This window comes from Paenibacillus pasadenensis, assembly GCF_002864175.1.
Classification (GTDB): Bacteria; Bacillota; Bacilli; order Paenibacillales; family Paenibacillaceae; genus Paenibacillus_O; species Paenibacillus_O pasadenensis.
Genome location: NZ_NFEZ01000004.1, coordinates 126,027 through 227,500, shown reverse-complemented (window position 1 = coordinate 227,500; position 101,474 = coordinate 126,027). Strand labels below are relative to the sequence as shown.

Annotated in this window: 82 protein-coding genes, 1 other RNA gene, 1 pseudogene and 1 riboswitch (1 of these 85 only partly in view); of the genes and pseudogenes, 34 read left to right on the top strand and 50 right to left on the bottom strand. The window is 66.0% G+C overall.

Features of this window, described 5'->3' with window-relative positions:
- The 10 genes and pseudogenes from dnaX to rpoE all read right to left on the bottom strand — a co-directional run.
- Nucleotides 1-1,755, bottom strand: the 5' portion of a protein-coding gene (dnaX, locus tag B8V81_RS10695; RefSeq protein ID WP_028600630.1) for a DNA polymerase III subunit gamma/tau. It extends 24 nt beyond the left edge of the window; 1,755 of the gene's 1,779 nt are visible here — the first part of the coding sequence; it begins with the start codon at nucleotides 1,753-1,755; the stop codon falls past the left edge of the window.
- A gap of 304 nt (nucleotides 1,756-2,059) precedes the next feature.
- Nucleotides 2,060-2,325, bottom strand: an RNA gene (ffs, locus tag B8V81_RS10690) — signal recognition particle sRNA large type.
- Between the two features lie 147 nt (nucleotides 2,326-2,472).
- Nucleotides 2,473-2,886, bottom strand: coding sequence for a hypothetical protein (locus tag B8V81_RS10685; RefSeq protein WP_146000482.1), 414 nt, complete (start codon nucleotides 2,884-2,886; stop codon nucleotides 2,473-2,475).
- Nucleotides 2,887-2,963: 77 nt separating this feature from the next.
- On the bottom strand, nucleotides 2,964-3,161 hold the full coding sequence (gene rpmE, locus B8V81_RS10680) for a 50S ribosomal protein L31 (RefSeq protein ID WP_021882051.1): 198 nt from the start codon (nucleotides 3,159-3,161) through the stop codon (nucleotides 2,964-2,966).
- 106 nt (nucleotides 3,162-3,267) lie between these two features.
- Nucleotides 3,268-4,524, bottom strand: a complete 1,257-nt coding sequence (locus B8V81_RS10675) for a radical SAM family protein (RefSeq protein WP_101808352.1) — start codon at nucleotides 4,522-4,524, stop codon at nucleotides 3,268-3,270.
- A 940-nt stretch (nucleotides 4,525-5,464) separates the two neighbouring features.
- Nucleotides 5,465-6,757, bottom strand: a pseudogene (gene rho / locus B8V81_RS10670) (transcription termination factor Rho); the annotation flags it as partial.
- A 342-nt stretch (nucleotides 6,758-7,099) separates the two neighbouring features.
- Nucleotides 7,100-8,353: a UDP-N-acetylglucosamine 1-carboxyvinyltransferase gene (locus B8V81_RS10665; RefSeq protein WP_028600633.1), complete on the bottom strand. Its 1,254-nt coding sequence runs from the start codon at nucleotides 8,351-8,353 to the stop codon at nucleotides 7,100-7,102.
- Between the two features lie 204 nt (nucleotides 8,354-8,557).
- Nucleotides 8,558-8,959, bottom strand: a complete 402-nt coding sequence (locus B8V81_RS10660; protein WP_028600634.1) for a response regulator — start codon at nucleotides 8,957-8,959, stop codon at nucleotides 8,558-8,560.
- A 229-nt stretch (nucleotides 8,960-9,188) separates the two neighbouring features.
- Entirely contained in the window at nucleotides 9,189-10,790 is a 1,602-nt protein-coding gene (locus B8V81_RS10655) for a CTP synthase (protein ID WP_028600635.1), read from the bottom strand.
- 367 nt (nucleotides 10,791-11,157) lie between these two features.
- Nucleotides 11,158-11,712: a DNA-directed RNA polymerase subunit delta gene (gene rpoE / locus B8V81_RS10650; protein ID WP_101808351.1), complete on the bottom strand. Its 555-nt coding sequence runs from the start codon at nucleotides 11,710-11,712 to the stop codon at nucleotides 11,158-11,160.
- Nucleotides 11,713-12,113: 401 nt separating this feature from the next.
- Between rpoE and B8V81_RS10645 the strand changes: the two genes are divergently transcribed.
- Nucleotides 12,114-13,232, top strand: a complete 1,119-nt coding sequence (locus tag B8V81_RS10645; RefSeq protein WP_373864138.1) for a S8 family peptidase — start codon at nucleotides 12,114-12,116, stop codon at nucleotides 13,230-13,232.
- A 44-nt stretch (nucleotides 13,233-13,276) separates the two neighbouring features.
- On the opposite strand, the gene argS is transcribed toward B8V81_RS10645, so the two are convergent.
- From argS to speE, 6 genes are all read right to left on the bottom strand, one after another.
- Entirely contained in the window at nucleotides 13,277-14,953 is a 1,677-nt protein-coding gene (gene argS, locus B8V81_RS10640) for an arginine--tRNA ligase (RefSeq protein ID WP_101808350.1), read from the bottom strand.
- The gene (locus B8V81_RS25230) at nucleotides 14,950-15,498 is read right to left on the bottom strand and encodes a YwiB family protein (protein ID WP_180968422.1); all 549 of its coding nucleotides are present in this window, start codon (nucleotides 15,496-15,498) and stop codon (nucleotides 14,950-14,952) included. The genes argS and B8V81_RS25230 overlap by 4 nt, the downstream gene beginning before the upstream one ends.
- A gap of 767 nt (nucleotides 15,499-16,265) precedes the next feature.
- Nucleotides 16,266-16,796, bottom strand: coding sequence for a DNA-deoxyinosine glycosylase (locus tag B8V81_RS10630; RefSeq protein WP_101808348.1), 531 nt, complete (start codon nucleotides 16,794-16,796; stop codon nucleotides 16,266-16,268).
- 47 nt (nucleotides 16,797-16,843) lie between these two features.
- Nucleotides 16,844-17,107 carry a DUF7667 family protein gene (locus B8V81_RS10625; protein ID WP_180968421.1) on the bottom strand — a complete coding sequence of 88 codons (264 nt, stop codon included), beginning with the start codon at nucleotides 17,105-17,107 and terminating at the stop codon, nucleotides 16,844-16,846.
- A 128-nt stretch (nucleotides 17,108-17,235) separates the two neighbouring features.
- Complete coding sequence (gene speB / locus B8V81_RS10620; RefSeq protein ID WP_028600641.1) at nucleotides 17,236-18,105, bottom strand: agmatinase; 870 nt, start codon at nucleotides 18,103-18,105, stop codon at nucleotides 17,236-17,238.
- Nucleotides 18,106-18,933, bottom strand: coding sequence for a polyamine aminopropyltransferase (gene speE, locus B8V81_RS10615; protein WP_028600642.1), 828 nt, complete (start codon nucleotides 18,931-18,933; stop codon nucleotides 18,106-18,108). It lies immediately after the preceding gene.
- Between the two features lie 265 nt (nucleotides 18,934-19,198).
- On the opposite strand from speE, the gene B8V81_RS10610 reads away from it, so the two are divergent.
- The 3 genes from B8V81_RS10610 to B8V81_RS10600 all read left to right on the top strand — a co-directional run bounded on the left by B8V81_RS10610 (nucleotide 19,199) and on the right by B8V81_RS10600 (nucleotide 23,872).
- The gene (locus tag B8V81_RS10610; protein WP_028600643.1) at nucleotides 19,199-21,340 is read left to right on the top strand and encodes a transglycosylase domain-containing protein; all 2,142 of its coding nucleotides are present in this window, start codon (nucleotides 19,199-19,201) and stop codon (nucleotides 21,338-21,340) included.
- Between the two features lie 295 nt (nucleotides 21,341-21,635).
- A complete protein-coding gene (locus B8V81_RS10605) occupies nucleotides 21,636-22,121 on the top strand; it encodes a phasin family protein (RefSeq protein WP_101808346.1) in 486 nt (161 codons plus the stop codon).
- A complete protein-coding gene (locus B8V81_RS10600; protein WP_101808345.1) occupies nucleotides 22,118-23,872 on the top strand; it encodes an ABC1 kinase family protein in 1,755 nt (584 codons plus the stop codon). Before B8V81_RS10605 ends, B8V81_RS10600 begins: the two co-directional genes overlap by 4 nt.
- A gap of 94 nt (nucleotides 23,873-23,966) precedes the next feature.
- Here B8V81_RS10600 and B8V81_RS10595 read toward each other — a convergent pair whose 3' ends face one another.
- From B8V81_RS10595 to B8V81_RS10585, 3 genes are all read right to left on the bottom strand, one after another.
- Complete coding sequence (locus B8V81_RS10595; protein WP_101808344.1) at nucleotides 23,967-25,049, bottom strand: glycosyltransferase family 4 protein; 1,083 nt, start codon at nucleotides 25,047-25,049, stop codon at nucleotides 23,967-23,969.
- Nucleotides 25,046-26,287, bottom strand: a complete 1,242-nt coding sequence (locus tag B8V81_RS10590) for a glycosyltransferase family 2 protein (protein ID WP_028600646.1) — start codon at nucleotides 26,285-26,287, stop codon at nucleotides 25,046-25,048. The genes B8V81_RS10595 and B8V81_RS10590 overlap by 4 nt, the downstream gene beginning before the upstream one ends.
- Nucleotides 26,288-26,385: 98 nt before the next feature.
- Complete coding sequence (locus tag B8V81_RS10585; protein ID WP_101808343.1) at nucleotides 26,386-26,820, bottom strand: hypothetical protein; 435 nt, start codon at nucleotides 26,818-26,820, stop codon at nucleotides 26,386-26,388.
- A gap of 310 nt (nucleotides 26,821-27,130) precedes the next feature.
- Between B8V81_RS10585 and B8V81_RS10580 the strand changes: the two genes are divergently transcribed.
- Entirely contained in the window at nucleotides 27,131-30,601 is a 3,471-nt protein-coding gene (locus tag B8V81_RS10580) for a discoidin domain-containing protein (RefSeq protein WP_101808342.1), read from the top strand.
- Between the two features lie 181 nt (nucleotides 30,602-30,782).
- On the opposite strand, the gene B8V81_RS10575 is transcribed toward B8V81_RS10580, so the two are convergent.
- The gene (locus B8V81_RS10575; RefSeq protein ID WP_244912750.1) at nucleotides 30,783-32,537 is read right to left on the bottom strand and encodes a family 10 glycosylhydrolase; all 1,755 of its coding nucleotides are present in this window, start codon (nucleotides 32,535-32,537) and stop codon (nucleotides 30,783-30,785) included.
- A gap of 620 nt (nucleotides 32,538-33,157) precedes the next feature.
- Between B8V81_RS10575 and B8V81_RS10570 the strand changes: the two genes are divergently transcribed.
- Nucleotides 33,158-33,745, top strand: a complete 588-nt coding sequence (locus B8V81_RS10570) for a GNAT family N-acetyltransferase (protein ID WP_101808340.1) — start codon at nucleotides 33,158-33,160, stop codon at nucleotides 33,743-33,745.
- A 977-nt stretch (nucleotides 33,746-34,722) separates the two neighbouring features.
- Here the strand turns inward: B8V81_RS10570 and B8V81_RS10565 are convergent.
- The gene (locus tag B8V81_RS10565) at nucleotides 34,723-35,334 is read right to left on the bottom strand and encodes a YwhD family protein (protein ID WP_101808339.1); all 612 of its coding nucleotides are present in this window, start codon (nucleotides 35,332-35,334) and stop codon (nucleotides 34,723-34,725) included.
- 186 nt (nucleotides 35,335-35,520) lie between these two features.
- Here B8V81_RS10565 and B8V81_RS10560 point away from each other — a divergent pair, with 186 nt between their 5' ends.
- From B8V81_RS10560 to B8V81_RS10510, 11 genes are all read left to right on the top strand, one after another.
- Nucleotides 35,521-37,473, top strand: a complete 1,953-nt coding sequence (locus B8V81_RS10560; protein ID WP_101808338.1) for a M1 family metallopeptidase — start codon at nucleotides 35,521-35,523, stop codon at nucleotides 37,471-37,473.
- 28 nt (nucleotides 37,474-37,501) lie between these two features.
- Nucleotides 37,502-38,350, top strand: a complete 849-nt coding sequence (locus B8V81_RS10555; protein ID WP_101808337.1) for a hypothetical protein — start codon at nucleotides 37,502-37,504, stop codon at nucleotides 38,348-38,350.
- A 253-nt stretch (nucleotides 38,351-38,603) separates the two neighbouring features.
- A complete protein-coding gene (locus B8V81_RS10550) occupies nucleotides 38,604-38,831 on the top strand; it encodes a hypothetical protein (RefSeq protein WP_028600652.1) in 228 nt (75 codons plus the stop codon).
- A gap of 235 nt (nucleotides 38,832-39,066) precedes the next feature.
- Nucleotides 39,067-39,225: riboswitch (cyclic di-AMP (ydaO/yuaA leader) on the top strand.
- A 5-nt stretch (nucleotides 39,226-39,230) separates the two neighbouring features.
- Nucleotides 39,231-39,734: a C40 family peptidase gene (locus B8V81_RS10545; RefSeq protein WP_101808336.1), complete on the top strand. Its 504-nt coding sequence runs from the start codon at nucleotides 39,231-39,233 to the stop codon at nucleotides 39,732-39,734.
- A gap of 132 nt (nucleotides 39,735-39,866) precedes the next feature.
- Nucleotides 39,867-41,378 carry a cryptochrome/photolyase family protein gene (locus B8V81_RS10540; RefSeq protein ID WP_244912749.1) on the top strand — a complete coding sequence of 504 codons (1,512 nt, stop codon included), beginning with the start codon at nucleotides 39,867-39,869 and terminating at the stop codon, nucleotides 41,376-41,378.
- Between the two features lie 49 nt (nucleotides 41,379-41,427).
- Entirely contained in the window at nucleotides 41,428-42,111 is a 684-nt protein-coding gene (locus B8V81_RS10535; RefSeq protein ID WP_244912748.1) for a M15 family metallopeptidase, read from the top strand.
- Between the two features lie 104 nt (nucleotides 42,112-42,215).
- Complete coding sequence (locus B8V81_RS10530) at nucleotides 42,216-44,282, top strand: alkaline phosphatase (protein ID WP_101808334.1); 2,067 nt, start codon at nucleotides 42,216-42,218, stop codon at nucleotides 44,280-44,282.
- Between the two features lie 14 nt (nucleotides 44,283-44,296).
- Nucleotides 44,297-45,343: a hypothetical protein gene (locus B8V81_RS25530; RefSeq protein ID WP_101808333.1), complete on the top strand. Its 1,047-nt coding sequence runs from the start codon at nucleotides 44,297-44,299 to the stop codon at nucleotides 45,341-45,343.
- Nucleotides 45,340-46,035, top strand: coding sequence for an ABC transporter ATP-binding protein (locus B8V81_RS10520; RefSeq protein WP_174817718.1), 696 nt, complete (start codon nucleotides 45,340-45,342; stop codon nucleotides 46,033-46,035). The genes B8V81_RS25530 and B8V81_RS10520 overlap by 4 nt, the downstream gene beginning before the upstream one ends.
- A gap of 191 nt (nucleotides 46,036-46,226) precedes the next feature.
- Nucleotides 46,227-47,510, top strand: coding sequence for an ABC transporter permease (locus B8V81_RS10515; protein WP_028600658.1), 1,284 nt, complete (start codon nucleotides 46,227-46,229; stop codon nucleotides 47,508-47,510).
- 262 nt (nucleotides 47,511-47,772) lie between these two features.
- The gene (locus B8V81_RS10510; protein WP_028600659.1) at nucleotides 47,773-48,543 is read left to right on the top strand and encodes an exodeoxyribonuclease III; all 771 of its coding nucleotides are present in this window, start codon (nucleotides 47,773-47,775) and stop codon (nucleotides 48,541-48,543) included.
- Between the two features lie 449 nt (nucleotides 48,544-48,992).
- Here B8V81_RS10510 and B8V81_RS10505 read toward each other — a convergent pair whose 3' ends face one another.
- Nucleotides 48,993-49,955, bottom strand: coding sequence for a 3'-5' exonuclease (locus B8V81_RS10505; protein ID WP_101808332.1), 963 nt, complete (start codon nucleotides 49,953-49,955; stop codon nucleotides 48,993-48,995).
- A 201-nt stretch (nucleotides 49,956-50,156) separates the two neighbouring features.
- Here B8V81_RS10505 and B8V81_RS10500 point away from each other — a divergent pair, with 201 nt between their 5' ends.
- The 9 genes from B8V81_RS10500 (at nucleotide 50,157) to B8V81_RS10460 (ending at nucleotide 62,416) form a co-directional block, all read left to right on the top strand.
- Entirely contained in the window at nucleotides 50,157-51,815 is a 1,659-nt protein-coding gene (locus B8V81_RS10500) for a helix-turn-helix domain-containing protein (RefSeq protein WP_028600660.1), read from the top strand.
- Between the two features lie 219 nt (nucleotides 51,816-52,034).
- Nucleotides 52,035-53,042: an ABC transporter substrate-binding protein gene (locus B8V81_RS10495; protein ID WP_028600661.1), complete on the top strand. Its 1,008-nt coding sequence runs from the start codon at nucleotides 52,035-52,037 to the stop codon at nucleotides 53,040-53,042.
- Between the two features lie 7 nt (nucleotides 53,043-53,049).
- A complete protein-coding gene (locus B8V81_RS10490) occupies nucleotides 53,050-54,057 on the top strand; it encodes a FecCD family ABC transporter permease (RefSeq protein ID WP_028600662.1) in 1,008 nt (335 codons plus the stop codon).
- The gene (locus B8V81_RS10485; RefSeq protein WP_084137596.1) at nucleotides 54,050-55,174 is read left to right on the top strand and encodes a FecCD family ABC transporter permease; all 1,125 of its coding nucleotides are present in this window, start codon (nucleotides 54,050-54,052) and stop codon (nucleotides 55,172-55,174) included. Before B8V81_RS10490 ends, B8V81_RS10485 begins: the two co-directional genes overlap by 8 nt.
- A gap of 14 nt (nucleotides 55,175-55,188) precedes the next feature.
- On the top strand, nucleotides 55,189-57,027 hold the full coding sequence (locus B8V81_RS10480) for an alpha/beta hydrolase (RefSeq protein WP_101808331.1): 1,839 nt from the start codon (nucleotides 55,189-55,191) through the stop codon (nucleotides 57,025-57,027).
- Between the two features lie 859 nt (nucleotides 57,028-57,886).
- A complete protein-coding gene (locus B8V81_RS10475) occupies nucleotides 57,887-58,573 on the top strand; it encodes a hypothetical protein (RefSeq protein WP_043112042.1) in 687 nt (228 codons plus the stop codon).
- Nucleotides 58,574-58,879: 306 nt separating this feature from the next.
- The gene (locus tag B8V81_RS10470) at nucleotides 58,880-60,166 is read left to right on the top strand and encodes an ABC transporter substrate-binding protein (RefSeq protein ID WP_180968420.1); all 1,287 of its coding nucleotides are present in this window, start codon (nucleotides 58,880-58,882) and stop codon (nucleotides 60,164-60,166) included.
- A gap of 223 nt (nucleotides 60,167-60,389) precedes the next feature.
- A complete protein-coding gene (locus tag B8V81_RS10465) occupies nucleotides 60,390-61,406 on the top strand; it encodes a FecCD family ABC transporter permease (RefSeq protein WP_028600664.1) in 1,017 nt (338 codons plus the stop codon).
- Entirely contained in the window at nucleotides 61,403-62,416 is a 1,014-nt protein-coding gene (locus B8V81_RS10460) for a FecCD family ABC transporter permease (RefSeq protein ID WP_101808329.1), read from the top strand. Before B8V81_RS10465 ends, B8V81_RS10460 begins: the two co-directional genes overlap by 4 nt.
- Before the next feature lie 253 nt (nucleotides 62,417-62,669).
- Here B8V81_RS10460 and B8V81_RS10455 read toward each other — a convergent pair whose 3' ends face one another.
- From B8V81_RS10455 to B8V81_RS10385, 15 genes are all read right to left on the bottom strand, one after another.
- On the bottom strand, nucleotides 62,670-63,107 hold the full coding sequence (locus B8V81_RS10455; protein ID WP_028600666.1) for a PH domain-containing protein: 438 nt from the start codon (nucleotides 63,105-63,107) through the stop codon (nucleotides 62,670-62,672).
- Between the two features lie 208 nt (nucleotides 63,108-63,315).
- On the bottom strand, nucleotides 63,316-63,465 hold the full coding sequence (locus B8V81_RS10450) for a DUF1540 domain-containing protein (RefSeq protein WP_084137598.1): 150 nt from the start codon (nucleotides 63,463-63,465) through the stop codon (nucleotides 63,316-63,318).
- 293 nt (nucleotides 63,466-63,758) lie between these two features.
- Nucleotides 63,759-65,366, bottom strand: a complete 1,608-nt coding sequence (locus B8V81_RS10445) for an ATP-binding protein (RefSeq protein ID WP_084137599.1) — start codon at nucleotides 65,364-65,366, stop codon at nucleotides 63,759-63,761.
- Between the two features lie 466 nt (nucleotides 65,367-65,832).
- A complete protein-coding gene (locus tag B8V81_RS10440; RefSeq protein WP_028600667.1) occupies nucleotides 65,833-67,020 on the bottom strand; it encodes an anhydro-N-acetylmuramic acid kinase in 1,188 nt (395 codons plus the stop codon).
- Nucleotides 67,014-67,964, bottom strand: coding sequence for an N-acetylglucosamine kinase (locus B8V81_RS10435; RefSeq protein ID WP_052333646.1), 951 nt, complete (start codon nucleotides 67,962-67,964; stop codon nucleotides 67,014-67,016). Before B8V81_RS10435 ends, B8V81_RS10440 begins: the two co-directional genes overlap by 7 nt.
- A 55-nt stretch (nucleotides 67,965-68,019) precedes the next feature.
- Nucleotides 68,020-69,168 (bottom strand): exo-beta-N-acetylmuramidase NamZ family protein, encoded by a 1,149-nt coding sequence (locus B8V81_RS10430; RefSeq protein WP_101808328.1) that lies wholly within the window; start codon nucleotides 69,166-69,168, stop codon nucleotides 68,020-68,022.
- Nucleotides 69,169-69,171: 3 nt separating this feature from the next.
- On the bottom strand, nucleotides 69,172-69,879 hold the full coding sequence (locus tag B8V81_RS10425; protein ID WP_101808327.1) for a PIG-L deacetylase family protein: 708 nt from the start codon (nucleotides 69,877-69,879) through the stop codon (nucleotides 69,172-69,174).
- Nucleotides 69,876-70,862 carry a GNAT family N-acetyltransferase gene (locus B8V81_RS10420; RefSeq protein ID WP_101808326.1) on the bottom strand — a complete coding sequence of 329 codons (987 nt, stop codon included), beginning with the start codon at nucleotides 70,860-70,862 and terminating at the stop codon, nucleotides 69,876-69,878. The genes B8V81_RS10425 and B8V81_RS10420 overlap by 4 nt, the downstream gene beginning before the upstream one ends.
- 100 nt (nucleotides 70,863-70,962) lie before the next feature.
- Nucleotides 70,963-71,823, bottom strand: a complete 861-nt coding sequence (locus B8V81_RS10415; RefSeq protein ID WP_028600671.1) for a carbohydrate ABC transporter permease — start codon at nucleotides 71,821-71,823, stop codon at nucleotides 70,963-70,965.
- A gap of 18 nt (nucleotides 71,824-71,841) precedes the next feature.
- Nucleotides 71,842-72,750: a carbohydrate ABC transporter permease gene (locus B8V81_RS10410; protein ID WP_028600672.1), complete on the bottom strand. Its 909-nt coding sequence runs from the start codon at nucleotides 72,748-72,750 to the stop codon at nucleotides 71,842-71,844.
- A gap of 107 nt (nucleotides 72,751-72,857) precedes the next feature.
- Nucleotides 72,858-74,303, bottom strand: a complete 1,446-nt coding sequence (locus tag B8V81_RS10405) for an ABC transporter substrate-binding protein (protein ID WP_028600673.1) — start codon at nucleotides 74,301-74,303, stop codon at nucleotides 72,858-72,860.
- 72 nt (nucleotides 74,304-74,375) lie between these two features.
- Nucleotides 74,376-75,290, bottom strand: coding sequence for an N-acetylmuramic acid 6-phosphate etherase (gene murQ, locus B8V81_RS10400; RefSeq protein ID WP_028600674.1), 915 nt, complete (start codon nucleotides 75,288-75,290; stop codon nucleotides 74,376-74,378).
- 864 nt (nucleotides 75,291-76,154) lie between these two features.
- Nucleotides 76,155-77,414, bottom strand: a complete 1,260-nt coding sequence (locus B8V81_RS10395; protein WP_101808325.1) for an IS256 family transposase — start codon at nucleotides 77,412-77,414, stop codon at nucleotides 76,155-76,157.
- A gap of 404 nt (nucleotides 77,415-77,818) precedes the next feature.
- The gene (locus B8V81_RS10390) at nucleotides 77,819-78,253 is read right to left on the bottom strand and encodes a hypothetical protein (protein WP_101808324.1); all 435 of its coding nucleotides are present in this window, start codon (nucleotides 78,251-78,253) and stop codon (nucleotides 77,819-77,821) included.
- Between the two features lie 23 nt (nucleotides 78,254-78,276).
- Entirely contained in the window at nucleotides 78,277-79,143 is an 867-nt protein-coding gene (locus tag B8V81_RS10385; protein WP_028600676.1) for a MurR/RpiR family transcriptional regulator, read from the bottom strand.
- Between the two features lie 277 nt (nucleotides 79,144-79,420).
- On the opposite strand from B8V81_RS10385, the gene B8V81_RS10380 reads away from it, so the two are divergent.
- Both B8V81_RS10380 and B8V81_RS10375 read left to right on the top strand, forming a co-directional pair.
- Nucleotides 79,421-80,695: a 6-phospho-beta-glucosidase gene (locus B8V81_RS10380; RefSeq protein ID WP_028600677.1), complete on the top strand. Its 1,275-nt coding sequence runs from the start codon at nucleotides 79,421-79,423 to the stop codon at nucleotides 80,693-80,695.
- 25 nt (nucleotides 80,696-80,720) lie between these two features.
- Nucleotides 80,721-81,728, top strand: coding sequence for an N-acetylglucosamine kinase (locus B8V81_RS10375; protein WP_028600678.1), 1,008 nt, complete (start codon nucleotides 80,721-80,723; stop codon nucleotides 81,726-81,728).
- A gap of 384 nt (nucleotides 81,729-82,112) precedes the next feature.
- Here the strand turns inward: B8V81_RS10375 and B8V81_RS10370 are convergent, their stop codons facing one another.
- Together B8V81_RS10370 and B8V81_RS10365 are read right to left on the bottom strand one after the other, a co-directional pair.
- A complete protein-coding gene (locus tag B8V81_RS10370) occupies nucleotides 82,113-82,601 on the bottom strand; it encodes a DinB family protein (RefSeq protein ID WP_052333653.1) in 489 nt (162 codons plus the stop codon).
- Nucleotides 82,598-83,077: a DUF6530 family protein gene (locus B8V81_RS10365; protein ID WP_028600680.1), complete on the bottom strand. Its 480-nt coding sequence runs from the start codon at nucleotides 83,075-83,077 to the stop codon at nucleotides 82,598-82,600. The genes B8V81_RS10370 and B8V81_RS10365 overlap by 4 nt, the downstream gene beginning before the upstream one ends.
- A 179-nt stretch (nucleotides 83,078-83,256) precedes the next feature.
- On the opposite strand from B8V81_RS10365, the gene B8V81_RS10360 reads away from it, so the two are divergent.
- Entirely contained in the window at nucleotides 83,257-83,823 is a 567-nt protein-coding gene (locus B8V81_RS10360) for a hypothetical protein (protein ID WP_101808323.1), read from the top strand.
- 99 nt (nucleotides 83,824-83,922) lie between these two features.
- The gene (locus tag B8V81_RS10355) at nucleotides 83,923-84,105 is read left to right on the top strand and encodes a hypothetical protein (protein WP_028600682.1); all 183 of its coding nucleotides are present in this window, start codon (nucleotides 83,923-83,925) and stop codon (nucleotides 84,103-84,105) included.
- A 502-nt stretch (nucleotides 84,106-84,607) separates the two neighbouring features.
- Here the strand turns inward: B8V81_RS10355 and opp4C are convergent.
- The 10 genes from opp4C to B8V81_RS10305 form a co-directional block, all read right to left on the bottom strand.
- On the bottom strand, nucleotides 84,608-85,699 hold the full coding sequence (opp4C, locus tag B8V81_RS10350) for an oligopeptide ABC transporter permease (RefSeq protein WP_228551222.1): 1,092 nt from the start codon (nucleotides 85,697-85,699) through the stop codon (nucleotides 84,608-84,610).
- Nucleotides 85,696-86,670, bottom strand: a complete 975-nt coding sequence (locus B8V81_RS10345; protein ID WP_028600684.1) for an ABC transporter permease — start codon at nucleotides 86,668-86,670, stop codon at nucleotides 85,696-85,698. Before B8V81_RS10345 ends, opp4C begins: the two co-directional genes overlap by 4 nt.
- Nucleotides 86,671-86,705: 35 nt before the next feature.
- A complete protein-coding gene (locus tag B8V81_RS10340) occupies nucleotides 86,706-88,331 on the bottom strand; it encodes an ABC transporter substrate-binding protein (RefSeq protein ID WP_101808321.1) in 1,626 nt (541 codons plus the stop codon).
- Nucleotides 88,332-88,756: 425 nt separating this feature from the next.
- Entirely contained in the window at nucleotides 88,757-89,533 is a 777-nt protein-coding gene (locus tag B8V81_RS10335) for a DUF1684 domain-containing protein (RefSeq protein WP_180968419.1), read from the bottom strand.
- Between the two features lie 8 nt (nucleotides 89,534-89,541).
- Nucleotides 89,542-89,877: an alpha/beta fold hydrolase gene (locus B8V81_RS10330; RefSeq protein ID WP_146000481.1), complete on the bottom strand. Its 336-nt coding sequence runs from the start codon at nucleotides 89,875-89,877 to the stop codon at nucleotides 89,542-89,544.
- 38 nt (nucleotides 89,878-89,915) lie between these two features.
- Nucleotides 89,916-90,425: an alpha/beta fold hydrolase gene (locus B8V81_RS10325; protein WP_101808318.1), complete on the bottom strand. Its 510-nt coding sequence runs from the start codon at nucleotides 90,423-90,425 to the stop codon at nucleotides 89,916-89,918.
- A 214-nt stretch (nucleotides 90,426-90,639) separates the two neighbouring features.
- Nucleotides 90,640-93,885 (bottom strand): DUF7507 domain-containing protein, encoded by a 3,246-nt coding sequence (locus B8V81_RS10320; protein WP_101808317.1) that lies wholly within the window; start codon nucleotides 93,883-93,885, stop codon nucleotides 90,640-90,642.
- Between the two features lie 122 nt (nucleotides 93,886-94,007).
- On the bottom strand, nucleotides 94,008-95,615 hold the full coding sequence (locus B8V81_RS10315) for a hypothetical protein (protein WP_101808316.1): 1,608 nt from the start codon (nucleotides 95,613-95,615) through the stop codon (nucleotides 94,008-94,010).
- A complete protein-coding gene (locus B8V81_RS10310) occupies nucleotides 95,608-96,321 on the bottom strand; it encodes an ABC transporter ATP-binding protein (protein WP_101808315.1) in 714 nt (237 codons plus the stop codon). The genes B8V81_RS10315 and B8V81_RS10310 overlap by 8 nt, the downstream gene beginning before the upstream one ends.
- Nucleotides 96,322-96,442: 121 nt before the next feature.
- Nucleotides 96,443-97,249, bottom strand: coding sequence for a TerC family protein (locus B8V81_RS10305; RefSeq protein ID WP_028600690.1), 807 nt, complete (start codon nucleotides 97,247-97,249; stop codon nucleotides 96,443-96,445).
- Nucleotides 97,250-97,628: 379 nt separating this feature from the next.
- Between B8V81_RS10305 and B8V81_RS10300 the strand changes: the two genes are divergently transcribed.
- Complete coding sequence (locus B8V81_RS10300) at nucleotides 97,629-97,955, top strand: hypothetical protein (RefSeq protein WP_052333655.1); 327 nt, start codon at nucleotides 97,629-97,631, stop codon at nucleotides 97,953-97,955.
- A 13-nt stretch (nucleotides 97,956-97,968) separates the two neighbouring features.
- Nucleotides 97,969-98,421 (top strand): hypothetical protein, encoded by a 453-nt coding sequence (locus B8V81_RS24780; RefSeq protein ID WP_028600692.1) that lies wholly within the window; start codon nucleotides 97,969-97,971, stop codon nucleotides 98,419-98,421.
- A 137-nt stretch (nucleotides 98,422-98,558) separates the two neighbouring features.
- Here the strand turns inward: B8V81_RS24780 and B8V81_RS10290 are convergent, their stop codons facing one another.
- Complete coding sequence (locus B8V81_RS10290) at nucleotides 98,559-99,269, bottom strand: MerR family transcriptional regulator (RefSeq protein WP_028600693.1); 711 nt, start codon at nucleotides 99,267-99,269, stop codon at nucleotides 98,559-98,561.
- Nucleotides 99,270-99,754: 485 nt separating this feature from the next.
- On the opposite strand from B8V81_RS10290, the gene B8V81_RS24775 reads away from it, so the two are divergent.
- Entirely contained in the window at nucleotides 99,755-100,144 is a 390-nt protein-coding gene (locus B8V81_RS24775; RefSeq protein ID WP_146000480.1) for a hypothetical protein, read from the top strand.
- A gap of 96 nt (nucleotides 100,145-100,240) precedes the next feature.
- Nucleotides 100,241-101,440: a PQQ-dependent sugar dehydrogenase gene (locus B8V81_RS10280; protein WP_240479078.1), complete on the top strand. Its 1,200-nt coding sequence runs from the start codon at nucleotides 100,241-100,243 to the stop codon at nucleotides 101,438-101,440.
- Nucleotides 101,441-101,474: the final 34 nt, after the last annotated feature.

Below are 101,474 nucleotides of genomic sequence, written 5' to 3'. Positions count from 1 at the left end.
GTCCTCGCCGAACATCTTGAACGCTTCCTCCACCCATTCCGGCCGTGCCGGAGGGGCGATCGGATCATCATGGGAGAGCTCGAACGGCTCGGCTCCGCTCTCCGCAGCCGGCTCCGAAGCCGCCTGCTGCCAATCCTTCTGCATGACGGTCGCCAGCTGCAGCGGCTTGCCGAACGCCTCCTGCAGCACGCGCTCGATCAGCTCGCGGTTGGCCTGCTTCTCCGTCGTCTCGCGGTGGATCGTATTTTTGAACGCGATGAGCGCCGTGTCGCCCGCCCAGGAGACCGGCTCGCCGTCGACGAGCCAAGCGTGGACGGTGACGCGCGCATCCTTGACGCGCGCGAGCACTTCCGCCCACTTGGCGCGCAGCTGGGCGGTGTCGGGGCTGCCCGCGGCGGAGACGAAGGGATCGAGCTTGACGGTCCGGAGGCTGCCTCCGGACCGCGGGCCGAACCCGCCGCCGCCGCGGGCGGGAGCGCCGCGCGGCGGCGCGGCGGCGGCCGGAGCCGCCGCGACTGCGGCGCCTCCGCTGCGCTGAAGCTGCTCGAGCTTGCGCTCGAGCTGGTCGATCCGCTGCTGCAGCGCGGCGACTTCATGGCCGGAGGGGCCGGGGGCCGCTGCCCCCCGCCGCTCCGCCGCAGGCTGCGCGCCCGCGGCGGGAGCTCCGCTCTCCGGCAGGGTGCAGATCTTGAGCAGCGCGACCTCGAACAGCGTCTGCGGGTGGGCGGCGTGGCGCATTTCGTTTTGATACCGGTTGAGCTCGTCGATCATGCGGAAGATGCGCTCCGCGCTGAACCCCTCCGCCATGTCGCGGAAGACGGCGGGATCGGCGAGCCGCCCCATGCCCTGGGCGCTGTCCGGTGCGAGCTTGAGCACGAGCAGGTCGCGGAAGTAGTAGATCAGGTTCTCGAGGCACTTGTCCGGGCTCTTGCCGGCCTGCATGAGGCCCTCGACGAGCGGCAGCACCGCCGCCGCGTCGGAGTCGCGCACCGCGACGGCGATGCCGGCGAACTGGCGGGCGGCGAGGCCGCCGGTGACGTCGACCGCGCCCTCGAGCGTGATCTTCTCCGCGCCGAAGGCGGCCGCCTGCTCCAGCAGGCTGATCGCGTCGCGCATGCCGCCGTCCGACAGGCGGGCGATGTAGTCGAGCGCCTCCGGCTCGGCCTCGATGCCCTCCTCCTGCGTGATCTCGCGCAGCCGCTCGATCTGCTCCTCCAGCGACACCTGGCGGAAGTCGAAGCGCTGGCAGCGCGAGACGATCGTCGCCGGCAGCTTGTGCGGCTCGGTCGTCGCGAGGATGAAGATGACATGGCTCGGCGGCTCCTCGAGCGTCTTCAGAAGCGCGTTGAACGCTTCCGTCGTGAGCATGTGGACCTCGTCGATGATGTAGACCTTGTAGCGCACCTCGGACGGCGCGTAGCGCACGCTGTCGCGGATCTCCCGAATCTCGTCGATGCCCCGGTTGGAGGCGGCGTCGATCTCCACGACGTCCATCACCGTGCCGGAGGTAATGCCTCGGCAGGCCGCGCATTCGTTGCAGGGCTCGGGCGCAGGTCCGCGCTCGCAGTTGACGGCTTTGGCGAAAACTTTGGCCGCCGTCGTCTTGCCCGTGCCCCTCGGCCCGTTGAACAAGTAAGCATGCGCGATGCGCTGCTCGCGGATCGCGTTCTGCAGCGTCTGCCGAATATGCTGTTGTCCCACCATGTCCTGGAACGTCTGCGGACGCCAGGCACGGTACAAGGCGATATGAGTCAAAGGTCGGCTTCCTTTCGCGCCGCCGGATGGCGGCCGTTATCGTTCTTCCATTATACATGACCGGGCGGCCGGGCAAAAGGGAAACGCTCTCTGCCGAAGGAATCCGCAAAAGGCGCGGCAAGGACGGAAGGCGGGCCGGCAGATGAGCGCGCGAGCAATGGAAAACAGGCTGCGGGGCTCGGCGCCCGGCTTGCGGTCTTACGACTCCATCGACAGCGCGATCTGTCCCTGGACGGCATGAAAAAACGCCGGGCGACGTCTGGAATCAGACAATCGCCCGGCGTGCGGGATTGATCGAGTAGAACCGTGCACCTGCCCTCGATCCATGCGTCCCAGCCGGCACTCCTGCTCCCAGCTCGGGCCAGGCGTCCCTCCGGCACATGAACGGACTTGCTTACGGCTGCTTCCTTCCGGACCTGACCGGGTTCACAAGCGTCCATTGCGGAGGACCCGTCCGTCAACACTGTTCCTAGGCGCCAAACGCTGCAACGCATAACCTACGGCAGGAATTCAACCTCGCTATAGCGGATTGCGAGTTACAGGGCACCGCTACCTCCCCGTCTAGCACGGCAGGGTTTCAGTATAGCCGATTTGCGGGGCTTGCGCAACCGGACGAGATGAGCCTGAAACGCGCGGCGCCGAGCCGAAAGAGCGAGCGGCCAGCCGCTGCGGAGCTTGCGCTGCGGCGAAGGGGCTTCTGCGGCGGCGGAGCCGCCGTTACGGCGCCAGCTCCGTCACGACATCGTAGCGAGGCATGTTGTAGGCGAGCTGGGACTGGACGCGGGCGCGCATCTCCTCGCGCTGAGCGGAGTTCATGCCGGGGCGCGGCTTCACATAGGCGCGCATCGTCGCGCCGTCGATGACGAGCCGGACGGAGCCGACGCCCTTGACCTCCTTCGCCTTCTGCTCGGCAAAGTTCGCGTCCTGCTGGATGTTCTGCGCATGCGGCGTATTGATGAGATGCGGATTCGTATTGGTCAGGCCGAGCTGGCCGTCGCGGCCGTAGCTCTTGCCTTTCATGGAGTTCGGGCTGCCTCCGCAGCCGGACAGCAAGGCGGCGCCAAGCAGAAGGGCGCCGGCGGACAGCGCGATGCGGCGGGCAAGCGGACGGATCGTAACCATGTGGTGCATGCAAAAAACCTCCCTTTGGCCATAGGATGGCGAAGGGAGGTTTTTCTATACTGCCAATGGCTGGCAGCTGAAGTCGATTAGATGCCGTATTTCTTTTTGAAACGGTCTACGCGGCCGCCGGCGTCCAGGAACTTCTGCTTGCCCGTGAAGAACGGGTGGCAAGCGGAGCAGATCTCCACGCGCAGGTTCGGTTTTACGGAACCGGTCTCGAACGTGTTGCCGCAAGCGCAAGTAGCCGTTGTCACGTGGTATTTCGGATGAATAGCCTCTTTCATCGTCTTTCACCTCTTTTGCCCTGAGCTTCATGCGAGCCCAGAGTTATCGCAATACTTGAATACTATATCATGCATGCCCGTACCGCGCAATGCCCTTCGGCAGCTCTCAGCGGCGGCGGGCCAGCTCGGCCGGAGGCACATGCGTGTACGAGCCGATGACGACATCCGGCAGCTCCTCGCGGAAGATTTCCAGCATCTGCTTCATGCCGTAAATCTCTCCGCGCGCCTTGGGGATGAGGTTCAGGTAGCTCTCCGGGTCGATGTTGAGGTTGCGCATCTGGATGAGCCGCAGGCCGGTCCGGCGCACGAACTCGATCATCGCCTCCATCTCCTCCTCGCGGTCGGTGACGCCCGGGAAGATGAGGTAGTTGATGGACGTGTAGACGCCTTGGTCGGCGGCGTAGCGGAGCGATCTCTCGACATTTTTCAGCGTGTAGGCCCGAGGCTTGTAGTAGGCGTTGTAATGGTCGTCGAGCGCGCTGATCGTGCTGACGCGCATCAGATCGAGGCCCGAGTCGACGATTGCCCGCATGAAGTCGGTCAGGCCGGCGTTGGTGTTGATGTTGATGTAGCCCATCGAGGTCTGCTCGCGCACGCGGCGGATCGCCTCGACGATGATCTTGACCTGCGTGGACGGCTCGCCCTCGCAGCCCTGTCCGAAGCTGATGATCGACTCCGGCGTGCGCAGCTGCTCCAGCATGATCTGCACGACCTCGTCGACGGTCGGCTTGAAGTTCATGCGCGTCTGCGGAGCCGGGAACGCGCTGTCCTCCGGCTGCTCGGAGATGCAGCCGAAGCAGCCGGCGTTGCAGGAATAGGAGACGGGAACCGCTCCTTCCCAGCGCTGCAGGAACGTATTGGAAGCGGTCAGGCATTCGTAGCCGAGCGCGCAATGGGACAGATGCTCGTACAGCCGGTTGTCCGGATACTTGGCCAGCAGCTCCTCCACCTTGACGTTCAGCTCGGTCCGGTCGCAGTTCAGCGGGTTCCATCGCTCGGGATCGTCGCACTGCTCGGCGGCGGCCCAGAAGCGGCCGTCCTTCCAGACGACGGCGGTATAGCCGAACAGCGGCAGCACGGCCGTCTTGTCCGACTTGGCGTAGCCCGGCAGCGCGAGGCGGGTGAAGCCCTGCGGCAGCAGCGCCCCGACCGCCTGATACGGCCCCGGCAGCAGCTCCATCTTGCCGCTCGGGCCGATGCCGATCGGACGCGTGCCCGGCAGCCCCACCAGCGTGGCGCCCTCCGGCAGAGGAATCAGCTCCTCCTCCATCAGCTCGATGACGATGTCCCCGCCGCGGCCGAGGCCGGTCCAGTCGGGATGGTCGAACAATTGGCCTTGTTCGTCGGCATATACAAGATTCATGATGTCCTCCTAAAGTCTGTACGAAGCGCCGGCGGTCATTCGGCCGGCGGCGTATCGGTCGGCCGCGTTGGCGCGTGCGTCGGCGGCCGGCGGCGCGGCCGGCTTGTCGCCGGCCGCCGGTGCGGCTGCGCGCGCGGCGGATGCGGCGCGCGTGCGCTTCGCCGGCGCGGCTTCGGCCGCCGGCGCATCGGAGCGACTAGGATGGGCTCGCCTGGAGTGCCCGGCGCAGCGGGAGCGCGGCGCTGGCCCAGGTGCACCCGCGTGCGCGCTGCGGCCTGCGGCCGGCGCTCGGGCCCCGGAGGCGGCGCTCGGCGCGGCCTGCTCGCGCCGCCGCTGCGCGCCGAGGCGGGGCAGGCCTGCGCGCTGCGGCGCCGGCGCGCCGCCTGGCGCCGGGCCTCCGCGCGCGCGCGCCCCTCCGCCAGGCTGCTGCGGCCGGCTGGCGCTCGCCCGCGGCAGGCTGCAGCCGGCTTCGGCGTTGCCGGCTCGGCCACGCGCGCGCGGCCACCCCTAGCGGCCCTGCTCGGCTGCGGAGCTGGCGCCCGCGACCGGATGCGCCGGGCTGTAGCGCCGAGGCGCGCTGTCGCGACGCGAGACGCTGCGCCGCGGGCGCGCCCGGACGCGATGCTGCGCCCGGACGAGCGCCCGTGCCGCTGCGGCCCGCGTAGGAGCCGCCGGCGGAAGCGCTCGGCCGCGATGCGCCGTAGCTGCCGGTCTCGCCCCGGCTGGCGTAGCCGCTCTCGGAGCGGGCCGAGCTGCCGGAGAAGCCGCCGGCGGAAGGGCTGGCCGCGCCATTGCCGCCGCCAGCAGCCGTTCCGCCGCTCCCGGAAGCGTAGCTGCGGTAGCCTTGTCCCGTCGCGCCATGGTTGCGGTAAGCGGACGTGTTGGAAACGATCGGGCTGCCGCCGGCCGGCGTGCCCGGAGCTTGTCCGCCGGAGCCGCTGCCGGAGCTGCTGCCGCCTGCGGAAGACTGGCTCGGCCGTTGGCCGTTCTTGGACTCCAGCGTCGTCAGGAATTCCGCGTTCGTCTTGGACTCGCCGAGCTTCTTGAGGAAGTTGTCGACGAACTCCATCGAGTCGTTCATGTTCTTGCGGATGACCCAGATCTTGTCCAGCTCCTCCTTGCTCAGCAGCAGATCCTCGCGGCGCGTGCCGGAGCGGCGGATGTCGAGAGCCGGGAAGATCCGGCGCTCGGCGAGCTTGCGGTCCAGGTGCAGCTCCATGTTGCCGGTCCCTTTGAACTCCTCGTAGATGATGTCGTCCATGCGCGAGCCGGTGTCGATCAGCGCCGTGGCGAGGATCGTCAGGCTGCCGCCCTCCTCGATGTTGCGCGCCGAGCCGAAGAAGCGCTTCGGCCGGTGGAACGCCGCCGGATCGATGCCGCCGCTGAGCGTCCGCCCGGACGGCGGAATGACGAGGTTGTAGGCGCGCGCCAGGCGGGTGATGCTGTCGAGCAGGATGACGACATCCTTTTTATGCTCGACCATGCGCAGCGCCCGCTCCAGCACGAGCTCGGCCACCTTGATATGGTTTTCCGGCAGCTCGTCGAACGTCGACGCCACGACCTCGCCCCGCACGGAGCGCTGCATGTCGGTCACTTCCTCCGGACGCTCGTCGATGAGCAGCACGAACAGCTCGATCTCCGGGTTGTTCTCGGAGATGCTGTTGGCGATCTCCTTGAGCAGCAGCGTCTTGCCCGCCTTCGGCGGCGCGACGATCAGCCCCCGCTGGCCGAGGCCGACGGGCGCGAGCAGATCCATGATGCGGGCCGACAAGCGATGCGGGGTCGTTTCCAGGACGAGCTTCTTTTGCGGGAAAAGGGGGGTCAGCGCCGGGAAATGCAGGCGGTCGGCTGCCGTTTCCGGACTCATGCCGTTGACGGCGTTCACTTGCAGCAAGCCGAAATAACGTTCGTTTTCTTTTGGAGGACGGCATTTGCCGGAGACGAGGTCGCCGCTGCGCAGGTCGAACCGGCGGATCTGGGACGACGAGATGTAGATGTCCTCGTTGCTCGGCAAATAGTTGATCGGACGGAGGAAGCCGAAGCCTTCCGGCAGGATGTCCAACACGCCCTGCATGAACAGCAGCCCTCCGCGCTCCGCCTGCGCCCGCAGGACGGCGAAGACCAGCTCTTTCTTCTTCATCTGGTTGAAGCTCGGCACCTCGAACTGCTTGGCGAGCTTGTACAGATCATTCAATGACATTGCTTCCAGATCGGCGATCTGAAATTCGCTCATGATCTCACCACTTTATTCAGTTTTCGCACCTTAATCTTTACCTCATGTCGGGACGATCCGAATCTATGACTTCGATTCTCTTATTGTGTCCGGGCGGGCTTCGCCCTAACCTTCGAATCAGGATGGCAGAGGAATCGCATTAGCTCTAGGAAGGTCTGGAAGAGGGCTTGAAGGCGGGTGCAGGGGAAAAGAAAGCGCCCTGGCCCGCGGGAGCGGGCCAGTCGACGTCTGGATAGAGATAGGCAAGCCGAAGGCAGGCGCGGCTCGCGGCCGCCGCCTCGGGCGGTTCAAGCAAAAGGCCTCATCCGCAGCCGGTGCCGGCGCGGATAGAGGGCAGGCGGCTTACTCCTGCTCCCGCCATACGTCGGCGCCGAGCCGCCGCAGGTTCTCGACCAAATTGTCGTAGCCGCGGTCGATATACTCGACGCCGGTAATTTCGGTGACGCCCTCGGGCACGGTCAGGCCGGCGACGACAAGCGCCGCTCCGGCGCGCAGATCGGCGGCGCGCACCTTGGCCGCGTTGAGCGGGCCGCCCTCGATGATCGCCGAGCGCCCCTCCACGCGGATGCCCGCGCCCATGCGCACGAGCTCCGGCACATGCTTGAACCGGTTGCTGTAGACGTAATCCGTCAGGATGCTGACGCCGGAAGCTTGCGTGAGCAGGCTCGTCATCGGCGACTGCAGGTCTGTCGCGAAGCCGGGATAGACGAGCGCCCGCACGTCGATCGGCTCATAGGCCGGCGCGCCGACGATGCGGATGGATTCGTCCATCTCGATCACCTGCACGCCCATCTCCACGAGCTTGGCGCTCATCGCTTCCATATGCTTGGGGATGACGCCGTCGATGACGACGTCGCCGCGGGTCGCGGCGGCCGCGATCATGTAGGTCCCAGCCTGGATGCGGTCCGGGATGATGGAGTGGCGGCAGCCGTGCATCGCCTCCACGCCCTCGATCCGGATCGTCTCCGTGCCGGCGCCCTTGATGCGGGCTCCCATGGCGTTGAGCAGCGTCGCTACATCTATGATTTCAGGCTCCTTGGCCGCGTTCTCGATCGTCGTGACGCCCTTGGCCCTGGAGGCGGCCAGCATGATGTTGATCGTCGCTCCGACGCTGACGACGTCCAGGTAGATCTTGGCGCCGCGCAGCTCGCGGGCGAAGATGCGGATCGAGCCGTGCTCGTTGGACACTTCCGCGCCGAGCGCCTCGAAGCCCTTGATATGCTGGTCGATCGGACGAGGCTCGAAGTTGCATCCGCCGGGCAGGCCGATGACCGCTTCGCCGAAGCGGCCGAGCAGCGCTCCCATCAGATAATAGGAAGCCCGCAGCAGCTTCACCTTGCCGTCCGGCATCGGCGCCGACCGCAGGCGGGAAGGATCGATCCGCATCGTGTCGCCGCTCCAGGACACGCCGGCCCCGAGCTGCTCCAGGATCTCCCCGTACACCGCCACGTCGCTCAGCTGCGGCAGGTTGTCCAGAACGACTTCAGATTCCGCCAGAATGGCGGCGGGCAGCAGCGCGACCGCGCTGTTCTTGGCACCGCTGATCTGCACCGTGCCTCGCAGCGGACGTCCGCCGCGAACCATTAGTTTCTCCATTAATGCTGTATCCTCCCCGGGAAGAAGCAGGCCGCGCCGCGCGGCTGGCGCGCGACGCCCTGCAGCTGAAAACAACGCAGCGCGCGCCGGCAATGCAGCTGCAAGGGCGCGCGCTCATCGTTTGTGGTTGGTTCAGTCCAATGAAGCGGGTCATTCTGGGCTATTATATCATACTTGTCCGGGCATAAAAACAGGCCCTGCTGCTCAGGACCCGATCGCGTATTTGCTGTTGTTCTCGTCGTCGCGGCGCAGCTGCATGTTGACCGCGAGCCTCATCTCGTCGATGTCGAACGGCTTGGTGAAGTGCATGACCGCGCCGAGATCGGTCGCTTCCTTGATCATGTCCAGCTCGCCGTAAGCCGTCATCATGATCACCTTGATGCTGCGGTCGATCGTCTTGACATGCTTGAGGATCTCCAGTCCGTCCATGCCGGGAATCTTCATGTCCAGCAGGACCAGATCCGGACTTTCGTTGCGGACGATCTCCAGGGCCAGCTTGCCGTTGGAAGCCTGAAAGGTCGTATATCCCTCGCTCGTAAATACCTCCATTAGCAGCACGCGGATTCCGTTCTGGTCATCCACGATGAGTACCTTCTTCTTGTCCAACTTCTCTACCTCCCGTTAGGTTCTCTCTTCGACAGATCTAGCTGCTCTATGTGTCGGATCGTTGGCGTCTGCGGCGATGAGACGGTAAGGCAACGGCTTTCGGATTTTGCCCACCCCCTATATTCGCCCTGCCCCTTCTATCTCCTTCTCTAAATTGGAAAAAAGCCGCCAGCATCGCGAAAGGCGATGCCAGACGGCCAAATAAGAGGGAGCCGGGCTCCTGCGCCGACTACTCGGACAGCTGGAGGGAGGCGTTGACGAAGCCGCGGAACAGCGCCTGCGGGCGGTTCGGGCGAGAGGTGAATTCCGGATGGAACTGGACGGCCAGGAACCACGGGTGCTCCGGCAGCTCGACCATTTCGACGAGGCGTCCGTCCGGCGAGGTGCCGGAGATGCGCAGGCCTGCCTGCTCCACTTGCTCGCGGTACTCGTTGTTGAACTCATACCGGTGACGATGGCGCTCGTAGACGAGCTCGTCGTCGTACTCGCGCGCGGCGAGCGAGCCTTCGGCCAGCTTGCACGGATAGAGGCCAAGGCGCATCGTGCCGCCGAGATCCTCGATATCCTTTTGCTCCGGCAGCAGGTCGATGACCGGATACGGCGTCGTCGGGTTGATCTCGGAGCTGTTGGCCCCGGTCAGGCCGAGCACGTTGCGCGCATACTCGATGACCGCTACCTGCATGCCGAGGCAAATGCCGAAGAACGGCGTGCGGCTCTCGCGGGCGTAGCGGATCGCCGCCACCTTGCCCTCGATGCCGCGGTCGCCGAAGCCGCCCGGCACGAGGATGCCGTTCACGCCGGCGAGCGTCTCGGCCGCGTTGGCGTCGGAGAGCTCCTCGGCGTCGACCCAGCGGATGCTCACTTCGGAGTCGGCCTCGATGCCCGCATGAGCGAGCGACTCGACGATGCTGAGGTAGGCGTCATGCAGCGCCACGTACTTGCCGACGATGGCGATCTCGGTCTTGCGCTTCAGGTTCTTGACGCGGTCGACCAGCTTCGTCCACTCGGCCATGTCGGCTTGCGGAGCCTGCAGCTTGAGATGGTCGACGACGTACTGGTCGAGGCCCTGCTCCTGGAGCATGAGCGGCACCTCGTACAGCGTGGACGCGTCGCGGCATTCGACGACGGCGTTCGGATCGATGTCGCAGAACAGCGCCAGCTTGTTTTTCAGGTCCTCGGAGATCGCTTTCTCGGTCCGGCAGACGATGACGTTCGGCTGGATGCCGATGCTGCGCAGCTCCTTGACGCTATGCTGGGTCGGCTTGGTCTTCACCTCGCCGGCGGCCTTGATGTACGGGATCAGCGTCACATGCACGTACATGACGTTGTCGCGGCCGATGTCGCTCTTGATCTGGCGGATCGCCTCGAGGAACGGCAGGCTCTCGATGTCGCCGACCGTGCCGCCGATCTCCGTGATGACGACGTCGGAGCCGGCTTCGCGGCCGGCGCGGAAGACGCGTTCCTTGATCTCGTTCGTAATATGCGGGATGACCTGGACCGTGCCGCCGAGGTATTCGCCGCGGCGCTCCTTGGTGATGACGGACGAATAGATCTTGCCGGTCGTCACATTGCTGTTTTTGGACAGGTTGATGTCGATGAAGCGCTCATAGTGGCCGAGGTCGAGATCCGTCTCCGCCCCGTCGTCCGTGACAAAAACTTCTCCGTGCTGGTACGGGCTCATCGTCCCCGGATCCACGTTGATGTACGGATCGAACTTCTGGATCGTAACCTTCAGGCCGCGGTTCTTGAGCAGCCTGCCGAGCGAAGCCGCGGTGATGCCTTTGCCGAGAGACGACACCACACCGCCCGTTACAAAGATATATTTCGTCACTGTTGAATACCCTCCATGCTCCTATGGTTAGTTAAAGGTTGCCCAGGCCGGCCCTGAAACATGGCGCGGACCCCATATAAAAACAAAAAAAGTGTCACCCATATAAAGGGGGCACTTTCTACGATCACCCATGCAAATATGCAGGCAGAACGCTCCGCTGCTTCCTGTCGGAATCGGCGCGAAGCAGCCTTGAGCTGATGATGGTTTCACTAAAAGCTTCAAAAAGCCCATGCAATAGTTTATCTCACCGCAATCCGCCCTGTCAAGGACAAGCCGGACCTTTGCGAAAGGCGCCTCGAATGGAAAAAGGCCCCGAAAACGGGGCCTCGAAGCGGCCCGCCGCCAGCCGGCGGGAGCCGAAGATACTTTACTTGCCGCCTTGCTCTTCGTCGGAGTCCTCGTCCTCGAAGTCTTCCTCGTCCTCGTCGTCGGATTCCTCGGCCTCGGCGTCGTCCTCGTCGATCGTCTCGTCGACCGCTTCGGCGTCGTCCTCTTCGCTCTCGTCGAACTCGCGGTCCTCGTCGAACAGGTCGAAGTCCTCCTCGCTCTCGGCGTAGGTGTCTTCCTCCTCCGCCTCGAACGGCTCCTCGTCCTCGAGATCGTCATCGTCGTTGATGATGCGCGGACGCTTGGCGTTCGTGATTGGATCCTCGTTCTTCTCGACCGGATACCAGCGCTTCAGGCCCCAGGTGTTGGAGCCGACGCAGGCGAAGCGGCCGTCGATGTTGATCTCCGTGTAGACCTGGGCGATGACGTTGTTGACTTCCTCTTCCGTCAGGCCGCGGTACTTGGCGATCTCTTTCATCAAGTCGCGATAATAGTAGGGCGTATTGGCCGCTTTCAGCACTTCGAAGGCCAGATCGACCATCGGCATCTCGCGCAGCCGCTCCGCATCGAATTTTTGGGACAGGTTCGTGCTCATCTAATCCAGACACATCCTCTCGGATAATCGTACGCAGCTCATTACGGTTCCATCTTGTCCACAGTCAACCTTTAGTAAAACCTATTTGCCTCAAAAAATCAAGGCGCTTCCTCGAGCGGCTTGTCCGCTTCCAAAAGGGACGCGCGGCCTCATAAAGGAAGAACGAAGGGCTCCCCCTTCGCTCCTGACTGTATCCTTCCGCCTGGAGCGCCTTTCCGAAAAGGAGCGGCGGATTCCCGGCTGCAAGAGTCCGACGACTCTTACTTGCATTGTATGAAGAGCGGAGGGCGATTGACACGAGCCGCGGCCCAAATTGCCGCAAAACGGGCCGATGGCTCTATCGGGCGGAGGGCGGCCCCTCATACACTATCCAAGCATTGTCCGTCAGGAGGGACTTCATCTTGGATCATCTGCTCCGCTGGCTGCGCGACCTCCCCGCCTCCGCCGGCTCTCCGGCAAAACGGCTCATGCTTACCTTCCGCCATCCCGACGACTACCGGGTCTTCCTGCATGCGTGCGGCGAAGCCCTTCTTCCGTCTGAACGGCTCGTTCCCTTGCCCCTCGTCCAGGCGGTCAGCGTGGCGCTGCCCGCCCGGCAGCCGCTTCCCCCTCCGACCGCCGGCGTCATGGCCGAGGAGGACCGCCGGATTACGATGAAAGCGTCCGGCCTGCCCAAGACGATGCCCGAAAAGGGCCTGCCCTGGGGCGTGCAGCAGATCCGCGCCCCGCTCGCCTGGAACCGGACGACGGGCCACCGGATCAAGATCGGCGTCATCGACACCGGCGTCGACCACAGCCATCCCGATCTCAAAGCCTCGCTCGGCCGCGGCATCAACCTGATCGACCGCGGCCAGCTGCCCCATGACGACAACGGGCACGGCACCCATATCGCGGGCACGATCGCCGCGGCCAACCAGCCGGGCGGCATGATCGGCGTCGCCCCGCGCTCCATCGTCTATCCCGTCAAGGCGTTCGACCAGAACGGCAGCGCCTATGTGTCGGACATCATCCTCGGCATCGAGTGGTGCGTCCGCAGCGGCATGAACATCATCAACATGAGCTTCGGCATGAAGTCGCGCAGCAAGTCGCTGCACAACGCCGTCATCAACGCGACGAACGCCGGCGTCGTCATCATCGCTTCCTCGGGCAACGACGGCCGCCGACGCTCGGTCGACTACCCGGCCCGCTATCCGCAGACGATCTCGGTCGGCGCGACGAACCGGCTGCGCCGCATCGCGGCGTTCAGCAACCGCGGCCCCTACATCGACATCTATGCCCCGGGCGACCGGATCCATTCGGCCTGGCTGAAGGGCAAATACCACGAGATGAGCGGCACGTCGATGGCCACCTCGCATGTGAGCGGCGCGGTGGCGCTGCTGCTGGCCCATCAGCCCGGGCTCGATCCGGGCGAGATCCGCGCGATCCTCAAGCGCTCGATGGTGCCGCTTCGCGGAGCGAAGGAAGGGCGCACCCCGGGCGAGCTCGACGTCCTGAAAATGATGAAAGCCGCCGAGGCCTGATGGCTTCGGCGGCTTTCCTTTTGGCGGGGAAGAAACGCTAGCGGCTACATGCGCTCCGGCGCGGATACGCCGATGAGGCGCAGCGCGCTGGCGATGACGGCGCGGACGGCGGCCAGCAGGGCGAGGCGCGCCTGCGTCTGCGCCGCATCCTCGGTGATGGCGCGCTCCGCGCGATAGTAGCTGTGCAGCTGCGAGGCCAGCTCGTACACATAGCGCACGAGGCGATGCGGCGCATGCTGCTCGGCCGCCTGGCGGATCTCCTGCGGATATTCGGCGAGCTTGAGCAGCAGGTCGTATTCATGCTCGCTCGTCAGGCGCGAGAGCTCGACCTGCTCCAGCGGCAGCCGGCTGACGCCCTGCTCCTCGGCCTGGCGCAGGATGCTGCAGATGCGCGCGTGGGCGTACTGCACGTAGTAGACCGGGTTCTCGTTGGAGGTGGAGACGGCCAGGTCCATGTCGAAGTCCAGATGCGAGTCCATGCTGCGCATCGTGAAGAAGTAGCGGATCGCATCGACGCCGACTTCGTCCATCAGATCCTCCATCGTGACGGCTTTGCCGGTGCGCTTGGACATCTTGACCTTCTCGCCGTTCTGGAACAGGCTGACCATCTGGGCGATCAGCACGACAAGCTTGTCCGGATCGTTGCCGAGCGCCTCCATGGCGGCCTTCATGCGCGGGATGTAGCCGTGATGGTCCGCGCCCCAGATGTTGATCATCGTATCGTAGCCGCGGCCGTACTTGTCGCGGTGATAGGCGATGTCCGGCGTCAGGTACGTATAGGAGCCGTCGTTCTTGATGAGGACGCGGTTCTTGTCGTCGCCGTAGGCGGTCGTGTTCAGCCACGTCGCGCCTTCTTCCTCGTACACCTGGCCCTTCTCGCGCAGCGCGTCGAGCGCCTGGACGACGAGTCCCTTTTCGTAAAGGGACGTCTCGCTGTACCACAGGTCGAACGGCACGCGGAAGCGCTCGAGGTCGCGCTTGATCTTGCCGAGCTCGCGCTCGAGGCCGTACGCCTTGAAGAACGCGAAGCGCTCTTCGTCCGTCAGCGAGAGCAGGCCGTCGCCTTTCTCCGCGGCCAGCTCCTTGGCGAAGCCGACGATGTCCTCGCCGTGGTAGCCGTCCTCCGGCAGCTCCGCCTGCTGGCCGAGCTGCTGGCGGTAGCGCGCCTCGATCGACCTCGCGAGGTTGTTCACCTGCGCGCCGGCGTCGTTGATGTAGTACTCGCGCGTCACTTCGTTGCCCGCGAAGTCGAGCACGTTGCACAGCGCGTCGCCGACGGCCGCGCCGCGGGCATGGCCCAGGTGCAGGCTGCCGGTCGGGTTGGCGCTGACGAACTCGACCTCCACGCGCTTGCCGGTGGCTGCGCCGCGTCCGTAATTCTCGCCGGCGGCCTCGACCTGGCCGACGACCGGATACAGATACGCGCGGTCCAGGCGGAAGTTGATGAAGCCCGGGCCGGCGATTTCCGCCGACAGGATGGACGCCTTGCCTTTGTCCAGATGCTCCAGGATCGCCTCGGCGATCTGGCGCGGGTTTTTGCGGGCGAGCTTGGTCAGCTGCATCGCGGCGTTCGTCGCGAGGTCGCCGTGCGACTTGTCGCGGGGCACCTCCAGCGCGAATACCGGCAGCTCCTCGCGGGGCGCCAGGCCGGCGGCGACGACGGCATCGGCGATGCCCTCGCGGATGGCGGTATAGACTTGCTCCAGCACGTTCTGACTCATGGTTGATTAGCCTCCTGTATCGTAAGCCGCAGTTGGAAGCGGCCGCTTGACTCGTCTTCGATGCGCAGCCGGTACGTCCACGACAGCGTCAGCGGCAGCAGCCCCTCGCCGGGGGAAGATGCCGCCAGCTCCTCGGTCTCGGTGACGAGCGGGAACGACAGATGCGGCGACGCATAGCGCCCGCCGCGAGACTGCCCGGCCGCGAACGTCTGGTCGGACTCCAGACCGCCGCGCCGCGTGAGCGTCAGCTCCTCGCCGTTCCAGCGAAGCGTCGTGCGCACGACGCCGTGCAGCTCGTCCCGCTCCTCGTACCGCAGGTAAAGGGAACGCCCCTTGGGGATGAGCTCGCCGCGATGGCGCGCGGCGGGCTCGCGCTTGCCGTCCTGCATGCTGCTGACGGCGATGTCGACGGCAAGCCTGGCGGGACTAGGCCGGGCGACCGGCCCCCCCTCGGCAGAGCCGCCGGCCCGGCCGGCCGATCCAGCGGGGCCGGCGCTGTCCGCGGGGCGATCCGGCTTGGCGGGGGCTCGATCGTTCCGTTCCATGGCGTTCTCCTCCTTTGGCGCTTCCTGTCGATTGTTCCTATTTACTATATACATGGCGGGCGAAAGTTTCAATGATTGTCCGCCGCGAAAGCTCCAGCGGGCCGGCCGCTCCTCGGGCAGCCGGCCAGCGGGCCGGCCGCTCGCCGCGCGCGGCGAAGCAGCAATTCTCGAAAGGGCGCCGCTAGGGGAGGAAACCCGGCAAGAGGCGACATGGCCAAGCCCGAATAACCGGCTCGACCAGGGAACTTTGAGTTCCCTCGTGCGTCCGATTCGCGCCTGTTGGCTCGACCAGGGAAGTTTGAGTTCCCTCATGCGTCTGAATCGCGCTCGTCGGCTCGATCAGGGAACTTTGAGTTCCCTCATGCGTCTGAATCGCGCTCGTCGGCTCGACCAGGGAACTTTGAGTTCCCTCATGCGTCCGATTCGCGCTCGTTGGCTCGACCAGGGAACTTTAAGTTCCCTCATTCGTCCGATTCGCGCTCGTTGGCTCGGCCAGGGAAGTTTGAGTTCCCTCGTGCGTCTGAATCGCGCTCGCTGGCTCGATCAGGGAACTTTGAGTCCCCTCATGTGTCCGTATCGCGCTCGTGGCCCGATCAGGGCGCGCCTGGCTCCCTCGTTCGTACTCCCCTCCCGGCAAGGCCATGCAGCGCCGTGCGCGACTTGACGAACGAATGCCAAAAAGCCGCCCTAGCTGCAAAGACAGCAAGGCGGCTTGGAGGGCAGCCTCCTGGGAGGCTGGCTGCCGGAGGGCAGCCTCCTCGGGAAGGCTAGCTCCCGGCGGGAATCCGCAAGTACGGCTTCAGCCCCTCCCACACCTGCAGCCGGTCCTCCAGCGTGCGCATCGCCGGAGTCGGCACGGGGCTCGTCGACGGCATCCGCAGCAGATCGAGGCCCGCCAGAGCCGGATGGTCCTTGAAATGCTTCACATAGATCGAATGCGACTTCGTGCCGTTGAAGGCGAGCGCCCGCAGCGTCGGATGCGCCTCGACCAGTCCCGGCAGATCGTTCGGCTCCGCGTCGCGGATGTTCATGTCGAGGCTGCCCGGCCGGACGCATGAGCCGATCATGTCCCACATGCCGACGCCGATGCGGGCGGCGTAGCGGACGCGCTCCTCGTACGTCTCGTCCGGCTCGCGGCCGGACAGGGCGTACAGGATGCGCCATAGAAAATTGCGGTCGTTCGCATAGTAGCGCTGCGCCTGCAGCGACTTGACGCCGGGCATGCTGCCCAGCACGAGCACGGTCGCCCCCGGCTCGATGAGCGGCGGGAACGAGTAGACTTTGGTCGGCTCCGACAAGCGGATCCCTCCTCGGGACGGCAAGTCGAGACGGGCCGGCGCCAGCTCTACATCTGGCCGTTCTTGCCCCGGAAGGCCGGCGGCGTGCCGTCGAGCTTCTCGATCTTGCCGCAGATTTCGTGATGCCACTCCGTATCGTCGGTCATCGACGCCAGCAGCGACATATTGTACAGATTGGCCAGACGCCGGCAATGCGAGGCGTTCACCGCCAGGCAATGCTCGAAGTCCGCTTGCTCCTCGTCCGTCAGCGCGCGGCGCTCGCGGATCGTCCACAGCTCCGCCAGATGCTCATGAATCGGCAGCAGTCCCATGTTTCAAGCACCTCCTTGGATTCTATCAGCCAGTATGGCCAAAGAAGAAGAGGTTCAAGCAGCCGGCGCCGCCGAAAGCGAAAAATCCCCGCCCTTCCAAAGGAAGCGGCGGGGAACGAAAAAGCCCTTTACTTGATGAAGCCGAGCAGCATCTCGCGAATGACCTTGGAAGCGACGATCTGCGTCTGCTCCGTCGGGTCGTAGGCCGGCGCGACCTCCACGAGGTCGCAGCCGACGACGTTCACGCCGGAGCGCGCGATCGCGTGCACCGCTTCGAGCAGCTCCTTGCTCGTAATGCCGCCCGCTTCGGCGGTGCCGGTGCCCGGCGCGGCCGACGGATCCAGCACGTCGATGTCGATCGTCAGGTAGACCGGACGTCCTTCCAGCTCCGGCAGCGCCTTCTTGAGCGGCTCGAGCACCTCGAACGGGTGGAAGTTGATGTTCTCGCGGGCGAACTGCCACTCCTCGCGGGAGCCGGAGCGGATGCCGAACTGGTAGACGTTCTGGCCGCCGATCAGGCCGGCCGCCTTGCGCAGCGGCGTCGAGTGGGACAGCGGCTCGCCTTCGTACGATTCGCGCAGGTCCGCGTGGGCGTCGAAGTGGATGATCGCGAGGTCCGGGTACTTCTTGTAGACCTCCTGGAAGATCGGCCAGCTGACGAGATGCTCGCCGCCGATGCCGACCGGCATCTTGCCGTCCGCCAGCACGCCGGCGACGAACTCGCCGATGATGTCGAGCGAGCGGGCCGCGTTGCCGAACGGCAGCAGCAGGTCGCCGGCGTCGAAGTACTCGATGTCCTCGAGGCTGCGGTCGAGGTACGGGCTGTACTCCTCGAGGCCGATCGACACCTCGCGGACGCGGGCCGGGCCGAAGCGGGAGCCGGGACGGAAGCTCACGGTGAAGTCCATCGGCATGCCGTAGATGACGGCGCGCGAAGCTTCATAGTTCTCGGAGCTCAGGATGAAGACGTTGCCGGAGTATTTCTGGTCGATTTTCATTTATTTCACCAGATCCTCGACGAACTTCGGCAGCACGAACGCGGCCTTGTGCAGGCGCGGCGTGTAGTACTTCGTCTCGCGCTCCGGAATCGCCGTCTCGTCGACCGCGAGCGGATCATGCTGCTTGGAGCCCATCGTGAACGTCCAGAGGCCGGACGGATACGTCGGCACGTTGGCCCAGAACACGCGCACGACCGGGAACACTTCCTTGACGTCGCGGTTGACGCTCTGGATGAGGTCGGCCTTGAACCAAGGGTTGTCCGTCTGCGCCACGAACAGGCCGTCTTCCTTGAGCGCCTCGTAGATGCCCTGGTAGAAGCCGCGCGTGAACAGGTTGGCCGCCGGGCCGACCGGCTCGGTGGAGTCGACCATGATGACGTCGTATTCGTTCTTGTGGTCGTGGATATGCATGAAGCCGTCGTTCACATGCACCTCGACGCGCGCGTCGTCCAGGCCGGATGCGATGTTCGGCAGATACTTCTTGGAGTATTCGATGACCTTGCCGTCGATGTCGACGAGCACGACGCGCTTGACCTTCTCATGCTTGAGGATCTCGCGCACGACGCCGCCGTCTCCGCCGCCGACGACGAGCACCTGCTCCGGGTTCGGATGCGTGTTGAGCGCCGGGTGGGCGACCATCTCATGGTAGACGAACTCGTCCTTGTCGGTCGTCATGACCATGCCGTCGAGCACGAGCATCGTGCCGAACTCCTCGGTCTCGATCATGGCGAGCTGCTGGAAGTCCGTCTGCTCGTGGACGTAGGTTTCCTTTACTTTGGCGGTGATGCCGTACGACTCGGTCTGTTTCTCGGTATACCACAATTCCATGGTAAGAGTCCCTTCTTTCTTCTTCAGGTTTGAATCTATCATCAAAAGGCGGCCCGGGCAAAAGCGGATCTTGCCGATTCCTCCCCCTTAAGGTCGACGGTTCAACCTGTATTATAGTCAAAAGCCCCCCTCAATACAAACCCTTTCCGCATGGCTTTACAGCGGTTTTAAAGAGCGGAACGGCCCTCTCGCCGGGCTCGTATATTCCCGCCTCCCGATATCCATACTATGGAAAACCATGCCGAATCCTCGGGAGGAACCGCTCGTGACCAAACGTCCCGCCTGGCGCCGGAAAAAGAAGGCCGAAAGCTCGCCAAAGGCCGCCCGGCCGCCTCTCGCCGAAGGCCGCTCCGGCCATCGCTCGCGCAGCCCGCTGCGCTGGCTGGCGCTGCTCGCCGGCACCGGCTTCTCGCTCGCGCTGCTGCTGCTCGCGGCCGTGCTGCTGACGCTGCGCCTGCAGTCGCTGCCCGTCTCGTCCGCGTCGGAGGTGACGCAGATCTACGACGCCTCCGGCAATCTGCTCGACTCCTTCCACGCCGGACAGACGCGAGAAAGCGTGCCCCTCTCCCGCATCTCTCCCGATCTGGTCGAGGCGACGATCGCCATCGAGGACCGCCGCTTCTACAGCCATGGCGGCTTCGACCTGCGCGGCATGGCCCGCGCCGCGCTCGTCAACCTCGAGAGCGGCCGCGCCCGCCAAGGGGCGAGCACGATCACGCAGCAGCTCGCCCGAAACCTCTATCTCACCCATGAGCGCACGTGGAAGCGCAAGCTCAAGGAGGCGGCGTACACCGCCCAGCTGGAGATGAACCTGTCCAAGGAGCAGATCCTCGGCCAGTATTTCAACCAGATCTACTACGGGCATGGCGCGTACGGCATCGAGCGGGCGTCCAAGATGTACTACGGCAAGCACGCTTCCGAGCTGACGCTGGCGGAGGCCGCGATGCTCGCCGGCGTGCCGAAGGGGCCGAAATACTACTCGCCCTATCTGAACGAAGCGAACGCCTATCGCCGGCAGAAGCTCGTGCTCGCCGCGATGGTCGAGACCGGCGCGATCACCGCCGAGCAGGCGGCTGCCGCCCGCGCGGAAAAGCTGGAGCTGAAGCCGCTGCAGCCGGCCGGCAGCGGGGGCGGCGCGCCGTACTTCCGCGACTATGTGCGGCAGACGGCAGTCGACCAGCTCGGCCTCGACGAAGGGCTGATCAGCGAGGGCGGCGCGCGCATCTATACGACGCTCGATCCGGCCATGCAGCAAGCGGCGGAAGCCGCCGTCAAGGAAGGGCTGCCCGCCAGCTCGCAGCAGCAGGCGGCGCTTGTCGCGATCGAGCCGTCGACCGGCTATATCCGCGCGATGGTCGGCGGCCGCGACTACCGCACCGGTCCGTTCAACCGGGCGCTGTCGCGCCGCCAGCCCGGCTCGTCGTTCAAGCCGATCCTGTACCTGGCCGCTCTCCAGAACGGGCTGACCCCGGTGACGCCGTTCACGAGCGCGCCGACGATCTTCAGCTACGACGGCGGCCGCAAGACGTACGCGCCGCACAACTACCACGACCGCTACGCCGGCGGCGACATCACGATGCGCGAGGCGATCGCGAGCTCCGACAACACGTACGCGGTCAACACGATCCTGCGCATCGGCGCCGACAAGGTCGTCTCCGTCGCCCGGCAGCTCGGGCTTGCCGGCGACATGCAGCCGCTGCCCTCGCTCGCGCTCGGCACGTACCCGGCGAGCCCGCTGGAGATGGCATCTGCGTTCGGCGCGCTTGCCGCGGGAGGCGTGCGCGCCGAGCCGACGGCGATCCTGCGCGTCGAGGACAGCAAGGGCGAGGTGCTGTACCGCGCCGAGCCGCGCTTGTCGAGGGTGTCCGACCCCGCTCATGCGTACGTGCTCACCAGCCTGATGGAGAGCGTATTCGAGACCGGCGGCACCGGCAGCCGCGTCTCCGCGATGATCCGCCGCCCTGTCGCCGGCAAGACCGGCACGACGGCCGACGACGCCTGGCTCGTCGGCTATACGCCCGACCTGGCCGCAGCCGTCTGGACCGGCTATGACAAGGGCCGCAGCCTGACGGCATCGGAAGCCCACCGCGCGGCGCCGATTTTCGCCTCCTTCACCGAGAACGCGCTGAGCGGCCGGCCCGCGCGGCCGTTCCAAGTGCCGGACGGCGTCGTCAGCGTCGCCGTCGATCCGGCGAGCGGCCTGCGCTACGGCCCCGGCTGCTCCGGCTGGCGGATGGAGCTGTTCGTCGCCGGCACGGAGCCGGTCGGCGCCTGCGACGGCAGCTCGGCCTCCGGCGCAGAGGCCGTCGCGAATCCCGCTGCCGCCGATCCGTCCGCCAAGCCGGCCCGGGCGGACCAGGAGCGCGGCTGGCTCGGCGGCCTCTCCCGCTGGTGGCGCAAGCGCTAGGGCGTGCTTGCAATCTCCGAAGGAAGCAGATAGGCCCGAATTTTTGATCCCTGGGAGGAACGTAGACGAAGGCGTACCGGGAGTACGTCGAGTCTGCGTGACGAAGCAGGGGGCAAAAAGGCGGCGATAGATGCCCCTGAGCGGGTTTGCAAACACGCCCTAGCTTCATCGGCCGGGCCTCGGGCCTGCCGCCTGGTGCCGAAGCGGGTGATTAACCCCGATGCGTCGAGTATAATGAAGAAGCAAGGATGGGAAATGTTGACGATAGACTCGAAAAGAAGGCAGGTGTCGATTCATGAAAGACCTCTTGAACAAAGCATTCTCGCTGGGGCTCGGCCTCGCCGCTTCGACGAAGGAGCAGGCGGAGAAGCTGGCGCAGGAGCTGTCGGCCCGAAGCGACATGAGCAAGGCCGACTCGCAGCAGTTTGTCAGCAGCATGATCTCGCGCGGACAGGAAGCCCGCAGCGGCTTGGAGACGTTCATCCGCGAGCGGGTCAAGGACGTCACGGATGAGCTGGAGCTCGTTCATCGCAGCGAGCTGGCGCGGCTCGAGGCTCGCGTCGCGGAGCTGGAAGCGCGGCTCGGCGCCGCCTCTGGCCATGCGCCGTCCGCGCCCGCGGGCGATGCGCCGGCGGCGCTTCCCCATGGAGCGGCCGGCGAAGACGGCGCCTATGAGGGGACCGGCAAGGCCGGCCCCGACGTGCCGCCGGCCGTCCAGCCGTCCGCAGACGCAGGCGCCGGCCCGGAGCCGGGCGGAGAGCCGGACGGCCACGGCCGATGACGGCCATCCGCCGGCTGCGCCATCTGCAGCGCTATCGCGAGATCGCGCTCGCCTTTGCCCGCAACGGCTTCGGCTATTTCGTCCGGGAGCTCGGCCTCACCCGGCTCATCCCGCATTGGCGCAGCGTCGAGAGCCAGCATCATCAGCCTACCCGCACGACCGGAGAACGCCTCCGGTCTTTTTTGCAGGAGCTCGGCCCGACGTTCGTCAAGATGGGCCAGATCGCCAGCACCCGGCATGACATGTTTCCGCCGGACATCATCGAGGAGCTGCAGCGGCTGCAGGACAAGGTGCCTCCGTTTCCGTTCGAGGAAGTCCGCCGCGTCGTCGAGGAGGAGCTCGGCTCGCCGCTGGATTCCGTCTATCGCAGCTTCGAGCCGGAGCCCGTAGCCGCCGCCTCGATCGGGCAGGTGCACCGCGCACGACTGCGCTCCGGCGAGGAGGTCGCCGTCAAGGTGCAGCGCCCCGGCATCCTTAAGACGGTCGAGACCGACCTCGACATCCTGCGCCATCTCGCGCGGATGGCCGAGCACCGGCTGCAGTGGGCGCGGCAGTACGGCGCCTCCGAGCTCGTCGAGGAGCTGGCCGCCTCGCTCGGCGCGGAGCTCGACTACACGCACGAAGGCCGCAGCTCCGAGCGGATCGCCGCGCACTTCGAGGGCCGCAAGGACATCCGCATCCCGCGCATCTGGTGGGATCTGAGCAGCCGCCGCGTGCTGACGATGGAATTCATCCCCGGCATCCAGCTCCATGACGCCGCCGCGCTCGAGCAGGCGGGCTTCGACCGCACCGAGATCGCCGAGGCGGTATGCCGCGTCATTCTGGAGCAGGTGTTCCTGTCCGGGCATTTCCACGCCGATCCGCATCCCGGCAACGTGCTCATCCTCCCGGCGGCGGAAGGCAAGCGGACCGGACCTCGGTCCGCCTCCGCCGCGGAGGGCGGAGCGGACGATTCGGACCCGAGACCGCGGCCGGTCATCGGGCTGCTCGACTTCGGCATGACCGGACGGCTGACCCCGGGCATGAAGGAGCATTTTGCCTCGCTCATCATCGCCCTGCGCCGCCAGAGCACCGACGGCGTCATCCAGGCGATCGAGGCGATGGGGCTCATCCCGGAGAGCGCCGACTGGCAGGAGCTGCGGCGCGACGTGGACCGGCTGCGGGAAAAGTATTACCTGATCTCCTTCGCCGACATCAGTCTCGGCGAAGCGGTCACCGACCTGTTCCAGGTGTCGTACCGCCACCGCATCCGCATGCCCGCCGACTTCATGCTGCTCGGCAAGACGCTGCTGACGCTCGAAGGCGTCATCTCCTCGCTCGATCCCGACTTCAGCGTCGTCACCGTAGCCGAGCCGTTCGGCAAAAAGCTGCTGCTCGACCGGCTGAAGCCGGCCCGCCTCGCCGAGGCGGCCGCCGGCTACGCCGCGGAATACGTCGACCTGCTGGGCGAGCTTCCCTCGCGCCTGCGCAGCCTCGGACGATTCGTCGCGCGCGGCAAGCTGCCGCTCGAGCTGTCGGTGAAGGACGTCGACCGCATGATGAAAAAGCTGGACCGCATCAGCGGACGGCTCAGCTTCAGCATCGTGCTGCTCAGCTTCAGCATCATCATGGCCGGACTCGTCGTCGGCTCCTCGATCGGCCGCCAGCCGGGCCTGCTCTCGCGCTTCCCGGTGCTGGAGATCGGCTTCACGATCGCCGCCGTCATGTTCCTTTATATGCTCGTCTCGATTTTCCGATCCGGTCGAAAATGAATCGGCCCGGCCTCCCCCACCGCGCGGGATGCCGGGCTTTTCCATGCTCCGCCCTGCCGGATCGCTCCGGCAGGATTTTTTTGCTTCCCGTCCGTCATCTCCGGGGCGACGCCGCCATCAGCTTCTTCAGCATGCCGCCGAACCGCTTGGCGTACGCCTCCTTGGAAAATGTCGCCCGGATATGCGCCTGGCCGCGCTCGCGCATCCGCTCCCGCCGCTGCCGGTCGTTCATCAGCTCCAGCGCCTTGCGGACCGCGATGTCGACCTGACCGACCGGGTACAGCATGCCGGTGGCCTCCGGCTGCACGAAGCGGCGGATGCCGTCCGAATCGCTGGACAGCACCGGGCAGCGGCACAGCATCGCCTCGGCGACCGCGTAGCCGAAGCCCTCGAGATGGGACGTCGAGCAGAGCAGGCCGCCCGAATCCCCGATCAGGCTCAAATAATCGGCCATCTGCCCGTGCGGCACGTTGGAATGGCGGATGAGCCGCTCCGCATAAGGCGAGGAGGCGAGCCAGAGCTCGAACGCCTCCTGCTCCAGCGGCTCGAACAGCGTCGCGTCGCCGAACATCCACAAATAAATCGACGGATTCGCCGCCAGCAGCCGCTCGCCGATGGCGATGAACTCCCGCCAGTTCTTGTTGGCGGTAATCCGTCCGATCCAGCCGACGATCGGGTACGGCTTGGGCGGATAGGCGACATAGCCGAAGCCGGACGTGTCGAGCGGATTGTCGAAGCAGAACTGCGGCACATCGGGCAGATGCTGCTTCATCAAGGCGACGAGATGATCCGTGCGGGGGAACAGCAGCCCGTCGGCATGGCGGCGGATGTGCCCGCTGAACTCCGCCATCACCGCCCGCGCCTCCTCGATCCGCCCGAGTCCCTGCACTTCGAAGACGATGCGGCCGCGGTACCCGGCCTCTCGAATATGCTCCATCGTCCAGATGTCCGTGCAGACGACGATGGCGTCGTAGCCTCCGGCGAGGACATGCTGCCCGATCGCCGCGGGATCGGACAGGATATGGACGGGCAGGTCGGTGATGTTCTTCCTCCCTTCCCCGCCGCTCGTATAGAGCAGATGCACCTCATGCCCCGCCTCCGTCAGCGCCTGGCCGCGAATCCGGTTCAACGTCTCCATGCCTCCGCTCGGGTTGAAAAACGTGAACAGCAGCTTCACGGCGGCCCCTCCGTTCCGAGAATCGCGCCGAGCAGGCGGACGAGGCCGTCCGTGCGGAACAGCTCGTGGAACAGGTTCGGCTTGCCCGGCGGCTCGGCCGCATCCGTGCCGCGCCGGATCGAGATCGGCGCCGGCGCAGGGCCGTCTCCGTAGAACCAGGACAGCTCGCCCGGCTTGCCGTTCGCATCCGCGTAGTCGATCAGCTGCTGGAGATCGACCACCTCGCGGAACCGGCCCGGACCGAGCACCAGCACATAAGGCGTCGTCACATGCTGCGCCGCGTACAGAATCGCGGGCGACACCCCCATGCCGGGACACCATTTGAAGCTCGTCGTCGGGTGGGAGATGGCGCCGAGCGCCGACGTCGGCTGCTGAGACTCGGACAGATCGAGCACGATGCAGCTGTAGTTGCTGAACGACTGCTCGTAAAGATCCTCCAGCACCTCGATCTCGTTGTCCAAAGCAAGCCCGAGCGGGAACAGCACGGTCAGCTGGGCCGGAATTCCCCGCCGCAGCCGGGCCTGGTGGCGGACGAGATGATAGGCATAGCGCCATCGCCGATGCTCCTGCGGGCCGCGCAGCTGGGCGGAGATGCTGTGCGCCGAGTCGACCCGGTAGTCCATCAGCTCCACCGGCAGATGCTTCATGCGGCAGGTCTCGCTCAGGCGGAGCCAGTAGTCGTAATCCTCGACTGGCTGCATGCCGTAGCCGGCGATCTGGCGGGCGTACTGCGCTTTGTACATGAACGAGACGCCGACCATGGAATAATCGAGCAGCCGCTCCTCCGGCTGGGCCTGATAGACGCGCAGCGCCGCCAGCTCGGCCTCCGAGCGCAGCTGCCGCCCCTCGTCGTCGATGCTGCGGAACGAGCTGAAGACGAGGCCGAGCTCCGGCGGGCCTTGGACGAGCGCCGAGCGCAGCACGCCGACATAGTCGGGGCCGTACACATTGTCCGTCGAGACCCAGGTCAGGTACAGGATCGCCGGATCGGCGAGCAGCGCCTCGAAGCCCGTATTCAATGCGGCTGCGACGCCTCTGTTGTCCGGATAGGCGATGATCTCCGCCCGCGGATCTCCCGCCGTCAGCTCCTGGACGAGCGGCTCCATCTCCGGCGCTCCGTCGATGACGAGCACGAAGCGGAAGCCGCGATGCGTCTGCGCGAGCACCGACTGTACGGCCGCCGTCAGGAACTCTCTTTTCTGCCTGTAGACCGGCATGACGATTCCAACATCGGTCAATGCTGTCCCTCCTCGCCCGAATTGCCTTCCCTTCTTGCCTCTCCTTCTTTCATCTATATGTAAGGCGCCTCTGCTTGATGAAGAGGCGCCCCGGCCTTTCAGCTGCTGTAGCCGGTAAAGTTGAAGCTTTCCGGTCCGACGCGCAGGATGCCCGCCACGCTGGAGGTGACGAAGACCGAATAGGGAGCGGACGATGCGTTCGGCGCTCCGGAATCGGAGCCGGTGAAGCTGATCGCGCGCGGACCGACCTCCGTCGCGAGCAGATCCTGATCCAGCGTGTAGACGACGGTGCCGACGAACGGAGTCAGCCCGCGAATGACGTAGAACGAGATGACCGCATCGGCGGCAGCGGTCGGCTGCTGGACCGTGACGGTGCCTGAAAACTCCACTACCGTACCGCCCGCCGTTCCAAGAGACAGATCGAGCGTCTGCTGGGCGACCAGCTGCAGGGAGCCTCCCGATGCAAGCGGAATCGAGATCGAGCTGCCGTAGCTCGCATTCTGCGAGGCTTTGGCATCAAGCCATTGAGACATGAGAATCCCTCCTCGTGCGGTTGATGCCGTAGTATATGCCGGACAAGCGGGGCGGCAACGGACAAGCGCCGAGGGACCGAGGGGCGCTCCGCCTCTGCCGTGAAGCGCCTCTCGGTCCGCACGGCATAGAAACGCACCTGATCCTCGTAGGAACGCATCTTCAAGGCTCGTCCATGGCTGGCTTAAAATGACAGCAGGACCGGCCGGAACGGTCCGGAGGGAGGCGAAGACAGACAAGGCGGGGCATGACCGGAAATGATGAAAGCGTTTTATATCATTGAAGCACTCCAATTGAACGAGGAGGTACATGATGTCCACGAACCTTCAAGCGAAACGAAAGGCTCCGGTTCGAAATCGCTATGTCTCCTGGCTGCTCGCGTGCATGGTGCTGCTCTCGCAGCTGTCGCTGGCGCCTGCGCCGGCGGATGCCGCGGGAGGCCCGAACCTTGCGCTCGGCAAGGCGGCGACCGCGAGCGGCTACGCCGACGTCTACGGCGCCGGCAACGTCAACGACGGCAATGCGGGCACGTACTGGGAGAGCGTCAACAACGCCTTTCCGCAATGGATCCAGATCGACCTCGGAGCGAGCGCCAGCATCGACCAGATCGTGCTGAAGCTGCCGTCCGGCTGGGAAACGCGCTCGCAGACGCTGTCCGTGCAGGGCAGCGCGAACGGCAGCACGTTCTCGACGCTCGTCGGCTCGGCGAGCTATACGTTCAATCCGACCGGCGGCAACGCCGTGACGATCGGATTCTCGGCCGCCTCGGCGCGTTATGTCCGCCTTAGCTTCACCGCCAATACGGGCTGGCCGGCGGGCCAGCTGTCGGAATTCGAGATCTACGGCGCTTCCGCGCCGACTCCGACTCCGACTCCGACCGCGACGCCGACGGCCACGCCAACCGTGACGCCGACTCCGACTCCAACCGCGACGCCGACTCCGACTCCGACGGCCACGCCGACGGCAACGCCTACCCCGACCCCGACGGCGCCTCCGACGGGGAGCAACGTCGCGCTGAACAAGCCGATCACGGCCTCGTCCGTCGTCCATACGTTCGTCGCGACGAACGCCAATGACGGCAGCGCGACGACGTACTGGGAAGGCGGCGGCAATCCAAGCCAGCTGACCGTCGATCTCGGCACGAACCACAGCCTGAGCTCGATCGTCCTGAAGCTTGACCCGTCGAGCGCGTGGGGCACGCGCACGCAGACGATTCAGGTGCTGGGCAATACGCAGGCCAGCTCCTCGTTCACGAGCCTCGTCTCCTCCCAGTCCTACACGTTCAACCCCGCCACCGGCAACAAGATCACGATTCCGGTGACGGCGACGGCCAAGCAGGTGCAGCTGAACATCACCGCCAACTCCGGCGCTCCGGCCGGCCAAGTGGCGGAGTTCGAAGTGTACGGCATGCCGGCGGCCAATCCCGACCTGAAGGTGACGGGCATGTCCTGGACGCCGTCCTCGCCGGTCGAGAACAACGCCATCACGCTGAGCGCCACGGTGCAGAACAGCGGCACGCTCGCCTCCGGCGCGACGACGGTCGCTTTCCTGCTCGGGACCGAGCAGGTCGGCACCGCCGCGGTCGGCGCGCTTGCAGCCGGCGCATCGACGACCGTCTCGCTGAACATCGGCGCCCGCAACGCCGGCACGTACGCGCCCGGCGCCAACGTCGATCCGAACAATACGGTCGTCGAGCAGAACGAGTCGAACAACAGCTACACGCACTCCTCCTCCCTCGTCGTCGCGCCGGTGACGAGCTCCGACCTGATCGCCACGACGTCGTGGACGCCGGGCAATCCGAGCGCGGGCAACACCGTCACCTTCTCCGTCAACCTGAAGAACCAGGGCAACGCGGCCTCCGCCGCAGGCGCCCATCCGATTACGGTCGTGCTGAAAAACGCCGCCGGAGCGACCGTGCAGACGTGGAACGCGTCCTACGCCGGCTCGCTCGCCGCCGGCGCTTCCGCGAACGTCACGGCCGGCACCTGGACCGCCGTCAACGGCAGCTACAGCGTCACGACGACCGTAGCGGCCGACGGCAACGAGGTCGCGGTCAAGCAGCAGAACAATACGAGCACCTCCAGCCTCTATTCCGGCCGCGGCGCCAACATGCCGTTCACGATCCTCGAGGCCGAGGCGGCGGGCAACGCCACGAACGGCACGCGCCTGGCGCCGAACTTCAAGCCCGGCGACTATGCCGGCGAAGCGTCGGGACGCTCTGCCGTCCAGCTGGATGCCAGCGGCGAATACGTCGAGTTCACGCTGACCTCGCCGGCCAACGCCTTCGTGCTGCGCAGCTCCGTCGCCGAAAGCACGAGCGGCACGATCACGCTGTACGCGAACGGCGTCTCCAAGGGCAAGTTCAACGTCACGTCCAAGTTCTCGCATGTGTACGCCACGCCGAGCACGCTCGGACGGCTCGGCTATGACAACGCGCCGGGCTCCGGCCTGACCGCCTACTGGCTGTACGAGGACGCGCAGCTGCTGCTCGACACCGTCTACCCGGCGGGAACGAAGATCAAGATCCAGAAGGATGCCGGCGACGTGCCGTGGATCTACGTGGACATGCTCGAGACGGAGCAGGTCGCTCCGGCCGCCTCCAACCCCGATCCGAGCAAGTACGTGCAGGTGTCCGCCTCCAGGTCGATCGAGCAGGCGCTGAACGAGTTCCGCCAGGACGCGACCAAGAAGGGCATCTTCATCCCGGCGGGCCAGTGGGAGCTCGGCAGCAAGATCTATCTGTACGGACGCGCGACGGAAATTATCGGCGCCGGCCCATGGCACACGAAGCTCGTCGCTCCGGCTTCCCAGACCAACACGGATATCGGCTTCAACATCAGCTCGACGGCCAACGGCTCGACGATCCGCGACCTGTCGGCATGGGGCAACTACGTCTACCGCACCGACGGCCCGGGCAAGTTCATCGACGGCAACGGCATGCAGAACGTGACCGTCCAGAACATCTGGGTCGAGCATTTCATCTGCCTGTACTGGGGCGTGAACTCCTCGAACAACACGTTCAAGGACAACCGGATCAAAAACACGTTCGCCGACGGCATCAACATGACGAACGGCTCGTCGTACAACGTCATCGACAACAACTACTCCCGCGGAGCGGGCGACGACGCGTTCGCGCTGTTCAGCGCCGTCGACGCCGGCGGCTCCTACAACGTCGGCAACAAGTACAGTAACCTGACCGCGACCTGCGTGCGCCGCGCCGCCGCGTTCGCCGTGTACGGCGGCTCGGACAACCTGTACCAGAACCTGTACGGCGCGGACACGCTCACCTATCCGGGCCTGACGATCAGCAGCCTGAGCTTCGGCTACAACACGCTCGGCTTCGGCGACAAGGATACGGTCATCGACGGCGTCACGCTCGACCGCACCGGCGGCGACTTCTGGACGAGCGTCGGCGCGGACGACAAGATCAACGACTACCAGAACTTCGGCGCCATCTGGTTCTTCGGCGGCGACCGCACGTTCAAGAACATCCTCGTGAAAAACGTCGACATCAACAACCCGGTCTACTTCGGCCTGATGTTCCAGTCCAAGTCTCCGGAAAATCTGCCGATGCAGAACGTTCGCGTCGAAAACGTCACGATCAACAACCCGTCCCGCTACGGCATCAAGCTCGTCGCCAGCGCGGAGCAGGGCCAAGGGCCGGTCTACGGCCAAGCCAGCTTCACCAACGTGAAGGTGAACAACCCGGGCGTGCAGGCCATCTACGGCGAGAGCAAGAGCCCGAGCTTCACCGTGACGCGCGTAAGCGGCAACAACTGGTAGGGTAGAACAAGAAGAGGCTGCCTCGACTCCCGCAAGCGGAGTCGAGGCAGCCCCTTTTTCATGTCGTGGTCCTATGCCGGGCGTACGGGCACGGCTGCTTCGACGTCGGCCGGCACAGGCAAACCATCCGCTGGCCTGCACCGGTCGTCAGCTCAGCCCCGGCGGCTTGCAGCCGCTCGCCTCACTGCGCTCCGGCGTAGTAGGAACGCAGCGCGTCGGCGATGCCGAGCGGGTTGCGCCGCAAATCCTTGGCGCTGAAGAACAGCTCGCCCGTCACGGAGCCGGCCAGCTGGTTGTAGTCGAGCTGGCGGACGATCTCCGACGACGACTGCCAGCCGGCCTCGGTCGTGCCGAGCTTGTACGGCGAGTGGCCGATGTACAGGTCGACGCCGGTGCCGCGCACCGTGCGCTGCCACCAGTCCGCCACCTTGCCGTACGGCACGGTCGGGTGGGCGAAGCTCCAGTAGATCTGCGGCGCGACGTAGTCGAGCCAGCCTTTCTGCACCCACAGGCGGACGTCGGCGTACATGCTGTCGTAGGCGGTCACGCCCGCCTTCGTCTCGGAGCCGGATGGATCGGTCGACTGGTTGCGCCAGACGCCGAACGGGCTGATGCCGAATCGGATCGAGGGCTTCGCCGCGTGGACCGCCCGGTCGAGCTGCTCGACAAAGGCGTTGATGTTGCCGCGCCGCCAGTCGCCCTTGGACAGGAGCGTACCGGCGCTGTACAGCTTGTACGTTCCTTCGTCGTCGAACGCCGAGCCGGACGGGTAGAAGTAGTCGTCCAGATGGATTCCGTCCACGTCATATCGCGCCGCCACCTCCACGATCGCGTCGATGACCGCCTGGCGCGCCGCCGGGATGCCCGGGTTGACGTACAGCTTGCCGCCGGAGTTCACGATCCACTCCGGATGCTGGCGCACGATGCTGCCCGCATCGAGCTGGGCCGGATCGGCCGTGCTGGCCGCGCGGAACGGATTGAACCAGGCATGCAGCTCCATCCCGCGCCGGTGCGCCTCGTCGATCATGAACGCCAGCGGATCGTAGTCCGCCTTGAGCCCCTGCTTGCCGGTGAGGAACGCGGACCACGGGCTGAGCAGCGTCGGATACAAGGCGTCGCCCGCCGGACGCACCTGCACGAACGCCGCGTTCATGCCCATCGCCTGCAGCTCGTCGAGCAGCGCCGTGAACTCAAGCTTCTGCTTGGCGCTGTCGTTGCTCTTGGCGGAGGCGGCGCTCGGCCAGTCGAGGTTGTAGACGGTCGACACCCATGTCCCGCGCAGCTTGGCCGGGGCGCCCGGGCCCGGCACGACCTGGCCGGGGGTCGGCGACGGCGTCGCGCTCGGGACGGGATTCGTTCCCGGCGTCGCGCTCGGCGCCGGCGTGGCGCTCGGATTCGGACTGGGGCTCGGCGTGGCGCCCGGGCCCGGCGTCGTGCCGGGGGTCGCTCCAGGCTCGCCGCCGGGCGAGGTCAGCTTGACGGTCCGGTCGGCGCTGCTCCAGGCGACGCCGAGCCCGAGCTGCTCGCCGACGAAGCGCAGCGGCACCATCGTGCGGCTCTGCTTCATCTGCACGGAAGCGTCCAGCTTCACGCGGGCTCCGTTCACGGTCGCGTAGCTTTGTCCCATGACGAGCGAAATTTCGCTGCCGGACATCGCGATGTCCGCCCGGCGCTCCTTGGCCGACCAGCTTACGGATGCGCCGAGCCCTTCGCTGACGACGCGCAGCGGCACCATCGTCACGTCCGCCTTGGGTACGATATAAGGAGGCGCCTCCGAGACAAGCGCCTGCCCGTCCAGGTACAGCCGGATCTGCGCCGCCGCTTCGGCCTGGCCGGGCACGGCCGCCGCGCCCGTTCCGAGCAGAGCCGCCAGCGACAGCGCGAGCCGCCTGCGGGCGGCGCCGGACGTCCGGTCCGGTTTCCTTGCTTGCTTCACATTCTCATTCCTTCCCCGATAGCATGCTGAATCTTGCGTCATGGCAACGCTTAGTTAGACGCCGTCTCCGAAGAGGAAGTTGCTGGATAAGCCCCGATAGACGCGAGCGGAAGAGAAACCGCTTAATTTCGCAAGAAGATGCGGAAAGGCGGCGCCTGATGCCGAAGAAGGCGGAATCCGCCCGATTTCTGATCTTTTCATAATATTCTGATTATTTAATCAATTGTAAAGATGAGCTATAATGAAGGCACTCCTCACAGGAAGGGGATAGTCCATTGGAGACGGTAAGCGAAGCATGTCCCCGGCTGGAAGGCAACACATTCCGGTCGGTGAAGCTGGCTCCCCGTGCAGGGCCGAGCGGACATGCGGGTACAGAAGTTGAAATCTGTTGCGCACACGAACCTGTGGTACATTCTGTATGGAGGAAACGAAATCTGAGACGGAAGCAAGCGTTAGGCTACGCAAGCTGCTGGGAATGGAGTGTCAGTGTCTAATTGAATAGGAACCGGTTTTGCAGGAGATAGGGCTTCTGGTTGTCAGCCGACAAGCAGAGGCCCTATTAGCGTTTTCAGGGCCTTCCGGGAAGGGTATACTGAGGGCACGAAAAGGAGGCTCTCCGCATGCCGCTGCACATTCTCGACCGTCTCAACCATCCTCTCTGGCCCGCCGCGCGGGCCATCTACGAACGCTCCTTCCCGCCTCACGGGCGCAAGCCGGAGGCGCTGCTGCGCCGCATGCTGGAGCGCGGCCAGGCGTATGTGTTCGTGCTGGCAAACGAGGACTCGCAGGCGCGCCTTCACCCGGCAGCCGCGATGGCGCTAGCCGGCCCGGGCGGGAGCGGGCTTATCGTCGACTACCTCGCCGTCGACCCGGCGCTGCGCGGGCAGGGACTCGGCAGCCGTCTGCTGGACGAGCTGGAGCGCTGGGCGCTGGAGCGGACGACCGCGAGCGCGCTCGTCATCGAGACGGAGGCCGGAGCAGGCAAAGAGAACGAGGGTCGACGCGTATTTTGGGAGCGAGCCGGCTTTGTTGCCCCGGACGGGCATGTGCATCGCTACATCTGGGTGCCGGAGCCGTATGCGGCGATGTACCGGCCGCTGCCCGGACGCGAAGGCGGCCTGCTGCCTCCTCCCAGCGGCAGGCAGCTGTTCCGCTGGATCGAGGGATTTCATGCTCGGGCCTACCGCGGGTTCCGCGAGGAGGAGTAGACGGGGCTTTAGCCGGCGGGCTGGGCAAGTCGAGTCGGGGCCGTCGGGCTGGGACATTCCGGCTGGGGCAGTCCGGCTGGGGCCGTCGGGCTGGGACCGTCGGGCTGGGGCAGTCGGGCTGCTCAGAGGCCTCGGCAAAGAGCCGCTCTTTGGCCTGGAGCGGGACCTCGCCGGCAGGCTTGTCAGGCATCCGCTTCACCGTGAATTCTAACGACGCGTCATCTCGTTAGACGCCATAAAATAGACCTACGAAAAACGTAACGACTCCTCAACTTGTTAAAATCGAATTCGGGCCCAGAATCAGAGCGAAATAGACCTGACTTGGCGTCTAACGAGCTGATTCGTCGCAAGAAATCGCGAAACCCTCTCAAACCTCTTCTTACGATCTGATTCGTCGTTAGGCAAACTCATGCTTGACGCCGCCCCTACCCGGAATGAAAGCTAGCAGCCGTCTAATCTCGTTTCAGCTGACCTGCTCCAGCGAGCTTGCAGCCGCCAGCCGGATGGTCCTGACCACGCATGCCGTTGGCCAGGCGGTCCAGATTGGCCCTGAGCCCCTGTCGCCCGCCTTCTGGCACGACAACAAAAAGAGGCTGACCGGAGACATCCACCTCGGTGGACGTTCCGGCCAGCCTCTTTGCATGCGGTGCAGCAGCGCCATGCTCGACACTGGCGGGCAATCCGTCAGCTGCCAGCTGCTCAGGCAGCGCAAGCTGAGCCGCAGCTCCCGAGCTTGCGTTGCATCGGCGGCACTTGCGATACATCAGCAACGCCCGCGCTTGCGTGGCATCGGCAGCACTTGCGATACATCAGCAACGCCCGCGCTCCGCGCTTGCGTTGCATCCGCAGCGCCTGCCGCTTCCCCTGGCTTCGCCGCTCTACCCGTTATCCCGGCTCCCGCCGGTCATGCCGCTCCATCATCCGGCCGCCGGCCGGTCGCCCTGGTCCGTCAGCCGACGCGCCTCCGGCCGGTCCTGCTACTCCGCCAGATGATCCTTGAGCGCCTGCGGCGAATGCTCCCACCACTCGGCGTTGTGCGAGATCAGCAGCTCGCGCAGCACGGCCTTCTCCTCGGGAGACAGCTCGTCCAGCACGAAGCGGCGCTTGATTGCATAGTCGAGGTTGTTGACATGCTGGGCGAGAATCTTCCAGCCGCGGCGCGCCTCGGTGTCGACGAGCATCGGACAGGCGGTCGCTCCCGCATAGAAAGAGCCCTCCTCGTCGCGGTCGACCGCGACCCAGACGATCCACACCGGACGGCCGTTCGGCACGTTCGCCTTGTCGGGGCTGAACTTGATCCCCTTCTCCACCTTGCTCTTGGCGTGCATCGCGCCGTTGTCGATGTAAGCCTCTCCGCCGTCGATGATGACGGAGGAGACGCGGCTGAGGTCGATCGTGCCCGCGCCGAAGCCGCGATGCTCCTTGTTGCTGACGACGTTCAGCGACAGCGAGCGCTTGCCCTTGGCCGGCTGCGCGTCCGCGGCCGGCGTTCCTTGCGCGCCGTCCGGACGGCCTGCTCCGGCATCGCCCTCCGCAGACGCCGCTTCCGCCGCGCCCTCCGGACGCTTCGCTTCCTTATTCTCTTCCATGCCCCGCTCCCTTCCATGACTTTCCGTGTCCAAAGACAAGCCATCTATGGTCCGAGCCCCCGCCCGCACGCCGCTCCCGGCGTACAAGCAGGGGCTTGTATTCGATATTTTTCATTTTAGCTAATAATCCGGCAAAAGCAAACATATAGATGGCTTACAAGCTTGTCAACGGGAGGGAACCGGTTCATGACCTGTCGCCGATCATACAAACCTTTTCTGCATGCAGCCCTGCTGCTCGCCCTCTTGCCGCTGCCGTGGGCCGGAACGGGACTGGCCTACGCGGAGCCTGCCGCCGGACAGGCCGCCACGCCCGCAGTCGAAGCCTCCCCGGCTCCCGCCCCCGTGACGCAGCCGCTGTCCCAGCGCGTCACGGACTACCAGATCCAGGTCAAGCTGAGCGGCAAGACGCTGACCGGCACCGAGACCGTCACGTGGAAAAATCCCGGCAAGAAGACCGTGTCGGACATGTACCTTCATCTGTATCCGAACGCCTTTCTGTCGGACGAGACGACGTTCATGAAGGAGTCGGGCGGACGGCTCCGCGAGGACAAGGCGACCGAGGCGAGCCGCGGCTACATGCGGCTGGAGTCGCTCAAGACCGAGGACGGCGCGAGCCTGATGCCGCGCGTGCACTTCGTCCAGCCGGACGACGGCAACGAGAGCGACTACACGCTGGCCAAGCTCAAGCTCCCGCAGCCGGTCGCGCCCGGCGAGGAAGTGACGCTGCACATCGGCTTCAGCGTCGGCCTGCCGGAGGTGTTCGCGCGCATGGGCTACTCCGGCAGCTTCGTCATGGCCGGCCAGTGGTTCCCGAAGATCGCCGCCTACAACACCGCGTCCGGCTCGCGCCCCGAGGGCTGGAACGCCCATCAGTACCACGGCAACTCCGAGTTCTACAGCGACTTCGGCCTCTACTCGGTCAAGATCGACGTGCCGGCCGGCTACAAGGTGGCGGCGACCGGCGTGCAGACGAAGCCCGCCGAGGCGTCCAAGGACGGCCAGACGTTCACGTTCTACGCCGAGGACGTGCATGACTTCGCCTGGTCGGCCTCGCCGGACTTCCTCTACAGCGAGGAGGCGTTCTCCGCGCCGGGCGTGCCCGGCGTGCGCATCAAGCTTTACCTCGACCCGCTCCACAAGAAGCTGGCCGAGCGCTACATGCATGCGGCCAAGTCGGCTCTCGCCAAGTACTCGCAGTGGTACGGCGCCTATCCCTACAGCACGCTGTCGATCGTCGTCCCTCCCACGGCCGCGAACGGCGCCGGGGGCATGGAGTATCCGACGCTCGTGACCGCCTTCGGCGCCGATACGGACAATCCCGGCTACAGCCTCGAGCGCACCGTCGTGCATGAGATCGGGCATCAGTACTGGTACGGCATGGTCGCGTCCAATGAATTCGAGGAAGCCTGGCTCGACGAGGGCTTCACCTCCTACTCGGAGGACAAGATCATGGAAAGCGAGTACGGCGTCGAGCCGCGCACCGCGCTGGAGGCGAGCTACGTCACCGATCCCGCTCCGCTCAAGCTGCTGTCCTGGTCGTACGGCTCCCATGGCCGCTACGCCGACAACGTCTACAGCCGGGCGAAGCTCGTGCTGACCGGCATCGAGCAGCGGACGGGACCGACGATGATGAACAAGATCCTGCGGACGTATTTCAACCAGTACAAATTCAAGCATCCGACGACGGCCGACTTCAAGCGGGTCGTGGAGCAGGTGACCAAGGACAGCTGGGACGACTACTTCAGCCAGTTCGTCTATGGCGGCCAGACGGCCGACTACGCGGTCGACTCGATCCGCGTCTCCCCGCTGGAAAGCGGCGGCGGCAAGCCCGGCTACGAGTCGCAGGTCGTCATCCGCCGCCTCGACGGCGTATACGGCCCGGTGAACATCCGCTTCCGCTTCGCCGACGGACGGACGATCGAGCGCATGTGGGACGGCGTGGAGGCCGACACGAGCTTCAAGCTGACCTCCTCCTCCCCGCTGCTGTGGGCGGCGGTCGATCCGGATCGGCTCAACGTGCTGGACAACCGGCAGATCAACAACTTCCTGCGCGCCGAGGCGCCGGCGGACCAGCGGGTGCGGATCAGCCTCGGCATCGTCAAGGCGCTGGAATGGCTCGCAGGAGCGTTCGCCTGGTGAGGGCGGCGGAAGAAAGGAGCGTGATCCCGTGTCCACCTATCTCAAGCAAGGCTGGGGGCTGACTGTCAAGCATCTGCCGATCGCCGCCTTCCTGTTCCTGTACCGGCTGCTGTGGGGCTTCTTCCTGTACCGGCTCGTCGACTCCGTCGTGCGCCCGCTCGTGCAGCGCTATCCCGGGGCGGACGGAGCCGCCACCGGCGCAGACGCGATCTTCTGGGCGGAGTCGCAGTTCCGGCTGCTCAAGACGGATCTGGCCCATCCGTATCTGTGGCTGCTGGGCGGACTGCTGCTCGCCCGCCTGCTGCTCGGTCCGCTGCTGAGCGCCGGACTCGCCTACTCCGTGCGGCATGCCGCGGAATCCGGAGCCGAAGGAGGCACGCGCTTCCTCGAGGGCATCCGCGTCTGCTGGAAGCCGTTCATCCTGCTCGCTGCCGCCGAGCTGACGCTCGCGCTCGCTCCGGCCGTCTGGCTTGCGCGGGAGGGCTTCCAACGCTTCCAGCACTACAGCTCGCTGCCGCAGCTGGCCGCGGACGCGCTGCCCTGGGCCGGAGCGTGGCTGCTCTGGATCGGACTGCTCCATGTGCTGATCCTCAGCCTGCAGTTCGGCGCGGCAAGCGGCCTGGGCGCAGGGGCGAGCTTCCGCCAGGCGCTGCGCCGCCTGCTGCCGCTGGCAGGCGTCAGCCTCGTCCTGCTGCTGCTGTCGGGCCTGCTGCAAGCCGGCGTCAGCGCTGGGGCGATGGCCTGGGCCGGCCTTGCCGCCATCGTCATCCAGCAAGGGTATCATTTCGTCCGCACGCTGATCGACGTCTGGATCCTCTCCGCGCAGTACAGCTGCTGGTCCGACAAGCCAGATGCCGGAGGACGTCAGGTTAGTTGACAAATCCGAATGTCCATCCTATAATTGTGTAAATTCTCTGACAATTTTGTCTTGTTTTTCGGACCCGAATGCGGTGTATATAACATCCAGGCCGGCCGCGCAGCGCCGCCCCGGCACCGCCCCGCGAACACCAAACCTTCATCTGCCGATGATCGTACGATCATCATCCGCAGCTTTAATGGAGCATAGAAGCCATCGAATGCAGGACATGCTAGAGGAGAGTTTCATTTTAGAGAGAGAGGAAAGATTGACCATGACCGAAAAAATCTACGCCTACTACGAGCAGCTGCATCAAGCGACCGGCGATCTGCTGGACCGCGCCGGCGCCTACCGGAACGCGCAGGAGCTGGAAGCCCTGCAGAGCGAGCACGCCCGCCTGCGCCCGGAAGGGCTCGACCTCAGCGAGGCCGCGCTGACCCGCCTGATGGGCATGCGCACGAAGCTGCTCACGTTGATGGAAAACTCGCTGTACACGGCCTGATCCCCCGATTCGGATCGCTCCGGCGCGAACGACGCGCCGACCGCAAAAGCGCCCCTCGCGAGGGGCGCTTTTTTTCGATGCGGCAGAGCCGAAGCGGCCCGCCGGCAGAGGCGTCGATTCGACTCCAGCCCCCGAAGCAAGCGCTGTCATTTGTCTCTTTCAACATGAGAATTATGAGAAAATGTCGGGAAAGGGAGGAAAATAGCTTAAAGAAAAGAATACCACTTCCAGAAGCAGTTCAAACATGCCGAGTTCCATGACTATGGAAACGGGGGAACCATCTCAGGGTGAATTGATTTCGCCCTCCTCGCCGCAAGGCAGGAAGGCCGAGAAATCATAGGGAACCTTCAACCGAACCCCACAGCTAACCTCGTAGGCTCTGGAAGGAGCACTTCAGCTTTGAAGAAGAAAGCCGCAGCAATCGCACTCGGACTTGCCCTGCTGTTCTCGGCAGGCGCGCAAAGCGCATCGGCAGGATCCAAAATGGACGGCGTCATCAGCGACGTCATCGGCACGCCGTACAAGTCGGCGGGCACCACCTCGAAAGGCTTCGACTGCTCGGGCTTCACGTCCTACGTGTTCAAGCAGTTCAAGATCACGCTCCCCCACTCGTCCGCGGCTCAATCGGCCATGGGCAAGAAGGTCGCCAAAGACGACCTGAAGGCGGGAGATCTCGTGTTCTTCAATACGAGCGGCAAGGGCGTCTCCCATGTGGGCGTCTACGTCGGCGACGGCAAGTTCGCTCACGCTTCCTCAAGCCGAGGCGTGACGATCAGCGAGCTGAGCGAGTCCTACTACGCCAAGCGCTATATGTCCGCCCGCCGCGTCATGGACGAAAAGACGTTCGAGAAGTACGCGGACGACGCTGCCGACCAGCCGGACGGCGGTCCGGACGTCGATTAAAAGCCTTTCGAAGTCGGACGAGCAGACCGCAGCAAGCCTCCCCTCGGAGCGCCTGCTGCGGTTTGTTTGCATTCCGGCAGGGTAGTACGGAAAGAGCATGATCGGCCGCGGCCGATCCAAGGAGGCAAGGACATGTATCTGTTCATCCACCGCAAGGATCTCCGAGCGGGCGATCTGCGCGCGTTCGACTACGCCGCCAGCCTTGGCATGCCGGGCATCCATGCGCTGATCCTCGACCCGGCGCAGCTCGGGGACGGCCGCGCCGAGTCCCATCCCGGACGGCATTTCCTGCGGGCGGCCGGTCTGCTGCTGCGGGATTATGCGGCGCAAGGAGCCGAGCTGCAGCTGCTGCACGGCAATCCCGCCCTCGTGCTGGACGAGCTGCTCGAGCGGGAGCCGATCCGCGAGGTCGTCGTCACCGCCGACCATACGCCTTATGCGCGGCGGCGGGACGAGCGGCTCGCCGCCGTCTGCCGCAGCCGGGGCGTGCGCTGGACGGCGCTGGAGGACGTGCCGCTCGCCGATCTGGACGCGTTCCAGGAGCAGACGGGAAGAAAAGAGCCGTACCGCGTGTTCACGCCGTTCTACCGGGCGTGGAACGGTTATGTCCGCTCGCGGCTCGCGCCGCCTCCGGCCGTCGCTGCCGGCGGCCTGCCGATCGCCCGGCTCTCCGGCGGCGGCAGCTGGAGCGTGCCGGGCGAGCTGGCCGGCCTGCTCGCGGCCCCCGTGCCGGAGGACGAGCGGCCCGAGCGGCAGCTGGAGCGGTTCCTCGGCGGCAGCCTGCAGGCGTACGAGGAGCTGCGCGACCGCTACGCGCTGGATGCCGGGAGCGGCCTCTCGCGCTGGCTGAACGTCGGCGCGCTGTCGGCCCGGCGCGCCTACGGCCTCGCCCTGGATGCCGCCCGGACCGAGGACGGGCGCGAGCCGCTTGCCTTCGGCGGAGCGGCCGACTGGCGGGCGGACGCCGCGGGCCAGCTCGAGCTGGCGCTGCCGGGCAGCGGCGAAGGCCCGGGCTCCGCGCCGCGCGATCCGTCGGCCGCGGCGGCGCGCTCCGGCGCGGAGAGCTGGATCCGCCAGCTCGCCTGGCGGGAGTTCTACCTGTACCAGGCGCGGTTCGACGCGGACTTTTTCCGCTATGAGGAGCAGGTCGACCTGTCCGGCCTGACGGAGCGGCATGCGGAGGCATGGCGGCAAGGCCGCACCGGCATCCCGCTCATCGACGCGGCGATGACGCAGCTGCGGACGACCGGCGAGCTGCCGAACCGGCTGCGCATGATCGCGGCGATGTTCCTGTGCAAAAACCTGCTGGCGCCGTTCACGGCGGGAGAGCGATGGTTCCGCGAGCAGCTGCTCGACTACGACGCTACGCTGAACCGCGGCGGCTGGCTGTGGAGCAGCTCGCTCGGCTTCGACGCCGCTCCGTACTTCCGCATCATGAATCCGGTCGTCCAGTCCAAGCGCTGGGATCCGGACGGCGCCTACATCCGGCGCTGGCTGCCCGAGCGGGCCGGATGGTCCGCCGCCGCCGTGCACGAGCCTTCGCCGCAGGCGGTCGTCGACCTCAAGGCGTCGCGCGCCCGCGCCATCGAGACGTACAAGCGGCTGCTCGCGAAGCCTTCCCGCCCGCTCGATCGTCTTCATTAGAACACATAGACAAGGCGCAACCAAGACTACGCCAGCGAAGGAGACGCACATGGGAATGCCTCGACCGACACCAGCCCCCGCCCGGGCAGACGCCCGCGCCGCCGTCCGGCGCAAGCCGCGACGCAAGCGGAGCCCGCTGGGCGGGCTGCTCATCGTCGCCGGACTGGCCGCCGGGACGCTCGCCCTGCTCAAGCTGGAGCTGCCGCGGGCGTTCGACAAGATCGTGCCGCAAGGCCTGTACCGCGACGTGCCGCCCGTCGCCGGCCTGCATCCCGAGGTTCGGGCGGCGAGCGAGCGGCTCGCCGCCCAGGCGAAGGCCGCCGGCATCGCCGTCGTGTTCACTGACGGCTTCCGCAGCGAGGCCGAGCAGGACGAGATCTACGCCCAGGGACGGGATCGCGAGGGCCGCATCGTCACCCATGCCAAGGGCGGCGAGTCGTTCCACAACTACGGGCTCGCGATCGACTTCGCCCTGAAGGACCGCTCCGGCGACATCATCTGGGACATGGAGTACGACGGCAACAAGAACGGCCGGGCCGACTGGCTCGAGGTCGCCGACATGGCCAAGCGGCTCGGCTTCAGCTGGGGCGGCGACTGGGAAGGCTTCAAGGACAACCCTCATCTGCAGATGGATTTCGGCTACTCGATCCGCGAGCTGCAGCTCGGCAACCGTCCGGACGGCTCGCTGCTCGCGGACGGCACGGCGAGCGGCCCGCCAGAGAAGGCGGAATAATTTACAAATAAACTATTTGCCGATAAACAACCCCGCATAAAGCCCTCTTAAGATAACGGATGAGCACTCGTTCATACCTAATTCTCTTGGGAGGGTTTTTTGAGATGAGAAAATCAAGCAAGACGAGCCGCATCCTGCTCGGGGCGATGCTGGCCGCCGCGACGGCCGTCGGCGGAGCCGGACTCGCCGAGCTCGGCCCGCAGCCCGCCGCGGCCGCGGAAGCTGCGGAGACGGCGAATGCCGCCCCGTCCATCTACATCGCCCCGATCCACCAGGCCAAGTTCCTCGCTGGCGCGAAGTTCGATTTTCGCGTCGAGCTGAACGACTGGACGGGCGACGCCTCGACCGTCCGCATCACGATCAACGGCAAGAGCCCCGAAGCCGTCTTCGGCAAAAAGCTCGAGCTGACCTCCACCGCCAAGAGCCGCGAATTCACCGTCCGCGACGTCTCCTTCCCCAAGGCCGGCCCTGTCTCCGTCTCCGTCCAGGCCGGCAGCCTGAAGCGCACCGTGCAGTATGAAGTCGTGAATACGGAGCAGGCCGGCCGCAAGGCGAAAAACGTCATCCTGTTCGTCGGCGACGGCATGGCCCAGCCGAGCATCACGATCGCCCGCGTCATGTCCAAGGGACTGACCGAGGGCAAGTACAACGGCCTGCTTGAGCTGGACAAGCTGGAGCAGCGCGCCGTCGTGACGACGTCGGGCATGGACTCCCTCGTCACCGACTCCGCCAACAGCGCGAGCGCCTACAACACCGGCCATAAATCGGCGGTGAACGCGCTCGGCATCTACCCCGACAATACGGAGAACTCGCTCGACGATCCGAAGGTCGAGACGCTGGCCGAGATGCTCAAGCGCTCGCGCGGCATGTCCGTCGGCATCGTGACGACGTCCGAGATCGAGGACGCCACGCCGGCCGCGGTCGTCTCCCATACGCGCCGCCGCGCCGACAAGGCCGAGATCGCCGACATGATGCTGCAGCTGCAGCCGGAGGTCGTGATGGGCGGAGGCTCGGCGTACTTCCTGCCGAAGTCCGTGCCGGGCTCCAAGCGCAAGGACGAGAAGGACCTGATCGGCGGCTTTGAAAAGGCGGGCTATACGTTCGTCGAGAGCGCGGCCGGCCTGAAAAGCTCCGGCACGCCGGACAAGCTGCTCGGCCTGTTCCATACCGGCGACATGAATGTGTACTACGACCGCTCCACGGGCAACGCGGCGGCGCTCAAGTCGTTCACCGACCAGCCGACGCTCTGGGACATGACGAAAAAGGCGATCGACGTGCTGAAGAAGAACGACAACGGCTTCTTCCTCGTCGTCGAGGGCGCGAGCATCGACAAGCAGCTGCACACGATGGACTGGGAGCGCTCCGCCTACGACACGATCGAGATGGACAAGGCGATCGGCCTCGCCCGCGCTTATGCCGACGCCAGCGGCGACACGCTCGTCGTGGCGACGGCCGACCATGCCCACTCCACGAGCATCGCCGGCACGTACTGGGAAGGCGACGGCAAGACCGGCCGCGAGGCGGTGCGCACGTACGAGCAGTCGAAGTTCCCGACGTACGTCGATGCCGACAAGGACGGCTTCCCGGACTCGCCGGACGTGGACCGCAAGCTGGCCGTCGTCTTCGGCGCGACGCCGGACTACTATGAGGACTACAAGTTCAGCGCCGTGCCGCAGGCTCCGGCCGTGCTGTCGGGCGACGCCTACATCGCCAATCCCGGCACGCTCGCCGATCCGAAGGCCGAGGACAAGGACAAGTATCTGCACACCGGCACGCTGCCGAAGTCCGAGGGCACCGAGGTGCATTCGGCCGACGACGTTCCGCTGATGGCGCATGGTCCCGGAGCGGAGTACTTCAAGGGCACGCTCGACAATACCGACGTATTCTTCGGCATGGCCCAGGCGCTCGGGCTGCGCCTCGACGGCAGCAAGCTCGACGCCAAGCAGAACTGGATCGAGCTGGACGGGTTCCTGCGCTCGCTCGGCGGCAGCCGCACGTACGATGCCAAAACGGCCGTCTCGACCGTCAAGGCCGGCGGAACGACGCTCGTGCTCTATCACGGAAAAGGCATCGCCAAAAAGGGCAGCCAGACGGTTCCCCTGAAGTTCAAGACCGAGAACGGCAAATTGATCGTCTCCAGCGACTCGCTGCTGGCTTCCCTCAGCCGATGAGGAGCCGCAGCGCAGTGCTTGGCGCCTGCAGCCTCGTGCCGCGCCGCGCCTCCGCCATCGTGGCGGGGCTCGCGGCGGCCGGGCTGCTGCTGGGCGGCTGCGGAGCCCCGGCTCTCCCTCTAGAGGGAGAGCCGATGGCCGTTGCCGGGGCGCAGCCGGGCGCAGCCGGCGAGCCGCAGGCTGCGGCGGCGCAGAGCGGAGACGGCTCGCTCGCGGCGGGCGGCGAGGTGCGCGGCAGCGAGGCGCGCGGCGGCGCGAACGGCTCTGAGGCGGCAGCGGCGCCGGCAGCGGCCGGAGCGGCAGCGGCGAGCAGCGAAGCGGCTGGAGCGGGCGGCGAGGCGGCCGCGAGCGGCTCCTCCGCAGACGCTTCGCCGAATGGCGGAGCCTCGGCGCCGGGCGCCTCGGCGAAGCCGGCGGCCAGCGCTTCGCCGGACGCTCCGTCCGCCGCGAGCGCCGCTCCTGCGGGCACGGCGTCGAAGCCGTCGCCGCACGCCGCCGCGAGTGGCGCGCCGGCTGCCGCTCCCGCCTCGGCGGGAGCGGCTTCCGCTTCGCCCGCAGCCCCTTCCTCCGTCCCGTCTTTCGCTCCGTCGCAGGCTCCGGCCATGTCCGCCTCGCCGACTGCAAGCCCGCTGCGGACCGCTGCTCCTTCTCCTGCCGTCAAGCCAACGGTTCGGCAGAGCCTGGACGGCCCGGCGACGATCCGCTTCTCCGAGCTGTACGGCAAGGAGAGCGTGCGCGGCCTCGCCTTCTCCGACAAGCTCAAGGAGCTGGACGGCATGAAGGTGGAAATGACCGGCTACATGGCTCCTCCGCTGACGGCGACCGTCCGCTTTTTCGTCCTCACCCGCATCCCGCTGGCCGTCTGTCCGTTCTGCTCCTCGGATGCGGACTGGCCGTCGGACATCGTCGTCATCCAGCTGCCCGAGGGCAAGGAGCTGACTCCGACCGAGCATCAGGTGAAGGTGACCGGGACACTCAGCATCGGCTCGCAGACCGACGAGGAGACCGGCTTCGTCAGCCTAATCCGCATCGTCGCCGACAAGACGGAGGTGCTGTCATGACGCTGCTTCGCCTGGAGAATGTCGTCAAGCGCTACCGCGCTCCGGACGGAACGGAGCTGACCGTGCTGGAGGTGCCCTGGTGGGAGCTCGATCGAGGCGAGCGCGTGGCGCTCGTCGGTCCGAGCGGGTCCGGCAAGAGCACGCTGCTCCATCTGCTGTGCGGCATCGTCCGTCCGAGCTCCGGCTCGATCACGCTGCTCGGCGAGCGGCTGGAGACGATGAAGGAAAGCGCGCTCGACCGCCTGCGCGCCTCCCAGGTCGGCTATGTCCACCAAAGCTTTCAGCTGCTGCCCGGCTTCACCGCGCTGGAGAACGTGCTTGCCGCGGCCGCCTTCGGCAGCTCCCTGAGCAAGCGGCGGCAGCGCGAGCGCGCGGCCGAGCTGCTCGAGCGGGCCGGTCTCGGCGACCGCCTGGACCATCTGCCCCGCCAGCTCAGCCAGGGCCAGCAGCAGCGCGTCGCGATCGCCCGCGCGCTCGTCAACGAGCCGGCGCTGCTGCTGGCGGACGAGCCGACGGCGAGCCTCGATCCCGAGACGGCGGCCCGCGTCATGGAGCTGCTGATCGGCTCGGCCGCCGCTTCCGGAGCGGCGCTGCTGCTGTGCACGCACGATCCGGAGATGGCCGCGCGCATGGAGCGGTCCGTATCCATCAAGGAGCTGGCGGCGCGGCCCGCCGCCGTTCGGCTCGCCTGACGGACTCTGGTGCGCGGAGCCGCTGCAGACCGCGATCTGGCCCGCATGGAGCGTCTGGAGACCGCGCGCCGTTCGCTGCGCTCCGTCCTCGCCTGCGCGGTTCGCCGGAAGGACAGGACAGCGACATGCGGCCCCTTCCGGCCTCCACGCATCGCCTCATCCTTTCGACCGCATAAGGAGGTCCGATCGACATGTCCCTCTTCTCCATGGCCTGGCGCGGCCTGATGGCCCGCCGGGCGCAGACGCTGATTACCGCCGCCGTCGTCATGATCGGCCTGTCGGTGACGCTCGCCGTGCTCCTGCTCTCCAGCGGAGCGCGGCAAGGCATCGAGCGGGCGAGCGAGCCGTTCGGGCTGCTCATCGGCTCCAAGGGCAGCGCCAACCAGCTCGTATTCAATACGATTTTCCTCATGGACAAACCGCTGGCCAACCTGAGCTATGCCTACTACGAACGTCTCGCCGCCGATCCCGAGATTCGGACGGCCGTGCCGTTCGCGCTCGGCGACCAGTACCGGGGCCGCAGGCTCGTCGGCACGACGCCGGCCTTTTTCGGCCTGAGCGCCCGGCCGGCCGATCCGCCTTATTTCAAGCTGCGCGAGGGCCGGCTGTTCGACCAGCCGTTCGAGGCGGTCGTCGGCGCGGAAGTCGCCGCCCGCGACGGCTTGCGCATCGGCGACACGTTCGTGTCGGAGCATGGCGTCGCGGCATCGGCCGAACCGGACGAGCACGGCGAGCATCCGTATACGGTCGTCGGCATCCTGGAGCGGCTGCACGCCCCGTCCGATCAGGGCATCTACGTGAGCATGGAAAGCTATTGGCAAAGCCATGATCATGGCGCGGACGAGGCGGCGGCAGGCGGCGAGGCTCATGTGGTCGAGAATGCCGTTGGCGGCGGCGAGGCCCATGCGGACGAGTCGCCGGAAGACGAGGCGGCTCACGGCGTGACAGCGATCCTCGTCAAGCCGAACAGCTACATCGGCCTGATGAAGCTGTACCAGCAGACGAACGCCGGCGAGGAAGCGCAGGCCGTCCTGCCCGGCCAGACGCTCGCCATGCTGTTCGACATGATGGGCAGCGGGGAGCAGGCGCTGCGCGGCATCGGCTGGGTGCTGCTCGGCATGGCCGGCCTGACCGTATGCCTCTCGCTGTACAGCTCGGCGGTCGAGCGCAGGCGCAGCGTCGCTATCCTGCGCTCGCTCGGAGCCGGGCGGCGGCAGGTGATGGCCATCGTGCTGCTCGAATCCGCGCTCATGACCGGGCTCGGCTGCGCGCTCGGCGTGCTCGGCGCCTACGGGCTCGCTGCCGCGCTGGCCGGCTACGCCCGCTCTCACGTATCCATCGCTTTACCCTTGGGCTTCGACTGGTCCTCGATCGGCCTCGCGGCGCTCGTACTCGCCGCCGGCATCGTATCCGGCCTCGCTCCCGCCATCGGAGCTTACCGGACCGAGACGGCCCGCCACCTGAGTCCATCCTGACCGCCAAGCGAAAGCCCGCGAGCAAGGGCGTTTTTGTCCTTGCTCGCGGGCTTTCGCACGGGCTGGCGCTCCGGCCGCTGCCAGCTCGGACCTGCTGCTCCGCCAATGCCCGCCACCGTCGTCCTGGCGCGGGCTTTTCGGCCGCATTGCAGCGGCTTTTCGTCTCGGAGCCTTGCGGCCGCTTCCTTTCCCTTCCGCTGACAACGCTCGTCCCCCCGTGCTACACTGGACGGACGATCACGACAGCAGGGAGAGAAGCGAATTGAAGCTCGTATCATGGAACGTCAACGGCCTGCGAGCCTGCGTGAAAAAAGGCTTCGCCGACTACTTCGAGGCGATGGACGCCGACGTCTTCTGCGTGCAGGAGACGAAGCTGCAAGAGGGGCAGATCGAGCTGGAGCACGGCGAGGGCTACCATCTGTTCTGGAATTATGCCGCGCGCAAGGGCTACTCCGGCACGGCGGTCTGGACGCGCAAGCTGCCGCTGTCCGTGCGGTACGGGCTGGAGGACGACTTCGAGGAGGAAGGACGCATCCTGACGCTGGAGTTCGACGGCTGGTACCTCGTCAACGTCTACACGCCCAACTCGCGGCGCGATCTGTCGCGGCTGCCCTACCGGCTGGAATGGGAAGCCCGCATGCTGGCATATCTCAAAGGACTGGACGCCGTCAAGCCGGTCATCCTGTGCGGCGATCTGAACGTCGCCCACCAGGACATCGACCTCAAGAACGCCAAGCCGAACCGCGGCAACTCGGGCTTCACCGACGAGGAGCGGGGCTGCACGAGCGCCTTGCTGGAGAGCGGCTTCACGGACACGTTCCGCCATCTGCATCCGGACCGGACGGACGCCTATACCTGGTGGTCGTTCATGCCCAAGGTGCGGGAGCGGAACATCGGCTGGCGCATCGACTATTTCCTCGTATCGGACCGGCTGCGCCCGCTGCTCGCCGCTGCGGAGATCGACAGCGCGGTGCTCGGCAGCGACCATTGCCCGGTCGTGCTGGAGCTGACGGAGGAGCCGGCCGCAGGTTGAGGCTGAGCCATGAGCGATCGGATGGCTCCGGAGACGGAGCCTTGCGGCCGCGGCCGGCCGCTGGGCGCCGCTCTACCCGAGCTGCTCGGTTTTTCCGCGCAACTCCGTCCGTTCGGCCTTCCCCTCACCCGAGCTGCTCGGTTTTTCCGCGCAACTCCGACCGTTCCGCCTTCCACTATCCCGACTTGCTCGGTTTTTCCGCGCAACTCCGACCGTTCCGCCTTCCCCTCACCCGACTTGCTCGGTTTTTCCGCGCAACTCCGACCGTTCCGCCTTCCACTATCCCGACTTGCTCGGTTTTTCCGCGCAACTCCGTCCGTTCGGCCTTCCCCTCTCCCGACTTGCTCGGTTTTCCGGCCTGCTCGGCGCCATGCGAAAAGGACCGGCCTCTCCGCCATTCAGCGGAAGGGCCGGTCCTTTTCAGGCCGGGCTCGCAGCTCTCCGTAACTTTAGAGGAGATGCCGCGGAGAGGACGAGCCGTTCGCTCCATGCTTGGAGTCCGTCGCCGTGGCGGAATCCGCCGAGTCGGCTGCGCCTGCAGCGTCGGCGCCGTCCGTTGAAGCCGAGCCATCCGCCGGCTCATCGCCTGCTTCGGCGTCGGCCGGATCGGCGCCGGCCTCCGCGTCAACCGGCCGCTCGGGACGCGGAGGGCGCGGCTTGACCGGCTTGGCGGCCTCGACGTCGTAGTAGGCCTTCAGCTCGGCGGCTTTTTTGACGTTGTCCATGTCCACCTTCGCCTTCGCCAGCTTATCGGCCACCATCTCCCACGTCGGGGCGGTCTTCTGGACGACGAGGCCGCGAATGGCGTTTTTGACCATGCGGCGCTCCTTGGCGTTGGAGTACGTGTCCTTGTAGCGGCGGACGTCGCTCTCCGGCAGGATCTCGGGGAAGACGCGGCGGAAAATCTCCGCCGTCATGCGCGCGTCGTCGAGCGCTCGGTGCGCCGAGCCCTCGGCCGGAATGCCCAGCTCCTCGAGCGCCTTTTCCACGCTGACGTCGTTGGTCAGTCCGCGCGTGCGCAGATAGATCTTGAGCAGATCGTAGTAGTCCGCCTGGAGCCAGTACGCGTCGTCGAGCTTGTGCATCCTCGTGTCGAGCACGATCCGCTTCAGGTCCTCGCCGCCCCAGGTGACGAACGTGCAGGCCTCGCTGCGGTCCAGCCAGTGCAGGAACGCCCGGATGACGGGCACGAAGCCCTTGGCCGCGTCGATGTCCTCCTGGGGGATGCCGGTCTTCTCGCGGATGAAGCTGTTGAGCTTGGCAAAATAAACCGGGCGGATCAAGGAGCTGAATTCGTCGACCTGACGGAGCGAGCTGTCGAGCCGCACCGCACCGATCTCGATGACCTCCATCGGCTTGTCGCTCGCGAACTTTCTCCCGTTGAACTCGATATCGAGAATGATGTAATCCATCGTAACCCTCCAACAATTAGGTTCCTCCATCATACACGAAAGCGGTACCCGAATGACAGCGGCGGACTCCGCAGACGCTTGCGCGGACGGCCGGACCGGCGACGGCGTCCGCAGGCGCCGCCCGCTGAGTAGGCTTGCCGGGCGGGACGATCTGCTTTACACTAGACTGATAACGATTCTCAATGAAAAGGAGAGACCGCCATGATCCACTCCACCCTGCCGTCCGATCCGCCGCGCGCCGCGCTGGCGCCGATCGACATCGGAGCCTGGACGATCCGGCTGCGGGACGCGGCCGTGCTGCAGGTCGGGCCCGACCTCCCGGGGCTGACGCAGCAGCTGCTCCGCCAGCCCGCGCTGCTCGTGCTGCTGAGCGGCGAGATCCGGCTGGAGCGGGGTGCCGACTCCAGCCGGATGGGCAGCGGCATCGTGTACCTGTGCCCGCCGGAGAGCACGTTCGCGCTCGCCGCCGACGGCGACAGCCGCGGTTCGGCGGCGCTGCTGCGGATCGAGCTGCATGAGCCGGACGCGGCCGTTCCGGGACAGCTGCGTCCGGTCGATGCCGCGACGGTCGCCGCCGCGCTGCCGCGCGAGGTGCGGCTGCCCGCCGCAGCCCAGCTCCAGGATCGCTGCCGCGCGATCTGCGCCGGATTCGGCGGGGAGCGGCCGCTCGGCCGCTTGCGCGCGCAGGCCGACGCGCTCCAGCTGCTGCTGGAGGCGCTCGAGGAGTCCGATCCGGCGGCGGACGAGCCGCTTGAGCCGGTGCGGGCCTACATGGAGGAGCATATGCGCGAGCCGCTGTCGCTGGAGCTGCTCGCCGAGCTGGCCGGCTGCAGCCCGAAGCATTTTGCCGCGCGCTTCAAGAAGGCATACGGCAGCACGCCCCACGAGCATCTGACCCAGCTGCGCCTGGCCAAGGCGAAGCAGCTCATGCTCCGCTCGGAGAGCCGGCTGAAGGATGTCGCCCATGCGGTCGGCTACGAGGACGAGTTCTATTTCAGCCGCCTGTTCAAAAAAGCGCACGGCGTCTCTCCCACCCGCTACATGGAGCAGCGGCGGCAGCGGATCGCGGCCTACGGCAACGCGTCGGCGCTCGGCTATCTGCTGCCGCTCGGCGCGCTGCCGCATGCGGCGCCGATGCATCCAAAATGGATGCGCTATTACCTCGAGCGCTGGGGAACCGACGTGCCGCAGCATCTGAGCTACGGCTTGACGGAGCCGCAGGTGCAGGAGGACCTGGTGCAGCTGGAGCGCCTGCAGCCGGAGCTGACCGTATGCTCGTGCGAGCTGGAAGAGGACGTGCTGCGGCGACTCGCGGCGATCGGGCCGATCGCCCGGCTGCCGGAGGAGCAGCCGGACAGCTGGAGAGGCGGCCTGGCCGACATCGGCCGGCGGCTCGGGCTCGAGGCCGAAGCGGAGCGCTGGACCGCCGCCTTTGACCGGCGCATCATGGCGGCGCGCTCGGCGATCGAGGGAGGCCCGGCGCCTTCCGTGCTGCTCGCGCGCGTGCTGAAGGGCCGGCTGTATCCGCATGGCTCCGAGGGGCTGATGGACTTCGTGCATCGGGAGCTCGGCGTGCGTCGTCCGGCCGCTTCCTGGGAGCATCGCGACGGCGGGACGCCGCTGCCGCTGGAGCGGCTGCGCGATGCCGACATCGACCAGATCTGGCTGCTCGTCTGCCAGGAGTCGGAGACGCTGGAGCATTGGGGGCGGTTCAGCCAGTCCCCGGACTGGCTCGGACTGCCCGCCGTCCGTTCCGGCGGGCTGCGGATGCTGGCCTCGAGCCCTTGGCGCGAGTATTCGCCGATCGCGCTTGACCGCATCCGCGAGGAGACGCTCGCCCTGCTTGGCCGCCAGACGTAGGCCGGCAGCCGCCGGCACCGCCATCTTCGCTTCTCCGAGGCCGTCCGCTCCGCCGTTTTCCGCTCTGCCAAGCGCTTTCGGAGCATTCCGTTCCCGATTGTCCATGCTTTTTCGTCCCTTTGTCTATGGAGGCGAGGAAGACGATCTTTTAAGATAATGAAAGTGAAATTGAGAATCATTATCATAGAAGGTCCATTTCGAAGGGAGTCTGGTTTCACCATGAAAAAAGTTCTGCTCGCCGCCCTGCTGCTGCTTGCGATCGGAGCGCTCGCCGCCTGCGGCAGCTCCGAATCCAATACCGGAGGCTCCGCCTCCAGCCCGTCCCCGTCGGCCGCACCGTCGGCCTCGCCGTCCGCCGAGCCGAGCGCTTCTCCCGAAGCCTCCGGCACGAAAACCGTCACCTACCTCGGCGAGTCGTACGAGCTGCCCGCCTCCACCGAGCGCATCGTCATCACCGGCGCCGTCGAGGCGATGGAGGACTCCATCCTGCTCGACCTGCATCCGGTCGGCGCGATCAGCTTTTCCGGCGCCTTCCCTCCGCTGTTCGCCTCCATCACGGACAAGGCCGAAGCCGTCGGAGAGAAGACGGAGCCGAACTTCGAGAAGATCCTGTCGCTCAAGCCGGACGTCATCCTCGCCTCGACGAAGTTCGATCCGGCCGTCGTCGAGAAGCTGAAGCAGATCGCCACGGTCATCCCGTACTCCCATGTCTCGACCCATTGGGAGGACAACCTCAAGCTGCTCGGCGAGCTGAGCGGCAAGCAGGCGGAAGCGGCCGCCCAGGCCGACGCCTTCAAGGCCGACCTCGAGGCCGCCAAGACGAAGCTCGGCGACAAGCTGAGCGGCCAGAGCGCCGCCATCGTCCGCATCCGCCAAGGCGAAGTGTACGTCTACGGCAAGGATCTGTTCTTCAACCCGGTGCTGTACGACGACCTCGGCTTCCAGCTGCCGGAGGCGATCGCCGCGGCGAAGAAGCAGGAGGTGCTGTCGATCGAGAAGCTGGCCGAGATGAATCCCGACGTGCTGTTCGTGCAGTTCTCCGAGGACGAGAACGGCAAGGCGACGACGGCTCTCGACGAGCTGCAGAAGAACCCGATCTTCCAAAGCCTCGACGCCGTGAAAAACGGCAGCATGCACGTCAACCTCGTGGACCCGCTGGCCCAGGGCGGCACCGCCTACAGCAAAGTCCAGTTCCTCAAGGCCTTCCTGGAAAAGGCCGGCTCCTGACCTGTCCATGAAGCGTTCCCGAATGCTGCCGGCGGCCATCCTCCTGATGGCTCCGGCAGCTGCTTTGCTTCTGGTCGTCTTCTCGGCGCTGTACGGGGCCAAATCGATCGGCGCGGCAGATGTGTGGGCCGCAGTGACGCGCTTCGATCCCGGCAACGTGGACCATCAGATCATCCGCCACTCGCGGCTGCCGCGCGGCCTCGGGGCGCTGCTCGTCGGCGCCTTCCTGGCCGTCTCCGGCGCGCTCATGCAGGGCATCACGCGCAATCCGCTCGCCTCCCCCTCGCTGCTGGGCGTGGCGGACGGCTCCGTGCTCGCCGTGACGATGGCGATGGTGTTCCTTCCCGATCTGAGCGGGACCAGCCTCGTTTTCGTCTCGATGGCGGGCTCCGCGCTCGGGGCGGCGATCGTGTTCGGCATCGCCTCGCTCGTGCCCGGCGGCAGCTCCCCGGTGAAGCTGGCCATCCTCGGCGCGCTGGCCGGCATGTTCCTCGGCGGCGTCGCCGACGCCCTCGCCATGTATTTCCGCATCCCGCAAAAGATCAGCTTCTGGTACAACGCGCGGCTGCATCAGATGGACCCCGAGCTCGTGCAGCTGGCGCTGCCGTTCGCCGTCGTCGGCCTCGCGCTGGCGCTGCTGCTCGCGCGTCCCGTATCGGCGCTCGCCCTCGGCGAGGAGACCGGCGCCAGCCTCGGCCAGAACGTGCGCCGGGTCAAGCTGCTCTCCATGCTCGCCGTCGTGCTGCTCACCGGCACGGCGGTCGCGATCGCCGGCAAGATCGCCTTCATCGGCCTCATCATCCCGCATATCGCGCGCTTCATCGGCGGCAGCGACTACCGCTGGATCATCCCGCTGTCGGCCGTGCTCGGAGCGCTGTTCCTGACGTTCTGCGACCTGCTCTCGCGCTTCATGAACGCGCCGTTCGAGACGCCGATCGGCATCGTCACCGCGCTGTTCGGCGTGCCGTTCTTCCTCTATCTGATCCGGCGAAAGGGGGCGTCCAGCCATGCCTGAGTCCAGCCAGCGGCATCCAGACGAAGGCAACTCCGGCGGCGAGCGCGGCCGCCGGACAGCCTCGCCCCCGCTTGCGGCTGAGCCCGCAGCCGGGTCCGGCTCGCGCCGCGCCTTTGGGCTCGCCCTCGCCGGAGCGGCCGCCGCGATCATGCTGATCGCCCTGCTCGGCGTGACGACGGGCGAGTTCGCGCTGTCCGTGCCGGATGCGCTGCGCACGCTGCTCGGCGGCGCGGCCGATGCCGACGAGCGGCTCGTCGTATTCGGCTTCCGCCTGCCGCGCATCGTGCTCGCCGCGCTCGTCGGCGTGTCGCTCGGAGCGGCCGGAGCCGCCATGCAAAGCCTGACGCGCAACGGACTCGCCGATCCCGGCATCCTCGGCATCAACGCCGGAGCCAGCCTCGCCGTCGTGCTGTTCATGCTCGCGCTGCGGGACATCGTCCAGCTGGAGGGCCTCGCCGCCGTCATGACGATGCCGCTGTACGGCACGGCCGGCGGACTCGCCGCCGGCGCGATCATCTTCGCCCTGGCCCGCTCGCGCGGCAGCCTCGATCCGCAGAAGCTGCTGCTCGTCGGCATCGCCGTCACCTCCGGCTTCGGCGCGGCGACGCTCTACATCTCGCTCAAGATGAACCCGCAGGACTTCGAGCGGGCGGCCGTCTGGCTGTCCGGCAGCCTCAACTCGGCCAACTGGCTGTATGTGCTCGCCGTGCTGCCGTGGGTGCTGCTCCTGCTGCCGGCGCTGTGGGCCAAATCCCGCATGCTCGACCTGATGCGCCTGAGCGACGACACGCTGAGCGGACTCGGCGTCGCCCTGAAGCGGGAGCGCCGCACGCTGCTGCTGCTGAGCGCCGGCCTCGTCGCGGCCAGCGTCGCGGTGAGCGGCAGCATCGGCTTCGTCGGCCTGATCGCGCCGCATATGGCGGCGCGCCTGGCAGGCCTGTCGCATCGGCGCCTCCTGCCGCTGAGCGCCTTGCTCGGCGCGGCGCTCGTCATGGCCGGCGACTATGCCGGCCGCACCGCCTTCTCGCCCTCGGAGCTGCCTGCGGGCATCGTCATCTCGATCATCGGAGCGCCTTATTTCGTCTGGCTGCTGATCCGCCAGAAGACGGCGCGCTAAAAAGGAGACCGTCCATGAAATTCGAATCGATTCCCGCCGGCGGCCGCATGCTGTCCGTCTACCTGCCGCCGTCCTACGCCAGCGGCGGCAGCCGGCGGTATCCCGTCCTCTACGTGCAGGACGACGCCGAGCTGATGGAGCATAGCGTCAACTTCATCGACTCGCTCTACGCCTCCGGCGAGCTGCCGGAGCTGATCGTCGCCGGCGTGCCGTCCGCATGCCGCAACGACGACTACACGCCATGGCCGGCGGAGGCCGTCGCTCCCGGCCGGCCCGGCTTCGGCGGCGCGGGGCGCGCCTACGTCGACGAGCTCGCGGGCCGCATCAAGCCCGCGCTCGACGCGCAGCTGCGCACGATGCCGGAGCCGGAGCATACCGGCATCGGCGGCGGCTCGCTGGGCGGGCTGATTGCCCTGCTTGCCGCTTACTGGCGGCCCGACGCCTTCGGCGCGGCCGCCGCGATCTCCCCCTCGCTCTGGTACGAGGGGGCGCTCGACTACATCCGGCGCGAGCCTGCGCCGGATGCGAGGCTGCGGCTGTACCTGTCGGTCGGCACCGCCGAGGGCAGCCTCAAGACGAACCGCCAGCGCGGCATGGCCGCCTCCGTGCCGGAGGCGGCCCGCATCCTGCTGGCGAAGGGCTTCCCGGCGCAGCGGCTGCGCCTGGAGCTGGAGCCGGGCGGCACGCATGACGCCATGTTCATGGCGCTGCGCTTCCCGGCCGCGCTCCGCTTCCTGTTCGGCGGCGGAGCGGCGGAGCCGGGCGGTCCGGTACGGCACGCCGAGGCGGAAGCGGCGGAGCCAGGCGGTCCGGCACGGCACGCCGAGGCGGAAGCGGCGGAGCCAGGCGGTCCGGCACGGCACGCCGAGGCGGAAGCGGCGGAGCCAGCCGGTCCGGCACGGCACGCCGAGGCGGAAGCGGCTGCATCCCGCGCCGCGCTGGCCGGATCGGCCGCTGCAGCTCAGAGCGCCTCGGCCATCGCCGCCGCATCCGATCTTCCGGCAGCGGCCTCGCAGACGGACGGGCAGACGACAGCGCAGACGACAGCGCAGACGGCCGCGCTGCCGTCCCGCTACTCCGTGCCGGGCACGGAATGCTTCCCTCTGACGAGCCGAGCCGGCCTGGAGTACCGCATTTTCGTGCATGTGCCGGTCAAGCCCGCCCCTCCCTCCGGGTATCCGCTGCTGTGCGCCGTCGACGGCAACTCCGTCTTTGGCTCGCTCGCGGAGGCGATGCGGCTGCAGACCCGCCATCCGAAAGGGCTGCCGCCCGGCATCGTCGTCGGCATCGGGTATCCGACCGACGAGCCGTTCGCGACCGAGCGGCGCTTCGTCGATCTGACGACTCCCGCCGAGATGGAGGGGCTTCGCCCCGACGGCTCGTCCTGGCCCGCGAACGGCGGAGCCGAGGCGTTCCTCGACTTCCTGCAGGCGGAGCTGCTGCCGGAGCTGGAGCGGCGCTATCCGATTGATCCGCGGCGCCGGACGCTGTCCGGCCACTCGCTCGGCGGCTTTTTCTCGCTCTATGCGCTCATCCGCCGTCCGGGGCTGTTCCGTTCGCATGTCGCCGGCAGCCCGTCGCTCTGGTGGAACGAGCGCATGCTGCTGAAGCTGCTCCCCGAGCTGGAGGCCCGCCTGCAGTCGGGCGGCTCGGCGGCGCTGATGCTCGCCATCGGCGGCGAGGAGAAGGGCTCGATGCTGCAGGACACGCGCGAGCTGCGGCGGCGCCTGCTGCCTCTGGCCGAGTCCGGCCGCCTGCGGCTGACTTACGCGGAGTTCGAGGACGAAGGCCATGTGAGCGTGCTGCATCCGCTCCTCAGTCCGATGCTGCGCTTCGCTTTCTTGGACAAATGAGCCGCAGAGGCCAGCCAGCAGCTGCCGGCTGGCCTCTCCTTCGCTTCGCCGGCTAGTTCCACCCTCCGCCCGCCGCCATTCGTCTCCCGGCTGCCCGTCCCGCTTATGCCGCCGTCCGGCTTGCATGACAAGCGGCTTCTCCGGTGCGCGAAGGGCTGCTGACGACGAATCAGATCGTTAGAAGCCCCGAATGGGGCAGCTCCAACATCTAACGACGCGTGAGGAGCTTAGCCATGCAAAACGGCCGAAAAAACGTGCGGAAAGAGGCTAAAGGCTGTTCTAAGCCTCTGACACGTCGTTAGATTTTGGGAGACGCGAAAAAAGCGGTTCTAAGCGTCTGAGGAGTCGTTAGCATCGGATGGAAGGGCAGACGTCTCGCGGAACAGCAGGAAAACGTCTTCTGCAGAAACCGTGAACCGACCCGGGGAGGATCGAGAACGGGCTGGAGAGCCGTCGACTGGCCATTCCCGACAAAGGCTTCCCACAGGTTGACCATGGACAGGGCACTAGCAGCAGCCTATCCGCTTTGATTCTAGGCATTCGTAGAAAGCTTCTCTGGCTGCGGCGCTTCCTAGTGCCATTTTCACCACTAGGAAGCGCGCTTCCCTGGCCTCCACAGATGAAGAGTCGACGATGTACTAGAGCCTAGGAATTTTCCCTTCTTTCGCTCTCCAGCCCCATTCTCCGCACGTTGCACGCCTTCAAGGGACCCTTTCCATCTCTACGTTCTCGTTCTTCGTCGGACAATCCTGTCCATGCAACTGGGGCAATGGCGTGCATACCCAAGCGCATCCATTCTGTCTAAAATGAATTGAGAATGATTTTCAATTAATGCTTTCGCTGCAAATGGGGGATGTCTTTGCTTCAAACACGGCTTCAACAAATAAGGCGGCTTCGAGGAGCCAGCGCTGCCGTCGTCAAAGGCGCTTCCGCTCGTAACGGCGCTTTCGTCCGCAAAGGCGCTTTCGCTCGCAATGCCACTTCCGCTGTCAAAGGCGCGATCGCCCGCAATGCCACTTCCGCTGTCAAAGGCGCGATCGCTCGCAAAAGCGCTTTTGCCGCGCTGCTCGCGATCGCGCTGCTGCTCGGCGGCTGCGCGGCGGGCGCAGGTACGCCGTCCGGCTCCGGCAGAGCGGAGGGCGGCGAAGCTGCCGCTGCCGAGGCGGCCAAGGCCGCTGCCGCTGCCGAAGCGGACGGAGCCGGCCCGGACGCGGCGGGCTGGGCCGGCATCGAGCCGCTGCCGGCCGCCGACGCCGCCGAGGGGCTGCAGCTCAGCCGCGACGCGGTCAAGCAGCTCAAGCAGGCGGCCGAAGCCGGCGACGAGGCGGCATGGCGCGAGCTGGCCGTCCGCCTCGCCGGACTTTGGCTGACGCTCGAGCCCGACTTGAAGAAGCTGGACGAGGCCAAGGCCGAAGCGGCCCAAGCCGACATCGGCCGGCTGCTCCAGCCGGATCCGGCGGCGCCGGAAAGCCCCGTCGACGTGTCGTACCGCCTCTATCAGACGTACCGCGACCTGCAGGAGAAGCTGCAGGGACCGGCGGCTTAAGCCGGCCTTGTGCAGCGCGCCCTCTCCGGCTCTCGCTCCGGAGCCGGACCCTAGCCCAGGCGCAAGCGCCTAAGTCTTCAGCAGGGCCTTTGCCCCGCGTTCGTCCCGTGCTTGCGCCACGCTCGCTCCGCGCCTACGGCACGCTCGCCACGCGCCTGCGCACGCTCGTCCCGCGCCTGCGCACGCTCGTCCCGCGCCTGCGCAACGGCATCGCCGAGTCCGCATCTGCGCTTCGCCCGGATGCTGCTCTGCCGGCCCATTCTCAAGCACCGCCCATTCCACTCGCAGAAAGGTGATCTCCTACCCATGACTCTCGCTCGCAACCGATTCCTCGCCCTCCTCCTGAGCCTCGCTCTCGCGCTCGGGCTGCTCCCGGCCGCAGCCGCCGCAGCGGCTCCAGTCGTCGCGGTCAAGATCAACGGCAGCGCCGCCAGCTTCGGCTCCGTCAAGCCGTCGATCATCGACGGACGCGTCTATCTGCCCGCCGCCGCTTTTGCCGTCAAGCTGAACGCGACGTACCAGGTCGACGCCAAGACGAAGAAGTGGGTCGTCAAGCGCGGCACGCGCACGCTCGGCTTCACCCCCGGCAGCGTCAAGGCGACGCTGAACGGCAAAGCCTACACGCTGGCCGCCGTGCCGGTGACGAAGGGCAAGGACGTGCTCGTGCCGGCCGCTTCCCTGTCCGACGCGCTCGGCGTCTGGACGTCGTGGAACGGCTCCGCCAAGACGCTGTCCGTCCTGACGCAGAAAACCGTCAAGCACGCCATGGGCTCCACGACGCTGAAAAGCGTGCCGCAGCGCGTCGTCGTCCTGTTCAATGGCATGGTCGACACGAGCGTCCTGCTCGGCGTGAAGCCGGTCGGCGCCGTCGAGTCGTACCTGCAGCAGCCTTTCTACGAGTACCTGCGTCCAAGCCTGATCGGCGTAAAAGACCTCGGCGACGAGACGCAGCCGAACCTCGAGGCGATCGCCGCCCTCAAGCCGGACCTCATCATCGGCTCCAAGCTGCGCCACGAGAAGATCGACGGCCAGCTGAACAAGATCGCGCCGACCGTCATGACCGAGGACGTCTTCAGCTGGCAGGACAACCTGAAGTTCGCCGCCGACGTGCTGAACAAGCAGGCCAAGGCCGACGCCTTCCTCGCCAAGTGGGCCTCCCGCACCGCCGACTTCAAGAAGCGGATGGGCGCCGACATCGGCAGCACCGAAGTGACCGTCATGCGCATCAACTACAACGGCACGGCGCGCTTCTACCTGGAAGGCTTCGCCTCCAACATCCTGCGCGACCTCGGCTTCAAATTTCCGAAAGCCCAGACCGACGTGACGAAGGACATCTTCAACATTCCGTCCAAGGAGCAGACGCCGCTGCTCGACGCCGACTACATCTTCGACTTCACGGTCGACTGGGACGGAGACGGCGCGATCTACAAGACGCAGAAGGAATGGATCGACAACGCGCTCTGGTCGAACCTGCGCGCCGTCAAGAACAAGAAGTACTACAAGGTCAACGCCGTCAACTGGAACCTCTCCGGCGGTCCGCTCGCGGCCGACAAGATGCTCGACGACCTGTACTTCTACTTCAACATCGACTAGCCCAGCCTCCGGATCAAAAAAGCCCCGCTTGCCGCGAGCCCGTCCGAAACCGGGCATCGCGGCAAACCGGAGCCCAATGCCGTCCCGCCTCGCGCCGATTCGCGCGGGGCGGGATTTTCCGCGCCATGCGGACGCCGCCCGGACCGATCCCGGCCGGCCCCGCCGCGCGAGACGGCCGCCCGTCCTGATCGGCGCGGCCCCAGAACAGGAGCGATCCCTCACGATGAATTCCACCGGACTGCCCGGCGCCGCGCTCAAGGCCGCCGGGCTGGCAGCGGGCGCGGCGCTGCTGCTGCTCGCCTTCGCCGCCAACATCATGCTCGGCTATACCCGCGTCAGCCTCGACGATGCCTGGGCAGCCGTGACGCGCTACGACGAGACGTCCATGAGCCAGGCCGTCATCCGCCTCACCCGGCTGCCGCGCGCGCTCATCGCCGCGGCCGTCGGCGCAAGCCTCGCCGTGGCCGGCGTCATCATGCAGGCGATCACGCGCAACCCGCTCGCCTCGCCGTCCATTCTCGGCATCAATTCCGGCGCCGCGCTCGCCGTCGTCTTCGCCCTCACCGTGCTCCGCATCGAGAGCCAGACCGGGCTCGCCTGGGCGGCCTTCGGCGGCGCGGCCGCCGCCGCGGCGCTCGTCTACGGGCTAAGCGCCCTCGGCAGCGACAGCCTGTCGCCGCTGCGCATCGTGCTCGCCGGTGCGGCGATGAGCGCGCTGTTCGCCTCCGGCACGCAAGGGCTGCTCGTCCGCAACCAAGCCTCGCTGCAGGACGTGCTATTCTGGCTCAGCGGCTCCATCGCCGGTCGGCCGCTCGGCATCCTGGCCGCCGTCGCCCCTTATATGCTCGCCAGCATGCTGGCCGCATGGCTGCTGGCGCGCCATCTCAACCTGCTCGCCGCCGGCGAGGAGACGGCCAAGGGCCTCGGCCTGCGCGTCCCGCTCGTCAAGCTCGCGGGCGGCGCCGCGATCGTGCTGCTCGCAGGCGGCTCCGTCGCCGTCGCCGGGCCGATCGGCTTCATCGGCCTCGTCATTCCCGTCGTCGCCCGCTTCTTTTCCGGCCTGGACCACCGCTGGATGGTGCCGTACAGCATGCTGCTCGGCGCGGTGCTGCTGCTGGTCGCCGACGTCGCCGCCCGCTACCTGATCATGCCGCGCGAGCTGCCGGTCGGCGTGCTCACCGCGGCCGTCGGCGCGCCGTTCTTCCTCTATATCGCCCGCAAAAGGAGGCGCATCGCATGAGCCGCCGCAACCGCGTCCGCAGAAGCGCCTGGACATGGCCGCTGCTGCTCGGCGGAGCGCTGCTGCTCTCCGGCTTCGCCTATCTGCTGCTCGGGGAGACGTACATCCGTCCCTCCCTCATGCTGCAGGCTCTAGGCGGCGCGGCAGCCGCCGAGCATGTCGTCATCGTGCGCGAGTTCCGCCTCCCGCGCCTCGTCGTCGGCGCTCTGGCCGGCGCGGCGCTCTCCGTTGCCGGCGCGCTGCTGCAGGGCGTGTTCCGCAATCCGCTGGCCGCGCCCGACCTCGTCGGCATCACCGGCGGCGCGGCCGCCGCGGCGGCCGCCTTCCTGACGTTCCGCCCGGCGGAGGTCAGCATCCATTGGCTGCCGGCGGCCGCGATGGCGGGAGCGGCGCTGCTCGCCGCGATCGTCTACGCCGCCGCCTGGAGGAGCGGCGTCGAGCCGGGGCGCCTCATTCTCGTCGGCATCGGCATCGGCGCGCTGTCGTCCGCCTTTACGAGCACGATCCTGCTGCTGAGCTCCGCCTATACCGCCACCGACGCGTACATCTGGCTTACCGGCACCGTCTACGGCACGTCGTGGCAGCATGTGCTGACGCTGCTCCCGTGGACCGTCCTGTTCCTGCTGCTCGCCCTGCGCAGCGTCCGCACGCTGAACGTGCTCATGCTGTCCGACGAGTCGGCCGCCGGCGTCGGCAGCCATGTCGAGCGCAGCCGCAGGGGACTGATCGCGATCAGCGTCGGCCTGGCGGGCTCGGCGGTGGCAATCGGCGGCTCGATCGGCTTCGTCGGCCTCATCGGCCCGCATCTGGCCCGTCAGCTCGTCGGCCCGTCCGCCTCGCGGCTGCTGCCGACGGCGGCGCTCTGCGGCAGCCTCATCGTCGTGCTCGCCGATCTCGTCGCGCGCACCGCCTTCCTGCCCTACGACGTGCCCGTCGGCGTCTTCACCTCCGCGGTCGGCGCGCCGTTCTTCCTATATCTGCTGTATCGCAACCGGCGGACCGGCCGATGATTCCGCTCCAAAAAAAGGGACGAAGCGAGTTGTCGCTTCGTCCCTTGCCCGTTCGTCGGTCGGCACGCGGCTCGTTCGTCGGTCGGTACGCGGCTCGTTCGTCCGTCGGTACGCGGCTCGTTCGTCCGTCGGTACGCGGCTCGTTCGTCCGTCGATGCGCCGCTCGCCGCTTGTCCGTCCGCTCGTCCGCCCGTTCACTCGTCGATCCGCTCGTCCGTCCCTTGCCCGTCCGTTCTTCCGCTGCGCCCCGCCCTCAAAGAGGGCGGTCGTCCCGCTCCAGATCGACGACCAGATGCGGGCATCTCCGCTGCAGCTCCTCGACGAAGCGCTCCCTGTCGCGCGGCGCGATCGGGTACCGGTCGTACGGCCCCGCCGCCAGCTCGAGCCGCCGCAGGGCAAAGAGTCCGATCGGCCAAGCTGATGCAGGCTGGAGATGCAGCAGCTTGCGATAAGGAAGACGCTTGACGATCGGTCCGATCTGGAGCACCAGCTCGTCCTCCTCCAGACGATAGGACGTGCCGAGCCAGATCCAGGCGAGCAGCCCTGCGGTCAGCAGCACGGCGGTCGCCACGGCCTTGGAAGCCGGGCCTCCGCCCTCGGTCCAGCCGATCCAGCCTCCGAGCAGCAGCAGCGCGATCGCCAGCCAGCTCGCGCAGGCCGGGCCGAGCTCTCTTTTTGGCATAAATTTCATCGAACTTCCCTTCCGCTCCTTATCCGTAAAATATTACCATAACCAGATTTTGATTGTACCATAGGACCGAGAGCAGCGGGCAAAGATCTTTTTGAAAAACTTTCTCAAAAGGACTTGATAACAATAATCATTATTGAGTATAGTAAGGAAAGCGAAACGAAAAAGACAGCCGCTGGCACGGCTGCCTGATGAAGAAGATGGTATCGGGTTATTTCGCTTCAAAGGTTTTGCAGTCGGTTTCTTCGGAGTTGCTCGCTTGTCCACGGTTGCTGGTCACATAAATGGACGATGCGTTGCATTTGTTGCCGGAAGCCCAGTTTTTGCAGCTATCCACTTCGCACAGTACGTCTTTAGCCATGAGGTTCACCTCCTGTAGCGTGGATGGCCGTTCCCTTGCATCGATTCAAGCTCGTCCGGAATTGGATTCCGCGCGGGCTTTTCCTCGTTCCAATGGACCGGTGTCCCTTCCATCATAGTCCAACTCGCGGCATCGCGCAAGGCCGCTTCGTTTCCCGCGTCAAAAAAAGCCGAAGCCCTCCCGGGGCTTCGGCTTTTTTTGGCGGGCGCGGAGGCAGCAGGCAGCCGGGGCCGGCCAGCCGCTCCAGCGGCCGTTGACGAGCGTGAGCCTGGTGCCGCCGCGCAAAGCGCCGCTTAGGAGGACAGGAACGGATACACGAGCCTGCGGATCTGATAGATCGGAAAATCGAGCACGACGGTCGTGCCCTTCCCCGGCTCGCTCTCGAACCGGATCTGGCTGCCGTGGGCGTCCATGATGCGCTTGACGATCGCGAGGCCGAGGCCGCTCCCGCCTTTTTTGGTCGTGTGGAAAAGCTCCCCGAGGCGCGCCAGCTGATCCTCGCCCATGCCTTCGCCGGTGTCGGCGATCTCGATGCGCTGGCGGCCGTTCCCGGCGCGCAGCCGGACCTCGATGAAGCCGCCCTGCGGCATCGCCTCGGCGGCGTTGCGGAGCACGTTCAGCAGCACCTGCTTGATCTGGTTGCGGTCGCCGTAGACGAGCTCGGCTCCGCCATAGTCCCTTTTGATCCGGATGCCTTCCTGCTTGAACTGGAACTCCATCATCTGCAATGTCTCTTCGACGATCGCGTCGGCCGGCTCCGGCCGGAGCTGCGGCGCCTTTTGCTGGCCGAGCGCCATGAAGTCGGTGACGATCAGCCCGATCCGGTCCAGCTCGCTCAGGATCAGCTCGTAGTGCTCGCGCTTGATCCGGTCGGCGGTGAACTGCAGCATGCCGCGGATGACCGTCAGCGGATTGCGGATCTCATGGGCGATGCCGACCGCGATCTGTCCGGCGAGCACCAGCTTCTCGGAGCCGTGCAGCATGTCGTCGGCGCGCTTGGCGTCGGTCATGTCGCGCAGCATCGCGACGATGAACAGCAGCCGTCCGTCCTCCTCGGTCACCGGCAGGAAGTCGCCCATGTAGTGCCGCTGGCCATCCTTGCTTTTCTCCTTGATCGCGCAGGCGAGGACGGGCTCGGTCCCCTGCTGCACGATCATCTCGCGAAGGGAGGGGCCGATGATCGGCAGCTCCTCGCAGCGATCCCCCTCGGCCGGGCGCTCCAGCTCCATCAGCTCCACGCTGCGGGCGTTCATCGAGACGATGCTGCCCGCAGCGTCCACCAGCACGACGCCGTAGTACGGCGTCTGCAGCAGCGCCTGGGTCAGGATCGCCTGGCGGGCGTTCTGGCGCCGCAGCTCCAGCTCCCGCTCCATCGAGGCGGTCATCGAGCGGAGCAGCGCCATCAGATGGGGATGCACGCTGTCCGCCTGCAGCATGAAGCTGATGCCGCCCCACGGACGCTCGGGATGCTCGCGCAGGTACAGCGGCGCGCTCAGGCAGGCGGTGTCATGGAGCGGCTCGTGGTAATGGTCTGTCCCGACGAGCTGTGCCGGACGTCCAGTCTCCATGCAGGCGGCGATGGAGCTTGGCCACATGTCGCGCGTATAGCCGACTCCCGGGAGGATGCCGTATTTGCAGCCGAGCAGCTCCTCCATCGACTCGTTGCCGCAAAAGCCGAGCAGATGCCCCTCCGAGTCGTTGACCGCGATCAGAATCGGGTCATCGGGAGCCGACTCCAGCAGCTCCTCGGTGAGGGACCGGCATATATCGAGCAGCTCCGCGTAGCGCTCCTGCTGCTCCCGCAGCCGCTGCGGCGAGTAGCGCTGGCGGAACTGCGGCATGACGGAAGGGTCCATGCCGGCGTCCCGGCAAGAGCGCTTCCATTGTTCAAGGGTATTCATCGCATTCTCCTGTAGCGGCGGAGCAGCCGCCCCGCCGATTCATCTTCAATACGATAACCATATCACATTTTATCGCTTCCACGGAGATAAATTAATCGCCATTGCCGTGCGAGAGCAAACGCTTGCTCAGCAGCGGCGCAGCCGGGATTCGAGGGCATGGAGAAGGATCCCGGGAGCGGGAGGGCGGGCGGAAAAGCGCGCAAAGAAAAAAGCCCGGCACGAAGCCGGGCTAGGACGTGTTGGCAAACCCGCTCAGGGGCATCTATCACCGCTTTTTGCCCCCTGCTTGGTCACGCAGGCTCGATGTACCCCCGGTACGCCTTCGCCTCCGTTCCTCGCAGGGACCAAAAATTCGGCCCTATCGGCTTCCTTCAGAGGTTGCAAACACGCCCTTGGGGCTGGAAGGCGACCGACGGTCCGGACCGCGCTCCGGGGCGGCATGCCCCGGACCTCGCCGCGGATGGCGTCAAGGCAGCGCGAGCTTGCCCATGACCGCGGCGCGGGAAGCTCCCGTCACGGAGGGAAGGCTGTTCGGGATGCCGAGCAGGAAATGGTAGCCGAGCATCGCGAACAGCACCGCTTCCTTGGCGTCGCCCGGGATGCCGAGCTCGCCGGAGTCGATGACGCGCTGCTCCGGCAGCCGCTCCGCGAGCATGCGCATGAGCGTACGGTTGCGCGCGCCGCCGCCGCTGACGATGACCTCGTCGATGCGGACTTGCGGCAGGACGAAGCGGCGCAGGGCGCCTTCGATCGAGCGCGCGGTCAGCGCGGTCACCGTCGCGGCCGTATCGGCCGCGGACAGTCCGAGCGATGCGGCGCGGGCCAGCAGCTCGGCGGCATAGTCGGAGCCGAACAGCTCGCGGCCGGTCGACTTGGGCGGCGGCTGGAGGAAGTACGGATGCGCCAGCAGCTCGGCGAGCAGTCCTTCAGACGGCGCGCCTTGAGCCGCCAGCGCTCCGTCTGCGTCGTAGGCGAGGCGGCCGTCCGTCAGCCGCTGCACGACCCGGTCGATGACCATGTTGCCCGGTCCGGTGTCGAAGCCGGCGACGTCGTCCGGACCGGCTCCGGCCGGCAGCACGGTGCAGTTGCCGATGCCGCCGATGTTCTGCAGCAGGCGCCCGCGCTGGGGATGGCGCAGCAGCACGAGATCGCCGTACGGCACGAGCGGCGCTCCTTGGCCGCCGAGGGCCATGTCGGCCGGGCGGAAGTCGCCGACCGCCGGCACGCCGGCGCGGGCGGCCAGCACGGACAGGTCGCCCAGCTGCAGCGTGGACGGCGCCAGGAACGGCGAGCCGGCCGGCGGCTCCGGCATATGCCAGACGGTCTGGCCGTGGGAGCTGACGAAGTCGATGTCGGCCATCGCGAGCCCGGCCTCGTCTGCGGCGGCGCGCGCCGCTTCCGCGAAGCGGCCGCCGAGCCAGGCGTTCATGCCGCACAGGTCCTGCACGTCGGCCGCTCCCGGCTCGCACAGCCGCCGCAGCGCCTCGCGCAGCGGCTCGTCGTACGGCTGCGTATGGAAATGCAGCAGCTGCGCGGTCGTATCCAGCCCCTCGCCCTCGAAGCGGACGACCGCCGCGTCCACGCCGTCGAGCGACGTGCCGGACATGAGGCCGACGGCGAGCGCGTAAGGCCTGCGGGGGCGCCAGCTCAGCATGGCGCGCCCTCCCCGCCGCCTGCGGCTGCGGGCAAGGCGCGGCGCGCGAGCAGCACCGCGCCGCTCGCCGCATCGCGGCTCGCCGCCGTCAGGCGCAGCTGCGGCAGCCGCTCGGCGAGCCGCTCCGCGAAGGCGTCCCGCACCGGCGCGCAGCGCAGCAGCACGCTGCCGAGCGGCGCCAGCTCGCCGCGACCGAGCCCGAGGCGGACCGCGACCGCTTCGGCGAGCTCGGCGAGCGCGCCGGCCGCGCGGCGGGCGATGCCGAGCGCCGCCGCGTCGCCCGCCTCGCAGGCGGGCTGCAGCAGCGGCGCGAGCGCGGCGACGGAGCTTTTGGGACGCGCGGGGTCGTACACCCAGCGTACGAGCTCCGGCAGGCTGCCCGGCTCCAGGCCGAGCTGGCGGAACACGGGCTCGGCCAGCGCCGTCGGCCGCGAGCGCCCGTCGGCGGCGCGCACGATCGCGGCGAGCATGTCGCGGCCGATCGCGTAGCCGCTGCCCTCGTCATCGATCAGATGGCCGAAGCCGCCGGCGCGATGCGTCTCTCCGGCCTCGCTCCGGCCATAGGCGATCGAGCCCGTCCCGGCGATCAGCGCGATGCCGGGACGGCCCTCCAGCGCGCCGGCGAGCGCCGTCTCCTGATCGCCGGCAAGCGTCAGCTCGCCGCGGAACGCCAGCGCCGCCAGCGCGCCGGTCAGGCGCTCCCGCGCCTGCGGGTTGCTGATGCCGGCCGCGCCGACGGCGAGCGAGACGCAGCCCGCGAGCGGCAGTCCGCGGCGTCCCAGCTCGCGCGCCGCCTCCGCGAGCGCCTCCTCGGCCGCGCCTGCGCGCTCGCCGTTGATGTTGAGCGCTCCGACCTCGAAGCGCGCCAGCTCCGTTCCGGCCGCATCCTCCGCGCATACGGTCGTGCGCGTGCCGCCGCCGTCCAGCCCCAGCCAGTAGTCCATGTCTGCCCCTCCCTCTCCGCCGCCCGGCGCGCCGCGCCGGGGCGAAAGCTCCGTTCTAATACAGGTGGTACGCCGCCTTGCGCGCGGCGAACGCCTCGCTGTCCGCGGCGAACCGCTCCAGCAGCGCGTCTGCGTCCGCGGCGCTCTGCATGCCGCGGTACAGGTCTCCGCCGGCCAGCAGGTCGATGAACGGCCGGCCGCCCTCGCGGTACGGAGCGAGGAACTCCGCCTCCGGGAACATCGAGCGCACGGCGAGCAGCAGCCGCACGCCGACCTCGAGCGGACGCACCGCGTCCGTGTCCGTCACATGCACCTGCACGCCGCGGCACAGCGCGCCGGCATGCTTGGACGAGCTCGGCTGGAAGTAGGACGGCCGGAACCGGACGCCCGGCAGCAGCAGCGCGTTCATCTCGGCCGCGAGCCGCTCGGCGTCGACGAACGGCGCGCCGATCTGCTCGAATGGCGCGGCCGTGCCGCGTCCCTCGGACAGGTTCGTGCCCTCGAACAGGCAGGTGCCCGGATAGAGCAGCGCCGTCTCCCAGCGCGGGATGTTCAGCGAAGGCGCGATCCACGGGCGGCCGAGCGCCGGGAAGCGCGCTTCGCGGGACCAGCCGCGGCAGCTCACGACGTACAGCTCCGCGCCCCAGCCCTGCTCGGCGTTGGCCATGACGGCCAGCTCGCCGGCCGTCAGGCCGTAGCGCACCGGCAGCGGATAATCGCCGACGAAGGAGCTGTAGGCCCGGTCGAGCAGCCCGCCCTCGAGCGTGACGCCGTCGAGCGGATTCGGCCGGTCGAGCACGACGAACGGAATGCCCGCCGCCGCGCAGTCCTGCATCGCGTACAGCATCGTGTAGACGTAGGTGTAATACCGCGTGCCGATGTCCTGGATATCATAGACCAGCACATCGATCTTCTCCAGCATGTCCGGCGTCATCCGCTTGGAGTCCTTGCGGTACAGGCTGTATACCGGCACGCCCGTCCGCTCGTCGATGTAGGTGTCGACCAGCCCCCCGGCGGCGATGTCGCCGCGCACGCCGTGCTCCGGCGAGAACATCGCCGCGAGCCCGAAGCGCTCCTGCAGCACGTCGATCGTCGACCGCCACTCGGCGTCGATGCCGGTCGGGCCGGTAATGAGCCCGATCCGCCGTCCTTGCAGCACCGGAGCGGCCTCGCCGATCCGGTCGATCCCGAATTCAATCGCCATGAGCTACAGCTCCTGCTGGCGCAGGCGCATCGTTTCCGCCGGAATCATGAACGTCTCCGCATACAGGCCGCGCATCTCGCAGCCGCGCACGCGCGCCAGGCTCTGGTAATAGTCCATGTAGGCGAACGACTTGCTGCCGGTGACGAACCAGTGCGTGGACAGCGCCTCGATCCACAGGTCGAACGCCTGCTGGTCGAAGCCGACATAGACGTACGGCACGTAGCCGACCGCGTCCTCCCAGTTCTCGCCGTAGTACAGCTTGCCCGCGAAATGCGCCGGACGCTCGCGCTCCATCGCCTTGAGCCCCGCGAAGAAGCGGGCGTCGTTCACGATGCGATGCGTCGTCGCATGGTCCTTGTGCATGCTATTGCAGTGATGCGTGATGATGATGTCCGGCTTGACCTCGCGGATGACGTCGCAGACGCGCAGGCGGATCGCCTCGTCATCCGGTATTTCGCCGTCCGGAATTTCGAACACGCGCGCCTCGCCGCCGAGCATGCCCGCGAACGTATGCGCCTCGCGCACCTTCTGCTCGCGGTATTCGTGCACGTCCTGTCCCTCGGGCACGCCGCGCTCCCCGGCCGTCAGCGCCAGCGTCGCGATCTTGTCTCCCTTGAGATAATGGCTGGCCAGCACGCCTCCGGCGACCAGCTCCACGTCGCCGACATGCGCTCCGATGCCCAGTATCGTCAGCTGCTTTCTTTCGCTCATGATCCGATCCCTTCCTTTCTCATGACGGCGAATGTTTTCGCCGTCTTGAATCCGGCTTTGTCGTAGATGCGCAGAGCAGGGTTCTCGCTCCCGGTAAACAGCGTCATGTAGTCGGTGCCGATCGATCGGAACGCCTCGCAGAGCGAGAAGAACAGCAGGCTGCCGAGCCCGTGCCCCTCATGCTCCGGATGGACGCCGATGCCGGCAAAATAGCCGCGGCCGCTCGGCTCGCGCACGACCGGACCGGCGAAGCCGACGAGCCGGCTGCCGTAGACGGCCGCGACGACCGGCACGCCGCGCGCGGCGCAGTCCGCAATCTCGCGCTGCCAGAGCGGATTGCCGAGCGCGTCCAGCAGCTCCTCCAGCCCCGTGTGGCGGGTCGGATCGAGCCTCTCGACGGCATAGCCTTCGGCGGCGGCGCGCGATCTTTTCAGCAGGATGGACTCCGGCACCTCGAAGTGCGCGAGATCCAGGTGCATCCCGTGCTGCAGCGAGCGCTCGGCGTAGCCGGCCTCCAGCAGCAGCCGGTGCAGCGCGCCGCCAGCCGGCGCTCCCGGCGCGTTGTTGTGCTCGTGGCCGGGCGTGCCCGGCACGAGCCACGGCAGCCGCATCGGGTTGAAGAACAGCACGTCGGCCTGCGTCTTGCCCAGCTCGGCGAAGCGCCGCTCCAGACGGGACAGCAGCTCCCGCCGCAGTCTGTCCGCCTCGGCCTCGCCGAGCGCGGCGTCCGCCAGCACGCAGGTGATGTAGCCGGCCTGCGCGCCGAGCGGCAGCTCGTCGCCCGTGCAGCCGATCGCCAGCCCCCGCAGCTCGCCGCCAGCCTCGGCGACGAACGCGGTACCCGGGTCGAACTGCGGATGCTCCGCGATCAGCGCCGCGAACCCGGCTTCATCCAGCGGCTTGTAGCCGTCGCGGACGGCTTCCCGGTTCCAGAGCGCGAGCGCGCCCCGGCGGTCTTCCTCGTTCCAGTTGCGGATCGTCATGATGGTTCCCTCCTGCCGGCGCGGCCGGTCGGGCCGGCGATGCGCCAGCTGCATCAAGCGGAAGGGCGGCCCGCAGGGGGCCGCCCTCTGCGACATCGGCTCAGCCTTTGACCGCGCCGACGGTCACGCCTTCCAGGAAATACTTTTGCAGGCTGAAGAACAGGATGAACATCGGCAGCGCCGATACGGTCGCTCCCGCCATCATCGGCGCGAAGTAGGTCGTGTTGGCGAAGCGGAAGTTCTTGAGGCCGACCTGGATCGTCTGCATGTCCATCGTGTTCGTGACGAGGAACGGCCAGAAGAAGGTGTTCCACGACTCCATGAAGGTGAGGATCGCCATGACCGCCATGACCGTCTTGGACAGCGGCATGACGATGCGCGTCAAAATCTGGAACTGGCTGCAGCCCTCGACCTTGGCGCTCTCCAGAATCTCCTTGGGGATGGAGCTCATGAACTGCTTCGCCAGGAAGATGTTGTACACCGTGACCAGGCTCGGCGCGATCAGCGCCCGATACGTATTGGAGATGTCGAAGACGTTCACGATCAGGATGTAGAGCGGCACCTGCGTCACCTGATATGGAATCATCATGGCGCCGAGCAGGATGGCGAACAGCACCTTGCTGCCCCGGAAGGAAATCTTGGCGAACGCGTAGCCCGCCATCGTGGCGAACACGACGTTGGACACCATCGTCACGGTCGCGACGAGCAGGGAGTTGGCGAGCCAGCGGTACGAGTACTCGCTGTAGTTGAAGAAGAACTTATAGGACTCCAGCGAGAACTTTTCCGGCCAGATCGAGTAGCTGACCGCGCCCGCCTCGATCGGATCTCCGAAGGAGGAGATGATCATGAAGTAGATCGGAAACAGCGTCGCCAGCGCGAACAGCAGAAGGAGGATGATGATGACCGCATTGCGGGCGCTCTTCAGGAGAGAGTTGCCTAAGTGATTGTTGTATAAGCCCATGTCCTGGCCTCCTTCCGCTTAATATTCCACGTCCTTGCCCAGGAACTTGAACTGGACGAAGGCCATGATGGCGATGACGAGCGCGAGCACGAGCGATTGCGCGGCGGCGTCGCCGAATTCGAAGTACTTGAACGCCGTGTCGAAGATGAGCAGGCCGACCATCGTCGTGCTGTGGTCCGGTCCGCCGCCGGTCATCAGGTAGGCGTTCTGGAACACCTGGAACGACCCGATGACGCCGGTGACGAGCAGGAACAGCGTCGTCGGCTTGAGGCACGGGATGACGATATGCCACATCTTCTGCAGGAACGAAGCGCCGTCGATGTCGGCGGCCTCGTAATAGCTGTTGTCGATGCCCAGCAGGGCGGCGACGTAGATGATGATGCTGGTGCCGTGGCTGGACAGCCAGCTCATGAGCACGAGCGAGAACATCGAGGTGGAGCTGGAGCCGAGCCAGTTCTGGCTGGGGATGCCGAATGCGCCGAGCAGCTGGTTGAGGATGCCGCCCTGCATCGGATCGAAGATCCACAGCCAGACGACGGACAGCGCGACGCCGGAGGCGACCGCCGGCAGGTAGTAGATGGCCTTGAAGCTGGTCTGCATCCATTTGCGCAGCGGCATGATGAGGATCGCCACGCCGAAGCTGAGCAGCAGCGCCACCGGAACGGTGAGCAAGGTGTAGATGACGGTGTTGCCCATCGCTTTCCAGAACAGCGCGCTCTTGAAGACGTTCTCGTAATTCTCGAATCCGACATAGGTGGAGCCGAGCGGCTGATAATTCTGGAAGCTGATGATGAAGGCGCTGATGACGGGATAAGCCGTGAACATGGCGTAGACGACGAGGGCGACGGCGATGAAGGCGTACGCCCACCCGCCATCCCCGCGGTTCAGCCGGTTACGGGTTTTGATGGTCGAAGCTTCTCGTGCCATGATGCAGGACTCCTTTCCGCTTCCGCTGATCGGGCATGGGGGACTTTGAAGCAGGTCCGATAAAAGAGATCGGATAGCCGCGGGGGGCGGCTATCCGAGGCAGGAAATCAGTCTTGTACGACTCCGTCCGCGCCGAACGTATCGATCGCGGCTTTCTTCACGTCCTCGTACATTTTTTCCGGCGTCGTCTCGCCTGCAAGCAGCGATTGCAGCTTCGGCACGATGACTTCCGTCTCCAGCTTGATCGCCTTGGCCGCGAGCTCGGCCGGGATGTCCGGACGGGCCGGCGCCGCCGTGGAGAGCAGATGCTCGACCGCAGCTTTGTTGTAGTCGCTCTGCTTGCTCTCGATGCTCTTCATCGCTTCGCGGGAGCTCTTCGTGATCGGCGCGGAGAACAGCTCGCTGTTCGTCGTCGCGGCGACTTGGCCGCTGGCCAGGAAGTAGGCGGCCTTGGCGACGTTCGCCTTATGCTCGGCCGTCGGCTCCTTCTTGCCGCGGAACGTGACGTAGCCGTCGACGATCGCGTTGGCGACCGCAGGCTGGCCGGCGAAGGAAGGCACCGGGAGCACGACGTAATCCGTCTTGATGCTGTCCTTGACGGCACTGCCGTCGTTGGCGTCGAGCTTCTCGTTGTTGAGGCGCGAGGAGTTCTCGAACACCGCCATGCCCTTGCCCGTAATCATCGTCTGGCCGGTCAGGAACATGTTCCAGCGCTTGCCGGCGTCGATGGAGCTGAGCTCCTTGGGCATCGAGCCGTCGTCGATCATCTGGCGGATGTTCGTGAGCAGCGTCAGGTAGTTCTTGCTCGTGTAGGCGTACTTCAGATCCTTGTCGAAGGCGGCCGGCATGCCGGCGTTCTTGACGAGGATGCCGAGGTAGTCCTTGGAGGTGACGCCGGCGGTGGCGAAGACGAAGCCGTAGCGCTTGGTCGTATCGCCTTCCTTCACGACGCCCTTCTTGATCGCCTCGCGGAACTCGTCGAACGTCCAGCCGCTCTGCTGGATCTTCTTCCAGTCGATGCCGGCTTCCTCCAGGAACGGCTTGTTGCCGCCGATCGCATGGACCTCCATGTAGGCCGGGAAGCCGAACAGGCCTTCGCCGTTGTACATATATTTAAGCGGACCTTCGTCGAAGTCGGCGATCATCTCCGGCGTGACGACGTCCTTGATGTCCATCACCATGCCCATCGGGACGTACTTGGCGATGCCCTCCGAGCCCATGAAGGCGATGTCCGGCGGGCTGCCGGCGTTGACCTGGGTATCGAGCTTCTGGGTCATGTCCTCCCAGCTGGCCGGCTCGATCTTGAGCGTGAGGTTCGGATACTGCTTGTTGAATTCCGTTTCCATCTGCTTGAAGTTGGCCTGGAAGTTCGCCGATACCGGCGGCAGCAGCGCCGTAATCGTATCCTTCGCCGCCGCGGCGCCTTCTCCTCCCGTGTTGCCGGCCGCGTTGCCAGCCGGCTCGTTGCCGTTGTTGGAGCCGCAGGCGCCGAGCACGCCGGCCGCGACGGTGAGAGCGAGTACACTTGCCGTCAATCTTGATCTTTTTGTCATGGTTCAAGATCCTCCCTTTTTAAATAGACAAGTTCGTATATGGGAATCGCATGACGCAGTCGCCGGCTTCGTTCAGCCCGCTCCGGCGCAGATGCGGATTGCCTCCTTGAGATTGCCGGAGCTGTGCTGCAGCGCCTGGCGCGCTTCCTCGGGCTCGAGGCCGGTCTGAAGCATCATGATGGCGAGCTTGGTGTCCTTCGACGCCCGCTCGAGCGCGTCGGCCGCCTGAGCCTCGCTCGCGCCGGTCGCCCGGACGATGATGCGCAGCGAGCGGTCGTGCAGTTTCTTGTTGCTCGCCTTGAGGTCGACCATGAGGTTGTTGTACGTCTTGCCGAGCTTCACCATCGTGCATGTGCTGAGCATGTTGAGCACGAGCTTCTGGGCGGTGCCCGCCTTGAGCCGGGTCGAGCCCGCGATCACTTCATTACCGACGACCGGAGCGATGCAAATGTCGCAGACTTCGGCGACTTTCGTGTTTTTATTGTTCACGAGGCCGATCGCCGCCGCTCCGATCTCCTGCGCCCGCCGCAGCGCCTCGATGACAAACGCCGCGCTGCCGCTGGCGGAGATGCCGACGACCGCGTCGCGGCGGGTGACGCCGATCCGGTCGATCAGCGCGCGGCCCTCGTCGCCGTCGTCCTCGCAGCCCTCGACCGCCGTCCGCAGCGCGACGTCTCCGCCGGCGATATGGCCCTGGACGAGGGCCGGGTCCGTGCCGAAGGTCGGCGGACACTCGGAGGCGTCCAGCACGCCGAGCCTGCCGGATGTGCCGGCTCCGATGTAATATAATCTGCCACCCTGCGCAAGAGCGGCATGTATGGCGTCGACCGCTTCCATGATGCGCGGAATCTCCGCCTCGACCGCCTCGGGCACCTTCGAGTCCTCCCGGTTGAGCAGCCGCAGCATCTCCTCGGTCGAGCACTCGTCGATCGACATCGAATCGGGATTGATCCCTTCCGTAGTCAGGCCGGCAAGGTATTCGTTCATTTTCATTCCCCTAACCTGCGATCATCTGGAAGCGGTTACCTCAAGCCTCCGTCCGATCTTGATAAACTTCGTATGACGTACCCCAATCGTATCGAAACGCTCCGAATTGGTCAATAGTTTTTGAAATTTATTTTTATAGTGGAACTTAATGTTGGAGTTTTAATACAGAATTTTGTCAAAACGAAAGGGTTTGTGGGAGTTAAGTTAACATAGTTCGTCCCGGCTGTCAGTCGCTGTCGGAACGCCAATTTCAGGGAAGCGGTTGCGGCTTCGGCCGGGAAGCGGTTGCAGGATCGGCCGGAGAAAATCCTGCCTCAGGGCGCATGGAGAGGATGCTCCGCGGGCGATCGTTTTATGCGTTTAGGTGGATGGGGGGCGGGGACGGAATTCCTGGGGATGTTCGCTGACGCCGCTCCAGGGACGGAACCTCTTTCCGATTCCGCTGAAGCCCAGATTCCTCTGATCTCCTTTTCCGAAACGGAAGGAATCCGGCCTTCAAGGGAACCGCTGCCGCTTCTCCAAGAGGTTTCCGTCCCCTCCGCTCCCTGCCTCACGCCTACCTCGAAGGTCAGTTACTCGATTACTTAAACCCTGCCGCACGCCTACCTCGTATCCCAGTAACTCGATTTTTTCGACTTAACCCCTGCCTCACGCGTATCTCGAAGCCGAGTTACTCGGGTTTTCCGCGTATCTCCCCCATCCGAACGCACATCCGACCCGAGTTACTCGGTTTTTCCGCGTATCTTCCCCATCCAGACGCACATCCGACCCGAGTTACTCGGGTTTTCCGCGTACCTCCCTCATCCAGAGGTCAAGTCCATAATTGTGTGTAAAAACACTTCTCGGTAGAAAATGGAATCGGGTTTATAGGCTGTCCGTCGCTTCCGTCATGGTGGTGCTGGTTTCCTGCTCCTCCGAGCCGGCGCCCTGAGTGGCTTTCTGCTTCTTCCACGCCTTGAAGTCCGTCATGTCCATGTACGGCTTCTTCGTCATCCAGTACTCGTTCTCTTCCATGAGCATGGCTCCGATGAGACGGATGACGGAAGCGCGATTGGGAAAGATGCGGATGACCGTCTCGCGCCTGCGGATCTCCCCGTTCAGGCGCTCCATGCCGTTGGAGGTGCGCAGCCGCACGCGGTAGGCCTCCGGGAAGGCCAGCACCGCGACGGCGTCCTCGAACCCGTCCTCCAGTATTTTCATCGCTTTGGGTGCTGTCTCGGCATACGCCTCAAGCGTCTGTTCGAGATAGGAACGAGCCGTCTTCATGTCGGGCGCATCGAAGATCGATCGGACGCGACTCTTGATTTCGCTTTGGAGCGCTTTGGGCGCTGCGTTCAGCACGTTCTTGATGAAGTGCGTCTGGCACCGCTGCCACGAGACCCCTTGAAACTCCTTCTCGATGGCCTTGACCAGCCCGCCATGGTAGTCGCTCGTGACGAGCTCTACGCCGTGCAGGCCGCGCTCTTTCAGCCAGCGGAAGTAGGCGCCCCAGCTCTCCTCCGACTCGGTGTCGTCGACGCGCAGGCCCAGAATCTCACGCCGGCCTTGCTCGTTCACGCCGTAGCCCACCAGAACGCCTCGAGAACAGATACGGCCTTCTTCACGCACCTTCACGTAGATCGCATCGATGGTGATGAAGGGGAAGGCGTGGTCGGCCAGAGAGCGGTTGTTCCAGTCGTGGACAGCCGGGTCCAGCTGCTTGCACAGGTGGCTGACCGTTGACTTGGAGAACTCGGTTCCGCACAGCTCCTCGGTGATTTTAGTCACCTTGCGCGTCGACACGCCGTTGATGACCATTTCCATGAGCGAGAGCACCAGCGCTTGCTCGCTGCGCTGATACCGGGCGAAAAGCTCGGTAGAAAAGGAGCCGTCCCGAAACCGGGGGACGCGCAAGGTGACGCTGCCAGCGCGGGTAATGACGTCGCGCTCGTAGCTGCCGTTGCGGTAGCCCTTGCGCTCGCTGGTGCGCTCGTACGTCTGCGCCGCCAGCTGATCCGTCGCCTGGGCTGTCAGCACCTGATTCAGCACCGTCTCCAACAAGCGGGCCACTCCCGCGTCCCGATCGGTTCCGATAAACAGCTGGTGCAAAATGTCTTGATCTACGGTAATCTGGTATTGAGTCATGTGTAGGCACTCTCCTTGGAATGTTGGTCTCGACAACTTCCATTCTAACCGAGAGTCCTACCATGGCTTTCCTTTTTATGGTCAGGAGCATTTTACACAATTATATGGACTTAACTCATCCAGACGTCATCCGACCCGAGTTACTCGGTTTTTCCGCGTAACTCCGCCATCCGGACGTACATTGAACCCGAGTTACTCGGTTTTTCCGCGTATCTCTCCCATCCGGACGTACATTCGACCCAAGTTACTCGGTTTTTCCGCGTATCTCCCCTATCCGGACGCACATCCAACCCGTGTTACTCGATTTTTCCGCGTTTCTCCCTCATCCGGACGCACATTCGCCCCGAGTTACTCGGTTTTTCCGCGTAACTCCGCCGTTCGGGCATTCGTTCGAGCCGAGTTGCTCATTGTCCTGAGTGCTGCAACCCGGTTTTGTCGGGTTGCAGCACCTCGAACACGCTGGACCGACTCTGCAACCCGATTTTTCCGGGTTGCAGCACCTCGAATACGCTGGACCGACTCTGCAACCCGATTTTGTCGGGTTGCAGCACCTCGAACACGCTGGACCGACTCTGCAACCCGATTTTGTCGGGTTGCGGCACCTCGAACACGCTGGGCCGACTCTGCAACCCGATTTTGTCGGGTTGCGGCACCTCGAACACGCTGGACCGACTCTGCAACCCGATTTTGTCGGGTTGCAGCACCTCGAACACTCTGGGCCGACTCTGCAACCCGATTTTTCCGGGTTGCAGCAAGCCGGAGAGCCGACAAAAAAGCACCCGCCGGTCCATACGGCGGATGCTCAAGGGAAGGCCATGCCCGGACAGCTCGCCGGACATGGCGGCGCCAGGCCCCAGCGCCGCTAGCGGCGGCGGCGCTTGCTGGCGATGATGTTGCGGCTGCGGGTCAAATAATGCTTGACCTCCTGATAGTCGGCGCTCGCCACGCCGGTGAACAGCATGTCCACCACCGTCAGCATGGCGATGCGCGAGCCCATCGCGCCGCTGCGGATCGTCACCTCCGGCGTCGAGATGCTGAGCAGCAGGTCGGCCCGCTCGGACAGCTCGCTTTTGCCGTATTTGGTGATGGCGATCGTGCGCGCTCCCGTCTTGGACACGATGTCGAGCGCGTCGAGGATCTCCTCGGTGCCGCCGGAGTTGGAGATGAAGATCGCCGCGTCCTTGTCGGAGACGAGCGTCGCCGCCGTGAGCTGGCTGTGCCCGTCCAGATAGGCGTGGCAGTTCTTGTTGATGCGCGTGAACTTCTGCTCGGCATCGAGGCAGATGAGTCCGGAAGCCCCGATCCCGAACAGGAAGATGCGGCTGCAGGTGCGAAGAACCTGCACCGCCTGGTCGACGGCGTCGCGGTCGATCAGGCTCAGCGTATCTTCGATGGAGCGTATATTGTTGCGTGCCGTGTTGGAAATGATCGTCTGCAGGTCATCTCCCGGCTGGATGTCCGTGTACTGTCCGCTGTCCGGCTCTTCCTTGCCGCCCATCGCCGCCGAGATGCTGACGATGAAGCTGCGGTAGCCGTTGTAGCCCATCGTCTTGCAGAAGCGCAGCACCGAGGCGTCGCTCGTGCGGCTGCCCATGGCAAGGTTCTTGATGGAGAGATGCGGAATCTCTTCCTTGTTTTCCAGAATGTATTCGGCGACTCGCCGTTCGACAGGAGTGAGACTGTCCTTGCGTTCCCGGATCTTGATCAATACGTTGTCGTTGATAGCCATAAGCCGCCTCCTGCCGTTGATCTGATACAGCGCCATAATCGTATACGCTAGAACCGGGAATTACAAGAGCGGCAGAGGGGGAAAAACCGAGGAAAACGCCGATTTGCTCAGGAAAATCGCCGTCATTCGTCCATAAAATTATATTTTGGTTTTTTATTATTTTTTGAAATATTAATTTAACTTTCCGCTCGACACCCTCGCCTCCTGTGCTACAATAGCGTCACAGAGCGAGGAATCAGAGCGGCTTCGCCGCCAGAGGGAAAGGGATGGATAAAGGATGAAGATCGCGATCATCGGAGCAGGCAGCACCTATACCCCGGAGCTGATGGAGGGCATCATCAAGCGCAGCGGCTCGCTGCCGGTCCGGGAGCTGGCGTTGATGGACATCGACGCGCGCAAGCTCGACATCGTCGGCGACCTGAGCGCGCGCATGGCCGCGGCGGCCGGCATGGACTGCCGCGTCGTCAAGACGCAGGAGCTCGACGAGGCGCTGAGCGGAGCGGACTTCGTGTTGGGCCAGATCCGCGTCGGCAAGCTGCCGGCGCGCGTGCTCGACGAGCAGATCCCGCTGAAATACGGGATGATCGGCCAGGAAACCTGCGGCATCGGCGGCTTTTTCAAGGCGATGCGGACGATCCCGGTCATGCTGGACATCGCGCGGAGGATGGAGACGCTTTGTCCGGACGCTTGGCTGATCAACTTTTCCAACCCGGCGGGCATCCTCACGGAAGCGATCCTGAACCACAGCAAGATCAAGATGCTCGGCCTGTGCAACGTGCCCTACAACATGACCAAGAGCATCCGCTCCAAGATGGAGCTGCCCGAGGCGCGCCTCACCTACGTCGGCCTCAACCATCTGAGCTGGATCACCGGCATCGAGCAGGACGGCCGCGACTACCTGCAGGACGCGCTCGCCCAGGGGCTGAACAGCGAGACGATGAAGAACATCCCCTCGTCGGGCTTCAGCCAGGAGCTGGTGCAGACGATCGGAGCGATCCCTTCTTCGTACCTGGAGTATTACTACTTCAAGAACAAGAAGCTCGACCTGCTGAAAAAAGCCGAGCAGTCGCGCGGCCAGCGCTGCATGGAGATCGAGGAGGAGCTGCTGGGCCTGTATGAGGACGCCAAGCTCCACACCAAGCCGGAGCTGCTCGCCTCGCGCGGCGGCGCCAACTACTCCGAGGTGGCGATCAGCCTCGTCGACGCCATCTGGAACGACAAGCAGGAGGAGCATGTCGTCAACCTGCTGAACCAAGGCGCGCTCGACTTCATGGAGGATACGGACGCGGTGGAGATCACGGCGGTCATCGGCAAGGACGGCGCCAAGCCGATCCCGGTGCGCGGCCTCGACAACGCCCATATCCGCGATTACATGCGCATGGTCAAGGCGTACGAGCGCGAGACGGTGGAGGCGGCGGTGAGCGGCAGCGAGGAGGCGGCGATGCGCGCGCTGCTCATGAACCCGCTCGTCGGCGACTACGATGCGGCCCGCGCCTGCTTCGACGAGCTGAAGGAAGCGCATCGGGACTATCTGCCGCAATTCCGCTCGTAAGCGGGCGGCGAAAGGAGCATTGACCATGAATGGAACTCCTTCGTACGTGCTCGGCGTCGACGGCGGCAACACCAAGACCGACTATTATCTGTACGATCTCGACGGACGGAGGCTCGGCTCGCTCCGCACGGGCACCTGCAGCCATGAGCAGTTCAAGGACGGCTACGCCGGAGCGAAAAGAGCGCTCGCCGAGCAGGCCGGAGAGCTGCTCGGCCGCCATGGCCTGGAGCCGGGCGATCTCGCCGCGGCGGCATTCGGCCTGGCGGGAGCCGACATCCCCTCGCAGAAGCGGGAGCTGGACCGCGTCATCCGCGAGCTCGGCTACGGCCGCTTCGAGATGGACAACGACAGCTTCCTCGGCATCAAGGCCGGCAGCCCTTCCGGCGCAGGCGTCTGCTCGATCAACGGCACCGGCGCCTGCACGGGCGGCATCGACCCGTCGGGCCGGCGGCTGCAGGTCGGCGGCGTCGGCAGCGAGCTGTCCGGCGACGAGTCCGGCGGCGCCTACCTGGCCCGCCGCGCGGTGCGCCTCGCCTACGACGAGCTGTACCGCGTCGGCGCGCCTACCGCGCTGACCGCCCCGGCGCTGCGCCTGCTCGGCGCGGTCGGACCGGAGGAGCTGCTGGAGCGGGCGCTGGAGGCGATGCTCTCGCGCTCCCTGCCGGCGACGGAGCTGGCGACGCTGCTGCTGGAGGCGGCCGCGGCGGGCGACGGCCCGGCGCTCGCGGCCGTGCGGCATTCGGCGCGGCAGATGGCGATGTCGACGGCCGGCTGCGTGCGCGGCCTCGACTTCGAGAGCGGCCCGGTCGACGTCGTGCTGGCCGGCTCGGTATGGGTGAAGGCGGCGCCGCCTATCCTGCGCGAGCTGTACATGGAGACGGCGCGCGAGCTGCTGCCGCAGACGGAGCTGCGCTTCCGGCTGCTGGAGGAGCCGCCGGCGGCGGGCGCGGTGCTGTGGGCGCTGGAGCTGGCCCACGGCCGGCCCGCTTCCGAGGCGCTGCGCGCGCGCGTGCTCGCAGGGATGCGGACTTGATGGCGCGCTCAGCCCGCGTCTGACGGGCTGGGCGCGGTGCGGCGGCGGCGAGGCCGATCCGACGGTGCGCTCAGGCCGCGATTGACGGGCCGAGCGCGGTGCGGCGGCGAGACCGATCCGACGGCGCGCGTCTCTGACGGGCGCGGCACGGCACGGCACGGCGGAGGAGCCGCCGGCGGCGGGCGCGGAAGCCCGCGCCTGACGGGCTGGGCGCGGCACGCCAGCTGCGGGGCGCTCAAGCGCCAGGCCCCGAAAGAAGCTGCAAAAGAGGCTGCAAGTCCGATCCGGTTCAGCGGATCGCTTGCAGCCTCTTTTTTTAACCCCGGATGCGTCCTCCCTGCCGGGCAGGGCGAGGAGCCGTCCACGCGGATCGGCCGAACGCCCTCATCCGCCGCTGCGCGCCGCTTCGATCTGCGCGCGGTGATGCTCGTCGTGCTCCAGGAATTCTTCGAGGATAAGAGCCAGCGAGTAAGGCCGCCCTGTGTGCGGATCCCGCTGAGCGCCGTTCACGAGCAGCGGACGCTCCAGCACGGCGGGATCAAGCTCCCGCAGCCTGCGGCACAGCTCGCGCCTCGTGGCGGCCAGCTCGCAGAGCAGCCGCTCCCGCGCCACGCCGGAGTTGGCGTATTGGTAAGCGAGGGCATTGAACGGGTCGAACGCCGGAAAATGGATGCCGCGTCCCGCCTCGACCTCTGTCAGCACCGTCTCCAGCAGATAGCGGTCCCAGTTCTGCAAATGGGAGATCACCTCCGCGATCGACGCCTTGCCCGGCCGCATCGGCCGGAACCAGTCGAAATCGTCCAGTCCGGCCAGACTGCCCGCCCAGTCGGCCAGCGACTCGCTGCGCTCGATCGTCTCCCGCGCCCCGCTCAATAGCCCATCTCCTTGAGCAGGCCGGACAGCACCTGCAGCCGCTCGCCGATCAGCTCGCCGTCGTCGCTCAGCGCCTGGCTGAACAGCCGGATGTCCTCGTCGATGCGCTCGTTGTCCGTGCATACCGAGACGGTCATCGCGTCTCCTTGCAGGCCGATGCGGTCCAGCACCGGCTGCTCGGGATCGTAGAGCCCCTCATACCGGTATGCTTCGCGGAAGTGGACCATGCCGCTGGCGACGAGGATCGCCAGATCGAGCACGCGATGCAGCGGCAGCTCCTCGGACTGGCGCGACCATTTGCCGCCCGTATGGCGCCATACTTTGGCCGAAATGTCGACCTTGCCGCGGTCGTTCCACTGCGCGAGGCCGAGCGACAGGCCCTTCGCTTCGGAGTCAGGCGCGTAGCGGCCGTCGACCTGGCTGTAGTTTTCAGAGACGAGCACCGGCTTGTGCTTCAGCGTCGTCGGAATTTTCATGTTCATCGCGAAGGCCTCCCGGGGGAATGGATGTGGACGGCAGAGTTTTGATGAGTGAATTTCAAATTTCGATTTAGTAATTTACTAAATTATAAACGTTCGCTCTTACTATAGACCGCCGGAACGCCGATGTCAAACTCAGGCTTCGTCACCATCTATTCCCGAAGGAGACCCTGTCGATGAATGAACCGATGCTGCGCTTGAACCCCGGTGAAGCCCTCGCCAAAGAGACGGCGGGCTCTTCCGGCGTTTCCGGCGCTTCTGGCGCTTCTGGCGCTTCCGCGCCCCCGCCCGGCCGCGCTTTCCCTCGCACCTCCGCCAAAAGCGACTGGCGCCGCCTCGCGTTCTGGATGCGGACAGCCGCCTGCGCCACGCTGGCCTTCGGCCTGTTCCAATGCGTCGTCGGCATGATGAACTTCGGCCTCGGCACGCTCGCCGGTCTGCTGGAGGTCGCTGCCGCCGTCTGGATGCTGCGCCTCGCCGCGCAGGCGATGCGGATCGAGCAGTCCGCCGAATCGCCGGCCGAAGTGCGCCAGCTGTCGCGGCTGCTGATCGGTTACTTCCGGCTGCAGCTGCTGTTCACGGTGGCATTCGGCTTTGCCGTCGCGATGCTTGTCCTGACCGTCATCCAGTTCCTCACGGACTGGGACTGGGCCATCCATCTCGTCCAGCAAGGCCGCCAGGCCGACCGATGGATCGCGCGGCTCGAGCGCTGGTGGCACGTCGTGGCGGGCTGGTTCGAGTAGCGCGATCCTCTTGCAGAATGCCTCTGTTCATGCTAAAAAAGGAGGAATCTCGATCGAAGCCCTCCCATTCGGATGGGGAAGGCGGAAGGAGCTGCTCGGTTGGAAATGTTGGTTATATTCGGCGCCGCTTATGTCATGCCCGGGCTCGCCTTCTTCTTCATGCTCGCGATCCTGCAGCTGTTCGCCAAGGAGAAGTCCGATGCGCTGAAAATCGTGGCGTCCCTGCTGTTCGGCGCGATGATGTGGATCTTCTCCATGTCGATCTATATCGCCGCGGGCTGAGCCCTCGGAACGAAAAAGAGCATCGCTCCGGCTAACGCCGGGGCGATGCTCTTTTGGATGCAGGCATGCCTGCCTCATGGACCTTTCGTTCGGACAGCCGCATGCGGTGGAGAACGATGGGATGATCGCACGAACTGCATTTATGCGGCCGGCCGCATCGCCTAGGAAGCCTAACGATACGGAGAAGCGCTATTTCAGCTTATTCGCCTGTTCTGGAATTCTAACGATACTCTCGCGCTCTATTGCTCCCGAATAGGAGGAAAAACACCGAACTAGCGGCCCATAGCGTCGCTCCGTATCGTTAAAAATCCATTTCAGCGGAATTGAGCGAAATAGCGCTTTGTCGTATCGTTAGCGCTTCGACGGCGCCCAAGCCAAAAGCGACGCGCTTCGTCCGACACTCGACGCTCGACGCACTCACCCGACGCAGCGGGCTTGCGCCAAGCCGCCGCCCGCGCTCCCTGCGGCACCGCCGCCCCGGCGCGTGCCACCCGCGCGCCCGCTAATGCCGGTTGCGCGGATCGAGCGCGTCGCGCAGGGCGTCGCCGACGAAGTTGACGGCCAGCACGGTGACGATGATCGCCACGCCCGGCGGCACCCACAGCCAAGGCTGCGAGGTGAGCACGGTCAGCGACTGGGCGCTCGCCAGCATGTTGCCCCAGCTCGCGTCCGGCGGCTGCACGCCGAGCCCGAGGAAGCTGAGCGCGGCCTCGTCGAGGATCGCGCCGGCGACGCCGCTCGTCGCGTAGATCAGGATCGGCGCGACGGTGTTCGGCAGGATGTGGCGCAGCAGGATGCGCGTGCGGCTGAGGCCGAGCGCGACCGCCGCGGTCACGTAGTCCGCCTGCTTGATCGCCAGCACGTTGCCGCGAACGAGGCGGGCGACCGCCGGCCAGCCGAGCAGGCCGAGGATGAGGATGATGTTCGTCAGCCCCGGACCGACCAGGCTCGCCACGACGAGGATGAGCATCAGGTACGGGAACGCCATGAAGATGTCGGTGACGCGCATGATGACGTTGTCGATCCAGCCGCCGGCGTAGCCGGCGATCAGGCCGAGCAGCGTGCCGATCGCCGCCGCGATCGCCATCGCGCCGAGGCCGGCGGCAAGCGAGACGCGGGCCGCGTAGATGAGCCGGCTCAGCATGTCGCGGCCGATCGGGTCGGTGCCGAGCCAATGCCGCAGCGACGGCCCCTCGCCGAACGAGTCGGTGACGGCGTTCGGATCGTACGGCGCGATCAGCGGCGCCAGCAGCGCCGCGAGCGCCATGACGCCGAGCGCGATCGCGCCGGCGACGCCGAGCTTGTGGCGCCGAAAGCGCTGGAGGAACATCCGGCCCGGTACGGCGCCGATCTCCGCCGCCGGCCCCGCGGAGCCGGGACCTTCTTGCCCCGGCCCCGCTCCCGGCAACCGCGACGCGTCCCGGTACGGCCCTAGAGGTCCCGATGCGGCCGCCTCAAGCACCCCCGGTCCCGGCTCCGGCTTTGCCGGCCCGCTCTGACCGCGCCCCGCTCCCGACAACACCGGACCTGCCGTTCCCGGCATCGCCGGTCCCCGGCCCCGGCCTACGGAGAAATACCTTCGGAACAGATTCATGCCGCCCCCTCCCCCTCGTAGCTCGTGCGGACGCGGGGATCGACAGCCGCATAGATGAAGTCGGTCGCCAGATTGACGGCGATGACGGATACGGCGGCCACCAGGTTCAAGCCCATGAGCGTGGAATAGTCGCGGCTCATGATCGACGACAGCGTCAGCTGCCCGATGCCCGGCCAGGCGAATACCTGCTCGACGACGACTGCGCCGCCGAGCAGCACGGACATCTCCAGCCCGATGACGGTGACGATCGGGATGAGCGCGTTGCGCATGGCGTGGCGGCCGACGACGAGCGTCTCGCGCACGCCTTTGGCGCGGGCGGTGCGGAGGTAGTCATGGCCGAGAATCTCCAGCATGCTCGAGCGGACGTAGCGGATGCACCGCCCTGCGACAGCCGCCGCCAGGACGAGCGCCGGCAGGATCAGATGCCGGAGACGATCGACGAAGCCGCCGGAGCCGCCAAGCTCCGTCATGCCGCCCGAAGGCAGCCACTGCAGCTGGATGGCGAACAGATAGATGAGGCCGAGGCCCAGGAAGAACCCGGGCACGGACAGGCCCAGAAAGGACCCGGTCGAAGCGAGATAGTCGAGCTTGGAATATTGCCGCGTCGCGCTCAGCACGCCGAGCGGCACCGCGACGAGCAAGCCGAGCGCGAGCGCCGTGCCCATGAGCAGCAGCGTCGGCCCCATGCGGTCGAAGATCACCCGCGTCACCGGCTCGTAGGTGATGAGCGAGTAGCCGAGATCGCCGTGCAGCAAGAGATTTTTCAGCCACAGGCCGTACTGGACGTAGGCCGGCTCGTTCAGCCCGAGCGCCAGCCGCCGGGCCTCCGCCGCCGCGGCCGGCAGCTTGGGGCTGACCAGCATGTCCACCGGATTGCCGGGAGCCATGCGCATGATGATGAAGTTGATGACCGTGACGCCCAGCAGCACGGGCACGGCGGTCAGCAGCCGCCGCAGCACATAAGTCAGCAATGCCTGCACCTCGAATCGTTAACGCCCGCTCGCGTTTACTTCACGTCCCATTCGTATACATTGATGAACATGCCGAAGTCCTTCGGCTCCGCTCCCGATACTCGCTCGCTCACCGCGCCAAGCGCCTTGGTCGCATAGATCGCCGGCATCGGCACGTCCTGCGCGATGATCTTCTGCAGGTCGCTGTAGGACTGCTTGATCTTCGCCTCGTCGGTCTCGGCGGCGATCGCGTCCAGCAGCTTCTCCGCCTCGGCGTTCTTGTAGCCGCTCGGATTGCCTTCCTTGAGGAAATAGGCGATGTCCGGCAGCGGGTTGATCGGCGTCAGCGACACCGTGAGGATGCCGAGGTCATAGTCCATCTTGACGAGATTGTCGATCAGCGTCGCCAGATCCATCATCTGGATCTTCGTCTGCACGCCGGCGGCGCGCAGGTTCTCGGCGACGATGTTGGCCGCCTGCTCGAGCGTGGCGTCGCCCGACAGGACGTACAGCCGCAGCGTCTTGGCGCTGTCCCAGCCGGACTCGGCGAGCAGCGACTTGGCCTTTTCGGGATCGTAGGCGGCTGGCTGCACGCTCTCGTCGCGGTACGGGCTATAGCTGGTGAAGTAGCTGTCCACGACCTCGCCCGCGCCATGCAGCAGCTTGTCGACGATCTGCTGGCGGTTCATCGCGTAGCTGATCGCCTGGCGCTGCTTCGCGTCCGGCACGACGGCTTCGTTGATGTACATGAACTGCGTCGCCAGCGGAGCCGCCTCGACCGTGCGGATGCCCTGCAGCCCCTTGACCTTCTCGTAGTCGCCGACCGGGATGACGCCCGCCGACGGGATGTTCATGTCGATCTCGCCGCTCTGCAGCTGGGCGGTGACGGCGTTGCCCTGCAGCACCTTGAAGTTCAGCGAGTCCAGCTTCGGAGCGCCCTTGAAGTATGCGTCGTTCGCCTCCAGGCGCACGAACTGGTCGCGGTTGTATTCGGCCAGCTTGAACGGGCCGCTCGTCACGTCCGGCTTCTGCATGAAGTCGCTCTTGGCCAGCTCCTCCGGCGCGATGTCCGCAAGCGCCGACTGCGGGAGCGTGAGCAGGTTCTTGCCGATCGTATCCTGGAAAATGCTCAGCGTCGTCGGCGCCTTGACCGTCACCGTCAGCGTGCGCTCGTCCACCTTCTTGACGCCGCTGATCGCGGTCTGGCCCTCCGGCAGGAAGCCGGCGTCGTCCAGTCCCTCGATGATCGCGAACAGGTAGGCCAGATTGGAGGCGACCTTCGGGTTCGTCATCAGGCCGAGCGTGAAGATGACGTCGTCCGCCGTCACCGGCTTGCCGTCGGTCCAGGCCGCTTTTTCGTTCAGCTTGATCGTGAACGTCTTGTTGTCGCTCGTCTCGATCGAGTCCGCCAGCATCGGCTTGTACTGCAGGTCGGAGTCCAGATCGACCAGCGGCGGGAACAGCAGGCTCGCGACATAGGTCGAGACGAGTCCGACCGGCGCCAGCGGGTTGATGTTGCTCGGCGCGTAGGTGACGCCTACCGTCACCGACTTGGCGCCACCGGCAGCAGGAGCCTCTGCGGACGGCTCATTGGCCGGCGCATTCGCGTTCGAGCAGGCCGATACGAGCGCGAGGCTGGCGGACAGCACCAGCGCAAGCGCCCCTTTTCCGATTCGTTTCATGTGGATGTCGACTCTCCTTCATCATTCTAATTCCGATTGAACAACTTTGATTTTATTCAGTATCCGGTTTTCTTGGACATCTTGTCAATAGAAGATAGCGAAAATTGTCGAATCCTCTTTATTTTTGGATTATATTGTCGAAACCATCCGAGCGGGAAGAAAAATCTCCCTGCTCCCGAGCGCAGGGAAGGACCGGACAAGGCTGCGCGCAGCCTTCCGGTCCTTCCCGCGGCCCTCAGGCGGGCTCGGCGTTTTCAGCTCAGGCGAGCCGCTCCGACGGACTCGGCGTTTTCAGCTCAGGCGAGCCGCTCCGACGGACTCGGCGTTCAGCTCAGGCGGCCCGCTCAGGCGGACTCGGCGTTATCAGCTCAGGCGAGCCGCTCCGACGGGCTCAGCATTTCAGCTCAGGCGAGCCGCCCCGGAGCTCACGCCCGCTCGCTTTTCCAGAGCACGTTTTTCTCCCCCGCGCGGATTTCCAGCGGCAGCCGGTTGGAGCGCGGAGGCAGCGGACAGTTGAAGGCGGGCGAAAACGCGCACGGAGGCAGGAAAGCGCGGTTGAAGTCGAGCTTCACCGGCTGGCCGTGCTCGAGCGGTCCGTCCACCAGCAGCATCCGTCCCGGTCCGTACGTCTCGGGTCCGCTCGTGCGGTCGGCGAACGTCACGATGAGCGCGTCTCCCGAGCGGAACGGCACGAGGCGGAACGTCTCCCCGTCCCTCTCCGCGACAATCTCGCCCGGCGATCCGTGCCGGCGCGTGCGGCCGTCCCGGTCTCCCTGGTGCAGGAATTCGGCCGTGCCGTCCGCGGCCGCCTCGAACCTGCCCGTCCATACGGACGCCTCGTCCTCGGGGTAGACGTCGATGCCGTCAAAGCGGGCGAGCCGCTCGGCCTGCGGATCCCACACCGCGAGCAGATGAGGCGAGCCCGGCTGCGAGGTCGCGGCGGCGGCCCGTCCGTCAGGGAAATGGAGCGCCGCTCCATCCTCTTCCAGACGAATGACGCCGACGGCCGCAGCGCCTTCCAGCCGCGCTCCGTCCTCGGGCGCGAGCTCCGCCGTCAGCCCGCCATCGGCCGGCGACCAGACGCCGGGCAGTCCTTCGATGCGCGCCGGCTCCGCCAGCTCATGCAGCGCGACCAGCGACAGGTCGCCCAGCGGGCCGGCCGCGGAATCGAGCCTCCATTGCCGCCAGGCCCGCAAATCCATCGCGCCCCTCATGGCTGCTCCGCGGCAGCCGCCGGCGCTTCCAGGCCGAGGAACCGCCTCAGCTCCGCTAGGAACGCCTCGTGCTCCTCGATGAACGGCATATGTCCGCTGCGCTCGAACACGGCCAGCTCCGAGCCGGGGATGAGCCGATGCATCTCCTCCGCCTGCGACAGCGGCGTGATCCAGTCGTGGCGCGCGCCGACGATCAGCGTCGGCATCGCGAAGCCCGGCAGGGCGGCGCGCACGTCGTACTGCGGGATGAAATGCTTGAACGTATAGTTGGCGACCTCCATCGAGCCGATCGGGCGGTTGCCGGTCTCGCGCATCACCTGCTCGTCGCGCACATGGAAGTAGAGGTCGTAGTTGACGTCCCACCAGCGGATCAGATGCGCCTCGTCCTCGATCCGTCCCTCGAACAGCTCGGGAATGACGGCCAGCTGCTCCGGCGTGGCGATGCGGGAGGGAACTCCAGCGCCGCCGGGTAGAACTCCCGGCTCGGCGCCGTGCAGACGAGCAGCAGCTTGTCCAGCGAGTCCGGATAGCGCGCCGCGAACACCTGCGCCACCATGCCGCCGAAGGAGTGGCCGAGCAGATGGATGCGCCCGAAGCCCAGATAGCGCCGCAGCTCCTCGATATCGTCCGCCAGCTGCTCCAGCGTGCAGGTCGCCGGATCGACGCGCTCCGACTGGCCGTTGCACCGCTGGTCCAGGTAGACGATCTGCAGCCCGTCGGCCAGCGGCGTCAGCCACGGCTTGAAGTCGGAGTGGTCGCTCCCCGGTCCGCCGTGGATGGCGAACAGAGCCGGGCGGGCTTCCATTCGCTCCCCGACCGGCACGTAGCCAGAACCCTCGATATCGAAATAAAGCCTCGTTCCGTTGATTGTCGCAAACATCTTGTCGCTTCACGATCCTTCTGCGTTATGGCTTGTGCCTCAGCCCCGGCTGAAACAATATTCATAAATTATGTCGAATAACCACGAACCAAGTCAACTGAATCGGACGTCATCCCTAATTTTCCATATGCGCGCCCTCCCGAGCGAGCGGCCTCGCGAGCAGGATGGACGAAAAAATCCGCCCGGGCCCAAGGCCCGGACGGATCAAAACCGCCTATTCCTCCTCGTGCACGACCCGCACCGCGGCTGTCGCCCGCAGCGTCGGACCGTTGTCGGAGGAGGCGATCGCCTCGCTCACGATGAGCCCCTCCGGCGCGTCGTCCGGGATGCGGTACGGCAGACGCAGCGTCTGGTCCGCCCCGATCTCGAACGACTCCGTCGTCAGCCGCAGGCCGAACAGCGGCAGCTGCAGCACGCCGTTCACGAACGGCACGTTGCCCGTGTTGGCGATGCGGACCGTGAAGACGACGGTGCCTCCGGGAGCGGCGACCTGCGGCGAGACGGATTCCGTCAGGAGCGCGTCGTTCCGGATCGCCGCCACGATCGGCACGAGCACCTGGCGGAGCGCGGTCTCATTGGAGAACGCCGTGGCGAAGCTGTCGAACACCGTTCCGCCGCGCGTCCTCGCCGGCGGCGTGAACGGCACCGTGAACGTGCGGCTGTCTCCCGGCGGCAGCACCGGAATGACGGCGGCGAACTCGGTCAGCGACTCCAGCACGCGCACCCCGGTCAGCGTTTGGCTGGAAATGTTGCGGACCGTGATCTCAATGAGCGTGCTTCCCCGGTACGGCACGGGATTGGGCGCGGCCCGGCTCGTCAGCTCCAGCAGGAAATCCGGCAAGGCGACGAGCACGGACAGCGAATCGGTCACCGGCTGCAGCTGCGCGGGCACCTCCGGAGCGGTCGCCGTCACCGTATTGACGAGCACCGTGCCCTGCCGCGTGCCCGGCGGCACCGTATAGATGAAGCTCGTCACCGCCGTCTGGCCCGGCGCCAGCGCCGGAATCGCCTGCGAATAGCCCGCCAGCGAATCCGCGACGACGATCGACGTCGCCGGACTCGGTCCGGTATTGGTGACTTCGGCGGTGAACAGGATCGGCTCTCCCGGACCGGCGACGAGCCGGTCGGACAGCTTGCGGATCGCCAGCGTCGTCTGCTGCGGCGGATCCGTCTGGACGACGGTCTGGTATGCCGCCAGCTGAGCCGGCGTCTGATCCGACGAGACGGTCAGCACGTTGTCGATGACGCTGCCGTTCACCGCGCCCGCAGGCACGGTGATGCCGACCGTACGGATGACGGACGCTCCGGGCGCAAGGCTCGGGACCGTCTCGGCAAAGCTCGCGGCCGGATCGGACAGCAGCACGTTCGTCTGCGTCAGCGACGTCGTATTGACGACCGTCAGCGTATAGGCGATGACATCGCCCGGCGCAGCGACGGTCCGATTCCCCGATTTGGCGATCGCAAGGCCCGCCGCCACGATGTCGACGAGCGTCGACGCTTCGGCCGGATCGGCTCCAGCCGCCGTCGCCTCCGCCAGGTTGAGCACCCTCGAGCCGATCGGCGTCCCGACCGGAATGACATACGGCGCCTCCGCCTCGACGATCTCATCCACGGCGAGCGAAGGGATCGTCTCGTCCAGGCCGGTCAGCCGATCGACGAGGCGGACCGGACCGAGCGGCACGTTGCCGAGATTGCCGACCTGGATGCGGAACACGACCGGCTGCCCCGGAGCGGCCGCGGCCGGCGAGACCGACTTGACGAGGCCGATCGCCCGCACCGCAATGACTTCGGCGGACGATTCGGCCGGCAGCGGGCTCGGCGTCTGGTCCGACGTGACGAACGCCGTGTTCATGTAGACGCCGGGCGGCGTGTTGAGCGGCACGAAATACGTGTTCGACACCTCTCGCGCCTCTCCGGGGCGAAGGACGGGGATCGTCTCGTCGAGCAGCGTCTGGCTGTCGACGACGCGCACGTTCGTCAGCTCGACGTTGCCGAAGTTCGTGACCGTGACGACATACGTCAGCGTCTGGCCGGGACGGGCGACGTTCGGCGTCGTCGTCTTGACCGCGCTCAGCTGCGCGGCGGCCAGGACCGTCAGCGAGACGCCGACGAGCTGGGGACTCAGATTGTCGCCCTGGATGCGCGCCAGGTTCGTCAGGAAGCCGGGCGGCGTCAGCGGCGGGATGACGTACGGCCAATTCAGCACGAACTCCTCGCCCGCGACGATGCGGTTGATGCGCTGCTCCAGGCCGAGCAGCGGATCGGTCAGCGTCAGGTTGACGAAGTCGACGTTGCCAAGGTTGCGCGCCCGGATCGTGAAGATGACCGTATCGCCCGGCGAAGCCTGCGCGCGGTCGACCGACTTGGTGAACAGCAGCGAGGGCGCCTCGGAGACGAGCACGTCGTAGCTCGCCGTCTTGGGAGCGAGATCCTGCGGCTGGACGGTCGCCGTATTGGTCAGCACGCCGGGCGGAGCCTGCGCCGGAATCGTGTACGTTCCCGCGACGGCCTCGCTCTGGCCCGGATCGAGCTGCGGCAGCGTCGTGCTGATGCCGATCAGCGGGTCGTTTACGGCGATGTTCGTGATCGGGTAATTCCCCGTATTGGTCACGACGATCGAGAACTGCACCGTATCGCCCGGCGAAGCCTCGTTGCGGTCGCCCGTCTTGACGACGTCGAACGTCAGCAGGCCGAGAGCGGTGATGACGACGCGCCCGTCGCCTGCCTGCACGCCGGCTGTCGTCTCCGCATCGTAAGCGGCGCCGAGAAAAGAGGAGCCGCCGCCTGCGGAGCCGTCGTTGCCGTTGCCGGCTCCGCTGCCGCCGCCTCCGTACAATCCGCCGCCCCCGCCTCCGCCGCCTTCGTAGCGATTCCCCGTGCCGCTGCCGCCTTGGCCGAGGACTCCCGGCGTGCCGCTGTTGCTCCCTCCGACTCCTCCCGCTCCGCCGGCCGTCTGCGTGCCGCCCTTGCCCGGCGCGACCGTATCGTCGCCCGTGCCGGCCGCGCCCTGCAGGCCGCCTCCGGCTCCGCCCGGAAAGCCTCTCGTCATGCTCGTTACGTTCCCGACGCCGCCTCCCCCTCCGGCGCCGATCAGGATGCGGTTCGCCAGCGCGCTCCCGCCTCGCCGCATGTCGCTGGCTCCTCCGCCCCCGCCGCCCGAGGCGGAATTGTCGAAGCCGGGGCCGCCGTTCCCGCCGCCGTTGAAGCCTCCCGCCGTCGCCGGCCCGTTCAGCCGGCCGTCCTCGCCTTTTCCGCCTGCCGCCACGACGAGCGGCTCGCCGGGCGTCACCCGAAACGTGCCGGCGGCGTAGCCGCCATTTCCGCCGATGCCCTGCGTCGTGGCCGTCCCGCCCTGCGCGCCCCAGCATTCGATCCGGATCACGCCTACGTCGCCCGGCACGTTCCATGTCTGCTGCGCTCCTGTGAAGTCGAATACGAACTGCTCTCCGATCGCCGTCATTCGCGTCCATCCCCCCTTGTCCCGGCCGCCTCGAGGCCGAACATCTTCCTATGCGTATGACAAAGGCGGGTTGGCCTAGTACGGCAGTCGCGGAATCGCGCGCCTCGGCGTCGGCGTCCGGCTCACTTGATCCGGAACGTCCTCGCGCCGAGGCGGCTTACGAGCCCTAGCGCCGCCGCGGCATACAGCGCCAGCAGCAGGGCGGAGCCGGCCGCCAGCGCCGGCAGCTCCGGCCGCAGCAGCAGCACGAGCCAGCAGCCCGCCGAGAGCGCCATGTTGACGAAGTGGAACAGCGGGTTTTTGGCGTCCAGCTCGGTCGAATACGGCTGGAGCAAATAGTAGAGCGCCAGATGATGGACCGAGAACAGCAGCGCCAGCGACAGCACGAGCGCCCAGAGCAGCAGCAGCTCTTCGAGCGGCAAGGCGGCTCCCGCGACGGCCGCGGCGGCCGTCAGCGCGGCGGCCGCGGCCGCTCCCGTCAGCAGGTTCATGGCGGCCAGGCGGACCAGGCGCAGGCGGAAATGCTTGGGCGCCGCAGCCCGGTAAAAGGCGTACCGCATCAGCGGCATGTCGCAGTTGTAGAACAGCGCCCGGCAGATCCGCTCTCCGACGGAGAGCAGGTACAGGCCGAACGGCAGGTACACGGCCAGCGAGGCCGGGTCCCATGAGCCGGGCTGCGGACGCAGCACGGCCAGCACGGCGCAGCCGGCCGCTCCCGCTCCCGCCACGATGGCGAGCCGCACCAGGAGGGGACGGCGGACGAGCCGGCGATGCCGGGAAAAGAACAGCGCGTTCAGATAAGCATAGCCGCTCGAGCCCGAGGCGCTGCCGCCCCGATCCGGTCCAGGATCGCCGAGATCGTCCTGCTTGACGGCCACATCCGCCTTTTTCGCTTCCGCCATCATCCGCCCGAGATCGAGCAGCGGATCGTCCCGGCGGGTCGCCGCCTCGACCGCCTCGCGGTAGCGGGGATAGCGGGCGAGCCGCCAGACTGCGGCTGCGCCGAGCAAGGCGATGAGCGCGGCCAGGAGCGCCGCAGGCAGGGCAGGCAGCCGCAGGTCCGGAGCCAGGCCGAGCAGCGGCGGGCCATAGGCGAGAGCGAGTCCGACGAGGATCGACGCCCAGATGAGGCCGTTCTTTTTGATCAGCACGATCCCGGTCCGCTCGAACAGCAGCAGATGCCCGTACTCGGCCGCGAGCCGCCACATCGTGATCGACAGCGCCAGCAGCGCCCCGCCGAGCATGGAGCCGCCGACGAACGGGAGCAGGACGGCGAGCGCGATCAGGAACGACAGGAAAAAGACGACGTACCGGTACGTCAGCGTCGCCTTCATGTAGAGCTCTCCGGGAATCCGCATCAGCTTGACCGCGACGAACTTGTCCCGCTTCGGCTCGAGCACCCGCGCGTTCCACAAGCAGGCGGTGAAGAAGCTGAGCGGCAGCAGGATCGCCAGCGCGGACGGCAGCGGATCCGCCGCATGCCCGGCCTCCCGCATCCAAAGCGCAGGGAGCACGACGCAGAGGCCGACATAGATCAGCTTGTTCGCGACCGCCCACAGCAGCTCCAGCACGATCGCCGCCCAGGAGGCGGCGCGCTTCCAGCCGCGCCGGGCATAGAGCGATTCGGGCACGCGGGAGCCGATCCACGGCAGCCGCCGCATGTAATAGACGAGGCGGTTGGCGAACGAAGCGACCTGGATGGCCCGCAGCAGCCGGTAGACGCTACTCATCGGCCGGTCCGTCCTGCAGCAGCTCTACGACCTGCCGCTCGAACTCCGGACTGCGCAGCAGCTCGGACGGCACGGAGGACAGCGAGCCTTGGTTCAGCACGACGAGCTCGTCGCACAGGTCGGTCGCCAGCTGCAGGATATGGGTGGAGAAGATGAGGATATGATCCTGCTTCATCTCCCGCAGCATCTGCTTCATCTCCAGCGCCACGATGACGTCGAAGGAGGTGAGCGGCTCGTCGAGCAGGATGACCGGAGGCTTGGCGATGAAGAAGAGCAGCATCTGCACCTTGTTCTTCATCCCGTGCGAATAGCCCTTGATGAGGCGATGCCGGTCGTGGCCGTCGAAGCGCATCCGGTCGAACCATGCATCGATGTCCAAGCCTTCCGTCCGCCGGTCCGGATTCGCTTCGAGGTAGAACTTCACGAACTCGTACCCGGTCAGAAACTCGGGCAGGATCGGCAGCGAGTAGACGTAGCCGACATCCGTCTCCCGCAGCTCCCGCCTGCTGCCGTCGTCCTCCTCCAGATACGCTGTTCCGCCATCTGTGCTCAACTCGCGGCTGAGGCTGTTGAACAGCGTCGTCTTGCCGGCGCCGTTCCGTCCGAGCAGGCCGTAGATCTTGCCTTTCTCGAACGAGTACGATACTTCCCGCAGCACCGGCTTGCCGTCGAACGTCTTGCTGATCCGCTCCAGAATGAGCTTCACGACGATCCCTCCTTCAAGGTCCTGATCGTCTGCATACGCAGGAGCGGCGCCCGGCGATGCAGAAAACGGGGCCGGAAACGGAAACAGCCGCACGCCCCTGCAGGGGAGTGCGGCTGTTTGCTTATTCCGGGAATTCGGCCGGCACCGGCTTCGCCTCGTCCTGCTTGCCGGTTTTGCGGCCCGACAGGAACCAGCCGCCTACGGCGACGGCGACGAGCACGCCGTAGAAGATGAGCTTCCAGCCGGTCGACTCGGCAAAGTCATGCGGGATGACATGCAGCGAAGGATGCGCCAGCGTGTGAACCGCCAGCTTGACGCCGACCCAGCCGACGATGACGAAGGCCGCGATCTCGAGCGAAGGCCGCGCCTCCAGCAGCTTCACGAAGGCATTGGCCGCGAAGCGCATGATCAGCAGGCCGATGAATCCGCCCAGGAAGATGACGGCGAAGTGGCCTCCGTCCATGCCGCCGATTTGCGGCAGCGGCGTCTCCGGCAAGGCGACGGCGAGCGCGACGGCGGCGAGGATCGAGTCGACCGCGAAGGCGATGTCCGCCAGCTCGACCTTGATGACGGTGCCCCAGAAGCCGGATTTTTTCGGCTCGGCGGCCGTATGCGGCTCGACTTCCTGCTTCGCTCTCTTGACGATCACCTTGCGGTAGATGTGGTTGGCGGCGATGAACAGCAGATAGAGCGCGCCGATCGCCTGCACCTGCCAGACGTCGACCAGGAACGAGATGATGAACAGCGACGCGAAGCGGAACACGAACGCCCCCGCCAAGCCGTAGAACAAAGCCTTCTTCCTTTGCTGTTCCGGCAGATGCTTGACCATGATGGCCAGCACGAGCGCGTTGTCCGCCGCGAGCAGGCCCTCCAGCGCGATCAGGACGAGCAGCACCCATCCGTACTCCATCAGCAATGCGAAATCCATGTCCTTTCCTCCTTTGAATGAAATCGGATGTGCCCGGAAGAATGCAAAAAGACCCTTGCCGATGAGGAAACAGCCTCATGGACAAAGGTCTCACCAACAGCGCCGAATTATGCGGCGCTGCCAATAAAGCCGGAGAGCTCGCGCTCTCGGATTGACGACTTTACTGTACCAGTTACTCCCCTTCGGAGTCTTATGCGATTAGGCCGAGCGTTGCAATCAGAACGGTATACGCGCGCTTGCAGAGCTTGGTTTCACTTCTTGCGAAAAAAAAGATTCTCTTCTTTCTACCCGCGGTCCGGGACGCCTAAACCGGGGGGCGTCACCTCTGTCTGGGCGGGCGCATACGCTAGGCTATGCCCAGAAAACGGAGGTCATGCCCATGCATCCGTACGACTCCGCGCCAACGCCGGCACCGACGCGCGTGTACCACTGCGAGTCCGACCATCATGAAACGCTGCTCGGCGTCAAGCAGCGCCTGCAGGCGCTGTGCGCAGAGCACGCCTACCGCCTCGTCAAGGTCGAGACGATGGACGGCGACGTCTACGAGGGGAAGATCGTGCTGTGCGACCGCAGCATCATGTTCCTGCAGCTGTCGAACGAAGGCCTCAGCCGCGCGTTCCTGCCCGGCCCGCCGAATCCGTACTTCTACAACAACGTCATCCTGCCGCTCGTCCTGTTCGACCTGCTGGCCATCACGCTGATCTAAAGGAGGAAGTTGCATGGCGCTATTGTTTCCCCCCAACCAGCCGGGCGGCCTCGGCGGCCTGTTCCCGGGCACGCCGGGTCCGCCTCCATTCCCCGGAGGCGGAGGCGGCTTCCCTGGACCGCCTCCCGGACCGGGTCCAGGCGGCTTCCCCGGTGCTGGCGGAGGCTTCCCGGGACCTGGCGGAATGCCGGGCGGGCCGGGCGGCGGACCGCAGCCGCCGTCCTCGCCGCCGCCGCAGGCGATTCCGATCAAGCCGCTGACGGCGGGAGCGCTGGCGATCGACCCCGGCGCCATCTCCGGCTGCGTGCTGCGCTACACCTACGTCTGGCCGTCGAACGGCCCCGGCTTCTGGTTCTATCCGGTGTTCGTCGGCCGCACCTCGGTGTCCGGCTTCCGCTGGAACGGCCTGTTCTGGATGTTCTCCGGCCTCGACCTGAGCCGCATCGACTCGTTCAGCTGCTATTGACCGAGGCAGCCCTGCCTTTCGCAAAAGCCCCCGTCTGCCGGCGCTCGCCGGCGACGGGGGCTTTTGCCGCCGTCCGAAAAGAGAGCGCCGAAATTGCGGCCGCATCGGGCGCCCGTTCAAAAGGAGAGAAGGCGGGGTCATTCCTGCCGCCCCTCTTTTTCGTGAGCCGAGTCAAGCAGGCTCTGCAAGCATGCGATCCCCCGCATCTGCTCGACGAGCACCCCGTCCAGGTAATGAAGGGACTGAAGCGCAATTTCCTTGGCCTGCGCCGCGTCATGGTTGTCGAGCTCGGACAGGACCTTGCGAACGACATCCAGGGAATAGACGACTCGTTGAACCGTGCGGATGACGAGCAGCTTGCGGATGTCCGAGGGGCGATAGATGCGGAACCCGTTGTCGGGCCGGCGCTCGGGCCGAATCAGTCCTTCCTTCTCCCAATGCCGAATGGCGGAAGCGGATACCTTCGCTTCCTCGGCGGCTTCTCCGATCGTATACGAGCTTTTACCGCCGCGCAGGGACGGTTCATGCAGCGCTTGGAGATCAAGCATCTCCACCGTTCTTTGGACCGTTTCCTTCTCCGCATGGAGGCGGACTTGGGCCTCGTTGAGCAGCCACAGGACATCCAGCTTCTTTCCCTGCTGGACGAGCGGCATGATGCGCCGGACCAGCTCCATGCCGAATCCGGGAATCAACGCGCGGATGCATTGAAAATAGGCTTCATGTTCCCGGGTGTAGACGCGATACCCGCTTGCCGATCTCTCGATCCGAGGGACGAGCCCCCAGGCTTCGTAATGCCGCAGCGCGCTCGTGCTGATATTCAGGCTCCGGGCGATGTCGATTCCTCTCATCCCGCCTCCTCCTCCCCCTATCATGGAAGGTTCAAGCATATGACGGCTTTACAGTCGTTTTTCCAGGCAGCACCGGATTTAAACCCGACCTACCTTAGCATTTGCACCAATAGTATACGATGGAAGTACATTCTCTTCAAAGGAAGGTGCCGATCCCCATGAACAAGATCATCCCCATTTTGCCTTGCCCGTCTCTGAAGGATCAAATTTCCTTTTACGAAAAGCTGGGCTTCACCCTGGCCTACATCTCCCCTCGTCCCCATTCCTACGCGGTGCTCCGGCTCGGATCGCTCGAGCTGCACTTTTATGGAAGCAAGAAGACGGTCCCGAGCGAAAATCCTCAGATGTGCTATGTACAAGTCGATGAAGTCGATCTCGTCTATGAGCAGTTCACAAGCTCGATAAAAATGGCCTTGGGCAAAATTCCTCGAACCGGCGTCCCTAGAATTTCCAAAATGAAGCACTTGAAGGAGGATCGGCGGTTCATGATGACGGATATGGGGGGAAACACGCTCTTCATCGGGACGCCGAACGAGGAGCTGCACGAATCTCCCGCCTTTTTCCGGAACCTTGCCAGCGATGAGCATGCCCACTCCTTCGGCATCCTTTACGATTTGATGTATTCCAAGGAGGATGTCTCCTCCGCCTCTGCCATGCTGCAGAAGTTTTTTCCGTCAGATCTGACGTCGATGGAGGTCGAGGAGCTCGATCTGGCCAAGCTGTTGCTGGTGGCGATGGATATCCAGCTGCACCAGCACCAAGCCGCAGATCCGCGGCTCGGCGACAAGCTCGACGAGCTGATCGCCGCTCATGGAACCGATTCGGCAGATTGGAACCGGATCTCCCGGCAGCGGTCCATCCTGGACGAGAAGTAAGGCCCGCTGCTGATTCCTCCCCCGCCCGTTCGGGTACAATGAGGGCAAACCGTCTTCTCCTGCCTGTCCGGCGGAGCGGACTAGGAGGAGATCGATTTGCTGACGACCCTGCATCGAAAAGGACTCGGGACGGCCGCCGCCGTCCTGCTGCTTTGCGGCTGCGCCCCGTCCGAGCAGCTGCGGCAGGACGGAGGAGCCGCGCCGCCTGCCAGCTCGTCCGGAGCCATACCTTCCGCCGCGCCGCCCTCGGAGGCGGCGGAAAGCGCGGATCGCTTTCCCTATGAGCCGACCGTCCTCGCAGAAGGATTGGACCTGCCGTGGGAGATCGCCCTTGCTCCGGACGGCCGCATCTTCTTCACCGAGCGCCCGGGAGCGCTGCGGGTCATCGAGGATGGCCGGCTCCGCGAGGAGCCGCTGCTGGAGGTCGAAGGTCCGGATGGAGGAGAAGGCGGCTTGCTCGGCCTCGCTCTTGATCCGGCTTTTGCCGACAACGGCTACGCCTACGCCTACCACTCCTACGAAGAGCAGGGCCGCATCCTGAACCGCGTGCTGCGCCTGCGCATCGAAGGCGGCAAGGCGGCCATCGACCAGGTGCTGCTCGATTCGATTCCGGGAGCGGTCAATCATAACGGCGGCCGGCTGCGCTTCGGCCCGGACGGCATGCTGTACGCGACGACCGGCGACGCGTCCGAGCCGGAGCTGGCGCAGGATCCGGACAGCCTGGCCGGCAAGATCCTCCGGCTGCAGCCGGACGGGTCGGTTCCGGCGGACAACCCTTTTCCCGGATCGCCGGTCTACAGCCTCGGCCACCGCAACCCGCAGGGCCTCGCCTGGCATCCAGAGAGCGGCGAGCTGTACAGCTCCGAGCACGGCCAATCGGCGCATGACGAGATCAACCGCATCCGCCCCGGCGCCAACTACGGCTGGCCGGACGTGGAGGGCGACGAGAGCGGCGAGGCCGCAGACGGCCAGCCGCTGCAGGTTCCGGCCGCGCATAGCGGCGACGAGACGTGGGCTCCGTCGGGCATGGCCTTCCTGACAGACGGGCCGTGGAAGGGCCGGCTGCTCGTCTCCGCGCTGCGGGGAGAGCGGCTGCTGCAGGCTTCCCTTGCGGCGGACGGAAGCGTATCGTCGATCGAGCCTTTCTTCGAAGGAGAGTGGGGCCGGCTGCGCTCGATCGTCGAAGCCCCGGACGGCACGCTGTACGTGCTGACGAGCAACCGGTCGCGCGGCAACCCGGCGGACAACGACGACCGGATCGTCGCGCTCGTTCCGCAGCCGTCGCCATCGCCGTGACGATCGCTACAAGGCGCCAGCGCGCGCTTGGAGC

Excerpts from the sequence above, each read along its gene's own strand:
- B8V81_RS10685 (WP_146000482.1), bottom strand. The coding sequence starts at position 2,886 with ATGCACCACATGGTTACGATCCGTCCGCTTGCCCGCCGCATCGCGCTG.
- rpmE (WP_021882051.1), bottom strand. The coding sequence starts at position 3,161 with ATGAAAGAGGCTATTCATCCGAAATACCACGTGACAACGGCTACTTGC.
- B8V81_RS10675 (WP_101808352.1), bottom strand. The coding sequence starts at position 4,524 with ATGAATCTTGTATATGCCGACGAACAAGGCCAATTGTTCGACCATCCC.
- B8V81_RS10665 (WP_028600633.1), bottom strand. The coding sequence starts at position 8,353 with ATGGAGAAACTAATGGTTCGCGGCGGACGTCCGCTGCGAGGCACGGTG.
- rpoE (WP_101808351.1), bottom strand. The coding sequence starts at position 11,712 with ATGAGCACGAACCTGTCCCAAAAATTCGATGCGGAGCGGCTGCGCGAG.
- argS (WP_101808350.1), bottom strand. The coding sequence starts at position 14,953 with ATGAGTCAGAACGTGCTGGAGCAAGTCTATACCGCCATCCGCGAGGGC.
- B8V81_RS25230 (WP_180968422.1), bottom strand. The coding sequence starts at position 15,498 with ATGGAACGGAACGATCGAGCCCCCGCCAAGCCGGATCGCCCCGCGGAC.
- B8V81_RS10625 (WP_180968421.1), bottom strand. The coding sequence starts at position 17,107 with ATGGGACTGCTGCCGATTCATGAGCATCTGGCGGAGCTGTGGACGATC.
- speB (WP_028600641.1), bottom strand. The coding sequence starts at position 18,105 with ATGAAAATCGACCAGAAATACTCCGGCAACGTCTTCATCCTGAGCTCC.
- speE (WP_028600642.1), bottom strand. The coding sequence starts at position 18,933 with ATGGAATTGTGGTATACCGAGAAACAGACCGAGTCGTACGGCATCACC.
- B8V81_RS10605 (WP_101808346.1), top strand. The coding sequence starts at position 21,636 with ATGAAAGACCTCTTGAACAAAGCATTCTCGCTGGGGCTCGGCCTCGCC.
- B8V81_RS10600 (WP_101808345.1), top strand. The coding sequence starts at position 22,118 with ATGACGGCCATCCGCCGGCTGCGCCATCTGCAGCGCTATCGCGAGATC.
- B8V81_RS10585 (WP_101808343.1), bottom strand. The coding sequence starts at position 26,820 with ATGTCTCAATGGCTTGATGCCAAAGCCTCGCAGAATGCGAGCTACGGC.
- B8V81_RS10580 (WP_101808342.1), top strand. The coding sequence starts at position 27,131 with ATGTCCACGAACCTTCAAGCGAAACGAAAGGCTCCGGTTCGAAATCGC.
- B8V81_RS10570 (WP_101808340.1), top strand. The coding sequence starts at position 33,158 with ATGCCGCTGCACATTCTCGACCGTCTCAACCATCCTCTCTGGCCCGCC.
- B8V81_RS10565 (WP_101808339.1), bottom strand. The coding sequence starts at position 35,334 with ATGGAAGAGAATAAGGAAGCGAAGCGTCCGGAGGGCGCGGCGGAAGCG.
- B8V81_RS10560 (WP_101808338.1), top strand. The coding sequence starts at position 35,521 with ATGACCTGTCGCCGATCATACAAACCTTTTCTGCATGCAGCCCTGCTG.
- B8V81_RS10550 (WP_028600652.1), top strand. The coding sequence starts at position 38,604 with ATGACCGAAAAAATCTACGCCTACTACGAGCAGCTGCATCAAGCGACC.
- B8V81_RS10540 (WP_244912749.1), top strand. The coding sequence starts at position 39,867 with ATGTATCTGTTCATCCACCGCAAGGATCTCCGAGCGGGCGATCTGCGC.
- B8V81_RS10535 (WP_244912748.1), top strand. The coding sequence starts at position 41,428 with ATGGGAATGCCTCGACCGACACCAGCCCCCGCCCGGGCAGACGCCCGC.
- B8V81_RS10530 (WP_101808334.1), top strand. The coding sequence starts at position 42,216 with ATGAGAAAATCAAGCAAGACGAGCCGCATCCTGCTCGGGGCGATGCTG.
- B8V81_RS10520 (WP_174817718.1), top strand. The coding sequence starts at position 45,340 with ATGACGCTGCTTCGCCTGGAGAATGTCGTCAAGCGCTACCGCGCTCCG.
- B8V81_RS10515 (WP_028600658.1), top strand. The coding sequence starts at position 46,227 with ATGTCCCTCTTCTCCATGGCCTGGCGCGGCCTGATGGCCCGCCGGGCG.
- B8V81_RS10505 (WP_101808332.1), bottom strand. The coding sequence starts at position 49,955 with ATGGATTACATCATTCTCGATATCGAGTTCAACGGGAGAAAGTTCGCG.
- B8V81_RS10500 (WP_028600660.1), top strand. The coding sequence starts at position 50,157 with ATGATCCACTCCACCCTGCCGTCCGATCCGCCGCGCGCCGCGCTGGCG.
- B8V81_RS10495 (WP_028600661.1), top strand. The coding sequence starts at position 52,035 with ATGAAAAAAGTTCTGCTCGCCGCCCTGCTGCTGCTTGCGATCGGAGCG.
- B8V81_RS10490 (WP_028600662.1), top strand. The coding sequence starts at position 53,050 with ATGAAGCGTTCCCGAATGCTGCCGGCGGCCATCCTCCTGATGGCTCCG.
- B8V81_RS10485 (WP_084137596.1), top strand. The coding sequence starts at position 54,050 with ATGCCTGAGTCCAGCCAGCGGCATCCAGACGAAGGCAACTCCGGCGGC.
- B8V81_RS10480 (WP_101808331.1), top strand. The coding sequence starts at position 55,189 with ATGAAATTCGAATCGATTCCCGCCGGCGGCCGCATGCTGTCCGTCTAC.
- B8V81_RS10470 (WP_180968420.1), top strand. The coding sequence starts at position 58,880 with ATGACTCTCGCTCGCAACCGATTCCTCGCCCTCCTCCTGAGCCTCGCT.
- B8V81_RS10465 (WP_028600664.1), top strand. The coding sequence starts at position 60,390 with ATGAATTCCACCGGACTGCCCGGCGCCGCGCTCAAGGCCGCCGGGCTG.
- B8V81_RS10460 (WP_101808329.1), top strand. The coding sequence starts at position 61,403 with ATGAGCCGCCGCAACCGCGTCCGCAGAAGCGCCTGGACATGGCCGCTG.
- B8V81_RS10455 (WP_028600666.1), bottom strand. The coding sequence starts at position 63,107 with ATGAAATTTATGCCAAAAAGAGAGCTCGGCCCGGCCTGCGCGAGCTGG.
- B8V81_RS10450 (WP_084137598.1), bottom strand. The coding sequence starts at position 63,465 with ATGGCTAAAGACGTACTGTGCGAAGTGGATAGCTGCAAAAACTGGGCT.
- B8V81_RS10445 (WP_084137599.1), bottom strand. The coding sequence starts at position 65,366 with ATGAATACCCTTGAACAATGGAAGCGCTCTTGCCGGGACGCCGGCATG.
- B8V81_RS10440 (WP_028600667.1), bottom strand. The coding sequence starts at position 67,020 with ATGCTGAGCTGGCGCCCCCGCAGGCCTTACGCGCTCGCCGTCGGCCTC.
- B8V81_RS10435 (WP_052333646.1), bottom strand. The coding sequence starts at position 67,964 with ATGGACTACTGGCTGGGGCTGGACGGCGGCGGCACGCGCACGACCGTA.
- B8V81_RS10430 (WP_101808328.1), bottom strand. The coding sequence starts at position 69,168 with ATGGCGATTGAATTCGGGATCGACCGGATCGGCGAGGCCGCTCCGGTG.
- B8V81_RS10425 (WP_101808327.1), bottom strand. The coding sequence starts at position 69,879 with ATGAGCGAAAGAAAGCAGCTGACGATACTGGGCATCGGAGCGCATGTC.
- B8V81_RS10420 (WP_101808326.1), bottom strand. The coding sequence starts at position 70,862 with ATGACGATCCGCAACTGGAACGAGGAAGACCGCCGGGGCGCGCTCGCG.
- B8V81_RS10415 (WP_028600671.1), bottom strand. The coding sequence starts at position 71,823 with ATGGGCTTATACAACAATCACTTAGGCAACTCTCTCCTGAAGAGCGCC.
- B8V81_RS10410 (WP_028600672.1), bottom strand. The coding sequence starts at position 72,750 with ATGGCACGAGAAGCTTCGACCATCAAAACCCGTAACCGGCTGAACCGC.
- B8V81_RS10405 (WP_028600673.1), bottom strand. The coding sequence starts at position 74,303 with ATGACAAAAAGATCAAGATTGACGGCAAGTGTACTCGCTCTCACCGTC.
- murQ (WP_028600674.1), bottom strand. The coding sequence starts at position 75,290 with ATGAACGAATACCTTGCCGGCCTGACTACGGAAGGGATCAATCCCGAT.
- B8V81_RS10395 (WP_101808325.1), bottom strand. The coding sequence starts at position 77,414 with ATGACTCAATACCAGATTACCGTAGATCAAGACATTTTGCACCAGCTG.
- B8V81_RS10390 (WP_101808324.1), bottom strand. The coding sequence starts at position 78,253 with ATGTCCGGCGAGCTGTCCGGGCATGGCCTTCCCTTGAGCATCCGCCGT.
- B8V81_RS10385 (WP_028600676.1), bottom strand. The coding sequence starts at position 79,143 with ATGGCTATCAACGACAACGTATTGATCAAGATCCGGGAACGCAAGGAC.
- B8V81_RS10380 (WP_028600677.1), top strand. The coding sequence starts at position 79,421 with ATGAAGATCGCGATCATCGGAGCAGGCAGCACCTATACCCCGGAGCTG.
- B8V81_RS10375 (WP_028600678.1), top strand. The coding sequence starts at position 80,721 with ATGAATGGAACTCCTTCGTACGTGCTCGGCGTCGACGGCGGCAACACC.
- B8V81_RS10365 (WP_028600680.1), bottom strand. The coding sequence starts at position 83,077 with ATGAAAATTCCGACGACGCTGAAGCACAAGCCGGTGCTCGTCTCTGAA.
- B8V81_RS10360 (WP_101808323.1), top strand. The coding sequence starts at position 83,257 with ATGAATGAACCGATGCTGCGCTTGAACCCCGGTGAAGCCCTCGCCAAA.
- opp4C (WP_228551222.1), bottom strand. The coding sequence starts at position 85,699 with ATGAATCTGTTCCGAAGGTATTTCTCCGTAGGCCGGGGCCGGGGACCG.
- B8V81_RS10340 (WP_101808321.1), bottom strand. The coding sequence starts at position 88,331 with ATGAAACGAATCGGAAAAGGGGCGCTTGCGCTGGTGCTGTCCGCCAGC.
- B8V81_RS10335 (WP_180968419.1), bottom strand. The coding sequence starts at position 89,533 with ATGGATTTGCGGGCCTGGCGGCAATGGAGGCTCGATTCCGCGGCCGGC.
- B8V81_RS10325 (WP_101808318.1), bottom strand. The coding sequence starts at position 90,425 with ATGTTTGCGACAATCAACGGAACGAGGCTTTATTTCGATATCGAGGGT.
- B8V81_RS10320 (WP_101808317.1), bottom strand. The coding sequence starts at position 93,885 with ATGACGGCGATCGGAGAGCAGTTCGTATTCGACTTCACAGGAGCGCAG.
- B8V81_RS10315 (WP_101808316.1), bottom strand. The coding sequence starts at position 95,615 with ATGAGTAGCGTCTACCGGCTGCTGCGGGCCATCCAGGTCGCTTCGTTC.
- B8V81_RS10305 (WP_028600690.1), bottom strand. The coding sequence starts at position 97,249 with ATGGATTTCGCATTGCTGATGGAGTACGGATGGGTGCTGCTCGTCCTG.
- B8V81_RS10300 (WP_052333655.1), top strand. The coding sequence starts at position 97,629 with ATGCATCCGTACGACTCCGCGCCAACGCCGGCACCGACGCGCGTGTAC.
- B8V81_RS24780 (WP_028600692.1), top strand. The coding sequence starts at position 97,969 with ATGGCGCTATTGTTTCCCCCCAACCAGCCGGGCGGCCTCGGCGGCCTG.
- B8V81_RS10290 (WP_028600693.1), bottom strand. The coding sequence starts at position 99,269 with ATGAGAGGAATCGACATCGCCCGGAGCCTGAATATCAGCACGAGCGCG.
- B8V81_RS24775 (WP_146000480.1), top strand. The coding sequence starts at position 99,755 with ATGATGACGGATATGGGGGGAAACACGCTCTTCATCGGGACGCCGAAC.